105 protein-coding genes (2 of these 105 cut by a window edge) are annotated in these 115,343 nt (G+C 53.8%); 55 read left to right on the plus strand and 50 right to left on the minus strand.

Annotated elements, in window-relative coordinates; translation table 11 throughout:
* A protein-coding gene (locus HV261_RS03555; protein WP_202037483.1) for a LysR family transcriptional regulator crosses the window boundary here: on the minus strand, positions 1–383 show its beginning. It extends 544 nt beyond the left edge of the window; 383 of the gene's 927 nt are visible here — the first part of the coding sequence; the start codon lies at positions 381–383; its stop codon lies beyond the left edge, outside the window.
* 183 nt (positions 384–566) lie between these two features.
* Here HV261_RS03555 and HV261_RS03560 point away from each other — a divergent pair, with 183 nt between their 5' ends.
* On the plus strand, positions 567–1,730 hold the full coding sequence (locus HV261_RS03560; protein WP_202037484.1) for a mandelate racemase/muconate lactonizing enzyme family protein: 1,164 nt from the start codon (positions 567–569) through the stop codon (positions 1,728–1,730).
* 96 nt (positions 1,731–1,826) lie between these two features.
* Here the strand turns inward: HV261_RS03560 and gorA are convergent, their stop codons facing one another.
* Positions 1,827–3,179, minus strand: coding sequence for a glutathione-disulfide reductase (gene gorA / locus HV261_RS03565; RefSeq protein WP_202037485.1), 1,353 nt, complete (start codon positions 3,177–3,179; stop codon positions 1,827–1,829).
* Between the two features lie 104 nt (positions 3,180–3,283).
* On the minus strand, positions 3,284–4,126 hold the full coding sequence (locus HV261_RS03570; protein ID WP_202037486.1) for a 23S rRNA (adenine(2030)-N(6))-methyltransferase RlmJ: 843 nt from the start codon (positions 4,124–4,126) through the stop codon (positions 3,284–3,286).
* A 207-nt stretch (positions 4,127–4,333) separates the two neighbouring features.
* Here HV261_RS03570 and prlC point away from each other — a divergent pair, with 207 nt between their 5' ends.
* Together prlC and rsmJ are read left to right on the plus strand one after the other, a co-directional pair.
* Complete coding sequence (gene prlC / locus HV261_RS03575; protein WP_202037487.1) at positions 4,334–6,376, plus strand: oligopeptidase A; 2,043 nt, start codon at positions 4,334–4,336, stop codon at positions 6,374–6,376.
* 134 nt (positions 6,377–6,510) lie between these two features.
* Positions 6,511–7,260 (plus strand): 16S rRNA (guanine(1516)-N(2))-methyltransferase RsmJ, encoded by a 750-nt coding sequence (rsmJ, locus tag HV261_RS03580; RefSeq protein ID WP_202037488.1) that lies wholly within the window; start codon positions 6,511–6,513, stop codon positions 7,258–7,260.
* A gap of 170 nt (positions 7,261–7,430) precedes the next feature.
* On the opposite strand, the gene HV261_RS03585 is transcribed toward rsmJ, so the two are convergent.
* Positions 7,431–8,630 (minus strand): NAD(P)/FAD-dependent oxidoreductase, encoded by a 1,200-nt coding sequence (locus HV261_RS03585; RefSeq protein WP_202037489.1) that lies wholly within the window; start codon positions 8,628–8,630, stop codon positions 7,431–7,433.
* A gap of 231 nt (positions 8,631–8,861) precedes the next feature.
* Between HV261_RS03585 and HV261_RS03590 the strand changes: the two genes are divergently transcribed.
* Positions 8,862–9,365 carry an RrF2 family transcriptional regulator gene (locus HV261_RS03590; RefSeq protein WP_202037490.1) on the plus strand — a complete coding sequence of 168 codons (504 nt, stop codon included), beginning with the start codon at positions 8,862–8,864 and terminating at the stop codon, positions 9,363–9,365.
* A 43-nt stretch (positions 9,366–9,408) separates the two neighbouring features.
* Here the strand turns inward: HV261_RS03590 and nadS are convergent, their stop codons facing one another.
* The 4 genes from nadS to uspA form a co-directional block, all read right to left on the minus strand.
* Positions 9,409–9,696, minus strand: a complete 288-nt coding sequence (gene nadS, locus HV261_RS03595; protein WP_202037491.1) for a NadS family protein — start codon at positions 9,694–9,696, stop codon at positions 9,409–9,411.
* Positions 9,693–10,034 (minus strand): type II toxin-antitoxin system RelE/ParE family toxin, encoded by a 342-nt coding sequence (locus HV261_RS03600; protein WP_326929123.1) that lies wholly within the window; start codon positions 10,032–10,034, stop codon positions 9,693–9,695. Before HV261_RS03600 ends, nadS begins: the two co-directional genes overlap by 4 nt.
* Before the next feature lie 110 nt (positions 10,035–10,144).
* Complete coding sequence (gene dtpB / locus HV261_RS03605) at positions 10,145–11,617, minus strand: dipeptide/tripeptide permease DtpB (protein ID WP_202037493.1); 1,473 nt, start codon at positions 11,615–11,617, stop codon at positions 10,145–10,147.
* Positions 11,618–11,898: 281 nt separating this feature from the next.
* Positions 11,899–12,336 carry a universal stress protein UspA gene (gene uspA / locus HV261_RS03610; RefSeq protein ID WP_137382013.1) on the minus strand — a complete coding sequence of 146 codons (438 nt, stop codon included), beginning with the start codon at positions 12,334–12,336 and terminating at the stop codon, positions 11,899–11,901.
* 393 nt (positions 12,337–12,729) lie between these two features.
* Between uspA and uspB the strand changes: the two genes are divergently transcribed.
* Entirely contained in the window at positions 12,730–13,065 is a 336-nt protein-coding gene (uspB, locus tag HV261_RS03615; RefSeq protein WP_003023371.1) for a universal stress protein UspB, read from the plus strand.
* 65 nt (positions 13,066–13,130) lie between these two features.
* Here the strand turns inward: uspB and pitA are convergent, their stop codons facing one another.
* Positions 13,131–14,630 carry an inorganic phosphate transporter PitA gene (gene pitA / locus HV261_RS03620; protein ID WP_202037494.1) on the minus strand — a complete coding sequence of 500 codons (1,500 nt, stop codon included), beginning with the start codon at positions 14,628–14,630 and terminating at the stop codon, positions 13,131–13,133.
* A gap of 229 nt (positions 14,631–14,859) precedes the next feature.
* Between pitA and HV261_RS03625 the strand changes: the two genes are divergently transcribed.
* Positions 14,860–16,053: a BaiN/RdsA family NAD(P)/FAD-dependent oxidoreductase gene (locus HV261_RS03625; protein WP_202037495.1), complete on the plus strand. Its 1,194-nt coding sequence runs from the start codon at positions 14,860–14,862 to the stop codon at positions 16,051–16,053.
* 143 nt (positions 16,054–16,196) lie between these two features.
* The gene (locus tag HV261_RS03630) at positions 16,197–16,868 is read left to right on the plus strand and encodes a FadR/GntR family transcriptional regulator (RefSeq protein ID WP_202037496.1); all 672 of its coding nucleotides are present in this window, start codon (positions 16,197–16,199) and stop codon (positions 16,866–16,868) included.
* A gap of 10 nt (positions 16,869–16,878) precedes the next feature.
* Here the strand turns inward: HV261_RS03630 and HV261_RS03635 are convergent, their stop codons facing one another.
* The 4 genes from HV261_RS03635 to HV261_RS03650 all read right to left on the minus strand — a co-directional run bounded on the left by HV261_RS03635 (position 16,879) and on the right by HV261_RS03650 (position 21,948).
* Positions 16,879–18,351 carry a fructuronate reductase gene (locus HV261_RS03635; protein WP_202037497.1) on the minus strand — a complete coding sequence of 491 codons (1,473 nt, stop codon included), beginning with the start codon at positions 18,349–18,351 and terminating at the stop codon, positions 16,879–16,881.
* A 105-nt stretch (positions 18,352–18,456) separates the two neighbouring features.
* Positions 18,457–19,641 (minus strand): mannonate dehydratase, encoded by a 1,185-nt coding sequence (gene uxuA / locus HV261_RS03640; RefSeq protein ID WP_202037498.1) that lies wholly within the window; start codon positions 19,639–19,641, stop codon positions 18,457–18,459.
* Between the two features lie 20 nt (positions 19,642–19,661).
* Positions 19,662–20,687, minus strand: a complete 1,026-nt coding sequence (locus HV261_RS03645; RefSeq protein WP_202037499.1) for a zinc-binding dehydrogenase — start codon at positions 20,685–20,687, stop codon at positions 19,662–19,664.
* Positions 20,659–21,948, minus strand: coding sequence for an MFS transporter (locus HV261_RS03650; protein WP_048213619.1), 1,290 nt, complete (start codon positions 21,946–21,948; stop codon positions 20,659–20,661). The genes HV261_RS03645 and HV261_RS03650 overlap by 29 nt, the downstream gene beginning before the upstream one ends.
* Before the next feature lie 563 nt (positions 21,949–22,511).
* Here HV261_RS03650 and HV261_RS03655 point away from each other — a divergent pair.
* The 10 genes from HV261_RS03655 (at position 22,512) to HV261_RS03700 (ending at position 36,162) form a co-directional block, all read left to right on the plus strand.
* Positions 22,512–23,987, plus strand: coding sequence for an MFS transporter (locus tag HV261_RS03655; protein WP_202037500.1), 1,476 nt, complete (start codon positions 22,512–22,514; stop codon positions 23,985–23,987).
* Positions 23,984–25,528 carry an FGGY family carbohydrate kinase gene (locus tag HV261_RS03660; protein WP_202037501.1) on the plus strand — a complete coding sequence of 515 codons (1,545 nt, stop codon included), beginning with the start codon at positions 23,984–23,986 and terminating at the stop codon, positions 25,526–25,528. Before HV261_RS03655 ends, HV261_RS03660 begins: the two co-directional genes overlap by 4 nt.
* Positions 25,525–27,204, plus strand: a complete 1,680-nt coding sequence (locus tag HV261_RS03665; RefSeq protein WP_202037502.1) for a glycerol-3-phosphate dehydrogenase/oxidase — start codon at positions 25,525–25,527, stop codon at positions 27,202–27,204. Before HV261_RS03660 ends, HV261_RS03665 begins: the two co-directional genes overlap by 4 nt.
* Positions 27,201–28,757, plus strand: a complete 1,557-nt coding sequence (locus HV261_RS03670; RefSeq protein ID WP_202037503.1) for an FAD-binding oxidoreductase — start codon at positions 27,201–27,203, stop codon at positions 28,755–28,757. The genes HV261_RS03665 and HV261_RS03670 overlap by 4 nt, the downstream gene beginning before the upstream one ends.
* The gene (locus HV261_RS03675) at positions 28,757–29,332 is read left to right on the plus strand and encodes a glycerol-3-phosphate responsive antiterminator (protein WP_137382002.1); all 576 of its coding nucleotides are present in this window, start codon (positions 28,757–28,759) and stop codon (positions 29,330–29,332) included. Before HV261_RS03670 ends, HV261_RS03675 begins: the two co-directional genes overlap by 1 nt.
* A 17-nt stretch (positions 29,333–29,349) precedes the next feature.
* On the plus strand, positions 29,350–29,664 hold the full coding sequence (locus HV261_RS03680) for a putative quinol monooxygenase (RefSeq protein WP_202037504.1): 315 nt from the start codon (positions 29,350–29,352) through the stop codon (positions 29,662–29,664).
* A 33-nt stretch (positions 29,665–29,697) separates the two neighbouring features.
* Complete coding sequence (locus tag HV261_RS03685) at positions 29,698–30,864, plus strand: iron-containing alcohol dehydrogenase (RefSeq protein WP_202037505.1); 1,167 nt, start codon at positions 29,698–29,700, stop codon at positions 30,862–30,864.
* Positions 30,865–31,226: 362 nt separating this feature from the next.
* A complete protein-coding gene (locus HV261_RS03690) occupies positions 31,227–32,294 on the plus strand; it encodes an HlyD family secretion protein (protein ID WP_202037506.1) in 1,068 nt (355 codons plus the stop codon).
* Positions 32,291–35,038: a ribosome-associated ATPase/putative transporter RbbA gene (gene rbbA, locus HV261_RS03695; RefSeq protein WP_202037507.1), complete on the plus strand. Its 2,748-nt coding sequence runs from the start codon at positions 32,291–32,293 to the stop codon at positions 35,036–35,038. Before HV261_RS03690 ends, rbbA begins: the two co-directional genes overlap by 4 nt.
* A complete protein-coding gene (locus HV261_RS03700; protein ID WP_137381997.1) occupies positions 35,038–36,162 on the plus strand; it encodes an ABC transporter permease in 1,125 nt (374 codons plus the stop codon). Before rbbA ends, HV261_RS03700 begins: the two co-directional genes overlap by 1 nt.
* Before the next feature lie 83 nt (positions 36,163–36,245).
* Here HV261_RS03700 and nikR read toward each other — a convergent pair whose 3' ends face one another.
* The 21 genes from nikR to HV261_RS03805 form a co-directional block, all read right to left on the minus strand.
* Positions 36,246–36,647 (minus strand): nickel-responsive transcriptional regulator NikR, encoded by a 402-nt coding sequence (gene nikR / locus HV261_RS03705; protein WP_005121550.1) that lies wholly within the window; start codon positions 36,645–36,647, stop codon positions 36,246–36,248.
* Between the two features lie 49 nt (positions 36,648–36,696).
* A complete protein-coding gene (gene acpT, locus HV261_RS03710; RefSeq protein WP_137381996.1) occupies positions 36,697–37,275 on the minus strand; it encodes a 4'-phosphopantetheinyl transferase AcpT in 579 nt (192 codons plus the stop codon).
* Position 37,276: 1 nt separating this feature from the next.
* Positions 37,277–38,506, minus strand: coding sequence for a beta-ketoacyl-ACP synthase (locus HV261_RS03715; protein ID WP_048213607.1), 1,230 nt, complete (start codon positions 38,504–38,506; stop codon positions 37,277–37,279).
* Positions 38,503–39,234, minus strand: a complete 732-nt coding sequence (locus tag HV261_RS03720; protein WP_202037508.1) for a 3-ketoacyl-ACP reductase FabG2 — start codon at positions 39,232–39,234, stop codon at positions 38,503–38,505. The genes HV261_RS03715 and HV261_RS03720 overlap by 4 nt, the downstream gene beginning before the upstream one ends.
* Positions 39,231–39,707 (minus strand): hotdog family protein, encoded by a 477-nt coding sequence (locus HV261_RS03725; protein ID WP_202037509.1) that lies wholly within the window; start codon positions 39,705–39,707, stop codon positions 39,231–39,233. The genes HV261_RS03720 and HV261_RS03725 overlap by 4 nt, the downstream gene beginning before the upstream one ends.
* Positions 39,704–40,873 carry a beta-ketoacyl-[acyl-carrier-protein] synthase family protein gene (locus HV261_RS03730; protein ID WP_202037510.1) on the minus strand — a complete coding sequence of 390 codons (1,170 nt, stop codon included), beginning with the start codon at positions 40,871–40,873 and terminating at the stop codon, positions 39,704–39,706. Before HV261_RS03730 ends, HV261_RS03725 begins: the two co-directional genes overlap by 4 nt.
* 1 nt (position 40,874) lies before the next feature.
* Complete coding sequence (apeN, locus tag HV261_RS03735) at positions 40,875–41,459, minus strand: ApeN family LolB-like membrane protein (RefSeq protein WP_202037511.1); 585 nt, start codon at positions 41,457–41,459, stop codon at positions 40,875–40,877.
* The gene (gene apeM / locus HV261_RS03740) at positions 41,456–43,774 is read right to left on the minus strand and encodes an ApeM family transporter (protein ID WP_202037512.1); all 2,319 of its coding nucleotides are present in this window, start codon (positions 43,772–43,774) and stop codon (positions 41,456–41,458) included. The genes apeN and apeM overlap by 4 nt, the downstream gene beginning before the upstream one ends.
* Positions 43,743–44,348 (minus strand): ApeL family LolA-like protein, encoded by a 606-nt coding sequence (gene apeL / locus HV261_RS03745; RefSeq protein WP_202037513.1) that lies wholly within the window; start codon positions 44,346–44,348, stop codon positions 43,743–43,745. Before apeL ends, apeM begins: the two co-directional genes overlap by 32 nt.
* On the minus strand, positions 44,345–44,767 hold the full coding sequence (locus HV261_RS03750; RefSeq protein WP_045448568.1) for an acyl-CoA thioesterase: 423 nt from the start codon (positions 44,765–44,767) through the stop codon (positions 44,345–44,347). Before HV261_RS03750 ends, apeL begins: the two co-directional genes overlap by 4 nt.
* 3 nt (positions 44,768–44,770) lie before the next feature.
* Positions 44,771–46,462 (minus strand): glycosyltransferase family 2 protein, encoded by a 1,692-nt coding sequence (locus HV261_RS03755; RefSeq protein ID WP_202037514.1) that lies wholly within the window; start codon positions 46,460–46,462, stop codon positions 44,771–44,773.
* Positions 46,453–46,806, minus strand: coding sequence for an ApeI family dehydratase (locus tag HV261_RS03760; RefSeq protein ID WP_137381988.1), 354 nt, complete (start codon positions 46,804–46,806; stop codon positions 46,453–46,455). The genes HV261_RS03755 and HV261_RS03760 overlap by 10 nt, the downstream gene beginning before the upstream one ends.
* The gene (locus HV261_RS03765; RefSeq protein ID WP_202037515.1) at positions 46,793–48,154 is read right to left on the minus strand and encodes an AMP-binding protein; all 1,362 of its coding nucleotides are present in this window, start codon (positions 48,152–48,154) and stop codon (positions 46,793–46,795) included. The genes HV261_RS03760 and HV261_RS03765 overlap by 14 nt, the downstream gene beginning before the upstream one ends.
* Positions 48,151–48,732: a COG4648 family protein gene (locus HV261_RS03770; protein WP_202037516.1), complete on the minus strand. Its 582-nt coding sequence runs from the start codon at positions 48,730–48,732 to the stop codon at positions 48,151–48,153. Before HV261_RS03770 ends, HV261_RS03765 begins: the two co-directional genes overlap by 4 nt.
* 6 nt (positions 48,733–48,738) lie before the next feature.
* Positions 48,739–48,990, minus strand: a complete 252-nt coding sequence (locus HV261_RS03775; protein WP_005121566.1) for an acyl carrier protein — start codon at positions 48,988–48,990, stop codon at positions 48,739–48,741.
* Between the two features lie 12 nt (positions 48,991–49,002).
* Positions 49,003–49,260 (minus strand): ApeE family acyl carrier protein, encoded by a 258-nt coding sequence (gene apeE / locus HV261_RS03780; protein ID WP_048213596.1) that lies wholly within the window; start codon positions 49,258–49,260, stop codon positions 49,003–49,005.
* A complete protein-coding gene (locus HV261_RS03785) occupies positions 49,241–50,056 on the minus strand; it encodes a lysophospholipid acyltransferase family protein (protein ID WP_137381985.1) in 816 nt (271 codons plus the stop codon). The genes apeE and HV261_RS03785 overlap by 20 nt, the downstream gene beginning before the upstream one ends.
* Positions 50,053–50,775, minus strand: coding sequence for a beta-ketoacyl synthase chain length factor (locus tag HV261_RS03790; protein WP_202037517.1), 723 nt, complete (start codon positions 50,773–50,775; stop codon positions 50,053–50,055). Before HV261_RS03790 ends, HV261_RS03785 begins: the two co-directional genes overlap by 4 nt.
* Positions 50,776–50,815: 40 nt before the next feature.
* A complete protein-coding gene (locus HV261_RS03795) occupies positions 50,816–51,877 on the minus strand; it encodes a class I SAM-dependent methyltransferase (RefSeq protein ID WP_137381983.1) in 1,062 nt (353 codons plus the stop codon).
* 68 nt (positions 51,878–51,945) lie between these two features.
* Positions 51,946–52,323 (minus strand): ApeA family protein, encoded by a 378-nt coding sequence (apeA, locus tag HV261_RS03800; protein ID WP_122973906.1) that lies wholly within the window; start codon positions 52,321–52,323, stop codon positions 51,946–51,948.
* Positions 52,324–52,794: 471 nt separating this feature from the next.
* Positions 52,795–53,841, minus strand: coding sequence for an AI-2E family transporter (locus tag HV261_RS03805; RefSeq protein ID WP_202037518.1), 1,047 nt, complete (start codon positions 53,839–53,841; stop codon positions 52,795–52,797).
* 133 nt (positions 53,842–53,974) lie between these two features.
* On the opposite strand from HV261_RS03805, the gene HV261_RS03810 reads away from it, so the two are divergent.
* Positions 53,975–55,192 carry an MFS transporter gene (locus HV261_RS03810; RefSeq protein WP_202037519.1) on the plus strand — a complete coding sequence of 406 codons (1,218 nt, stop codon included), beginning with the start codon at positions 53,975–53,977 and terminating at the stop codon, positions 55,190–55,192.
* Positions 55,193–55,195: 3 nt separating this feature from the next.
* On the opposite strand, the gene HV261_RS03815 is transcribed toward HV261_RS03810, so the two are convergent.
* Positions 55,196–55,753 (minus strand): DcrB family lipoprotein, encoded by a 558-nt coding sequence (locus tag HV261_RS03815; RefSeq protein WP_005121574.1) that lies wholly within the window; start codon positions 55,751–55,753, stop codon positions 55,196–55,198.
* Between the two features lie 72 nt (positions 55,754–55,825).
* Positions 55,826–56,491 (minus strand): 7-cyano-7-deazaguanine/7-aminomethyl-7-deazaguanine transporter, encoded by a 666-nt coding sequence (locus HV261_RS03820; protein WP_005121575.1) that lies wholly within the window; start codon positions 56,489–56,491, stop codon positions 55,826–55,828.
* A 168-nt stretch (positions 56,492–56,659) separates the two neighbouring features.
* On the opposite strand from HV261_RS03820, the gene tusA reads away from it, so the two are divergent.
* A complete protein-coding gene (gene tusA / locus HV261_RS03825) occupies positions 56,660–56,905 on the plus strand; it encodes a sulfurtransferase TusA (RefSeq protein WP_003827551.1) in 246 nt (81 codons plus the stop codon).
* A gap of 101 nt (positions 56,906–57,006) precedes the next feature.
* On the opposite strand, the gene zntA is transcribed toward tusA, so the two are convergent.
* Positions 57,007–59,205, minus strand: a complete 2,199-nt coding sequence (gene zntA, locus HV261_RS03830) for a Zn(II)/Cd(II)/Pb(II) translocating P-type ATPase ZntA (protein WP_202037520.1) — start codon at positions 59,203–59,205, stop codon at positions 57,007–57,009.
* A gap of 75 nt (positions 59,206–59,280) precedes the next feature.
* Positions 59,281–59,907: a lysoplasmalogenase gene (locus HV261_RS03835; RefSeq protein ID WP_202037521.1), complete on the minus strand. Its 627-nt coding sequence runs from the start codon at positions 59,905–59,907 to the stop codon at positions 59,281–59,283.
* Between the two features lie 141 nt (positions 59,908–60,048).
* On the opposite strand from HV261_RS03835, the gene HV261_RS03840 reads away from it, so the two are divergent.
* Positions 60,049–60,420 (plus strand): DUF2500 domain-containing protein, encoded by a 372-nt coding sequence (locus HV261_RS03840; RefSeq protein ID WP_202037522.1) that lies wholly within the window; start codon positions 60,049–60,051, stop codon positions 60,418–60,420.
* Between the two features lie 67 nt (positions 60,421–60,487).
* Here the strand turns inward: HV261_RS03840 and HV261_RS03845 are convergent, their stop codons facing one another.
* Together HV261_RS03845 and rsmD are read right to left on the minus strand one after the other, a co-directional pair.
* The gene (locus HV261_RS03845) at positions 60,488–60,763 is read right to left on the minus strand and encodes a DUF1145 family protein (protein ID WP_202037523.1); all 276 of its coding nucleotides are present in this window, start codon (positions 60,761–60,763) and stop codon (positions 60,488–60,490) included.
* On the minus strand, positions 60,753–61,349 hold the full coding sequence (gene rsmD / locus HV261_RS03850; protein ID WP_202037524.1) for a 16S rRNA (guanine(966)-N(2))-methyltransferase: 597 nt from the start codon (positions 61,347–61,349) through the stop codon (positions 60,753–60,755). The genes HV261_RS03845 and rsmD overlap by 11 nt, the downstream gene beginning before the upstream one ends.
* A 151-nt stretch (positions 61,350–61,500) precedes the next feature.
* Here rsmD and ftsY point away from each other — a divergent pair, with 151 nt between their 5' ends.
* From ftsY to livJ, 5 genes are all read left to right on the plus strand, one after another.
* Positions 61,501–63,033 (plus strand): signal recognition particle-docking protein FtsY, encoded by a 1,533-nt coding sequence (ftsY, locus tag HV261_RS03855; RefSeq protein ID WP_202037525.1) that lies wholly within the window; start codon positions 61,501–61,503, stop codon positions 63,031–63,033.
* A gap of 2 nt (positions 63,034–63,035) precedes the next feature.
* Positions 63,036–63,704, plus strand: a complete 669-nt coding sequence (ftsE, locus tag HV261_RS03860) for a cell division ATP-binding protein FtsE (RefSeq protein ID WP_137381973.1) — start codon at positions 63,036–63,038, stop codon at positions 63,702–63,704.
* On the plus strand, positions 63,697–64,755 hold the full coding sequence (gene ftsX / locus HV261_RS03865; protein WP_202037526.1) for a permease-like cell division protein FtsX: 1,059 nt from the start codon (positions 63,697–63,699) through the stop codon (positions 64,753–64,755). Before ftsE ends, ftsX begins: the two co-directional genes overlap by 8 nt.
* Positions 64,756–65,008: 253 nt before the next feature.
* Entirely contained in the window at positions 65,009–65,863 is an 855-nt protein-coding gene (gene rpoH / locus HV261_RS03870) for an RNA polymerase sigma factor RpoH (protein ID WP_003023425.1), read from the plus strand.
* Positions 65,864–66,183: 320 nt separating this feature from the next.
* Positions 66,184–67,287, plus strand: a complete 1,104-nt coding sequence (livJ, locus tag HV261_RS03875) for a branched chain amino acid ABC transporter substrate-binding protein LivJ (protein ID WP_170974354.1) — start codon at positions 66,184–66,186, stop codon at positions 67,285–67,287.
* Between the two features lie 86 nt (positions 67,288–67,373).
* On the opposite strand, the gene panM is transcribed toward livJ, so the two are convergent.
* Positions 67,374–67,757, minus strand: a complete 384-nt coding sequence (gene panM / locus HV261_RS03880) for an aspartate 1-decarboxylase autocleavage activator PanM (protein WP_202039655.1) — start codon at positions 67,755–67,757, stop codon at positions 67,374–67,376.
* A 423-nt stretch (positions 67,758–68,180) separates the two neighbouring features.
* Between panM and livK the strand changes: the two genes are divergently transcribed.
* The 12 genes from livK (at position 68,181) to ugpQ (ending at position 79,162) form a co-directional block, all read left to right on the plus strand.
* Positions 68,181–69,290, plus strand: a complete 1,110-nt coding sequence (gene livK / locus HV261_RS03885; protein WP_202037527.1) for a high-affinity branched-chain amino acid ABC transporter substrate-binding protein LivK — start codon at positions 68,181–68,183, stop codon at positions 69,288–69,290.
* Positions 69,291–69,351: 61 nt separating this feature from the next.
* A complete protein-coding gene (gene livH, locus HV261_RS03890; RefSeq protein WP_003023435.1) occupies positions 69,352–70,278 on the plus strand; it encodes a high-affinity branched-chain amino acid ABC transporter permease LivH in 927 nt (308 codons plus the stop codon).
* Positions 70,275–71,552, plus strand: coding sequence for a branched chain amino acid ABC transporter permease LivM (gene livM / locus HV261_RS03895; protein WP_202037528.1), 1,278 nt, complete (start codon positions 70,275–70,277; stop codon positions 71,550–71,552). Before livH ends, livM begins: the two co-directional genes overlap by 4 nt.
* Positions 71,549–72,316: a high-affinity branched-chain amino acid ABC transporter ATP-binding protein LivG gene (gene livG, locus HV261_RS03900; RefSeq protein ID WP_048213581.1), complete on the plus strand. Its 768-nt coding sequence runs from the start codon at positions 71,549–71,551 to the stop codon at positions 72,314–72,316. Before livM ends, livG begins: the two co-directional genes overlap by 4 nt.
* 17 nt (positions 72,317–72,333) lie before the next feature.
* Positions 72,334–73,047, plus strand: coding sequence for a high-affinity branched-chain amino acid ABC transporter ATP-binding protein LivF (gene livF, locus HV261_RS03905; RefSeq protein WP_137381968.1), 714 nt, complete (start codon positions 72,334–72,336; stop codon positions 73,045–73,047).
* A gap of 101 nt (positions 73,048–73,148) precedes the next feature.
* Entirely contained in the window at positions 73,149–73,430 is a 282-nt protein-coding gene (locus tag HV261_RS03910) for a hypothetical protein (RefSeq protein WP_202037529.1), read from the plus strand.
* Between the two features lie 115 nt (positions 73,431–73,545).
* Positions 73,546–73,953, plus strand: coding sequence for a dTDP-glucose pyrophosphorylase (locus tag HV261_RS03915; protein ID WP_202037530.1), 408 nt, complete (start codon positions 73,546–73,548; stop codon positions 73,951–73,953).
* A 237-nt stretch (positions 73,954–74,190) separates the two neighbouring features.
* Positions 74,191–75,507 carry a sn-glycerol-3-phosphate ABC transporter substrate-binding protein UgpB gene (gene ugpB, locus HV261_RS03920; protein WP_202037531.1) on the plus strand — a complete coding sequence of 439 codons (1,317 nt, stop codon included), beginning with the start codon at positions 74,191–74,193 and terminating at the stop codon, positions 75,505–75,507.
* Positions 75,508–75,619: 112 nt separating this feature from the next.
* The gene (gene ugpA, locus HV261_RS03925) at positions 75,620–76,507 is read left to right on the plus strand and encodes a sn-glycerol-3-phosphate ABC transporter permease UgpA (protein WP_202037532.1); all 888 of its coding nucleotides are present in this window, start codon (positions 75,620–75,622) and stop codon (positions 76,505–76,507) included.
* Positions 76,504–77,349: a sn-glycerol-3-phosphate ABC transporter permease UgpE gene (ugpE, locus tag HV261_RS03930; protein WP_137381964.1), complete on the plus strand. Its 846-nt coding sequence runs from the start codon at positions 76,504–76,506 to the stop codon at positions 77,347–77,349. The genes ugpA and ugpE overlap by 4 nt, the downstream gene beginning before the upstream one ends.
* A gap of 2 nt (positions 77,350–77,351) precedes the next feature.
* Positions 77,352–78,422 carry a sn-glycerol-3-phosphate import ATP-binding protein UgpC gene (locus HV261_RS03935; protein ID WP_202037533.1) on the plus strand — a complete coding sequence of 357 codons (1,071 nt, stop codon included), beginning with the start codon at positions 77,352–77,354 and terminating at the stop codon, positions 78,420–78,422.
* Positions 78,419–79,162: a glycerophosphodiester phosphodiesterase gene (gene ugpQ / locus HV261_RS03940; protein ID WP_202037534.1), complete on the plus strand. Its 744-nt coding sequence runs from the start codon at positions 78,419–78,421 to the stop codon at positions 79,160–79,162. The genes HV261_RS03935 and ugpQ overlap by 4 nt, the downstream gene beginning before the upstream one ends.
* On the opposite strand, the gene HV261_RS03945 is transcribed toward ugpQ, so the two are convergent.
* The gene (locus HV261_RS03945) at positions 79,159–79,602 is read right to left on the minus strand and encodes a DUF2756 family protein (RefSeq protein ID WP_202037535.1); all 444 of its coding nucleotides are present in this window, start codon (positions 79,600–79,602) and stop codon (positions 79,159–79,161) included. The genes ugpQ and HV261_RS03945 overlap by 4 nt on opposite strands.
* Positions 79,603–79,719: 117 nt before the next feature.
* Here HV261_RS03945 and ggt point away from each other — a divergent pair, with 117 nt between their 5' ends.
* A complete protein-coding gene (gene ggt / locus HV261_RS03950) occupies positions 79,720–81,474 on the plus strand; it encodes a gamma-glutamyltransferase (protein ID WP_202037536.1) in 1,755 nt (584 codons plus the stop codon).
* Between the two features lie 63 nt (positions 81,475–81,537).
* Here ggt and yhhY read toward each other — a convergent pair whose 3' ends face one another.
* Positions 81,538–82,026, minus strand: coding sequence for an N-acetyltransferase (gene yhhY / locus HV261_RS03955; RefSeq protein ID WP_202037537.1), 489 nt, complete (start codon positions 82,024–82,026; stop codon positions 81,538–81,540).
* A 525-nt stretch (positions 82,027–82,551) separates the two neighbouring features.
* Between yhhY and HV261_RS03960 the strand changes: the two genes are divergently transcribed.
* The 5 genes from HV261_RS03960 (at position 82,552) to gntU (ending at position 87,639) form a co-directional block, all read left to right on the plus strand.
* Complete coding sequence (locus HV261_RS03960; RefSeq protein ID WP_202037538.1) at positions 82,552–83,589, plus strand: oxidoreductase; 1,038 nt, start codon at positions 82,552–82,554, stop codon at positions 83,587–83,589.
* Between the two features lie 123 nt (positions 83,590–83,712).
* The gene (yhhW, locus tag HV261_RS03965; RefSeq protein WP_005121602.1) at positions 83,713–84,408 is read left to right on the plus strand and encodes a quercetin 2,3-dioxygenase; all 696 of its coding nucleotides are present in this window, start codon (positions 83,713–83,715) and stop codon (positions 84,406–84,408) included.
* Between the two features lie 223 nt (positions 84,409–84,631).
* Positions 84,632–85,627 carry a gluconate operon transcriptional repressor GntR gene (gntR, locus tag HV261_RS03970; protein WP_202037539.1) on the plus strand — a complete coding sequence of 332 codons (996 nt, stop codon included), beginning with the start codon at positions 84,632–84,634 and terminating at the stop codon, positions 85,625–85,627.
* A gap of 141 nt (positions 85,628–85,768) precedes the next feature.
* Positions 85,769–86,299: a gluconokinase gene (gene gntK / locus HV261_RS03975; protein WP_032940611.1), complete on the plus strand. Its 531-nt coding sequence runs from the start codon at positions 85,769–85,771 to the stop codon at positions 86,297–86,299.
* Entirely contained in the window at positions 86,299–87,639 is a 1,341-nt protein-coding gene (gntU, locus tag HV261_RS03980) for a gluconate transporter (RefSeq protein WP_137381956.1), read from the plus strand. The genes gntK and gntU overlap by 1 nt, the downstream gene beginning before the upstream one ends.
* 58 nt (positions 87,640–87,697) lie before the next feature.
* Here the strand turns inward: gntU and yhgN are convergent, their stop codons facing one another.
* Positions 87,698–88,291 carry an NAAT family transporter YhgN gene (gene yhgN / locus HV261_RS03985; protein ID WP_202037540.1) on the minus strand — a complete coding sequence of 198 codons (594 nt, stop codon included), beginning with the start codon at positions 88,289–88,291 and terminating at the stop codon, positions 87,698–87,700.
* A 190-nt stretch (positions 88,292–88,481) separates the two neighbouring features.
* Between yhgN and asd the strand changes: the two genes are divergently transcribed.
* The 6 genes from asd to glgP all read left to right on the plus strand — a co-directional run bounded on the left by asd (position 88,482) and on the right by glgP (position 99,228).
* Positions 88,482–89,588 carry an aspartate-semialdehyde dehydrogenase gene (gene asd / locus HV261_RS03990; RefSeq protein ID WP_202037541.1) on the plus strand — a complete coding sequence of 369 codons (1,107 nt, stop codon included), beginning with the start codon at positions 88,482–88,484 and terminating at the stop codon, positions 89,586–89,588.
* Positions 89,589–89,858: 270 nt separating this feature from the next.
* Positions 89,859–92,042 carry a 1,4-alpha-glucan branching enzyme gene (gene glgB / locus HV261_RS03995; protein ID WP_202037542.1) on the plus strand — a complete coding sequence of 728 codons (2,184 nt, stop codon included), beginning with the start codon at positions 89,859–89,861 and terminating at the stop codon, positions 92,040–92,042.
* Positions 92,042–94,018 carry a glycogen debranching protein GlgX gene (glgX, locus tag HV261_RS04000; protein WP_202037543.1) on the plus strand — a complete coding sequence of 659 codons (1,977 nt, stop codon included), beginning with the start codon at positions 92,042–92,044 and terminating at the stop codon, positions 94,016–94,018. The genes glgB and glgX overlap by 1 nt, the downstream gene beginning before the upstream one ends.
* 14 nt (positions 94,019–94,032) lie before the next feature.
* Entirely contained in the window at positions 94,033–95,328 is a 1,296-nt protein-coding gene (glgC, locus tag HV261_RS04005) for a glucose-1-phosphate adenylyltransferase (protein ID WP_202037544.1), read from the plus strand.
* On the plus strand, positions 95,328–96,761 hold the full coding sequence (glgA, locus tag HV261_RS04010) for a glycogen synthase GlgA (RefSeq protein WP_202037545.1): 1,434 nt from the start codon (positions 95,328–95,330) through the stop codon (positions 96,759–96,761). Before glgC ends, glgA begins: the two co-directional genes overlap by 1 nt.
* 19 nt (positions 96,762–96,780) lie before the next feature.
* Positions 96,781–99,228: a glycogen phosphorylase gene (gene glgP, locus HV261_RS04015; protein ID WP_137381951.1), complete on the plus strand. Its 2,448-nt coding sequence runs from the start codon at positions 96,781–96,783 to the stop codon at positions 99,226–99,228.
* 173 nt (positions 99,229–99,401) lie between these two features.
* Here the strand turns inward: glgP and glpD are convergent, their stop codons facing one another.
* Positions 99,402–100,910: a glycerol-3-phosphate dehydrogenase gene (gene glpD, locus HV261_RS04020; RefSeq protein WP_202037546.1), complete on the minus strand. Its 1,509-nt coding sequence runs from the start codon at positions 100,908–100,910 to the stop codon at positions 99,402–99,404.
* Between the two features lie 202 nt (positions 100,911–101,112).
* Between glpD and glpE the strand changes: the two genes are divergently transcribed.
* From glpE to HV261_RS04035, 3 genes are all read left to right on the plus strand, one after another.
* Positions 101,113–101,439, plus strand: coding sequence for a thiosulfate sulfurtransferase GlpE (glpE, locus tag HV261_RS04025; RefSeq protein ID WP_005121614.1), 327 nt, complete (start codon positions 101,113–101,115; stop codon positions 101,437–101,439).
* A 169-nt stretch (positions 101,440–101,608) separates the two neighbouring features.
* On the plus strand, positions 101,609–102,439 hold the full coding sequence (gene glpG / locus HV261_RS04030; RefSeq protein ID WP_202037547.1) for a rhomboid family intramembrane serine protease GlpG: 831 nt from the start codon (positions 101,609–101,611) through the stop codon (positions 102,437–102,439).
* A 15-nt stretch (positions 102,440–102,454) separates the two neighbouring features.
* Positions 102,455–103,213, plus strand: a complete 759-nt coding sequence (locus HV261_RS04035; RefSeq protein ID WP_003023499.1) for a DeoR/GlpR family transcriptional regulator — start codon at positions 102,455–102,457, stop codon at positions 103,211–103,213.
* 41 nt (positions 103,214–103,254) lie between these two features.
* Here the strand turns inward: HV261_RS04035 and malT are convergent, their stop codons facing one another.
* Entirely contained in the window at positions 103,255–105,960 is a 2,706-nt protein-coding gene (gene malT / locus HV261_RS04040) for an HTH-type transcriptional regulator MalT (protein ID WP_202037548.1), read from the minus strand.
* Positions 105,961–106,589: 629 nt separating this feature from the next.
* Here malT and malP point away from each other — a divergent pair.
* Entirely contained in the window at positions 106,590–108,983 is a 2,394-nt protein-coding gene (gene malP, locus HV261_RS04045) for a maltodextrin phosphorylase (RefSeq protein WP_202037549.1), read from the plus strand.
* A gap of 9 nt (positions 108,984–108,992) precedes the next feature.
* Positions 108,993–111,080, plus strand: a complete 2,088-nt coding sequence (gene malQ / locus HV261_RS04050) for a 4-alpha-glucanotransferase (protein ID WP_202037550.1) — start codon at positions 108,993–108,995, stop codon at positions 111,078–111,080.
* A 123-nt stretch (positions 111,081–111,203) separates the two neighbouring features.
* On the opposite strand, the gene gntT is transcribed toward malQ, so the two are convergent.
* The 3 genes from gntT to gntX all read right to left on the minus strand — a co-directional run bounded on the left by gntT (position 111,204) and on the right by gntX (position 114,215).
* Positions 111,204–112,520, minus strand: coding sequence for a gluconate transporter (gntT, locus tag HV261_RS04055; protein WP_003023507.1), 1,317 nt, complete (start codon positions 112,518–112,520; stop codon positions 111,204–111,206).
* A gap of 377 nt (positions 112,521–112,897) precedes the next feature.
* Positions 112,898–113,473 (minus strand): Fe-S biogenesis protein NfuA, encoded by a 576-nt coding sequence (nfuA, locus tag HV261_RS04060; RefSeq protein WP_005121621.1) that lies wholly within the window; start codon positions 113,471–113,473, stop codon positions 112,898–112,900.
* A gap of 58 nt (positions 113,474–113,531) precedes the next feature.
* Positions 113,532–114,215, minus strand: coding sequence for a DNA utilization protein GntX (gntX, locus tag HV261_RS04065; protein ID WP_202037551.1), 684 nt, complete (start codon positions 114,213–114,215; stop codon positions 113,532–113,534).
* 37 nt (positions 114,216–114,252) lie between these two features.
* On the opposite strand from gntX, the gene bioH reads away from it, so the two are divergent.
* Complete coding sequence (gene bioH / locus HV261_RS04070; RefSeq protein ID WP_202037552.1) at positions 114,253–115,023, plus strand: pimeloyl-ACP methyl ester esterase BioH; 771 nt, start codon at positions 114,253–114,255, stop codon at positions 115,021–115,023.
* A 44-nt stretch (positions 115,024–115,067) separates the two neighbouring features.
* Here bioH and HV261_RS04075 read toward each other — a convergent pair whose 3' ends face one another.
* A protein-coding gene (locus HV261_RS04075; protein ID WP_202037553.1) for an Rpn family recombination-promoting nuclease/putative transposase crosses the window boundary here: on the minus strand, positions 115,068–115,343 show its 3' end. Its footprint extends 675 nt past the window's final position; only the last 276 of its 951 coding nucleotides appear in the window; its start codon lies off the right edge, out of view — the gene reads right to left on this strand; it ends in the stop codon at positions 115,068–115,070.

Below are 115,343 nucleotides of genomic sequence, written 5' to 3' on the forward strand. Positions count from 1 at the left end.
AATGAGCCGAAACGGGCGATTTTTTCGTTATTACGCATTAGCGCCGGAAAAAATGAGAACGACAGGGAGTGTGTTGCAGAGAAAATAACATCCGGTCGGGCATTTCCTGCTGCTTCAATGGTTTCATTTCTCAGGGTGTAAAGCGCCCGGATCAGTTCGGGCACCTGAGCGACGAACACTTCCCCTGCACGAGTCAGGCTGACGCCACGGCGGTTGCGTTCAAAAATCGGCGTTCCAAGCCACTCTTCCAGCGAGACAATGCGCCGACTGAATGCGGGCTGCGTCACATATCGGGAAGCGGCTGCCCGGGAGAAATTGAGTGACTGCGCCAGCGCAATGCAGTCTTCAAGCCAGGTGAGTTCCAGGTGATGCCGATTTTGCATTACAGCCAGCCTCTTTGGCATTAGATCAGCAGATGAGCACTGCTTAAGATGGAAAAAGACAGGACGATGGCGTCCTTAAATACTGCCTGCGTGCATTATGCCAATAATAAACCGGCATGAGTTATCACTTTTTACAGGCGCGTAAGTGTGAGCACAACTGACTAAGAACCCGCCGGAGAAAACATGCGTATCCTCGATGTTGTAGAAATAACTAAACCCATCGCTTCCCCTATTCGTAACGCCTATATCGATTTTAGCAAGATGACAACCAGCCTGGTGGCTGTTGTGACTGATGTTGAAATAGCGGGACGCCGGGTTGTGGGATACGGATTTAACTCTAATGGTCGTTATGGTCAGGGGGGATTGATCCGCGAGCGCTTCCGTAACCGCATTCTGGACGCAGACCCGGAAAGCCTGCTGAATGCCAAAGGTGATAACCTGGATCCGCATAAAATCTGGGACGTCATGATGAGTAACGAGAAGCCGGGGGGACATGGCGAACGTTCGGTCGCCGTCGGCACACTGGATATGGCTATTTGGGATGCCGTCGCCAAAATTGCTAACCAGCCGTTGTTCCGCCTGCTGGCTGAGATGAAGGGCGTTGAGGCCAACCCGCGCGTCTTTGTTTACGCGGCGGGCGGTTATTATTATCCGGGTAAAGACCTGAGCGCGTTGCGTCAGGAAATGCGAGGCTACCTGAATCGCGGCTATAACGTGGTTAAAATGAAAATCGGCGGGGCATCGCTTGATGAAGACCGCCGCCGAATTGACGCGGTCCTCGCGGAAATTGGCGATGAAGCACGGCTGGCCGTCGACGCCAATGGTCGCTTTGATCTGGAAACCAGTATTGCCTACGCCAAAATGCTGCGTGAATACCCGTTGTTCTGGTATGAAGAGGCGGGCGACCCGCTGGATTATTCCTTGCAGGCTGCGCTGTCAGAGTTTTACCCAGGCTCAATGGCGACCGGTGAAAACCTCTTTTCTCATCAGGATGCGCGTAACCTGCTGCGTTATGGCGGCATGCGCCCGGATCGCGATTACCTGCAATTTGACTGCGCGCTTTCCTACGGTCTGGTCGAATACCTGCGCACGCTGGATGTCCTTGCGCAGTTCGGCTGGTCACCATCACGCTGCATACCGCATGGCGGCCACCAGATGTCGTTGAACATTGCGGCGGGTCTTGGCCTGGGCGGCAATGAAAGTTACCCGGACCTGTTCCAGCCGTACGGCGGTTTCCCGGATTCTGTGACGGTGGAGGACGGTCATATCGTCATGCCTGAACTGCCGGGCATTGGTTTTGAGGGGAAATCAGACCTGATTAAAGAGATGCGTGCGTTGGCTGAATAGCGCTGGCTGAGATGATGTAACGCCCCTCTGGTTGGCGGAGGGGCGTTGTTTGAGCGTGTAGTGAATCGCGATCGCAATCTTTCTACACGTGTGCGCTTAACGCATGGTGACGAATTCTTCAGCCGCAGTTGGGTGGATCGCTACGGTATTGTCGAAATCTTTCTTGGTTGCGCCCATTTTCAGTGCTACCGCGAAGCCTTGCAGCATTTCGTCCATGCCAAAGCCGATGCCGTGAATACCGACAATCTTCTCTTCTGGTCCAACGCAGACCAGCTTCATGCGGCACGGTTGGCGGTGAGAGGTAACGGCGGTATACATCGCGGTAAACGATGATTTATACACTTTTACCTGATCATCACCGTGCTGTTCGCGTGCCTGCTGCTCGGTTAACCCTACAGTACCAATTGGCGGATGGCTGAAGACCACGGTTGGAATGTTGCTGTAGTCCAGATGCTCGTCCGGCTTGTTATTAAACAGACGTTCGGACAGACGACGGCCTGCGGCAACTGCCACCGGCGTCAGTTCAACGGCACCGGTATTATCGCCGACCGCATAAATACCCGGCACGCTGGTATTCTGGTATTTATCAACAACGATGTAGCCTTTTTCGTTGGTTTTCACACCCGTAGCCGCCAGGTTGAAGTTGTCGGTTGCCGGTTCACGACCAATCGCCCAGATCAGGCAATCTACCGTTTCGCTACGACCATCTTCCAGTTGCAGAGTCAGGCTACCGTCTGCATTTTTAACCACGGCTTTTGGAATCGCGTGAGTATGCAGGGTCGGGCCTTCAGTGTTCATCACTTCAACCAGGGTTTCGACAATCATCGGGTCAAAGCTACGCAGCGGCGCGTGTTTACGCACAAAGAGATGCGTTTGGGCACCCAGGCCGTTAATGACACCCGCCAGTTCAACGGCGATGTAGCCTGCGCCAACGACCGCCACGCGTTTCGGCAGTGCTGGCAGCTCAAAGAAACCGTCGGAGTCGATGCCGTATTCCACACCCGGAATGTTCGGATGGCTTGGGCGGCCGCCGGTGGCAATTAAAATATGATCGGCAGTGATCGTTTCACCGTTCACTTCTATGGTTTTAGCATCAACGAAGCGGGCAAAGCCTTTAATAACATCGACGTTATTTTTACCCAACACGTTATCGTACGAGGTATGGATGCGATCGATGTAGGCGGTACGGCTGGCGATCAGTTTATCCCAGTCGAACTTATTGATAGTGGTGTCGAAACCATAATCCGGGCCATACATATGAATAGCTTCGCGGATCTGCGCGGCATGCCACATCACTTTCTTCGGTACGCAGCCAACGTTGACGCAGGTGCCGCCCAGCTCTTTGGCTTCAATCAGTGCGCATTTCTGGCCGTACATTGCCGCACGGTTAATGGAGGCAATACCGCCGCTGCCGCCGCCGATAGCGATGTAATCATAGTGCTTGGTCATGACCGCTCCTTCATGTTCATTGTAGGGCGGAGAAGCGTTATGCCATCCGCCAAAATATTCGCGATTGTATACCTGAAATTAAAAGGTTCCACCGATGGCTGCGATTACTCCGGCACGATCCAGCTGACGGAAGTGTGCCCGGTTCCTGCCGGAACCAGTTTGCTGTGTAGCCATGGCAGGACGTTGTTCATCTGCTGTTCCAGCTTCCACGGCGGGTTAATCACAATCATGCCGGACGCCGTCATACCGCGCTGATCGCTGTCCGGGCGTACCGCCAGCTCAATTTGCAGGATGCGACGAATGCCGGTGTCTTCCAGATCATGAATCATACGTTTGATTTGCTGACGCAGGACTACCGGATACCACAGTGCATAGGTACCGGTCGCGAAACGTTTGTAACCTTCGCTGATGCCGGTGACGACGGCCTGATAGTCGGATTTAATTTCGTACGGGGGATCGATAAGGATCAATCCGCGACGGGAAACCGGCGGTAATTTTGCTTTTAACTGCTGGTAGCCGTCGGCTTTAGCGACGCGCGCACGTTCGTCTTTCTGGAACTCGGAACGCAGTAGCGGAAAATCGCTCGGGTGCAGTTCTGTCAATTGCAGGCTGTCCTGCTCACGCAATAACTGGCGGGCAATCAGCGGAGAACCCGGGTAGTAGCGCAGCTGACTACTCCGGTTGAAATGCTGCACGACAGAAATATAGGGTTCCAGTTCGGCAGGCAAATCGTCCTGCTGCCAGATACGGGCGATGCCTTCCAGATATTCACCGGTACGTTCGGCATGCTCACTGCTCAGCTGATAACGGCCAGCGCCAGCATGGGTGTCCAGATAGAGAAACGGTTTTTCTTTCTCTTTGAGCGATTCAATGATCAGGCTCTGAACGGTGTGTTTAAGGACGTCGGCGTGGTTGCCTGCGTGATAACTGTGGCGATAACTGAGCATGGGTAATGAAATTCCGCTGAAATGACGATTTGCCACAGTTTACAGCAGATCGGCACAGATTACCCGTAGGCCCGGTAAGCGCAGCGCCACCGGGCGTCTTTCCATCACGGTTAGCATTGAAATCCTCTACACTTAACCCCATTCTACAAATAATATGCACAGCGCCGGATACGCGCTTCATTCACTCTTTTCAACAGGACCGCGCTAATGACCAATCCATTGCTGACTCCCTTCGAACTGCCGCCGTTTTCTAAAATTCAGCCTGAGCACGTCGTGCCCGCTGTGACTAAGGCGCTAAACGATTGCCGCGAAAACGTTGAACGCGTGGTTGCGCAGGGCGCGCCGTATACCTGGGAAAATCTCTGCCAGCCATTGGCGGAAGTGGACGATGTCCTGGGGCGTATTTTCTCTCCGGTCAGTCACCTGAATTCGGTGAAAAACAGCCCGGAGCTGCGCGAAGCCTACGAACAAACGCTGCCGCTGCTGTCGGAATACAGCACCTGGGTTGGGCAACATGAGGGGCTGTACAAAGCCTACCGCGATCTGCGCGATGGCGATCATTACGCCACCCTGAATACCGCACAGAAAAAAGCGGTCGATAACGCACTGCGTGATTTTGAGCTGTCTGGCATTGGTTTGCCGAAAGAAAAACAACAGCGCTATGGCGAAATCGCGACCCGTCTGTCTGAACTGGGTAACCTGTACAGCAACAACGTGCTGGATGCGACTATGGGCTGGACCAAACTCGTCACCGACGAATCTGCGCTTGCCGGGATGCCGGAAAGTGCGCTGGCCGCCGCTAAAGCCCAGGCTGAAGCCAAAGAGCAGGAAGGTTATCTGCTGACGCTGGACATCCCGAGCTACCTGCCGGTAATGACCTACTGTGACAACCAGGCTCTGCGTGAAGAGATGTACCGCGCTTATTCCACCCGCGCATCTGACCAGGGGCCAAACGCGGGCAAATGGGATAACAGCCCGATAATGGAAGAGATCCTCGCGTTGCGCCACGAACTGGCTCAACTGCTGGGCTTCGAAAGCTACGCCTTTAAATCTCTCGCCACGAAAATGGCGGAAAACCCGCAGCAGGTGCTCGACTTCCTGACAGATCTGGCCAAACGCGCCCGTCCGCAGGGTGAAAAAGAGCTGGCCCAACTGCGCGCCTTCGCGAAAGCGGAATTTGGCGTTGATGAGCTGCAGCCGTGGGACATCGCGTACTACAGCGAGAAGCAAAAACAGCACCTTTACAGCATCAGCGACGAGCAGTTGCGTCCTTACTTCCCGGAAAACAAAGCGGTTAACGGCCTGTTTGAAGTGGTTAAGCGCATTTACGGCATTACCGCGAAAGAGCGTACTGACGTAGACGTCTGGCATCCGGAAGTTCGCTTCTTTGAACTGTACGATGAAAACAACGAGCTGCGTGGCAGCTTCTATCTGGACCTGTACGCGCGTGAACACAAACGCGGCGGGGCGTGGATGGACGACTGCGTCGGCCAGATGCGTAAAACCGACGGTACGTTGCAAAAACCGGTCGCTTATCTGACCTGTAACTTCAACCGTCCGGTGAACGGTAAACCGGCGCTGTTTACTCACGATGAAGTGATCACGCTGTTCCATGAGTTTGGTCACGGCCTGCACCACATGCTGACCCGCATCGAAACGGCCGGCGTTTCCGGTATCAACGGTGTGCCATGGGATGCCGTCGAACTGCCGAGCCAGTTTATGGAGAACTGGTGCTGGGAGCCACAAGCGCTGGCGTTTATCTCCGGTCACTATGAAACCGGTGAACCGCTGCCGAAAGAATTGCTGGATAAAATGCTGGCGGCGAAAAACTACCAGGCGGCGCTGTTTATTCTGCGTCAGCTGGAATTCGGCCTGTTTGATTTCCGTCTGCACGCGGAGTTTAACCCGCAGCAGGGGGCGAAAATCCTTGAAACCCTGGCAGAGATTAAAAAGCAGGTTGCTGTGGTGCCAGGGCCGACATGGGGCCGTTTCCCGCACGCTTTCAGCCATATTTTTGCCGGCGGCTACGCAGCGGGTTACTACAGCTATCTGTGGGCTGATGTCCTGGCGGCTGACGCGTTCTCTCGCTTTGAAGAAGAGGGGATTTTCAACCGCCAAACCGGACAGTCTTTCCTGGATAGCATCCTGACTCGAGGGGGGTCTGAGGAGCCAATGACGCTGTTCAAACGCTTCCGTGGCCGTGAGCCGCAACTGGATGCGATGCTGGAGCATTACGGGATTAAAGGCTGATTTTCCCGTCATACTTCAAGCTGCCTCTTCGGCAACTGCGCTCACTCACCCTGGTCACGTACTATTTGTACGTTCCCAGGGATTCCTTCACTTGTTGTCTTGATGCAACTCGAATTATTTAGGGTAAAGCGGAATTGAAAATCTGCTTAATTGATGAAACAGGCGCCGGAGACGGCGCCTTATCTGTTCTTGCCGCCCGCTGGGGGTTAGAACACGATGAAGATAACCTGATGGCGCTGGTGATGACAGCGGAGCATCTGGAACTGCGTAAACGTGATGAACCCAAACTCGGCGGTATCTTCGTTGATTTTGTCGGCGGGACGATGGCCCATCGGCGTAAGTTTGGCGGTGGACGAGGCGAAGCGGTAGCGAAGGCGGTCGGCATTAAAGGCGATTATCTGCCAGACGTGGTCGATGCTACCGCGGGACTGGGGCGCGATGCGTTTGTGCTGGCCTCCGTTGGCTGCCATGTACGGATGCTGGAACGTAATCCGGTGGTGGCGGCGCTGCTCGACGATGGCCTGGCCCGTGGTTATGCAGACCCGGAAATCGGTCCGTGGCTGCAGGAACGTTTACAGCTGATCCACGCGTCGAGCCTGACGGCGTTAACCGATATCACGCCGCGCCCGCAGGTGGTGTATCTCGACCCGATGTTCCCACATAAGCAGAAAAGCGCGCTGGTGAAAAAAGAGATGCGCGTGTTTCAGTCGCTGGTGGGGCCGGACCTGGATGCGGATGGCCTGCTGGAGCCTGCGCGTCAGTTAGCCACCAAACGTGTGGTGGTGAAGCGCCCGGATTACGCGCCGCCGCTCGCGGATGTGGCGACACCTAATGCGGTAGTCACCAAAGGGCATCGGTTCGATATTTACGCCGGGACGGCGTAGCGTGTTGGCCGCATCCGGCTTGATGCGCTGAATCGCCTGATGCGCTACGCTTATCAGGCCTACGGCCGGGTGTAGTTTGTAAGCCGGATAAGGTGTTAGCCGCGGTGGTGTCGATAATTGCCTGGTAATTTGTAGGCCGGATAAGGCGTTAGCCGCATCCGGCGATTCGACTACACGAATGGAGCCAGCGGATCGGCAATCTCAAACGCCACGGCCTTGTCAGCCTTCGGTGGATATATCAACTCACTGACAATTGATACCTTCAGTTTTTTCGCCTCTGCACGCGTCAGTTTCACCTGCTGATCCCACCCTTCGGTATACACCGCGCCCCATGCGCCCAGATCCAGACAGGTGACGTAGTTTTCCTGACGGTATGGCAGTGGCGCAACGTTTAACAAGCTGGCTGCCGCGTTATTTCCGGCAAATTTGCCCAGTAAAATAGCGTGCTGGCAGGTCATTAGCGCGTGATTACCTTTATCATCGGTGGCGGCATAAGCCACATCGCCGGTGGCATAGATATCATCATGGCCGATGACCTGAAGGTTAGCGTCCACATGCAGGCGACCCTGGCGATCGCGCGGTGCGTCAATTTGCGCCGTTAACTCGTTTGCCTGGACGCCAACCGTCCAGATAACGGTCTGTGAGGCGATGGTCTGCCCATCTTTCAGCGTGACGCCGCAGGCATCCACGCACTCCACTTCCGCATTGACCAGCCATTCGACGCCCAGTTCAGCGGAGGCTTCGATAATGACATCACGTAATTCCTGGCTCCAGCGCCCGCCTGGTTGAGCGCCGCGTTCAACTACGACAACTCTGGTCTTAGCATCAGCACCTAATATTTCGCGCAAACGCCCCGGCAATTCCAGCGCCATTTCAATCCCGGTAAAGCCGCCGCCACAGACCACGACCGTATTGCGAGCCTCACATTCCGGTTGTAACGCCAGATCCTTAATGTGCTGCTCCAGTACGGCGGCGCTCTCGAGTTGGTCGAGGTCAAACGCGTGCTCGGCGGCGCCGGCGACAATGTCGCGGTTTACGTGGCTGCCGCTGGCGAGCACCAGGCGGTCGTAGCGGCGCAGATGAATTTCACCGTTGGCATCTTTCCAGCTTACCTCTTTAGAGGCCGGGAGGATCTGCTCAACGTGACCTTGCAGGAAGTTAACGCCGGTGGCGTCGAATAACGGTTGCAGTGGGGCGACCAGCGTGTGGACCGCGCTTTCATAAAAACGCGGGCGTACACGCAGCTCTGGCTGTGGCGCAATCACCGTAATATCAATGGTCTGCTGGTTTTTATCCGCCAGGCGTGCGGCGCTCAATGCTGCCCACATACCGGCAAAACCGGCGCCCACGATCAGAATTTGTTTGTGCATTGGTTTTATCTCACTGGTGACTACGAATTATTTACTCGGATTTTATTGGTCGTAGTTTTGGATTGCAATGCGATCCTGATCCTTTTTTCCGTATTGCATCGGGATGCTTTACTATCTGTTTGATAAATATCTATTTATATTTTTATGCTCATGCGGGAACACTCTGTTCTCTGGAATGCCTTAGATGAAAAAGCTACAATAAACTCAGATTTATTTTGGCTGAGATAAAAAATGGCATTTTACAGTTCCGGGGTTGAGTACGGCATCCATAGCCTGATGTGTATGGTCGATAGCAAAGGCGACGCGCGGGATATGAGCGTGCGAGAAATTGCCGAACTACAAAGCGTGCCGTATGACTATCTGGCAAAAATATTCACTCGTCTGTCGAAAGCAGGTCTGGTGCGCAGTATCGAGGGTAAGGGCGGCGGGTTCCAGTTGGCCAAACCCGCGGAAGACATCACCGTGCTGGATGTGGTCAATGCCATCGATGGCGATAAGCGTATTTTTGAGTGTCGTGAAATTCGCCAGCGTTTGGCCGTTTTTGAGGAGCATCCGCCACAGTGGGCTTGTGAAGGCATTTGCGGCGTGCGTTCGGTAATGGACATGGCGCAACAGCGCATGGAAGAAGCGCTTGGCCAGCATACCATTCTGGATTTGGCACGTAAGATGTACCGCAAAGCGCCGGACACCTTCGTAGTGGAAGTACAGGAGTGGATTGCCGCGCGCAAAGGGTAACGGTTGGAAATGCCCGATAGCGCAAGGCGTACCGGGCGGTATCTCAGGCAATCTTGAAGAGATTGACCATCTCCGGGTTGCGCTCTATAACGCGGAGAACCTTAAGATAGGTTCCTGTAGGAATACGTCTTTTTTGTTCCCAGGCCTGGATTAAAGAGGATGAAACACCTATCGCCTGTGCAAATTCATCCTGCTTCATTTTAGCTTGTTTACGAATGGCTTTTACGTCCGGAAGTTCATACCGGGTTACCTGGGCGGCAGGTTTACGGCCCAGGCTAATTTCAACGGCCTCGCTTGCCGAATCCATCAGTTCTTTAAAGAAATCATTCATAAAGAGCTCTCTTTCAATTGGTGAATGATGGCCTTGAGTGCGTTTTTTTCCTCGCCGCTCAGGTTGTCTTTCCTGCTTTTAGGATAAGCCATGAAAAGCCAGATACGCCCTTCGCCATTTTGAAAATAGTAAATACTTCGAATCCCGCCACTTTTGCCTTTGTTGTTGCTTTCAGGTGCGAAACGGACCTTCCTGCAACCGCCTGTACCCTGAATTAAATCTCCCGCCAACGGATTTAAAATGAGCATTTCCTGAAATGCCCGGTACTCATCCTCGGTGAGCAACGCTTCCCGTTGGCGTGAGAAGACTGAAGTCTCAATAAACTCAATATAGTTCATGGTCATGTCCGTCCATGATGACCTGGGTGTGCAAATTATACTCTTACGGTGTAGGACTTGAAAGGCAAAAAAAACCGCGATGTGACTCGCGGTTAATGTTAAAAATAAGCTTATTTGTTGCTATCTGGCGTATTAATCATGCGGTTCAGCCATGGCACCATAATCGCCATCACAACCGTTACCGCCAGGGTGACCAGGCCAATCTTACTGAAGACGTTGGTGTAGATAGGCAGCGTCTGGAGTGGATCGGTAATGTTTTCCGGTACAGCTGTAAACGTTGCGACGTAACCCCCCATCAGGAAGGCTGCTGCCTGCGTCAGGAACCACATCCCAAGAATAAAGCCCATCAGGTGTTGTGGCACCAGCGCGGCGACCATGGCCAGTCCCAGGGCGCTAATCAGCAGCTCACCCAGGCTCTGGAACAGATAAACCAGCACGATAAACCACGGAGACGTCAGCCCTTGCGCATCGGCAAACCACATCCCGGCTGCGGCGGCAGTCAGGAAGCCTAGTGAGCACAGGAACATGCCAAGCGTAAACTTCATCGGCATGGTCAGGTCTTTGCCCTTGTTGCCCAGACGGGTATAAATCACCGCCAGTACCGGGCTGGCAAGCACGACCCAGAACGGGTTCAATGCCTGGAAGCTCACCGGGTTGATGGCGAAGCCGAGAATTTCATGGTGGACGTTATTGATGGCAAAGAAGTTCAGCGACGTTGGCATCTGTGCGTACAGCACGTAGAACACCACCGCTTCCAGCATCAGGATAAAGGCCACGAACATCTTATTGCGCCCGGTTTTATCCAGTTTGAATGCCTGACGGAAGAAGATGATGGTGACGATAATCGACAGGACGATCAGCACCAGGTTGGCAACTTTAACGTTGTGCATCAACCAGGCACACACGAAAATCATCACCACGGTACCGGCCAGAACACACAGCAGGTTACGGAAGCTCAACGGCTTATGGTCCGGCTCGGAACCGATATCCTTCACCATTCCACGGCAGGCAAAGTAGACCAGCAGCGCAACGATAAGCCCGGCACCGCACAGGTTATAGGTAACGGCGTAGCCAAACTTATCGGCAATCACCGGCGCCAGCGACAGTGACAACAGCGAACCGATGTTGATCGACATATAAAACAGGGTAAAAGCACCGTCCAGACGGGCGTCTTTCGGGGGATAGCATTTTGACAGCAGGCTTGCCGGGTTGGCTTTAAACAGCCCGTTACCCACGGCAATGGTACCCAGTGCGACAAAAATCAGGTCGGGCTTGAGCAGTGACATCCCGGTCATGAAGTAACCAAGTGCCAGTACGATAGCGCCGAGCACCAGCGTGCGTTTGGTCCCTAAAAGATGGTCGCCGACATAGCCGCCGATGGAGATCAGGCCGTATACCAATGCCGCAAACGCGCCAAAGGTGATAAAAGCCTGTTCCTGAGAAAATCCGAGTTGCTTAACAAAAAATACCGCCAGGATGCCCTGAACGCCGTAATAGCCAAATCGTTCCCATAATTCTACAAAGAAGATCATGAAGAACGGACGAGGTTGCTGCAGCAAGCCCGTAGGTGCAGTAGTATTCATATTCCTTCGCCTTTCAAAGCCATCCCGAAAAGTATGAACGCGTATTCTTAAACGCGCCGAAAAAGTCTTATTTTGTTATAGACTGCGGCGATTAGCCGTAAGGGTAGATTATTATAGAGATAATTTTCGATCCAATTAGTTGATCACACTAATTATGATTTATTTGTTGGATTGATGTACTAATTGTATCCAAATAACAAAAACAAAAACGCCCGCACAGGCGGGCGTTTACAGGCTTTAATGCTTGCAGCGGGCCGGGTTATTCCCCGGCAGCAAGTATTTTATGCTTCTTCTTCGTCACGCAGCGGAACAATCAACATGTCGACGTGCACGGTGTTGATCAGTTGACGCGCGGAGGACATCAGTTTGCTCCAGAAATCCTGGTGGTGGCCACAAACGACGAGATCCATGTCGTATTTTTTGATGGCATCGACCAGGACCTGGCCCAGGTCGCCGCTACCGCTCAGGGTTTCGGTGATTGGGTAGCCTGCATTGGTGGACAGCTCGGTTAACGCGTGGTGGGTTTCTTCAGAAATGCGTTTCTGCATGTCGCCCAGATTCACGTCGATTAGCCCGGTGTACAGGTCGGAATAGTTTACGTCAACGTGGATAAGGGAGACTTTCGCATTGTAAGGCCGCGCCATAGAGACCGCTTTTTCAACCAGAACTTTGCTTTCTGGAGAAAGATCAACCGCGATAAGAATGTGTTTATAAGCCATAGTGTTACTCCTTCCATAAGTTGTCGATGACTAGCCTGCTGGCGTTCATTTGCCGCCGCGTCATCCGCGTCCTGCGAACGTTGTGCGCGGGGCTAGCCCAGTCGTAAAAACGTACCTTTTAAGGACTATCCTTACATTATAGCGACCGGGATAATCCGTCAATCCGCCTTGCTTGCCAAGTAGTTAAACAAATTTTTTAGTTAATTGCATTGATAGTGCTTAACCTTCTGGCAAAAAAATTAACTGATCTCCTACACTATTTAGAGAGGCGCTCGGATGCGTGACACTAACACGAGCGGTTTCAGTTGTACTCTTCACTGAATGGTTTGGCAGGGTATCGGGGAGCGGTAGTCCCGGAAAGGAGTTCCGTGGGCGGGTCGCCGGGGAGGAGATATGATAAGCACCATTGCGTTATTCTGGGCTTTATGTGTCGTTTGCATTGTTAATATGGCGCGTTATTTTTCTTCGCTACGCGCACTGTTAGTGGTACTTCGTGGTTGCGATCCATTACTTTACCAGTATGTCGATGGGGGCGGCTTTTTTACCTCGCATGGGCAACCTAACAAGCAGATGCGTCTGGTGTGGTATATCTACGCTCAGCGTTACCGTGATCATCATGACGATGAGTTTATTCGCCGCTGTGAGCGGGTTCGCGGTCAGTTCATCCTTACCAGTGCGTTATGTGGGCTGGTGTTAATCAGTATGGTCGCGCTGATTATCTGGCACTGATTTCTACGACAGATATAAAAAAAAGCGGGTCAGTTTCCTGACCCGCTTTTTTACTGTGCATGCGCTTAGATTAGCTTCAGGGAGAGCCAGTACAGCACCCCGGAAAGGATAATCGCTGCTGGCAGGGTGAAGACCCAGGCCATCAGAATGCTGGTTACCGTTTTACGCTGCAAACCGCCACCGTCAACAACCATCGTCCCTGCAACAGAAGAGGAGAGAACGTGAGTGGTGGAAACAGGCATACCGGTGTAACTGGCGAGACCGATAGAGACTGCGGCAGTCATCTGTGCCGACATCCCCTGAGCATAGGTCATGCCTTTTTTACCGATTTTCTCACCGATAGTGGTCGCCACGCGACGCCAGCCAATCATCGTACCGCAGCCCAGAGCCAGAGCAACAGCCATGATAATCCACACCGGTGCGTACTCAATGGTGCTCAGCATGTCGGTTTTCAGTTTCTTCAGCAGACGCTGATCGTCGCTGCTTACGCCAGGCAGTTTCACGACTTTATCGGTCGTATCAGAAATGCACAGCATAATGCGACGCAGCTGGCTACGCTGCTCAACGCTTAACTTGTCGTAGGTTTCCAGGTTCGCCAGCATACCTTTCGCACGCTCAAGCGCGTTGATGGTATTTGCCGGGTGACAATGGAACTCTGCCGGTGTCGTTGTCGCCGTTTCCGTCGGAGACGGAATCAACTGATCAACGCCGGTCGCCTGTTTGAGCAGGTCAGGGCGCTGCTGGAAGTAGGTTTCGACGTTATTGATAGCATCACGGGTACGCGTAATTTCGTAACCAGAAGCATTCATATTCACCACGAAGCCTGCAGGCGCTACGCCAATCAGTACCAGCATTACCAGACCAATACCTTTCTGCCCATCGTTAGCGCCATGAGAGAACGCCACACCGATAGCGGAGAGGATCAGCGCGATACGCGTCCAGAACGGCGGCTTTTTCTTACCGTCTTTCTTTTCACGCTCTGCTGGCGTCAGGTGAATACGCGCGCGCTTCTTGGTGCCATTCCAGTAACGACGCAGCAAGAAGATCAGACCGCCAGCGAACACCAGACCGACAATAGGGGAAACGATCAGCGAACCGAAAATATTGAGCACTTTCGGGATGTTAAGTGCATCCACCACTGAAGTCCCGTTCATCAACGCATTGGTTAAACCAATACCGATGATCGCGCCAATCAGCGTGTGGGAGCTGGATGCAGGCAGACCAAAGTACCAGGTACCGAGGTTCCAGATAATTGCCGCCAGCAGCATGGAGAACACCATGGCGAGGCCATGTGAAGAACCCATGTTGAGCAGCAGATCCGTTGGTAGCATATGCACGATGGCATACGCTACGCTGAGACCACCCAGCAAAACACCAAAGAAGTTGAACAACGCAGCCATGACCACCGCCAATTGCGAACGCATTGCACGGGTATAGATCACGGTTGCGACAGCATTGGCTGTATCGTGGAAGCCGTTAATTGCTTCGTAGAACAGCACAAAAGCCAGAGCAAGCAATAATAAAAGCCCGGTATGTAAATCCAGGCCAGCAAACAAATGTAGCATAGGACGTTACGCCATTTTGAGGACATGAACGCGGCGCATTATCAGTGACTTTGGCGGCGCGGGCAAAGTGAAATATAGAGTTTTTTTGATTTGTCTCCTGCTTTGTTTTACACCACTAAAGAATTATCCTATAGAATTCATATAAATACCTATTATTGATAGTTTGGTGCTGGTGCGACCACTGAGGAATCTTTACAATTCACGCCCGCTTTTTAGAGAGGATCGCAACGTGGAAAGGTTTGATACCGTTATTATAGGCGCTGGCGCAGCGGGTATGTTCTGTGCCGCGCAGGCAGGGCAAGCAGGCAGTCAAGTACTGCTGATTGATAATGGTAAAAAGCCGGGACGTAAGATCCTCATGTCCGGCGGAGGGCGTTGTAACTTTACCAATCTTTATGTGGAACCGGCTGCATATTTGAGTCAAAACCCGCATTTTTGCAAATCGGCTCTGGCTCGCTATACGCAGTGGGACTTTATCGATCTGGTGGGTAAACACGGCATTGCCTGGCACGAAAAAACGCTTGGTCAGCTGTTCTGCGATGATTCGGCCCAACAAATCGTCGATATGCTGGTTGCTGAGTGCGAAAAAGGTAACGTTACGATGCGGTTACGTAGCGAAGTCCTGAGCGTCGCACGAGATGATGACGGCTTCATTCTGGAACTGAACGGGATGACGGTCGGTGCGAAGAAATTGGTGATTGCCTCCGGTGGGCTTTCCATGCCGGGTCTGGGGGCAACGCCGTTTGGTTATAAAATTGCCGAACAGTTTGGACTGAAGGTGTTGCCGACGCGCGCAGGCCTGGTGCCCTTTACGTTGCATAAGCCACTGCTGGAGCAACTTCAGGTGCTCTCAGGCGTGTCTGTTCCTTCCGTAATCACCGCTGAAGACGGCACCGTATTTCGTGAAAACCTGCTCTTTACGCACCGTGGGCTTTCAGGCCCGGCCGTTTTGCAGATTTCCAGTTTTTGGCAGCCCGGCGAATTTGTCAGCATTAATTTGTTGCCGGATGTTGACCTTGCGAGCTTTCTCGACGAACAACGAAGCGCACATCCCAATCAGAGCTTAAAGAACACCTTAGCGATGCAGTTGCCGAAACGTCTGGTGGAATGCCTGCAGCAATTAGGGCAAATCCCGGATGTAACGCTGAAACAACTTAACGTGCGCGATCAGCAAACGCTGGTGGAGACGTTAACTGAATGGCGGGTGCAGCCGAACGGTACGGAAGGGTATCGCACTGCGGAGGTCACGCTGGGTGGCGTGGATACCAACGAACTGTCTTCGCGCACGATGGAAGCCCGCAAAGTGCCTGGGCTGTACTTTATTGGTGAAGTGATGGATGTCACCGGCTGGTTGGGTGGGTATAACTTCCAGTGGGCGTGGTCGAGCGCCTGGGCATGTGCACAGGATTTGGTGTCTGAATAAGTGAAAGACTCTGTCTGCACACAATAAGAAAAAATATCATCGTGATGTGTGATACATGAACTGACTCTGACGTGCGTTTCTTAACTCCAGGAATGATATGATAAATCAGTTAAAAATCGCACAGATAAGAGAACGGGAGGCACATGGTTATTCCTGAGGTAAAACAGGAGCGGCTCTATCAAAAGATAGCCAATCTCATCATTAAGCTCATCAATGATAGTATTTTTCCGCCGGGAAGCTTCTTACCACCCGAACGTGAGCTGGCGAAGCAACTTGGCGTAAGTCGCGCATCGCTCAGAGAAGCGCTGATTGTGCTGGAGATTTCCGGATGGATCACCATCCAGTCAGGTAATGGTGTGATTGTTGCTGATAAAAAGCATTCCACCAGTGATTATACGATTGAAGAAATCCTCTATTCGCGTGAGTTGGTCGACAGCCATTGTGCGCGTCTTGCTGCTCAGGCCGGGCAAGATGATCTCATTAGCCAGCTTGAAGCACTGCATCTCAGCATGGAAAAGGCCATTAGCGAAAACAATGTGCATGGTTTTTATTCCCTCGATAAGCAATTTCATTTAACAGTATCAGAAGCCAGCCAGAACCGCGTACTGCTTGATATGTCGCGAATGCTGTGGGAACAGCGCGTTAACATCCCGTATGCCGGGCTGGACAAACGTTCCGGCAATCGGGATGTATTAACCAGCATGAATACACAGCATAAAGCGATTGTGGATGCGATCCGCCAGGCTGATGCTGACGGTGCTTACCAAAAATCGCTGGAACATCTGGCCTATGTCAGACAGATCGTGGGTCTTTAATCACACCACGCTATTGGCGTAGAGCGGCTACCGCTGCACGTGCGCCTACGCTGTGCAATTGCTGACAGGCAGCGGTTACGCGTTCGATAAAGTCTGTGTTCTCGCAAAGGTCTCGCCCAAAGATAGTGTCAATGGCTAACAGCGCCCGGACACGTTCTTCTATTGATGGATACTGTTGATAAATAGCCTGATACTGTGCTGACAGCGGATCTATCACCTCAATCGGATGACCTTGTTCATCCACACCGCTGATGTAGCGCATCCAACCGGCGACTCCCAACGTCAGATGGCGAGCGTCTTCGCCTTTTTTCAGATGAAGTCGAATGGGGTCCAGCAAGCGTTGCGGTAATTTCTGGCTGCCATCCATCGCAATTTGCCAGGTTCGGTGCTTCAGTGATGGATTAGTAAAGCGCGCGATCAGCAGCTCTGCATAAGCCGCAAGGTCTGTTCCTTCCGGCATCGACAGCGTCGGCGCTTGTTCATTGAGCATCAAAGCCAGCGCAGCGTTGCGATACGCCGGGTTGGTCATCGTATCGGCAATCGTTTCATACCCGCCCAGATAACCAAGGTACGCCAGGAAAGAGTGGCTGCCGTTGAGCATGCGTAACTTCATCATCTCAAAAGGCACCACATCTGCTACAAACTGTGCGCCCACGCGATCCCAGTCCGGACGCCCATTGACAAAATTATCTTCAATCACCCACTGACGGAACGGCTCACAGGCAATGGCACAGGGATCATCCACCCCAAGCTGTTCAGCGATTTGCGCTAACGTCTCTTCTGTTGCTGCCGGAACGATGCGGTCTACCATCGTGCATGGGAACGTTGCCTGTTCGGCAATCCACTCAGCCAACTGCGGATCGCGCTCGGCGGCTAAACCCAGGACCGCGGTTTTTGCGACGCGGCCATTTTCTCGTACGTTGTCGCAGGACAGCACAGTAAAAGCCTTCAATCCCTGCTGGCGGCGTAGCGCGAGGGCTTCGACGATATAACCCATTGCGGATTTGGGGGACTGTGGGTGAGCAATGTCGTGCTGGATAAACGGATGATTCAGATCCAGCTCGCCGCTGGCGGCATCTGTGCAATATCCTTTTTCGGTGATGGTCAGTGAAACGATGGCCGTTTCTGGACGGGCCATTGCGTGGATAATGGCTTCACAGCCGTCAAACTCAGGATGCAGTGCTTCTTTCATCGCGCCAATGATTTTAAGCTCTGTCGTTTGTGCTCCACGCTCGGCAACGGTGTACAGCAGATCCTGCGCTTTCAGGTTTTGAATCAGTGTGGCATCGTTTCCGGGCATCAGGTTGACCTCACAGATACCCCAGTCGCTGTCACTGCTTTCCAGCAAATGATGTGTATAGAGTGCCTGATGAGCGCGGTGAAAAGCGCCGCAACCAAGATGTACGATACGCGAAACAAGGCGTGAACGATCCCAGCGCGGGCGTGGGGTGGAAATCTGGGCGGTGGCGAGATTCTTGTCCATGACAAACTCCTGTCATTGATGATCTTCTTTGATAATGCGCTATCAAAGACCGGTCCTGACTGAAAGTGAAAAACCGCATGGCGGGGATACCATGCGGCAATGTGGTTACTGATTGAAGAAGGCGCGTTGGATAGCCAGTTCAACGCCGCGTACTTCAGCCAGGCCTTTAAGGCGACCAATAGCGGAATACCCTGGGTTGGTTTTCTTTTTCAGGTCATCAAGCATTTGATGACCGTGGTCTGGTCGCATGGGGATAAGTAAGGCGTTGCCTTCAGCTTTACGTCGCTGTTCTTCTTCGACTATCGCTTTCACGACGTTGTACATATCGACATCCCCGGAAAGATGCGCCGCCTCATGGAAGGTTTTGGGATTCTCTTCGCGTTGTGTGGAACGCAGGTGCGTAAAGTAAATCCGCGGGCCGAACTGTTTGATCATATCAACCAGATCGTTGTCGGCGCGTACGCCGTAAGATCCTGTACACATCGTAAAACCGTTGGCGGTACTGTTTACGGTATCCACCATCCACTGCATATCTTCTACAGTAGAAACGATGCGCGGCAGGCCAAGAATTGGGCGCGGCGGATCGTCCGGATGAACCGCCATACGTACACCCACTTCTTCCGCTACCGGGATAATGGCTTTCAGGAACCAGGCAAAATTTTCCCGTAAGGCCGCTTTGTCGATATCTTTATAGGTTGCAAGGTGGCTACGGAATTGGTCCAGCGTATAGCCTTCCTCGGCGCCAGGCAGACCGGCAATGATATTTCGCGTCAGCCGGGCTTTGTCCTCTTCGCTCATATCCGCAAAACGCTGGTGAGCCTGGGCAATTTCCTCCGCGCTGTAGTCCGCTTCCGCACCGGGACGCTTGAGGATATGCAGCTCAAAGGCGGCAAACTCAATCTGGTCAAAACGCAGAGCCTTTGAACCGTCGGGTAGCACATACTCCAGGTCGGTACGGGTCCAGTCCAGAACCGGCATGAAGTTGTAGCACACGGTAAAGATGCCGCATTGGGCGAGATTGCGCAGCGTCTGCTGGTAATTCTTGATCCACAGATCGTACTGGCCCGTGTGGGTCTTGATGTCTTCATGGATCGGCACGCTTTCCACGACCGACCAGACCAGACCCGCTTTTTCCACGATCGCTTTGCGTTTGAGAATTTCTTCTACGGACCAGACTTCACCGTTTGGAATATGGTGCAGTGCAGTGACCACACCCGTTGCACCGGCTTGACGAACATCGGACAACGACACGGGATCGTTCGGGCCATACCAACGCCAGGTTTGTTCCATCGCTTTATCTCCTGGAAAAATTAATGAAAGGTCGCATTGATCTTCAGATAGCGTTCCGGGTATTGATCGAGTTCCTTCACGGCGTCAGGCACATCATCAATATTCACCACCTTGCTGACGACATCCGCAGGATTAATGTTCAGCGTAGCCAGCATCTGTAACGCTTCTTCGAATTCGCCAGCACTGGTACGTGATCCGCGCAGATCCAACTCTTTAAACGTGATCAGGTTAGTGGGTAACGATGTCTCCTGTTTTGGCCAGCCGGTGAAAGCAATACGACCCGCAAACGAAGCAAGATCCAGCGTTTCGCGAATTGCACTGTTGGCACCAGATGCTTCGACGACAACCTGTGCCATCGTCCCCTGCGTGATATCTTTAATCGCCTCAACAACCTGGGTGTTCGACGGATTGATGACGTAAGGCACGCCCAGCGATTTTGCGTATTGAAGTCGTTCGTCCACGATATCGATCAGAATTGGCGTCGCACCGTAGCGCAATGCGCTCAATGCAGCCATCAGACCAATCGCACCGGCTCCAATAATGGCGATATGCTCCCCGGCCGTCAGTTTGGCGCGGTGTAGCGCATGCAGTGCGATCGTCAGTGGTTCAGCCAACGGAGCCATCTCAGTAGCGACGTCATCCGGGATTTTGTGAATCAAATGCGCGGGGTGAGCAACCACCTCCTGCATCGCGCCATCAATATGTACGCCAATGACCTTCAGGTTTTCACAGCAATTTGTTCTCCCCACTGAACAGGGGTAGCAATGACCACAATAAATATAAGGATCAACAATAACGCGGTCACCTTCCTTAATATTTGCTGGCATGCCCTTGCCTTGTTTAATAACAATACCCGTGACTTCATGTCCAATAATCCGTGGATAGGTCACCAGGGGGTTAGTACCGCGAAATGCACCTATATCAGAGCCACATATTCCAGCAGCATCAACTTTTATTAATACTTCATTATCTTTCTTTTCTGGGTAATCAACCCAACGGGTTTCAATTTCACCAGGTTTATTGATGTAGACAGCTTTGACTTTCATTTGTTTTTAATCCTTTATTTTTGACAAATACGAATACCAGGCAGCTGGAAACAATCGCAATAGCACCAGCCAGATAGAATGCGTAATCATATTTACCGCTGAACTGAACAATAAATCCGGTGACCAGAGGGCCAATAATTCCGGATATATTTGCCAGCCCATGCATGGCGCCACCGACGCTACCCACTTTATCTTTGTGCACGACGTCCTGAATAACTGCCCAATAAATAGGTCCAGTTAAATACAGCAGGAATAACGAGACTGACATCAATCCAACGGCACTGCCGATAGTGGTAACCGTTCCAGAAACCGCCACACAGATTGCCGCTCCAGCCAGGCAAACACCGAGAATGAGACGGCGAGAAAGCAGGGCGTTGCCCGTTACCCGATAGATAAAGTCAGAGCATACGCCACCCAATACCATGCCGATTGCACCAATTACCCAGGGGATCACCGTTGCAATACTGATTTCTTTAATATCAAGGTGTAGAGAGTGGTTCAGATAGCTTGGGAACCAGGTCAGGAAGAAAAAGAGTATGTAGTTATAGCTGAAGAAGGCCAGCGTCGTTGCCCACACCATCGGCTGCTTCATGTAGTAGCCGAGAGAAGGCATCGCTTTACCGTCATCCGCTAAAATGATGTCATCATGGTTTTCAAAATCGACACGTTCTTCCGGGGCGAGGTGTTTACTTTTTGAGGGTTTATCACTGGCAATGAAATACCAAAGTAATACCCAGGCTAAACCAAACAGGAAAATAATACCGAATGCCGGACGCCAGCCTAATGAAAGAGCCAGCAGACCAACCACCGGACCGGAAATTGCGCCGCCCAACGGCGATCCTGCGCTGAAAATGCCGATGGCAGTGGCCGATTCTTTACGCGAAATCCAGTTATTGATTATTTTATTACCTGCAGCACTGACCGGCCCTTCAGCCATGCCGAATAATACGCGAACAGCTAGCATAGTCCATAAGCCAGTAACCAGACTGGTCATCCCACAAAATACTGACCAGAGTAATGCGGCGACCAGAAATACTGTCTTGGGGCCAAATCGGTCACTGGCCCAGCCACCGATAAAGTTAAACAGTGCATAACCAACAAAGAATGCGCTGAAAATCATACCCATTTCAGCGGCATTAAATCCTAATTCCTTTTCGATGAGTGGAGCGGTGATCGACAATGCTGAACGATCCATATAGTTAAGCATGTAAACTATAAATAGAAGAAAAACGATAAGCCATCCCATTGTTTTTCTTTTCATGATATATCCTCTTATTGTGGTCTAGCGGCCTGACCACAATATTTAAAAGCTATTTTAAGATCACCATTCTTTTGATACGAATGTGATCAACATAACGAAAAATTAGCGCGTTAAATAATCACGAACAAATGCGTGTTGACATATCTTTATGAATTTTAAGGTTTTTGATGTTAGTGGTGAAATTTAGGATAAAAACGAGCTTCGTATTCAACACCTATTTTGGGTGGATATTGCAATGGCGTCGTACAGGGAAAACGGCGAACGTTCAACGCAAATCAGTCAACCAGTGCAGCGGCTACGTACAGTCACAGTGGTATCCCACCCGCTGAGAGCGGAAAAATGGCTCATAACGATCTCGCTTTGTAATGTTTCATTAACATTTGAGCTACATGTCACAGAATCAACGATGGGGATAAAAGTCGCTTTGACACGCTTTGGGTTACCTTCTAGAGTGGAAAAATACAGATTTTAGATAAGAGACTATCTGTGAAATTAAGATGGTCTCTTATTGCATTTTTTTAGCTAATGGCGACCTTCTTCCGAATATTATGAAGGGGAAAGCCATGTCCGCATGCTCATTCTCGAATCCGATAAAAATCCGTGGTGTTGATGATGTTATTCATTGCATCGACTCACGCGGAAAAATCAATGGCAGAGCCGGTGTTATTTGGTGGTTAGCACTAGGCGGCCTGTTTCTTGACGCTTTTTCAAATTCAGCCCTCAGTGCTGGATTAAACCCAATGACCCGCAATTTAAATCTTACTGCGACCGAAGTTGCACTACTCACCTCATTTTCATCGTGGGTTGCCATATTATTTAACCCGATTGGCGGCTGGATTGCCGATCGCTGGGGGCGTGTGCCACCGCTGATTATTGCCAAAATAATGGCGGTAATCGGTGCGTTGCTGGTGATGTCGTCCTCCAGTTTCAGCACCATTATCATAGGCCGCTTCTTCGTTGGTGTCTCTTACGGGATGGACTTTGCTGTGGCAATGGCCATGCTGGCAGAGTTCACGCCTGTGAAACTCAAAAGCCGTTTAAATACCTGGCAGGGTGTCTGGTATGTGGCCGTTTGTTTAAATTTGGTATTAGCGCTGATGTTTTACTCATGGGATGTAGGTGATGCCATCTGGCGTTATTCCATTGCTGTAACGGCGTTATGTGGACTGATCGTTCTGTTTTTCCAGTTCCGTTATTTAGTGGAAAGCCCGGTCTGGCTGGCAAGGAAATCTCGATTACCTGACGCTATCGTTGCCATGAATAAAATATACGGTGACCAATTTATTCTGGCGCCGAAAGCAGAACAGAAACCCGTTATTGGGCAGGCTGAAAAAGGCGCAAGAAATGTGCTGTTAATATTCCGTGGTGTCTATTTACCACGCACGATTCTGGCTTCGACCGTTCAAATCTGTCAGTCGATCCAATATTTTGGTGTGGGCTGGTATTTGCCGGTTATTAGCGCTGCGATGTTTGGTAAAAACTTTGTTTACGCAACCTTATGTTCACTATTTTTTAACGTTTTCGGCATCGTCGGCGGTTTCTTATCTCCCGCGATTGGCCGCCGTCTGGGGTTGCGCCGCTCCTCGGCGATCGGTTTTGCCGTAGCCTTCCTCGTGCTACTCACGCTGGGTCTGTTCAGTGACACTATGCCACTTTGGGCCTCTTTGTTGGTCCCTGCACTGTTTATTCTTTGCCACTCAGGCGGACCTGGTGCAAACGGGAAAAGCCTGTCGTCACTCTCTTTTCGCAGTGAACTGCGGGCAGGTGCCAACGGCGTGGTCGGTGCGCTTGGCGCAATCGGTGCGGCGCTTGGGCTGTTTATTTTCCCGGTCTTCCGTGATTTGTATGGCCTGCAAACGACCTTCCTGATCATGTCTGCCGTGCCGCTGTTTGCGAGCATTATCTGTTTTGTTATTCCGTGGGACCCCACCCGCACCACTATTCAGCCGGATAACGAGCCTGGTGCGCCGCAGTTCGAATCGCCCCCTTCACCTTATCCAGAGTCGATGGCCCCAGAATCAAACAGGAGTACGAAATGAGTGAATACGAAGATGTCATTCTGGCTATCGATGAAGGTACATCGGGGACCCGTGCGGCAGTTGTTGCACATAATAGCCAGGTTCACTGCCTGGAATACCAGCCGCTTCAGGTCAGTAGCCTGCGTCATGGTGTGGTGGAACAAGATGCTGACGAGGTCTTGCAGGCCACTATTGAGGTTTGTCGCAAAGCGATAGCTAACGCGCAATGCAACAAGATGCGCATTGTGGCGCTGGCGATTGCGACCCAACGCTCAACGGCAGTGCTGTGGGATGCGCAAACGGGCAAGGCATTAACTCCGGCGATGGTCTGGCAGGATGCGCGTTTCACGGATGAACTGGCCCAGCTAGCCCCTGAATGGGATGCAAAACTGCTGCCGCTGATTGGGCGACCGGTTGGGATACGTTCTCCTTATCTTTGGGCGTCGCACCATCTTGCCAATACGCCTGCGGTGGCGAAGGCGTATCAGGCTGGAACACTGGTCTTTGGTACCGTTGATAGCTGGTTGCTTTGGCATTTGGCGCAGGAGAAAAAAAGTGTCACCACACCGACAAATGCCACCTCTGCTGGCGCGTATTGCCTCAAAGAGCATCACTATCATTTGCCATGGCTACAGACTCTGGGCTTCCCGGCGTCATTGTTGCCTGAATTACATGATGATGCCGATGACTTCGGCACCACGCGTGAAGATATTCTGGGGATAAGCGTGCCGATCCTGGCCTGCGCAGGGGATCAGTTTGCAGGGGCGATTGGGTTGGGGTGTACCGAGCGAGGGCAGGCTTTTTGTATGCATGGCACTGGCAGCTTTGTTGATTTAATGATGGGGCCAACGGTACCAACATTACAAAAGGGTTGTGAAAGTACGCTCACCATGACGGCGCGCCGCCAAAAAGGGCTTTCGCATTTCTCTGTCGAAACCTTTGTCCCCACTACCGGTTCGGCGCTCAACTGGGTGTGCGAAAAGCTGCATTGGTTTGACTCCCCAGAACAGATCAGCGAGCTGGCCGCGCAGGCCAGCGACGCGGGTGGCGTAAGTTTTATTCCGGCGCTAACGGGGCTACGCGTACCCCATCTCCAGCCTCATGCCCGAGCGTCCCTGAACGGTATCTCAATCTCGACCACGCGTTCGCAGGTGGCCTACGCGATTCTGGAAGGGATTGCGCATTCGGTCGCGGCCTGTATTCGCGCAAATGAAGCGGCAACCGGTATCCCCACAAAAGAGTTGGTGGTCGGGGGAGGGTTATCAAATAGCGATACGTTATTGCAAATCCAGGCCGATCTTAGCGGTATTCCCGTGCGGCGAATGGCCGAAACGGCGCGGGCAAGCTTACGTGGCGTTGCGTTTTTGGCCGGTGCCAATGGGCTGCTGTGGGACTCGCTGTCGGATGCCTGCGCCATGCTAAAAACCGCGCGGCTATTTGAGCCGAAAATCAGTCATGACCTTCGCGAACAAAAAATTAACCGCTGGGCGATGCGTATTGCACTCGAAATGGAAGCCGCCGACAGCCTCACCTCAGCTAATCAGGAGCACACTTACTCATGAAGTTTTTCCCTTCGCGAAAGCCCAACAAAACCTGCAGTGAGATGTACGGTGCAGAGCCATTACGTCTCCAGCGCGCTGAACAACTGGATCGGCTGGAAAGCGACACCTACGACATGCTGATTGTCGGTGGTGGCGTAACCGGAGCCTATGCGGCGTTGGATGCCAGCCTGCGTGGCTACCGGGTGGCGCTGATTGAGAAAAGTGACTTTGCCTCAGGCACCTCATCAAAGTCATCGAAAATGGTACACGGCGGTCTGCGCTATATCGAACAAGGAAATCTGGGACTGGTGCGTCACTCTTTGCTCGAACGCCAGCGCATGCGGAGAAATGCCCGTCACCTGGTGCAACGGTTACCCTTTTTATTCCCGGTGCTCGATAAAAATGGCGTATTCGACAAGCGGATGTCCGCTGCATTTGAAAGCCTGCTCTGGACCTACGACCTTGCGGGAGGATGGCGGGAAGGCATCCTTCACCAAAAATTGACCCCTGCGGAAGTGCTGTCGCATTGCCCGACGCTCAAAGAAGAACAGCTATCCGGTGGTTTTATGTATTTCGATGCCCGCGTCGACGATGCCCGACTGACGTTGGCATTGGTGCGCACGGCGGCGTTTCATGGCGCGGTGGTGACCAACCACGCGGAAGTCATCGAAACCACGCGCGACCAGCACGGCAAAGTGAATGGAGCCATCGCCTATGCCGATGGCAGAGAAATTCAGGTCAACGCACGGGTTGTCATCATGGCGACGGGCGTCTGGCTGCGTGACTGGAATGGGCTGAAAAAAGGTGACGCATCGCCGCTGAATATCCGTCCTGCCAAAGGGGTACATGTTGCTATTCCGTGGATGAAGATCCGCAATGATTGCACGGTGACGATCCCGGTTGCCGGGCGTAGTCGCCGCGCAACGATCACCCGTTGGGGCAACGTTTCCTATTTGGGTACCACGGATGAGGATTATCAGGGCGATCTCAATGATGTTCACTGCAATCGCGCTGAACTGGACTTTCTACTGGAAGGGGCGAATTCGGCATTGAAAACCGATCTCCGCCCGGAAGACGTGGTGGGAAGTATCGCCGGTTGCCGCCCTCTGGTGGGGACGGCGGGAGGCAAGACCGTTGAGATGAAACGTAATCATGAAATCACGATTGCGGCAGATGGTCTGATTACGATTGTCGGCGGCAAACTGACGACATCACGTCATATGGCAGAAGAGACCATCGATGCCGCCAGCAAAATACTCGGCCGTAAAAAGGCCTGCTCAACCAAAACCGCCTGGTTGCTGGGGGCGGCGGGCTATGACCCGCAGGCAATTCTGGCATCGGGCGGTTTGTCTGCGCACCTGGGGGAGCGCTACGGGACGGAAGCGCATTTTGTCAGTGACCTTATCCAGTCCAATCCCTTACTGGCAAAGCCAATTGTGGAAGGGCTTCCCTATACCGAAGCGGAGGTGGTGTATGCCGTGCGCCATGAACTCGCCAGCACCATTGATGATGTGTTATCGCGCCGAATTCGTGCCCGTCTGATGGCTCGTGATGCGTCAGCGAATGCTGCGGAACGCGTGGGGGAAATTCTGCAACAAGAGCTCAAGCTTCAGCCTGAACAGGTGGCCCGGCAGGTAGCCAGCTATCGGGCGGCAATTAAACATGAAAAATCAACTCTTATGGGGACATCCGAATGATCAGTAAAGAAGCGATTAAACGCGGTTACAACCGTGGAAATTATACGGTAGGTGCACACACGCGCCCGGCATGGGCGACGGATATCAAAAGCAGCGGTGGCGCGAAAGGGATGCAGATTGATCCGGTGGCGATGAGCGAGGCAACGTTTGACCGGCTGCGGGTCATTGCTGATGAGGTGCTGACGTCGGAGTCTGATGTGATTACCTGGACCCGCGACTGGTGGGCCGGATCGATGATTGCGGAAACCCAGGGCGCACCGGCCACGTCAAAAGGGGCGATTGTACGTGTCTCTACGGTAGAACAAATTCAGGATGTGATGCGTCTGGCGAATGCGTTGGCAATCCCGGTCACGGTTTCCGCCGGGCGCAGTAACGTCACTGGCGCCGCATTGCCGTTGCGGGGGGGCATTGTGCTGGATGTTTGCGAACTCAACAAACTTATCGACTTCGATCCACAAAGTCAGATTGTTGACGTTGAAGCCGGCATGTTCGGCGATATTTTTGAACAAACTATCCAAAAAGAGTACGGCATGACGATGGGCCACTGGCCGTCATCGTTTGGTATCAGTACCGTGGGCGGTTGGGTGGCCTGCCGTGGCGCGGGACAGTTGTCGACCCGCTACGGCAAAATTGAAGATATGGTTTTTGGGATGGATGTTGTCCTTGCCGATGGCCGCTTAATCACCGTGGGTGGCTATGCGCGTAGCGCAACGGGGCCTGATCTACAGCAGATGTTTATTGGTTCTGAAGGCACATTGGGGGTGATTGTCCGTGTGCGTCTGAAACTGCATCGTTTACCTGACTATGGGCGTGCCATCGCCTGGGGTTTTTCCAGCTTCGCCAGTGGACTGGAGGCATGCCGTGAAATTTTACAGCATGGCGCGAACCCCGCAGCGTTGCGCCTGTACGATAACCTGGAAAGCGGCGTGCAGTTTGGTTTACCAGATACCAATGTCCTGTTGATTGCGGATGAGGGGGAGCCAGAGATTGTCGATGCGGTGCTGGCTATCAGCGAACGTGTGTGCCAACGCAGCGGACAACAACTCGACGGCGAGGCTATTTTTGAACGCTGGCTGGACACCCGATATCTGACCGGAAAAAGTGCTGAAGGCTTTAAAAAGAGCCCGGGTCTGGTGGCGGATACGCTGGAAATGGTGGGACGTTGGCGCGATCTTAGCGACGTGTATGATGATGTGGTGGCTGCGATTAATGCCGTACCCGGCACGCTGGCCGGTTCGGCGCATCAGTCTCACGCCTACATCGACGGCGCATGCCTCTATTTCTCATTGCGCGGTGATGTGGCGATTGAGCAACGTGCGGCCTGGTATCGTGCGGCATGGGATGCAGCGAATGCGGTGCTAATTAAGCACAATACCTCCCTTAGCCACCATCATGGTGTTGGTCTCCTGCGTTCGCCCTATATGCAGGCTTCTTTAGGCGAATCGCTTTCCGTTCTGGCGGATATCAAATATGCGCTGGATCCGAAAAACATTCTTAACCCAGGCAAGCTGGGGTTAAGCGTCGATCTTCCTTCGCATCAGGCAGGTCAATAATGATCAAAAATCTTGGCGTGCTCCTGGCACGCCAGCCCGTCATCATGGCGATTTACGGCATTGAGCAATTGAAAACCGCGCTGTCCAGCAAGGCGGAAGTCTGCATTATTGCCAACATTGACCTGATTAAGCTCCATCCGGTGATAGAACTGCTGTCGAAGGCGGGGAAGTACGTTATCGTGAATATCGACAGCTGCAATGGGCTGTCCCAGGATAAGGGCGGCATTGATTATGTGGCCGAAACGGGAGCGATGGGGTTGCTCTCGACGCGTTTACAAACCGTACAGCGTGCGAAAAAGTGTGGACTGGTGACGATGCAGAAAATCTTTGTCACCGACCGTTCCACCTGGTTACGTAGCCTGAAAGCCGTAGAACAAAGCGAACCCGATTACGTGCAACTGATGCCCGCGCAGATGTTGCCGCTACTCTCACAGGCTGACCGTAATGTGTTGCCGCCGATAGTGGCATCAGGCTTCGTCTGTAACGAGGAACATGCTCAAACGGCGCTGTTACACGGCGCGATAGCCGTTTCGAGCAGTGATAGCGCGTTATGGGATATAGACCTTCGCCGTTAGAACACCGGGAGCCGACTATGGAAAATACACAACTTCTTGTTATTGCACATTACTATTCTCGTCAGGGAATGGGGGACAAGGTCAATGAAGAGCTCAGACTGCTTGCCCAGGCCTCGCGTCAGGAGCCTGAAAACATCTCCTATGAGTTTTTCCGTTCCACGGAAGACGGCGATCGCTTTGTGATTATTGAGACTTATCGTTGCGCACAAGGTCTCGAAATTCATCGACAAACGGAGCATTTTCAACGTATTGGCGTTGGGATTATCAACCCGTTGCTTGAGCGTAAAGAGGTGAAAAGCTTTCTCACTCATGCCGATGCACCGCGTAGTTAAAAGCTGGCTATTTTTACGACCAGGAGTACATCAATGAACACTGTCATGAAGGATTTTACGTTTTCAACTGTACCGGAAATTATCGTCGAATGGGCGGGAGCATCACGAGCAGGGGAGATTATTCAGCCGCGATTTAGCGCACGTCGCGTGTTGTTGGTGACCGACCCCGGACTGGTCAAAGCAGGGATTCTGCCGCCTGTTTTGCATAGCCTGCAAGAAGCAGGGTTTCAGGTGACGGTCTATGATCGGGTCCAACCCGATCCGCAGGAACGTCTGGTCCGGGAAGCCTTACAGGTTGCTCGCGATGAGCATTGCGACATGGTCATTGGTCTGGGCGGCGGCTCCTCGCTGGATGTCGCGAAGCTGGTGGCCGTGTTAATCAACTCTGAGCAAGATCTGCAGGCGCTTTACGGTATTGGCAAAGTGTCCGGGCAGCGTCTGCCGCTGATTAACATCCCTACCACGGCAGGGACGGGGTCAGAAGTCACTAATATTTCGATTTTGACGACCAATGATGACAGCAAAATGGGGATTGTCGCACCACAGCTATATGGCGATTTGGTGCTGCTGGATGCACAATTGACGCTTGGACTTCCTCCGGTTCATACGGCGGCGGCCGGCATCGACGCGATGGTTCATGCCATTGAGGCTTATACCGGTAAACATAAGAAGAACCCCATTTCGGATGCGCTGGCACGGGAAGCATTACGCTTAATTAGTCGCCATCTGGTGACGGCCTGCCATGATGGCCACAATCGGGAAGCCAGAGAGAGTGTGTTGTTGGGGGCAATGCTGGCAGGTCAGGCTTTCGCCAACTCTCCCGTGGGGGCGGTGCATGCGTTGGCTTATCCATTGGGGGCTCGCCATCATATTCCACATGGTTTGTCGAATGCGCTGATGCTGATTCCGGTGCTGCAGTTTAATGCGCCAGTCGCTGCGCCATACTATGCCGAGCTGGCGGCTGTCATTGGCGAGGAGGTGTCGGGGAATATAGAGAAAGATGCCGCGATATTTATTGCTGCGATGGCACGCATTATTGCTGAATCTGGTGCACCGAAAAGGCTGCGCGATGTCGATATCCCTGCTGAAACGCTGGCGATATTGGCTCAGGATGCCATGCAGCAGACCCGTCTTCTGGATAACAATCCCGTTCCGCTCACGGCAGACGATGCGTTGCGGCTATACCAACACGCGTTTTAAACAGAACACTCGCCAGAAGCTTGTCCGGCGAGCGGATTGCCGGACACTGTTTTGGCCGATGACATCACGAGAACAACCGAATAGACATATCGAATCCAGGTGTTAGTATTCAATAGATAGCAGTTATGAGTATGCGTGTTTCATTTCCGGCCAGGAACGCTGATGATGACAACATTACTACCCGATTTCACAGCATTTTCGTCATTCACTTCCTTCGCGGTAAGCGTTGCCTTAACGCCTGTCCGCTCTTTGGCCATCGTTTTTCATTCCTTCTCATCCCGGATGGAATCTCTCACTGAATAGCGGTTCAGTGGGTTTTGTGACACGCATCGTTTGATAACAGGGATTACGGCGGGTCGAATATGGATAAGTTTAAGCGTCATTTGGTGTGGTGGGGGGCGGGCATCCTGGTGGTGGTGGCCGCGATAGCATGGTGGATGCTACGCCCTGCGGGGATACCTGAAGGGTTTGCAGCCAGCAATGGCCGAATTGAAGCCACTGAAGTGGATATCGCCACCAAAATTGCCGGACGTATTGATACGATCCTCGTGTCGGAAGGGCAGTTTGTCCGTCAGGGCGAGGTGCTGGCGAAAATGGATACCCGCGTGCTGCACGAGCAGCGACTGGAAGCGGTCGCGCAAATCAAAGAAGCGGAAAGTGCGGTGGCGGCGGCACGAGCGCTGCTGGAACAACGGCAAAGTGAAATGCGGGCTGCGCAGTCGGTAGTCAAACAGCGTGAAGCAGAGCTGCAGTCGGTTTCTAAACGCCACGTGCGCTCTCGTTCACTGTCCCAGCGTGGTGCGGTGTCTGAGCAACAACTGGATGACGACCGCGCCGCCGCTGAAAGTGCGCGTGCGGCGCTGGAATCGGCAAAGGCGCAGGTCTCTGCCGCGAAAGCGGCGATTGAAGCCGCCCGCACCAGTATCATCCAGGCGCAAACCCGCGTAGAGGCCGCGCAGGCTACCGAACGTCGTATTGCGGCTGATATTGATGACAGCGAGCTGAAAGCCCCGCGTGATGGTCGCGTACAGTATCGCGTAGCCGAACCGGGCGAAGTGCTGTCCGCTGGCGGTCGGGTGCTGAATATGGTCGATCTCAGCGATGTCTACATGACATTCTTCTTGCCGACCGAACAGGCTGGCCTGCTGAAGATTGGCGGTGAAGCGCGACTGGTGCTGGATGCCGCGCCGGATCTGCGTATTCCGGCGACCATCAGCTTTGTCGCCAGCGTCGCGCAGTTTACGCCGAAAACAGTTGAAACCAGTGATGAGCGGCTAAAACTGATGTTCCGCGTGAAAGCGCGTATCCCGCCGGAGCTGTTACAGCAGCACCTGGAGTACGTGAAAACCGGTCTGCCGGGCATGGCCTGGGTGCGCCTGGATGAAAGTCGCGCCTGGCCTGACTCCCTGGTGGTGAGGTTGCCGCAATGACGCATCTGGCGCTGGTTCCCGTTCCTCCCGTGGTGCACCTTGACGGCGTGAGTCAGCATTACGGGACAACGGTCGCGCTGAACAATATCACGCTGGATATCCCCGCCCGCTGTATGGTGGGCCTGATTGGCCCGGATGGCGTCGGAAAATCGAGCCTGCTGTCGCTTATTTCCGGTGCGCGGGTGATTGAACAGGGTAACGTGATGGTGCTGGGTGGCGACATGCGCGATCCGAAGCATCGTCGTGATGTCTGCCCGCGTATTGCCTGGATGCCGCAAGGACTGGGTAAAAACCTGTACCACACGCTGTCGGTGTATGAGAACGTCGATTTCTTTGCCCGCCTGTTTGGGCATGACAAAGCGGAGCGTGAGGCGCGGATTACCGAGCTGCTGAATAGCACCGGACTGGCACCGTTTCGCGACCGTCCTGCTGGGAAACTCTCGGGCGGGATGAAGCAAAAACTGGGGCTGTGCTGTGCGTTGATCCACGACCCGGAATTGCTCATTCTTGATGAACCCACCACGGGGGTCGACCCGCTGTCACGCGCCCAGTTCTGGGATCTGATTAACAGCATTCGCCAGCGGCAGACCAATATGAGCGTGCTGATCGCCACCGCCTATATGGAAGAAGCAGAGCGCTTTGACTGGCTGGTGGCGATGAACGCGGGTGAGGTATTAGCTACCGGCAGCGCGCAGCAGCTACGCGAAAAAACCAACAGCAACACGCTGGAGCAGGCGTTTATCGCGCTGTTACCTGAAGCCCAGCGCCAGGCGCATAAACCGGTGGTGATCCCGCCGTATCACGCTGAACAGGAAGAGATTGCCATCGAGGCGAAAGACCTGACCATGCGCTTCGGCAAGTTTGTCGCCGTTGACCACGTTAACTTTCGCATTCCCCGCGGGGAGATCTTCGGCTTTCTCGGCTCCAACGGCTGCGGTAAATCCACTACCATGAAAATGCTCACCGGGCTGCTGCCCGCAAGCGAGGGCGAGGCGTGGCTGTTTGGGCAAGCGGTTGACCCGAAAAATATCGATACCCGCCGTCGGGTGGGCTATATGTCGCAGGCATTTTCGCTCTACAGCGAACTGACCGTGCGGCAAAACCTTGAGCTTCATGCACGGTTGTTCCATATCCCCGAAGCGGAAATCTCAGGGCGCGTGCAAGAGATGAGCGAACGCTTTTCGCTGACCGATGTTGAAGACGTGCTGCCTGGCGCCTTACCGCTGGGGATTCGTCAACGCCTGTCGCTGGCCGTGGCGGTGATTCATCGCCCGGAAATGTTGATTCTCGACGAACCGACCTCCGGGGTCGATCCGGTGGCGAGGGACATGTTCTGGCAACTGATGGTCGATCTGTCGCGCCAGGATAAAGTCACCATTTTTATCTCTACCCACTTTATGAATGAGGCGGAGCGCTGCGACCGGATGTCGCTGATGCACGCCGGAAAAGTGCTCGCCAGCGGTACGCCGCAGGAGCTGGTGAAACAACGCGGCGCAGCCAACCTGGAAGAGGCGTTTATCTCCTGGCTACAGGAAGCCGCAGGCCCGGCACCGGAAGCTCAGTTACCGCCAGCCAATGTTCCGGTAGTGCATGAAAACAGTCAGCCGCCACGCCAGGGCTTTAGCCTGCGGCGCTTGTTCAGCTACAGCCGGCGTGAAGCGCTGGAGCTGCGGCGGGACCCGGTGCGTTCAACGCTGGCGCTGATGGGGACGGTGATTCTGATGCTGATCATGGGCTACGGCATCAGCATGGACGTGGAAAATCTGCGTTTCTCCGTACTCGACCGTGACCAGACCGTCAGCAGCCAGGCGTGGGCGCTGAATCTGGCGGGATCGCGCTATTTTATTGAGCAACCGCCGCTCACCAGTTATGACGAGCTGGACAAACGGATGCGTTCGGGCGAAGTCGCAGTAGCAATTGAAATTCCGCCAAATTTTGGTCGCGACATCGCGCGTGGAACGCCGGTGAAGATCGGCGTCTGGGTTGATGGCGCGATGCCGAGCCGGGCCGAAACGGTAAGGGGTTACGTACAGGCTATGCACCAGACCTGGCTGCAGGATGTAATGGCGCATCAGCCCAATGCCAGTGGTCAGAACGGGCTGATGACCATTGAGACGCGTTATCGCTACAACCCGGATGTGAAGAGCCTGCCGGCGATTGTTCCGGCGGTGATCCCACTGCTGTTGATGATGATCCCTTCCATGCTCAGCGCCCTCAGCGTAGTGCGTGAGAAAGAGCTGGGGTCGATTATCAACCTGTACGTTACGCCCACGACCCGCAGCGAGTTTTTACTCGGCAAACAGTTGCCGTACATCGTGCTGGGCATGCTGAACTTCCTGCTGCTGTGCGCGTTGTCGGTGTTTGTGTTCGGTGTGCCGCATAAGGGGAGTTTTTTAACCCTGACGCTGGCGGCGCTGCTGTACGTCACCATTGCTACCGGACTGGGGCTGTTAATCTCCACGTTTATGAAAAGCCAGATCGCCGCCATTTTTGGTACCGCGATTATCACGCTGATCCCGGCGACGCAGTTTTCCGGGATGATCGATCCGGTGGCTTCGCTGGAAGGGCCGGGCCGGTGGATTGGCGAAATCTACCCGACCAGTCATTTTCTGACCATTGCGCGTGGAACGTTCTCGAAAGCGTTGGATCTGATGGATCTGTGGCAGCTGTTTATCCCGCTGGCAATCGCCATTCCGGTGGTGATCGGTCTGAGCGTATTACTGCTGAAAAAACAGGAGGGGTGATGCGCCGATTACGCAATATTTATAATCTTGGTATCAAAGAGTTGCGCAGCCTGCTGGGTGACAAAGCGATGCTGACGCTGATTGTCTTCGCCTTCACGGTATCGGTTTACTCTTCTGCGACGGTGCTGCCTGGGTCGCTGCATCTGGCGCCGATTGCTATCGCGGATATGGACCAGTCGCAGTTGTCGAACCGCATTGTGAACAGCTTTTATCGCCCGTGGTTTTTACCGCCGGAGATGATCACCGCCGATGAAATGGATGCTGGTCTGGATGCCGGACGCTATACCTTTGCTGTGAATATTCCACCTGATTTTCAGCGCGATGTGCTGGCAGGACGACAGCCGGATATTCAGGTTAACGTGGATGCCACGCGAATGAGCCAGGCGTTTACCGGCAACAGTTATATCCAGAATATCATCAGTGGCGAAGTGAACAGCTTTGTGGCGCGTTACCGCGACAACACTGAGCCGCCGGTGGCGCTGGAAATGCGCATGCGCTTTAACCCTAATCTGGAACCTGCCCGTTTTGGCGCGGTGATGGCAATTATCAACAACATTACCATGCTGGCGATTGTGCTTACCGGATCGGCGCTGATCCGCGAACGTGAGCACGGGACGATAGAGCACCTGCTGGTGATGCCGGTGACACCGTTTGAAATTATGATGGCAAAAATCTGGTCGATGGGACTGGTGGTACTGGTCGTTTCCGGGTTGTCGCTGATGCTGATGGTGAAAGGGGTACTCGGCGTGCCGATTGAAGGCTCGATACCGCTATTTATGCTGGGTGTGGCGCTGAGCCTGTTTGCCACTACCTCGATCGGTATTTTTATGGGGACGCTGGCACGGTCGATGCCGCAACTGGGATTGCTGATGATTCTGGTGCTGTTGCCGTTACAGATGCTCTCAGGGGGCTCTACGCCGCGTGAAAGTATGCCGCAGGCCGTGCAGGACATCATGCTAACCATGCCGACCACCCACTTTGTCAGCCTGGCGCAGGCGATTCTTTATCGTGGGGCTGGGTTCAGTATCGTCTGGCCGCAGTTCCTGACGCTGCTGGCGATTGGCAGCGCGTTTTTCCTGATAGCGCTACTACGCTTTCGCAAGACGATTGGCACGATGGCGTAATCATCATTGCCGGGGGCGCTTCGCTTATCCGGCCTACGTAGGCCGGATAAGGCGCAGCCGCCATCCGGCAACGAAACGGGCAATTACTCTTCTTTCGGCAGGCACTGCAAATGGCCATGACGTACGCCGCGCTGGGAAATTACATCATCGGCAAAATGCTGCACATCGCCCATATCGCCTTTCAGCACGGCGATTTCCAGGCAGTCGTCATGGTTGATGTGAACGTGTAGCGTAGCGACCGACAAATCATGGTGATGGTGCTGCGTCGAAACAATGCGGCTGGCCAAATCACGCTTCTCATGTTCATAAACATACGAGAGTACCGCGAAACCCTGAGTGCCATGCTCCTGGGTCGTTTCCTGCGCCAGCGCACCGCGCAAAATATCGCGAATCGCTTCAGAGCGGTTGTTGTAACCACGGCGCTGGCTCAGGCTATCCAGCGTTTCCAGTAAATCGTCATCGAGAGTAATGGTGACTCGTTGCATCTGCAGTTAACCTTTCATGTCGCGCATCGGCGCACAGGGAATGCGGGAGTTACAGCCTCTGCACGGCGTCAGCTGTCAGGGTAAATGGCGTTGGCGTGCACACGGCCAGACTCAGGGTGTCGAGCTGGCACTGGCTAACGGAGAGCGAGGATGTCAGCGTAGTGCTATCGACGCTGACAATTTGCCAGGCGCTGCCGCCACGCTGCTTAACGATGGCTTCTTTGCGCGTCCAGATGCGCCAGAAAGCCGCCAGTTGGTGGTCCGGATGTTCCGCTTCGATTTCGGCATGTTCCCCAAGACTGAACACCGTATTCGCCAGCGTCTTCCAGTTTTCGCGCGGGCGCACGACTTCAATATCGCAGCCCACTTCCCCTTCGTCGCTAAGCAGCAGAGCAATGTCATCACCGCTGTGGCTAAGATTGAACCACAGCGGCGTGTCGGCCGAAAAGGCCGGTTTTCCTTGCTCGCCGTAGACGATATCAGGCAATGGCGAAAGGGCATGGGAAAGCAGCACGCGGCCCGCCAGCCAGCGTGCGCGGCGAGCACCCTGCGGTGCCAGCTCATAGAGCGCATGAGGCAGTACGCCGGTGCTTAAATCAGAAACTTTCCCTAGAACGATCCGGTACATATCACGGCCAACGTTTGATGATGATAGAAGTATTGATGCCGCCAAACGCAAAGTTATTGCTCTGCAAAAACTCGCAATCAATCTTGCGGGCTTCACCCATAATGTAATCCAGCGCGCCACAATTGGCATCTGGCTGACTCAAATTCAGCGTAGGCGCAAACCAGCCTTCACGCATCATTTGCAGACTCATCCAGGCCTCCAGTGCGCCACAAGCGCCAAGGGTATGCCCAAAATAGCTTTTAAGCGAGGATAGCGGCACATTATCACCATAAATTGCGGCAGTCGCCTGACTTTCTGCAATATCGCCACGATCGGTTGCGGTACCGTGCGCTGAAATATAGCCGATATCCCGGGCGCTAATACCGGCCATGCTCAGCGATTTTTCCATGCAAATCTGCATTGTTTCACGCTGTGGCTGGGTGATATGGGCAGCATCGCAGTTAGTGGCAAAGCCGACGATTTCACCGTAAATCGTTGCTCCGCGTGCTTTAGCGTGTTCCAACTCTTCCAGCACCAGCGTACCTGCGCCTTCCCCGATGACCAGGCCATCGCGTTTTTCATCGAATGGGGAGGGGGTGGTTTTCGGTTCGTCGTTGCGCTGGCTGGTGGCGAACAGCGTATCAAATACGGCGGCTTCGGAAGGGCACAGTTCTTCTGCACCGCCGGCAACCATCACCGTTTGATAGCCGTGACGGATGGCTTCCCATGCGTAACCAATGGCCTGGCTACCGGAGGTGCAGGCGCTGGATGTTGGGATGACTCGCCCACGCAGGCCGAAAAACAACCCGGTGTTAACAGCCGTGGTGTGCGGCATCATTTGCACGTAGGTCGTGCCGGTGATGTTATTGGTGTGCTTCTCGGTCAGCATGGTCGCGAATTCACTCACCGGCCCGGTGCTGCCAGTGGAGGAACCGTATGCTATTCCGGTTTCACCGTTGGTCAGTACCCGATCGCCAATCAGTCCGGCCTGTTCTAACGCCAGTTCTGAGGCGCGAGTGGACATCAGCGACACGCGACCCATGGCGCGAATGCGCTTGCGGGTATAGTGTTCCGGCAGCGTGAAGTTGTCGATTGGCGCGCCCAACAGCGTGTGCAGCCCGTCATAAACCTGCCACTCCGGCATTTTGCGTACCGCATTTTCATAGGCCAACAGCCTGGCGGAGACATCCTGCCAGTTTTCCCCAAAGGCGGTGACGCCGCCCATGCCTGTAATCACGACACGACGTGTCATAACATCCCTCCATTGATGGAAATCACCTGGCGAGTGACATAGCCCGCCACATCCGACATTAAATAGCTGGCAAGCCCGGCCACTTCTTCAGCCTGACCTATCCGTTTCATGGGGATCATCGACATTGCCTCTTTCAAGGCGGCTTCTTCCATCTCGATCATCCCGGTATCAATCAGTCCCGGTGCAATGCAGTTTACGGTAATTTTGCGTTTTGCCAGTTCGATGGCCAGCGCTTTGGTGGCGCCAATAATACCGGCTTTTGCTGCACTGTAATTAACCTGACCGCGGTTGCCCATCACGCCGGATACTGAAGACAATGTGATGATACGACCACCCTGGCGTGCGCTAATCATTGGCATCATGCACGGATGAATGACGTTGTAAAAGCTGTCGAGGTTGGTGTGGATCACCGCATCCCAGTCGTTATCGCTGAGCGCAGGGAAGGCGGCATCACGCGTCACACCAGCGTTGCTGACAATGCCGTACCATGCGCCGTTAACCTCAATATCGTGCTCCAGTACTTCACGGCACTGCTCGCGATTGGCAACGTCAAACGTCAACAGACGCCCTGCGCCGCCCGCGGCGAGGATAGCCTCCAGCGTGTCTTGTGCACCTTGCGCATCGCGATGGTAGTGCACGCCGACCACAAAGCCGTCTGCCGCCAGTTGTCTGGCGATGGCGCGACCGATACCTTTGCTGGCACCCGTAACTAAAACTGAACGACTCATGTGGACGCTCCTTGTTGAAATAGCGTGTTAATTTCTTCTGCTGTCGGCTGGAAGGTGTTGACGCGACCGGTTGCCAGCGTCTTGTTGTCTGCCTGAATGACGCATTCAAAGCTACCGAATCGTGCATCCTGCATCAGCAATTTGACATGGATGCTCAGCTTTTTCCCGGCAGGCAGAACACCCGCAGCACAGACTAACTCGCGTGCGCCCAGCACCATGCCTAACGCAATACTCGCCTGACCTTGCTGCTGGCGGTGCCAGCCAGACCAGACGCCAATGGTCTGTGCCATTAATTCCAGTGCGAACCAGCCGGGCAGATTGCCATCGGGGTCGAGGAACGGGGCCAGTACGCTGTTTGCCGATACCGTCACGTGGCAGGTGGCGGTTTCGTCCGCCACACTGACGACCTCTTCAAGGAGCAGCATCGGCGCATCATGCGGTAAATAATCGCCCGGTGATAAATAGTGGCTCATGAGATTCTCCCGAGCAGGATACTGGCATTATTACCGCCGAAGGCGAACGAGTTAGATAAGATTACCGGACGAGTCAGCGGCTGCGGCTGTTCAATGATGCCGCAGGGGGGCAATGTTTCATCGCGCGGTGACTGGCTAAAATCCTGCGCTGGCAGTGGCAGGTTGCGTTGCAGAATCAGCATACCGATCGCGGCTTCGGTGATCCCCGCAGCGCCCAGCGTGTGCCCGGTCAGGTGTTTGGTTGAACTGCATGGGACCGTGTCGCCAAATAGTGTGCTCACGACGTTGGACTCAATCTGATCGTTTAGCGGAGTGGCCGTTCCGTGCAGATTGATATAGCCCACGTGTTCCGGTGTCATTCCTGCGTCGTTAAGCGCCTGGCCTATGGCGCGAATGGCGCCTTCTCCCTGCGGGTGGGGAGCCGAAATATGGTAGGCATCGCTGGATTCGCCGACGCCCAGGAGCGCAATGGGCTGTGGCTCGCGGGTTAATATCATCAATGCGGCGCCTTCGCCGATGGTGATCCCATTGCGGTCGCGGCCAAACGGCTGACATCGCGTTGGGGAGAGTGATTCCAGACTGTGGAAACCGTTGATAGGCATCCGACTTAGCGTATCGGCACCGCCGACAATGGCAATATCCACCAAACCAGATTCGATTAAGCGGCGCCCGCTCATGATAGCCCGCGCACTGGACGAGCAGGCGGTTGAGAGCGTAAAGGCCGGGCCATCCAGCGCCAGCCAGTGGCTAAGAAAACGCGATGGATCGCCCAGTTCCTGCTGCGGGTAGCGCCAGTCGGTGCTCTCTTGGTCATTGAGCATCAGATCAACGTGAACGTCACCTTCATCCAGACCGGAGGTGCTGGTGCCGAGAACGACAGCAATACGATCGCGGCCAAACCGGGCGATAGCGTCGTCCACCTGCGGCTGGATTTGCGCCAGTGCGGCCAGCAGTAGCTGGTTATTGCGCGAACGATGAGCGCTAAATTGCTGAGGGATCGCGGGCAGTTCACCGTCTACGCCTGCTAATACGGCGGGTGGGTGTCCCTGCAGCCAGTTCGCGCGCGGACGCATTCCCGGCGCTATGCCACGCGTGAGATTGGCGGCGATTTCATCGGTGTTATTACCCAACGCGTTAATCATGCCAACGGCAGAAATGTAGATCATCTCAGTCACCCAGGTATTGAATGGTGATGTGGTATTTAAAAACGTGCTGCTCAATGCTGATCGGTTCGCGTTTTCCTTTTCGATTCAGATACGTGATTTCCGTGACCAGTTTGCCGCGGGCGTTGCGCAGCTCGCGCTTGTCGCCGATATCGGTGAGCGTCCAGCCCTCAGGCAGCTGCGGCTGCCAGGCGCTAATCGGCCAGTGGCTGAGCATCACGTCGGCGAGCACCTGGCTGGCTGGCGGCAGCTGCGGCACCACGATTGATTGTTCGGCATGCAGCCCTTTTTCATCGTAAGTGACGAGGAACAGGCGGATACCGACAGAAGAGAGGCCTGCCAGGGTGAGTTTTTTATCATCGGCGTTAAGCATCACCAGCAGCGACTGGGTTTTACCGTTAAAACTGCCGGTGAGGAGCTGCTGGGAACTGACCGCCGGAGAGATCCCCGGCGCGGGTAGCGTCACGCGTGCGCCCGGCTCCAGCCACGCCTGTGGTCGGCCTTCTTGTTCGGGCTGTGAGTGGCTGCATCCGGCCAGCATCAGCGTGGCGACCAGCGCAGCGGTGCGCCAGAATATCTGTTTAATCATCTTCTTTTTTTCTCTTTTTTCCCTGGCATCGCCAGCGGTGACAGCAGGAAGGCGGTGAAAATGCCGCTTACCAGCACAATGCCAAAACTGCTGATTGCCTGAGTGGCGCTAAAGACCAGCATGCCGAGCGTCAGGAGCGTGGTCATCATCGCCAGCGTGATAGCCAGTAGCGACGTCAGCGGCGTGCCGCGTGGATTACTGAAAAACAGCGTGTAGTTAATGCCAATTCCCAGTACCAACACCAATGCCAGCAGTGAGAACAAGTTGAGCGCATGACCACTCAGGGCCAGTACCGCCAGACCACAACCTAAAGACAACACGGAGGGGACCAGGCTAATTAAGCCCTTACGCCAGCCAAGTCGAATCACGGCGCCACAGGCAATTACCGCCAGCGCAACGCACAGCAAGCCGGTCAGAATATGGCGATAAAGGGCAAACAGATTGTCAAAGCTGCTCTTACGATCCACCCACGCCACGCCGGAATATTTCGTGCTGAGTGTGTTTAAAGCATCACTGTGTTTCACGCCTTCAACGGGAACCAGCACGCTGCTTTCGCCGTCCGCCAGCGACAGCCACAGCAAGCGCCAGCCTTCACTGGCCGGGCTGGAAAGCCAGGCATCGACGGTGACCGGCATAGCGCTAAGATCGGGTTTCACCGTTGCCAGTCCGGCGCTGTTTAAGGCCTTTGTGACGGCGGGTGCGGCATCTTTTAACAGGGTGAGATCCTGCTGCTGCCGGGTGAGCGAATTTAACGGAATGGTGCGATATCCGCTGAGTAATCCGTCTTTTTTTGCCTCTTCCAGCGCGGGAGTAAAGGCTTCCAGTCGCTCCAGCGTTTGCTGAGCGGATTTGCCGTACACGACAAACCACTTCTGGTCGACGCTTTGCCCGGTCAGGGCGGTAATCGCTTTTTCCTGAGCGAGAATGCCCTGCGGCAGTGCCTGTAACTGGGAGATATCATCGTCTACACGTAGCGTCGCCATACCTGCCAACGAGAACAATGCCAGCGCCACCGGCAGGCCAACGGATAATGTCTTATTCCGCCGCCAGGCGGCAAGCCAGCGTAGCATGAGTACCATTGCCGGAACCGGGCGCACCGGCAAGCGACGACACAACCATGGGTGCCAGAAAATGACCGTCAGGCACGAGGCACTCAGACCCACCGCCGCGAATACCGCCATCTGGCGAATACCGGGGAAGGGGGCCAGCATCATAATCAGATAAGCCGCCACGGTAGTGAGCAGTGCCAGCAGCAGGGCATTGCGTACTTTGGCAAGGCTTTGCCATGGCGATGTTTCTGCACCGTGCACCATTCGCTCGGTCAAATAGTAGAGCGTATAGTCGGCGGAAATACCGATGATGCTCATGCTCATCACCAGCGTCATCAGATGGAGCTCGCCAAAAATCAGCAGCGTGACGACGGTTCCCGCCAGCGCGCCAATACCAATTGAAATCAGGCACAGCAGCAGCGGGCGTAGCGAACGAAACACGGCCACGATGAGCAGGATCACCCCGATCACGGTCGCTATACCGAGGGTCGAGATATCCTGTTTCGCTTGCTGGCTGGCGTAATCGCTGTAGAACAGCGTCCCGCGAGACAGCAGTTGTGCCTGCGGATAGTGGGTTTTGAACTCACCTTCCTGCGTATTCAGCGTGGTGACCAATTGGTGCGTCTGTTGCATATCAAACGATGAGCCGGTCAGCTCACCATGCAACAGATACCAGTAGTTGCCTTGTTCGTCCTGCGTGACCAGCCAACCGTCCATCAGGCGTAAACGCTGCCCATTTTTAGCCATGGCCAACTGCGAGCCGCGCATCAGCATGAGAGGGTCGTTTTGTAGCTCTTTGCCGCTGACGCCGGAGAACGCCGAGTAAAGCTGGGACAGAATCCACTGGGCCTGCGCTTCGCCGCCGTTTTGCAGACGGGCGCGGGTGTCGTTATCTATCAGGCCGTTACGATGTTGCCAGAAGAAAGCCCCCCAGGCCTGCTGGCTGTTGGCATCCATCGGGCCTTTCACCTGGGCCAGCGCGTGCGATTTTTGCAGTAGCGCCAGCCAGTCGCGCGCCGCCGCCGGGTCCGGTTGTTTACCGGGGCTCACCAGCCAGACCAATTGCCGGTCAAGGCGCTGCATAAACCCCTCGTTCAGACTCGGCGGGATGGCCCCCAGCGTCTGCTTTGGCAACATGGCCAGCACGCTGCTGTTAAGCCGGGCCTGAGGTAGCAGCGTCAGCAGGACGCCAAGCAGAATCAGGCAGGCGGCCCCCCATAGCAGCGCGGGGCGTTTACTGGGCGGCAAAGCGTTGGCGTTCGTCATCGGTCAGTTGCGCTGGCGTGAGTTGGTGTTGGGAAAGCGCGATATCGGTACGATCGCCCTGCTTATCATTGAGCTGAATACTCTCCAGATAGGTCTTGCCGGCTAAATCAATCGTCGCAAAAATCTTATCCAGCGGGGTGGTGATTGGCGTCAGGCGCAGCGTCCAGCGACCGTCCCCTAAGTCTGCAAACGCCACGCGGAAGTTTTGTTCCAGCACCTTACGATCCGCCTGGAATAGCGCCCGTAGCAGATGGTTAAACTGGAACATTTGCGGGTTATTCTCCGCGGTGATGGTCTGCGGCGGTTGACCGTTAATCGCCTGAACCATCCGTTTGTCATCCAGTAGCAACTGCATCGGGAACGGCGCGGTTTGGTCCCATAACAGACCCTGGTCGCGGGCGATCAACATGTTGCCCTGAGATCGCAGCGGCTGCGGCAGATCCTTTATCGTCCGGGTTTGATCGAAGTGGGCGCGAACCACCGGTTGTTCGGTAAAACGCTGTTGCAGGGCGTCAAGCGTCAGAGCACTGACGAAAGGGCTGACGAGCAGCAGAAGCAATGGCCATAATTTCATGGTGTCACTCCCATCCGTTCAAACAGAATATCGGGGCTGACAAAGCACAGTTCACGGCTTTTTTCGTCGACGGCGACCTGGATGGTGTAGCCTGTTGTGGCGCGTTTCCCTGTTTCAGCATCAAAAATTTCGTAGCCGATACGCAGGCGATTTTCGAACTCTTTAATTTGAGCGCGTACACGGATACGCTGCTCGAAAGTCAGGGCATTGCGATACTTTACCCGCGTATCGACCACGGGCCACAGATAGCCAGATTCTTTCATCTGCCGATAACCGTAATCGAATTGGTTCAGCAGTGCCTCACGGGCAATCTCGAAATAGCGGAAGTAGTTGCCATGCCACGCTACACCCATCATATCGACGTCGTGAAACGGAATGGTCAGCTCGACTTCAGCCGTAAAGCGGGGATCGTTAAGCACCCTTTACTCCTTGTCTTTGGTGTCCGGCAGTTGCCAGAAATCGAAAAAGTTAAACCAGTCGAGTGGCGACTGAAGTGCATAGTGCTCAAGGCGTTCGGCGTAGCGATCGACGGTATGTTGTAATGCCTGTTGTCGGGTAGCGCGTGGCAAGAGCAGCGGGTCAGCAAACGGTTCGCAGTGGATATGTAGCTTCTCCTGCTGGCGCAGGGCGAAAATCAGATCCACCGGGCAGCGTAAAATAGACGCAAGAATGAACGGGCCCTGTGGGAATGGCGCAACGTGTCCCATAAAGCGGCTCCAGCAGACACGCCATTCGCCGCCACGTTGGGTCGTGACGGCGATGCGATCGCCGACGATGGCTATCCATTCGCCACGATCCAGTTTCTCTTTGAGCAGAATGGCGGTATCCGGGCCGATATCGTTCACCGGCAGCAGGTTTAACCCAGCCTGCGGGGCCATTTCTTCCATAATTTGTTTAAAGCGTTGGGCGTTATCGCTAAATACCAACGCATTGATTGTTTTACTGCCCTGCAGCTGGGCCAGTGCCCGACAGGCTTCGACATCGCCCAGATGCGAAGCCAGCAGCAGTTTTCCTCGCGGGTCGCTGACATTTAGCGTCTCTTCAGCGCCTGGTGCAAAAACAACATCGCGGCCGATGTGCAGCTCACCGCGCCAGCTGGCAATCTTATCCAGCATCGCGCCGCCAAAACGCAGGAAATGCTGATAACTGGTCAGGTTTGACGGTACTGGCATCCGGCGTGCGATCAGTTGCGCCCGTACGCGGCTAATCCAGCTCTGAGAAGCTTTTCGGGCAGTTGATGCGGTGAGCCAGTAAACGCCGACTACCGGATACAGTAGCAGGGAGAAGGCTTTGCGACCGAGTAAACGCCAGACCAGCAGCATCAGACGCATTCCCCACAGCCCTTTGACTTCCTGCTGTTGCGCCCAGTGTGTTGATGAACGACGAAAAAGCAGGGAGGGGATGCGCGGCAACATGCCAAAAAACAGGCGAGTGTGCATTAATGAAATGCGCAGATTGTCTTTGAGCGCGTCGAAATGGGATAGCCCGTCCTGCGGATAGGTGACTCGCGTTGGGATAAAATAGCTGGTGTTGCCTTGCCAGTAGAGGCGCACCATCACTTCGGTATCAAAATCCATCCGTTTGCCGAGCGTCACGCGCTGTGCCAGTTGCAGTGTAGGTGCCACCGGATACACCCGGAAGCCGCACATACTGTCTTTTAGCTGCAACGAGAGCGTTTCTATCCACACCCAGATGTGGGTTACCCAGCGTCCGTACAGGCGTGAGCGAGGAACAGAATCATCGTAAATCGGTTGCCCGGAAATGAGCGCTGTCGGATGTTCTTTTGCTAATGCAAGCAGCCTGGGAATATCTTCAATGGCATGCTGCCCGTCGGCATCGACCTGCACGGCATGACTGAACCCGGCATCTGCCGCCGCCTGTATTCCGCTAATCACCGCCGCGCCTTTGCCTGCGTTGACCGGCAGGCGAATTAACGTCAGATTGCGGTATTCTGCCGCCAGGCGTGCCAGTTCGTCTTGTGTGGTCTTGTCGCTGCCATCGTCCACCACAATGCAGGGGAGATTGAACGGCTGAAGACGATCCAATACGCCCGACATCATCGCGCCGTGGTTATAGCAGGGGATCAACACGCACGGGGAAAACGTCAGCGGCATAACCGAATCTTCCCGCTGCTGGCGGTATGGCGCGCTTCACCGTCGTGGCGCTGGTAACTAAAAGAGAGCATCTGACGTTCTTCCTGCCAGCTCAGGCTCAGGGTGACGGTGGTTTCAGGCAATAGCGGTGACTGGAACTTCACGTTCTGAATACTGTGAAAACGCCAGCCAGGGACCAGCAACGTGGTGGCGTAATGCATCGCCCAATCCAGCTGTGCAACGCCTGGCAGCAGTGGCTGCACGGCAAAATGTCCGCTGAACCAAAACAGCGAAGGGTCGAGATGTAAAACAATCTCAGCCTGTTGAGGCTGTGCCTGATGGCGCTCGATTTCATGGGGTTTCATGAAATAACTCCTGTAATTGCGCATAGACACGCTTGTTCATACTGTTGACCGGAATCTCATCAATCACCCGCCAGTAGCGGGGAACGGCGACCGGCTCCAGCCAGGGCAACAGCGAACGTCGCCAGGTCAGTTCTTGCGGTTTTCCTCCGCACGCGAGCCAGTGTTGATGGGCTTTGTCATCCAGTACCAGCAGGACGCCAACGCCCTGGCGCCCCCCGCGTGAGACCGGCAATGCCGCGACGTCACGGATACCGTCCAGCGCCAGCAAGCGTTGCTCCACTTCGCTGAGTGAAATGCGTTTCTCTTCAATTTTGACAACTCGCCCGCGCCTGCCCATCAGGCGAAACTGACCGTTTTCAGTAAATTGCAGAATATCATCCAGCAACAGGCCATCATCAGCGGCAATTAGCGGTGAAAATACGCGAAACGCGTCATTTTCTGGCTGGAATCTGACGCCGGGAAAAGGCAGCCATGCCACATCATCTTGATGGCGATAACGCCACGCAAGGACTCCGGTTTCAGTGCTGCCGTAGATCTCATCGGGCCAGACATTCAGCCAGTCAGCAGCCTGCGCGACGTCCTGCCAGGGCAGCATACCGCCCGCAGACAGAATCAGTTCGACCGGCGGCGGCGCCAGGTGATGGTCGAGGCGTTTCAGAAACGCCGGACTGCTGATAAACGCATACCGATGATCAGAGCTCAACGCCGCCAGTTGTTCGGCATACCACAGCATTGCCGCGTGCAGCGGCAGACCTAAGGCCATTGGCAAGAAGATACGAAACGTCAGACCATACAGATGTTGCGGAACCACAGACGCGACCACCCGGCAACCTGCCAGACGATCGGCAAAGCGCGTCGCGAGCAATGCCGCTTCGCTATCCAGACGCGCGATCGGTTTGATCACGCGTTTCGGCTGGCCGGTCGAACCGGAAGTGAACAGCTCCACAAAGGCGTCGCTGCGTATTGCCGGAAAGGTGATGTCGTGGGTCACGGATGTCATGGCAGAACTGACCACCCGCAGCGTTCCCTGCCACTCCAGCGCTTTATCGCTCAGTACGCCGTCAAACAACCTGTGCTGCTCGTTTAACAACGAAACGCGACAATGCCCTGGGATCACCGGCGTTTTGCCAGCATGTAGCGTGGCCAGCAGCGCGACGATAAATAAATAGCTGTTCTCGAAGCACAATGCCCAGCGTTCACCTTCCTGCCGCTGCAGGTACGTTATCAACTGGGCCACATCGTGGCGCAGATGACCCAGCGTCCAGGTATGCTCTTCCTGCCACGCAACAGGAACGTCGTTCGGGCGTGGGTCACAGAGCCATTGAGCAAGTGTGAGGGGCTGCTTCATTGGGTATCTCGTTTTATCACCAGTTGGCGAACTAACCACTCGCCGACCATCAATGTTCCCATCAGCAGATAGGAAACCATACCGTTCCAGGTCGTCCACAGAGTCATATCGCCATTCAGTGCGGTAAAGAGCGCAACGCTGCCGTTGATGATGAAAAAGGCGCACCAGATTTGCGTCACACGGCGAGTGTAGCGTACTCCTGCCTCGGGCAGATTTGGGTCGCGCAGCCGCGCCAGGCGTTCAACAATGGGCATTGCGGACCACAGAGAGCCACCAAATACCGACAGCATGACGCCGTTTACCACTACCGGGTAAAACAGCAGCAACTGATGCGTCTTGAGCAGATAACTGGCAATGCACAAGGTGATACCCGCGACCGCCACGACCTGTGTCACGACGCGCAACGGCCCCGCCTGTCGCCGGGTCTGGCGAAAGCGTAAAAAAAGGAGTAGCGCCATCAACGGTAGCAACCAGTGCAGACTGTTATGCGCAAGGCCAAACCAGATCAAAAACGGCCAGGCCAACAACAGTAGGCCTGTTAGCAGTTGTACGACTGGCAGCGAGCGAGTGCCCGACACGGTGAATTACGCTTCTTTGAGAAGGCGTTCTACCGCGTCGACGACATCTTGTACGGTGCGTACTGCTTTGAACTCTTCCGGCTTGATTTTCTTACCGGTTTTCTTTTGCAGATGCACGATCATGTCGACGGCGTCGATGCTGTCGAGCTCCAGATCTTCGTACAGGCGCGCCTCAGGCTTAATGTCCTGCGGGTCGACTTCAAACAGCTTGACCAGCAGTGAGGAGACTTCTTCGTAAATGGCTTTTTGTTCGGTCATAACGGACTATCCTCAGGCACGTTGCGCGTGAATGAACGATGCCAGCGTGGCGACGGAGAAGAAGTGCTGACGCATTTCTTCGCTCTCTGCTGAGAGGACCACGCCATACTCGTTTTTCACCGCCAGCCCCAGCTCCAGGGCGTCGATTGAGTCCAGACCTAATCCATCGCCAAAGAGTGCCGCTTCGGTATCAATATCGTCAGCTGTCAGTTCGTCGAGATTCAATGTCGTTATAATGAGATTTTTGATTTCAAGATAAAGCGCTTGCATCATTAATTCCTGAAAGAGGTAAAGTACCTGGTTGTAATTGAAGCAAAAGATGCCGGTTCAACTGCCTTGCGGCCAGCGCCGGTTCTTGTGAATTTGCGTCGTAAAATTGGTCGATCTTAACCCGTTCGTGTACTGAAATGGTGAACATGGGCTTTATCGATGGGACGTCGTACCATTTGCTTTCTTTATCCAGCATTTGTTCGCTGCAGTTAATGGTGACGATGCGTAAATCGCTGCTGCAGCGTACGGCGATATTCGCCGCACCACGCTGTAACGTCATTTCCTCTCCGGGGCGTGTACGGGTTCCCTCGGGGAAAATTAAAATGGTATCGCCTTGTTCCAGACGTTGCTGGCACGCAGGTAACAGCGCATCAGCCTGACTGTTAATCAGATAATCTGCTGCCCGGACCACGCCGCCGAGAAACGGGTTTTTTAGTAATGCGCTTTTCACCAGACAGTCGGTTTCTGGCATGACCGAGGCCAGTAGCACGTAGTCGATGAGCGTCGGATGATTGGCGACGACCAGGCACCCTTGTTCGTTGCGTAAAATGTCTCGTCCTGCAATCTGGTAATCCAGCACGCCAAGTCGCTTTACCACCGTTAAAAAGAGGCGAAAACTGGCAGCAATGCTGCGTCTGGCGATACGCCGACGTCGGGCTTTATCCCATACCGCGATGAGCAATACGTTAAACCAGACGGTAGAAAGGAGCAGTCCGCCGAGGCCAAACAGGGCAAAGCAAAAACCGGTCATCACCAGTCGCCATACCCAATTAAGCCGCAGGAAAATCGTGTTCATCCCTGACTCCACTGCCACTGTACGCGCTCGCCTGGCAGGGTAAACGCCGCGGTATCTTGCAAATAATGCTGTAAAAACAACAGGCTTTGTGGCAATGGCGTCTCACCTTGCGCGTGGTGTGGACGGGTTTCGCATTGCCAGCGATCACCGGATTCAATAACCAGTGCGACGGCAAACGGCCATGTTGGCATATCAGGCGGCAACTGTGGATGATAAAACTCGGGCAGAAAACCGTCGAAATCGACCATCAATACGCGCTGATATCCCGCCTGCAACAGCCCGATGACTTCGCACAGCCCCTGCTGGAACGTATCCCTGCCTGCAGAAAGCGAGGAGGAGACAATCGGTTTTTTCGCGGCGATGGTCAGGTTTCCCACCGCAGAATTATGCACAGAGAGGGCAAAATCGGTCGGTGAGAGTGCCTGCTCAGTCGCCAGGGCGTGCAGGATCCTGTAATTACGCTCCAGTTCACCATGGCGGCTGGTGTACAACACGGCATCAATATCATGACGGCGTAGCATCGCCAGCCCGCAATCAACGGCCAGTTTGCTACCGGAGCTGAGGCGGCGAGCCGTCATCATCGGTAACTCGCTGAGTTTAGCCAATGGCGCGGTGGGATCGATGGCGTGCGAAAACCGTGACCATTCCTGCCACTGTTCTGTTTCGCTTAATCCTGGCGCCTTGGCCTGCCAGTCGATAATGTTGAAAGCAAATTTCATCAACGCGTATCCGCGGTAAATCGGTTGTTCCGATTGTTTCTTATTTTTTCTTCTGACATATCAATAAAGTATGCCCAACACCTAAGTTGTCGTGGCGTTCATCTACCTGAAAACCTGCCTGATTCAGATAGTGATAAAACTTCTCTACGCTGTAGAAACGGCTGTTGCCATTCGCCATACAGGTAAAATAAAGCGAAGACGCATTCAGGCTAAATGAGGCCGCTTCAAATTTTTGGGCATCCCAAAACAGTTCCATAATGCACAGCTTCGCGCCCGGTTTCATCACCCGAGCAATGTTGCTCAGTATGGCGATAATTTGTTCCGGGGAAAAACAGTCCAGAAATTGGCTCATCCACCAGATATCTGCCTCTGCGGGTAAAGGCGAGTCGCTAAGCATATCCACAGCATGGAAATTTATGCGATGGGATAATCCCGCATTTTCGATATTTTCGCGGGCAAGTGCAATTTGTTGCGGCAAATCTAATAGAGTGACTGCAATATTGTCATCATGTTGACAACAACGTAATGCCCATTTCCCGGTATTTCCGCCGACATCGTACAGGGTTGCAGGGGCGCTGGCGAATACATATGGCAATGCGGCATCAAATGCGCCATCTGAATAGTAATGATCGAAAGCGAACCAACTTTCACGCGCAGCCAGGGGTAATTGCGACAGTGCAGGATAGATTGTTGGCCAGTCGCCAAAAATTTTTAATCCCGCGGGTTTCCCTTCTTTCAGCGCATTCTCCAGATAGAACAGTCCCTGATAACAAACATCCTGGGTGAAATCCATATTCACACGCGTCATTGTGTCATGTAAAAGGAAGTGGCCGACTTTTGCGAGGTAATAATATCCTTCTTTGTGGGTAATGATTCGCCCACTTAACCCCATATCCAACAGGATGCTGGCGGCATATTCGTTGATGGTGCTGTTCTCGGTAATTTCGTCGAGCGTGGCGCCGCGTTTACCTTGCTTGTCCAGCCAGGTGAGTACTCCCGCATTTCGCAGACACAACGCGGTTTGAAAAAGCATAGGGGCAAAGGCGATACGTTGTGCTTCAGTAATGGCATCCAGTGCGCTAAGCGAATCCTGTTCGTACATGTGGGGACAACCTGTTAAATGGCAGAGAGTAAGAGTATCGGGCCTTTTCGGCCCGACTTTAGGCGTAATTACAGATTGGCACCGGCTGACAGATTGAGCTGGATGTCTTTATCCAGATTGCGTACCCAGCGGTTGTAGTTTTTATGGATTTTTCCACCAGAAGCCTGCAGGTTAAGGCTGCTGTCGTATTTAATGTCATAGCTGGTGGCGGTATAAGTGATACGGACTTCAGCCACATGATCGCGAGTTTGTTGGCGTGCTTTAATGACACCAGGACCGGCTTCAGACATGACCCATTGGCGTTGAATGCCCGCTTTCAGAATCGCGGTTTTAACCTGATCCTGAGTGTGCCCCGCGCTTACGCTGGTGTGAACTTGATCGATCGGCGCAGTACGCGCACATCCCGCCAGCGCACCGACAACGGCAATGGCCGCAAACCACTTAATATACTGTTTCATTAAAACTCCCTATCAAAGTACTGTTTATACGTGTTTAATAATAAGCTTCGAAATAATGATCACCCTGCAGCACCTGTGATTTTATTTAAGCTAAATCAGCATTTTATTTCACGTGTCCGATAGCAAGGCGATGAGGTTGCCGGATGGTAATATTCGGTGACTTTCTTCAACGGAAATTTTTCAGCATCATCATTGGCGAGAAGTATAGATTTTTAGATAAAACGTATCAAATAAAATAACCTTTAAATATAGGCAGATAGTTTGAGTTAAATGCTGTGGGGGGATTCATTATTTTTATGCGTTTTGGCAAAGAAACCATCACCTTGACTTATGTATTTTCTTTATTAAAAAATGAAATCCTTTTCACTCTTTATTTAAGATAAATTGCGATATATACCTGTATGGATATCAGTTTAACGGGCATATCAAAAGATAAAAACTACCTCGGTTGGTAGTTTTTCAGGGTAGCCGACTTTTGGGTCTGCCGGGACCAAGCAAAATGGCCAGTTTGCTGCCGCCGGTGGTGGTTTCCATCCAGATTTTACACACGCTGGTTAACGGAACGGAGAGCAACATGCCCACGGGACCGAGCAGCCATCCCCATACCAACAGGGACAGGAAAACGATCAGCGTCGACAATCCCAGGCGATGCCCCATCATACGCGGCTCAAGGATATTGCCAATCACCATATGCACCACCAGAAACAGCGCGCCGACCAACACGCACTCGTAAAGGCCATTGAACAGCAACGCCTGAATCATAGGCGGCACGGCGGAAATAACCGAGCCTATATTGGGCACATAATTGAGCAGGAAGGCCAGCACGCCCCACATCAGAGCGAACTGAATGCCCATTAGCGCCAACCCCAGCCAGACGATGGCGCCAGTCCATAAGCTGAGCAACGTTTTCAGTGCCAGATAGTGGGATACGCCCTTTAATGCCCGATGCAGCCCCGCAATATGGATCTGCGGATTGTTCAGCGCAAAGCGCATTTTATAGGGGACGTGGCGTACCTCAAACAGCATAAAGACCACCGTCATCACCAGCAGAACGACGCTGGCCATCGCACCGGAAAGGCTGGTCATCAGCGTGGTTGTGAAGGTCATGAGCTTGTCGGAATCGATACGTTGCAGGATGCGCTCTGGCGACATATGCAAATTCAGAAAGGGCACCATCTCTTGCAGATACAGGACTTTGCGCGTCAGCTCCTTATTGTACTTGGGCAGCATGGCCATGAATTCTGTGATCGACGACGCCAGGACACCAACCAGCGCGGTAAGGACGATGAGCATCACGACGACCACCAGCGTAATGGCAACCGGGCGACGGATCCCCCGACGAATAAACCAGGTTACCAGGGGATTCAACACAATGGCGAAAAACAGGGCCAGCAGTAGCTGTACAAGAATATCGGCTGCGGCGTGTATACCCGCGAGGATCACCACCAGCGCGGCCAGTTTAAGCAAAATGTGCAAACCTGTTTTGTCAGGCTGGATGGTTGTCATGTCTTCTTCCTGTGTGCATTTTTGCATTAAGTGTAGCGGCTGGCTTGCTGCCGATATTCCTAATCTGGTTACTGATTTCTGGGCTGCAACATGGTAGAAATGAAACACTGTTGTGAATATGTGGTGACCCCCCATGCCCGAACCCGTCGCTGAACCGACGCTGAGCGGTTTACGCCTCAATCTGCGCATTGTCTCCGTGGTGATGTTTAACTTCGCCAGCTATCTGACCATCGGCTTGCCGCTCGCGGTTTTGCCTGGTTATGTCCATGATGTGATGGGGTTTAGTGCCTTCTGGGCCGGGCTGGTTATCAGTCTGCAATACTTCGCGACGTTGTTGAGCCGCCCTCATGCCGGTCGCTATGCCGATTTGCTGGGGCCGAAAAAAATTGTGGTATTTGGGCTGTGCGGCTGTTTTTTAAGTGGTCTGGGCTATTTGCTGGCAGGGAGCGCTCATGGCTGGCCGCTGGCCAGTTTATTACTGCTGTGCCTCGGGCGCGTGATTCTGGGTATCGGGCAAAGCTTTGCCGGGACCGGCTCTACATTATGGGGCGTTGGGGTGGTTGGCTCAATGCACATTGGACGGGTGATTTCATGGAACGGGATTGTCACCTACGGGGCGATGGCGATAGGTGCGCCGCTGGGTGTGCTGTGCTACGCCTGGGGTGGCTTACAGGGGCTGGCGCTGACCGTGATGGGCGTGGCGTTGTTGGCAATATTGCTGGCGCTGCCGCGTCCGGCAGTGAAGGCCAGCAAGGGCAAACCGATGCCGTTTCGCGCGGTGCTTGGGCGCGTCTGGCCGTACGGCATGGCACTGGCGTTGGCCTCTGCCGGCTTTGGGGTGATCGCCACGTTTATTACCCTGTTTTACGACGCAAAAGGCTGGGACGGCGCGGCATTCGCGCTGACGCTATTTAGCTGCACGTTTGTTGGTACTCGTCTGCTATTCCCAAATGGCATCAACCGGTTAGGCGGGCTGAATGTCGCGATGATCTGCTTTAGCGTCGAAATTGTTGGGCTGTTGCTGGTCGGGATGGCTTCCATGCCGTGGATGGCGAAAATCGGCGTGCTACTGGCCGGCGCAGGGTTCTCGTTAGTCTTCCCGGCGCTGGGTGTGGTCGCGGTAAAAGCGGTCCCGCAGCAGAACCAGGGCGCGGCACTGGCGACCTATACGGTATTTATGGATTTGTCGCTGGGCGTCACCGGGCCTTTGGCGGGGCTGGTGATGACATGGGCGGGGGTACCGGTTATCTATCTGGCGGCCGCAGGGCTGGTGGCGGTGGCGTTATTGCTGACATGGCGGCTAAAAAAACGGCCTCAGGTGGCGTCACCGGAGGCCGCATCATCGTCTTAACGATTACTGGATAACCAGCGTGTTAATGATGTTTTCTGCGGTCGTTTGCGCTTTCTGTTGATCGTCAGCAGGCAGCGTGATTTGCAGGGTCAGCAGTTGGTTGTCCACTTTACCCAGCACCACGGAGGAGTAGGCAGTCTGGCCTTTCGCTGAAATGATGCTGTCTAACTGCTGCAGCGTGTGGCCTTTCAGCTCAATTGACTTGTTAGTGACCACCTGCAGCTGCGGGTCACGGCTACGCTGCTGGTCTTCCAGACGTTTTGCCAGTACAGGCAGTGCTTCACTGGTATCGTCACCGACAATCACAATCACCGCTTTCTGGCCGGTTGCGTCAGAATAAACGTGCATGTTGTTGGCCTGAGTGCCCAGCTTGCCGCTCTGATCGGTCATGTCTGCCGGCAGGGAAAAACTGAGTTTGCCGTCGAGCAGGTTAACCGGTTGTCCGGCGGCGCTGCTTTGTGCGGCAGCACCCTCTGCTGGCGCTTTTGTATCGCTATTATCACAGGCCGCAAGCCCCATAACCAGCAGGCCAATACCGACATATTTAACCAGATTGCGCATTGACTTCTTCCTTTCGATAAACGGCCATAACGGCTCATTCGTCCATCTTATCACAACTCGGAAAATGAACCTTTAACTCGTCTGCAATGCAGAGATTTCAGATTTATCTGCCAGCCTTTTCAGCAACATATTCAGCAACACGCCATACATCGGCAGGAAGAAAATAATGCTGATCAGCACTTTGAAGCAGTAATCGACAAGCGCGATTTCCATCCAGTGCTCGGCCATAAAGGCATCCGGGCTGCGCCAGAAGGCGATAAAGAAGAACGCCAGCGTATCGCTGATGTTGCCAAACAGCGTTGAGGCCGTAGGCGCGAGCCACCAGCGACGGTTCTGACGCAGGCGGTTAAAGACGTGCACATCCAGAATTTGTCCCAGCGCGTAAGCCATAAAACTGGCGGCCGCGATACGGGCGACAAACAGGTTAAAGTGCAGCAGCGCATCAAAACCTTGCCAGGAGCCCATATAGAACAGTGAAGACACGCCATATGAGATCAGCAACGCAGGAACCATCACGGCAAAGATGATGCGTCTTGCCAGCGGTGCGCCAAAAATACGCACGGTCAGATCGGTCGCGAGGAAAATAAACGGAAAGCTAAACGCGCCCCAGGTAGTATGAAAACCAAAGATGGAGATCGGAAGCTGCACCAGATAGTTGCTGGAGGTGATCACCAGCAGATGAAATAGCGATAGCCAGAACAACGCTTTTACGCGCTGATTTTGTGTAAACGGAGTCATATTGTGACCTTTTTGTTGGATGGGGTGAGGGAACCCAATAAAAAACCGTCGCATGATACTGCTTTAAAAACACATTGCAATGGTTGTTTTTCACGCAATCGTTAACCTGATTGGCTTACGCCACAACAGAGCGTAAAATAACGCCGTTTTTGTATAAATGAGACTACGATGAGCGATCTGTTTACTTCTCCCGACCATACTCTTGATGCGCAGGGGCTGCGCTGCCCGGAACCGGTCATGATGGTGCGTAAAACCGTGCGTGGCATGCAGGCCGGTGAGACGCTGCTGATTGTTGCAGACGATCCGGCGACAACCCGCGATATTCCCGGCTTCTGTACTTTTATGGAACATGAGCTGGTGGCAAAAGAGACCGACTCGCTGCCGTACCGTTATTTAGTGCGCAAAGGCCAGTAATCTGGTTTGCCGGATGGCGGCGCAAGCGCCTAATCCGGCCTACGAATGACGAACAGCCTGTAGGCCTGATAAGCGAAGCGCCATCAGGCGAGAAACAGGCACTATCCTTTACGCAACAACCGCAGCGCGTTGGCGGTCACCAGTACCGTCGCCCCCGTATCTGCCAGTACTGCCAGCCACAGTCCGGTTATCCCCAGCAGCGTGGTAACAAGGAAAATCCCTTTCAGACCCAACGCAATCGTAATGTTTTGTCGAATATTGGCGTGGGTTGCGCGCGCCAGCTGGATCATTTGCACCAGGCCACGCAGACGGTTATGCGTCAGGGCCGCATCGGCAGTTTCCAGCGCAACATCGGTTCCGCTACCCATGGCAATGCCGATGGTGGCGGCTTTCATTGCCGGAGCGTCGTTGATCCCATCGCCGACCATCGCCAGCGGTGACAGTTGGTTGAGCTGGGTAACGGCCCGCACTTTATCTTCCGGTAACAGCCCCGCTTTGAATTCAAGCCCCAGTTCAGCGGCAATAGCGGCTGCCGCACGCGGATTGTCGCCGGTCAGGATTACCCCTTTCACACCGAGTTGATTCAGCTCGCTGATGGCGGTGCGGGCATCGTCGCGCAGCGTGTCCTGCAAGGCCAGTACGCCGAGAACGGCATCGTTACGCACGACCAGCGCGACGGTTTGGCCTGCGCTTTCCCGTTCGCTTATCTGCCCGGCAAAGGCATCAGCAGGATGTTTGCCTGCCGCGCAAATCAGTACGCGCTCGCCGTTTACCTGTGCTTCAATCCCTGAGCCAACCAGCGCACGCTGTTCTGTCGCCAGCGGAATACTCAGTTCACGCGTTTGTGCTTCACGGACAATGGCCTGGGCCAGCGGATGCGTTGCGCCTTGTTCAACGGCCGCTGCCAACGCCAGCAGTGCGGCTTCGTCTATCCCGCTTGCCGGATGAATCGCCGTGACGCGCGGTTTACCGACGGTCAGTGTGCCGGTTTTATCAAACGCCACCTGCGTGACTCTGCCCAACTGTTCCAGGGCGGCACCGCCTTTGATTAACGCTCCGCGACGCGCCGCTGCGGCTAATCCGGAAGTGATTGCGGCAGGGGTTGAAATAACCAGTGCGCACGGGCAACCGATTAGCAGCAGCGTTAGCCCTTTATAAATCCATTCCTGCCAGGAAGCGGCAAACAGCAGCGGCGGAACCAGCGTAACCAGCAAGGCAATCGCCATGATGGCCGGTGTATAAATCCGGCTGAAGCGATCAATAAAACGCTCAATAGGGGCGCGACGCTCATCGGCCTCTTCAATCAGTTTCAAAATACGGTCAATCGCGCTGGCACCGGGCTCAGAGAGAACTTCGAGGGTGACCAGACGGTCTACGCTGGTGGCGCCTGCCGGGACTTTTTCGCCCAAAGTCCGCTCAACCGGAATAGATTCACCCGTCAATGCACTTTCATCAAAGCTGGCAAAACCCGAAACCAGTTTAGCGTCGGCGGGTAAACGTCCTCCGGCGGCAACTTCAATGATGTCGCCTGGCTGGAGGGTGTTAATGGCCACCTCTTCGCGCTCGCCGTTACGCAGACGCGTGGCGGTTTCCGGCTTCAGCGCCATTAGCGCGCTGACCCCTTTACGGGCGCGGCTGGCAGCCCATCCTTCCAGGCGCTCACCAATTAAAAACAACAGCAGTACCATGGCCGCTTCCGCCGTTGCACCGATAAACAATGCCCCGATGGCGGCGACGCTCATCAGCGTTTCAATGGCAAAGTAGCTACCGGTCTTCATCAGGCGCAGCGCCTGACGTGCAATGGGGTACAGACCCACCAGTGTGGTGGCGATAAAGGCTATCTGGCCGAAGGGGTGATTGAACTGCTCCAGTCCCCAACTGATGGCCATCATGATAATCAATGAAATCAGCGGCAGATTTTCTTTAAAACGTGACTCGGAGGCGGCGTCCGTCGCGTGCTCATCGCGCAGGGTATAGCCTGCTTTTTGCACCGCGTTTTCAACTTGCTGGCGGATATCGGAACCGGCATCGACCACCAGTTTTTCAGTGGCGAACAGAACCTGGACCTGGTTAACGCCGCTGACCTGGCGGACCGCATTCTCTACTTTTCGGGCGCAGGCCGCACAGTCCATGCCCGCCACTTTCCAGGAATAGCGGGTACCTTGTACGGTATCGGATACGGGCGGTGGGGTTGAGCAACTGCCTTCACAGCAGCAGTCATCAGCTTTCTGCGGCGCAGGCGCGAGCTTGAATGAAGAAAACTGTGGGGCTTTTTTGCCATTGGCCTCTGGTGTCGACATGGCATCCTCCGATTGATAATCATTTCGTATTAACCGGAGGATACACTCTGGAGTCGACTCCAGAGTCAAGGATTTTTAAAGATACAGCGAACGAACAATCAGGAAATGCCCGGCGAAGTAGCAGGCGGCGGCAATTGCGTTATCGGCGCGGAAGCGGCGACGATAATGGCTCCCCAGCCAGACAATGTTGCCGATGAACAGGAGAGAGGCCCCCAAAAATGCTGACAGCGCCGGAGCCGTCGGGCGGAAGAACCACAGTTCGCCTGCCATCCAGACCATCATCAGAGTAATACCGACAAAGGTACAAATGGCGATACGCAGTTCTTCCAGACGAGTCCAGATCACAGCGATCAGCAACGCACCTAACACCAGCAGCACCAGCGGTAAAGGCCAGAAGAACGACAGCGTCATTTGGCTGGCAAAGTAAATGGTATACAGCAGGTGTGACAGGAAAAACGCGCCAATGGCGTACAACAGACGTTGACGTGGCAATAGCGTCAACGCATCACCCAGCAGCGAGGCAAGCAGGCCAGCCAGCACCAGATAGCTGATAGCGTTAAACATTGGCGCCTGCCAGGCCAGCAGCAGCAGGAGCAATAACGTCAGGGGTTTAAAGACCCAGCGTTGCCAGGCGGGCCCACGATAGGAAGCATCCACGAACAACCATGCGGAAAGACAAACAGCGATAAACGACCAAAGCATCTTAGTTCCTTGAATTCGTTATTTTTTCGTAAGCGGGGTGCTTACGGCTCTATTGACCAGTGTAGAGTCCGATACCGCCAGATGACAACACCATAACAGGCAAGGTATGCTTATTCCCGCATTTTCTGATGGGTTAATAATATGAGTAAGCCACCCCTTTTTTTTATTGTGATCATTGTCTTAATCGTTATTGCCGCGTCGTTTCGCTTTGTCCAGCAGCGGCGGGAAAAAGCGGAAAATGATGCTGCACCGTTGGTGCAAAAGAGGGTGGTGGTGAGTAATAAGCGAGAGAAGCCGCTAAATGACCGGCGTTCACGTCAACAGGAAGTGACGCCAGCGGGCACCAGCATGCGCTATGAAGCCAGCTTCAAACCGCAAAGCGGCGGCCTGGAGCAGACCTTTCGTCTTGATGCCCAGCAGTATCATGCGCTAACGGTTGGCGACAAAGGCACGCTGAGCTACAAGGGTTCGCGTTTTGTTGATTTTACCCAACGAATGCCGGATGGCGGCTGATGCCTTATCCGGCCTACAAGTCCGTAGGCCCGGTAAACAGAGCGCCACCGGGCGAAGGGATCTCAATTTATTTCTTCAACTGGCTCTTAATCTTCTTCTGCCACACCAGCAACTCAAATACGCCAAACAGAAAAATACGGATTTTCTCGCCGCGGGTCATTTGTGGGCCATCTTTCGGCATGGTGGATTTCAGCAGCGCCAACTGCATGCCGTGCATCAGCACCATAAACACCAGCGCCACATTCACGAAGATATTGAGCGGACGTGGGAACGGTTGAAAAATATTCAGGAGCAGGAATGCCCAGACACACAGCATTAACAGACGTCCCAGATTAATCAGCATGTTGCTCTCCTTGTGCTTCACGTTGATACAGGCGATAAGCAACCTGCCCAGCCACTTTTTCGCGATACAATGACCAGTTAACCGGAACCGCAGGCAGGCCGTTTTCGACTTCGCTTTCAACGTAAATATACGCTTCGTTTGCCAGCCAGCCGTGAGTTTCCAGAAGTGTTAATGTTTCTTCCAGTAATCCTTTGCGAAACGGTGGATCAACAAACACCACGTTATGCGGTGTACCCGTCTGGGCTAAAAACGTCAGGGTGTTGGCGTTGATGACGCGGGCATGTGTTGCCTTCAGCGTGGCGAGATTTTTTTGTAACTGCTGCGAAACTGCGCGATCCATCTCCAGAAGCGTGGCATCTGCCGCATAGCGGGAGAGTGCTTCCAGAGCCAATGCGCCGCTGCCAGCAAAGCAATCAAGGCAACGAGCATCGACCATCACCGGGGCCAGCCAGTTAAACAGCGTTTCGCGTACACGGTCGGTCGTTGGGCGTAGACCCGGACTGTCCGGAACCGGGAGTTTACGGCCTCGCCATTGCCCGCCAATAATGCGGATCTGACCGCTGCCTGAGTGATTCGGTTTTTTCATTTCTATTATTGCTCAATCCGCCTATAGCATGTCATTCCAGGCGGTGATGTGAGTTAAGTTAAGTGATAGACTATTTCATCATTTTTTTAGCTGCTATGTACATAGCGTTGACGCTGTGCCATGAAGCAACAGCGGGGGAGTGTAGTCGCAAATGGCGAAAGAGAAAAAACGTGGCTTTTTTTCCTGGCTGGGCTTTGGTCAAAAAGAGCAGGCACCGGAAAACGAGACAGAACTAAAAAACGAAGAGCAACAACCGGTTACTGAAGAAGCTACCGTCGTTGATGAGCCGTCACGCGCGCAGGAAACGCATAGTGAGGCGGAAACAGAAGCCTTTGCCGCTGAAGTTGTTGACGTCACTGAACAGGTTGCGGAAATTGAAAAACTGCAGCCGGAAGAAGAACCTGTTGTTCAACAACAGCAACCGCACGTTGAACCGGTCGTTGAATCCATAGTGGAAACTCCGGCACCCGCGGCAGTGACCGAACACGAAGAATTACCGCTGCCGGAAGAGGTTAAAGCCGAAGACGTTTCACCAGAAGAGTGGCAGGCTGAAGCGGAAACCGTTGAAATTGTTGAAGCCGTTGAAGAAGAAGCTGAAAACGAGCCACAGCTAACTGATGAAGAGCTGGAATCACAGGCGTTGGCAGCTGAAGCGGTGGAAGAAATTGCTGAAGATGCTGCGATTGTTGAGCCTGTTGAAGACACGCCAGCAGCAGAAGAGGCGGTGGTAGAAGACGCTGTGCAGGAGCAGGAAAAACCGACGAAAGAAGGTTTCTTTGCGCGCCTGAAGCGTAGCCTCCTGAAAACAAAAGAAAACCTCGGTTCCGGATTTATCAGTCTGTTCCGTGGTAAAAAGATCGACGATGATCTGTTTGAAGAGTTGGAAGAGCAACTGCTGATCGCCGATGTGGGCGTAGAAACAACCCGCAAGATCATTGCAAATCTGACGGAAGGCGCCAGCCGCAAGCAGCTCAAAGATGCAGAAGCGTTGTACGGCCTGTTGAAAGATGAGATGGGCGAGATTCTGGCTAAAGTTGATGAACCGCTGAATGTTGAGGGTAAAACGCCATTTGTTATCTTAATGGTTGGTGTTAACGGCGTGGGTAAAACCACCACCATTGGCAAGCTGGCGCGTCAGTTTGAGCAGCAGGGTAAATCAGTGATGTTGGCGGCGGGCGATACTTTCCGTGCCGCGGCGGTAGAGCAGTTGCAGGTCTGGGGTCAGCGTAACAATATTCCGGTGATTGCTCAGCATACCGGTGCGGATTCCGCGTCCGTTATCTTTGACGCCATTCAGGCGGCGAAGGCGCGAAACGTAGATGTGCTGATCGCTGATACCGCAGGGCGTTTGCAGAACAAATCGCACCTGATGGAAGAATTGAAAAAAATCGTTCGCGTGATGAAGAAGCTGGACGTTGATGCGCCGCATGAAGTTATGCTGACTATCGATGCCAGTACCGGGCAGAATGCGATAAGCCAGGCCAAACTGTTCCATGAAGCGGTGGGTTTAACCGGTATCACCCTGACCAAGCTGGACGGAACGGCGAAAGGTGGGGTCATTTTCTCGGTTGCCGATCAGTTTGGCATCCCTATCCGCTATATCGGAGTGGGCGAACGTATCGAGGATTTACGTCCGTTTAAAGCGGGCGATTTTATAGAGGCACTTTTTGCCCGAGAGGATTAACAATGATTCGCTTTGAACATGTCAGCAAGGCCTATCTCGGTGGGAGACAAGCGCTGCAGGGAGTCACATTCCATATGCAGCCTGGCGAGATGGCGTTTCTGACCGGCCACTCCGGCGCGGGTAAAAGTACCCTGCTGAAGCTGATCTGTGGAATTGAACGGCCCAGTGCCGGGAAGATCTACTTCAGCGGGCACGACATCAGCCGTTTGAAAAACCGTGAAGTGCCGTTTCTGCGTCGTCAGATCGGCATGATTTTTCAGGATCACCACCTGTTGATGGACAGAACCGTCTTCGACAACGTGGCAATCCCACTGATCATTGCGGGTGCCAGCGGGGACGATATTCGTCGTCGCGTGTCGGCGGCGCTGGATAAAGTCGGGCTGTTGGACAAAGCGAAGAACTTCCCGATTCAACTCTCCGGCGGTGAACAGCAGCGTGTGGGCATCGCCCGTGCGGTGGTGAACAAGCCTGCGGTACTGCTGGCGGATGAACCGACGGGGAACCTTGATGATGCGCTGTCAGAAGGGATCCTGCGTCTGTTCGAAGAGTTTAATCGCGTCGGGGTAACGGTATTAATGGCGACGCACGATATTGGGCTGATCTCCCGTCGTTCTTATCGCCAGCTTGTCCTGAGTGACGGACACCTGCACGGAGGCCTGGTGAATGAATAGACGCGACGCTATCAATCAAATCAAACAGTTCGGTGGACGACTGGATCGTTTCCGTAAATCGGGCGGTGCGCCAGGAGAGGGCGGTCGCAACGCGCCAAAACGTGCGAAAGCGTCGCCAAAACCGAACTCGCGTAAAACCAACGTCTTTAACGAGCAAGTGCGCTATGCGTTCCAGGGGGCGTTGCAGGATCTGAAAAGCAAGCCGCTGGCGACGTTCCTGACGGTGATGGTTATCGCGATCTCACTGACGTTGCCAAGTGTTTGTTACATGGTCTACAAGAACGTGAACCAGGCGGCAAGCCAGTATTACCCGTCCCCGCAGATCACCGTATATCTGCAAAAAACGCTGGATGATGATGCGGCGGCACGTGTGGTGGGGCAGTTACAGGCCGAGCAGGGCGTGGAGAAAGTGAATTACCTCTCCCGTGACGATGCGCTGGGCGAATTCCGTAACTGGTCCGGCTTTGGCGGCGCGCTGGATATGCTGGAAGAAAACCCACTTCCGGCCGTGGCGGTGGTGATTCCGAAACTGGATTTCCAGGGCACGGAATCACTGAACACGCTGCGTGATCGCATTGCGCAAATCAACGGTATCGATGAAGTACGCATGGATGACAGCTGGTTTGCGCGACTGGCGGCGTTAACGGGCCTGGTCGGTCGTGTGTCCGCGATGATTGGCGTGCTGATGGTTGCGGCAGTCTTCCTGGTCATCGGTAACAGTGTGCGTCTGAGCATTTTTGCGCGTCGCGATACCATTAACGTGCAGAAACTGATTGGTGCAACGGATGGATTTATCCTACGTCCGTTCCTCTACGGCGGCGCGCTGCTCGGTTTTTCTGGCGCATTTCTTTCACTGATTTTGTCAGAAATTTTGGTGATGCGACTGTCGTCAGCAGTCACGGAAGTGGCGCAAATTTTCGGAACGAAGTTTGATATCAACGGCTTATCATTCGATGAGTGCCTGCTACTCCTGCTGGTATGCTCAATGATTGGCTGGGTGGCAGCCTGGCTTGCCACGGTTCAACATTTACGCCACTTTACCCCCGATTAAAAAATCTCTGGTATAATCTTTCCCTGCACTGAGTAGTTCGCTCTGCAGGGAAAGAGCCCTGTTTTCTCTTCCCGGCGCATTCATCGTGATGTCACATTTTGTGCGTAATTTATACACATTACGACATGGAACTTGTGGATAAAATCACTGTCTGATAAAAGATTGAATGATATTCTCGTTGCTCATAAGCTCTGGCATGGTTGTTGCTATTGGTTTTTACCAACGCCAGATGACAAAGATTGAGAGGATTTGAATGACCAAAGAAATGCAAAATTTAGCTTTAGCCCCTGTTGGTAACCTGGAGTCTTACATCCGGGCTGCGAACGCGTGGCCGATGTTGTCGGCTGACGAGGAGCGGGCGCTGGCTGAAAAGCTGCATTACCAGGGCGATCTGGAAGCAGCTAAAACGCTGATCCTGTCTCACCTGCGCTTTGTTGTTCATGTTGCTCGTAACTACGCGGGCTATGGCCTGCCGCAGGCGGATCTGATTCAGGAAGGTAATATCGGCCTGATGAAAGCCGTGCGTCGATTCAACCCGGAAGTGGGTGTGCGCCTGGTTTCCTTCGCCGTGCACTGGATCAAAGCTGAGATCCACGAATATGTTCTGCGTAACTGGCGTATCGTGAAAGTCGCGACCACCAAAGCACAGCGTAAGCTGTTCTTTAACCTGCGTAAAACCAAGCAGCGTCTGGGCTGGTTTAATCAGGATGAAGTGGAAATGGTTGCCCGCGAGCTGGGCGTTTCCAGCAAAGATGTGCGCGAAATGGAATCCCGTATGGCGGCGCAGGACATGACGTTCGACATGTCTTCGGACGACGAGTCCGACAGCCAGCCGATGGCTCCGGTTCTGTATCTGCAGGATAAATCCTCCAACTTTGCTGATGGCATTGAAGAGGATAACTGGGAAGATCAGGCCGCGAACAAGCTGACTCATGCAATGGAAGGTCTGGACGAGCGTAGCCAGGATATTATCCGCGCCCGCTGGCTGGACGAAGACAACAAGTCTACGTTGCAGGAACTGGCCGATCGCTACGGCGTTTCCGCTGAACGTGTTCGTCAGCTTGAAAAGAACGCCATGAAAAAACTGCGCGCCGCAATCGAAGCGTAATTTTCACGAATGGCCAATCAACCCTCGAATGTGAATTCGGGGGTTTTTTTTAGGCCGGATAAGGCGTTTACGTCGCCATCCGGCAAAATGTTTGCCCGATGGCGCTTTGCTTATCGGGCTTACGTCCTTTCCTTTCCTCCTCTCCCCCAATACGAATTTGTTATCTGGATGTAAATTTAGCTATTCCAAAATAATAAAAATCGGGTATGTTTTAGCAGAGTATGCTGCTAAAGCACGGGTAGCTATCCAATAATCGATATAAAGTGCTGAATAACAACATCACAACACACGTAATAACCACAATAATGGGGATTGTCAGGATGAATATGAAGGGTAAAGCGTTATTGGCAGGATGTATCGCCCTGTCTTTGAGCAATATGGCCTTTGCTAAGGATATTAAAGTTGCCGTCGTCGGCGCGATGTCCGGCCCGGTGGCGCAGTATGGCGATCAGGAATTTACCGGCGCAGAACAGGCCATTGCAGATATCAACGCCAAGGGCGGCGTGAAGGGCGACAAACTGGTCATGGTGAAATATGACGATGCCTGTGACCCGAAACAAGCGGTAGCGGTTGCTAACAAAGTGGTCAACGACGGGATTAAATACGTTATCGGCCACCTGTGCTCATCGTCCACTCAACCTGCGTCAGATATCTATGAAGACGAAGGTATTCTGATGATCACCCCTGCGGCAACGGCACCGGAACTCACCGCACGCGGCTATAAACTGGTGATGCGTACCACCGGCCTGGATTCCGATCAGGGCCCAACGGCCGCCAAATATATCGTTGAAAAAGTGAAACCGAAGCGCATTGCTATCGTTCACGACAAACAGCAGTACGGCGAAGGCCTGGCGCGCTCCGTGCAGGACAACCTCAAGAAAGCCAACGCTGACGTGGTGTTCTTCGACGGGATCACCGCCGGTGAGAAAGACTTCTCTACGCTGGTGGCGCGTCTGAAGAAAGAGAACATCGATTTCGTTTACTACGGCGGTTATCACCCGGAAATGGGCCAGATCCTGCGCCAGGCACGCGCCGCGGGTCTGAAAACCCAGTTTATGGGGCCTGAAGGGGTGGCGAACGTGTCGCTGTCTAACATTGCGGGTGAATCGGCAGAAGGTTTGCTGGTGACTAAGCCGAAGAACTACGACCAGGTACCGGCGAACAAACCGATTGTGGATGCGATCAAAGCCAAGAAACAGGACCCAAGCGGTGCATTTGTGTGGACGACCTACGCCGCACTGCAGTCTTTGCAGGCCGGTCTGAACCAGTCTGACGATCCGGCTGAAATTGCCAAATACCTGAAAGCAAACTCAGTGGAAACCGTGATGGGGCCGCTGTCATGGGATGCGAAAGGCGATCTGAAAGGCTTCGAATTTGGCGTGTTTGACTGGCATGCTAATGGTACGGCGACCGACGCTAAATAATTGAGTGCCGGGTGGCGGCTTCGCCTTACCCGGCCTACAACGAGCACTTCGTAGGCCGGGTAAGCAAAGCGCCACCCGGCTTTCTTTTACCGTTTCTCCCAGCCATCCGCCTGTGCTGTAAAGCCTAACGCCTGCATAAACGCTGCCATCACGCTGCGGTCTTCAACGCCAACATCCGCCATCCACCATGAACTCACGTCCGGGTTTTCGCGGAGAGTTTCTTCAACCAAATACTGCCCAACGCCACGACGACGGGTGATATCGCGTACGCGCAATGAATCCAGCGCGCCTTGTGTGCCGCTCAGGGTTACGCGAACTGCGCCAAGCAGGCGCTCGTTAAAGCGTGCGGCATAGATCCGGTGCGTTTCATCTACGCTTAATGATGAGGCGGAATATTCCGGCCAGATTTTGCCAAGATCGATAAGATCCTGAGCACTGAAGTTTTCTAAACGAACGATGGTCAGCTTCATTAACAGCATGTCCAAATCACAAAAGATGGAATCAGTGTACCGAAATAATTTACTCGGATGCTTTCTCTTTTTTATGCGATTAACCAGGTTAATCGTTTTGTGACAACAGTAATGGCAGTTTGAAACAGTAAAGATTGAAAAACAGGCAGAATAATACCCTGGAATGCAGCATTTTATTCGGCTCTTTGTGCCGTTATTTTATGCTGACAAACGCACTTTTTTTTGTTTATCTATAGTGAAAAGCAGAATATTATCTTTTCTTAATCGACTGAAATATAGAGATTTTAGCCTTATTTTGCTTAAAAAACTGTGCTAACCCATTAATGAGACTGGTAAAAATAGTACAGTTCAAAAAAAGCACAGTCTGCTTTTTAACCATATAAATACAAAATATTAATTACGTCACGAATGGGGATTCAGGTAATGAAACGGAATGCGAAAACAATCATCGCAGGGGTGATAGCACTGGCAATGTCGCACGCTGTCATGGCGGAGGATATCAAGGTCGCTGTTGTTGGCGCGATGTCAGGTCCGGTCGCGCAGTGGGGCGATATGGAATTTAATGGCGCACGCCAGGCGATTAAAGATATCAATGCCAAAGGCGGGATCAAAGGCGATAAGCTGGTTGCCGTGGAATATGACGATGCCTGCGATCCGAAACAGGCCGTTGCCGTCGCGAACAAAATCGTCAATGACGGCATTCAGTACGTAATTGGTCACCTGTGTTCTTCATCGACTCAACCGGCATCAGATATTTACGAAGATGAAGGCATTCTGATGATTTCTCCGGGAGCGACTAACCCGGAACTGACGCAGCGTGGTTACGCGCACATCATGCGCACCGCGGGTCTGGACTCCTCTCAGGGGCCGACTGCTGCGAAATACATCCTGGAGAAGGTGAAGCCACAGCGTATCGCCATCATTCATGACAAACAGCAGTACGGTGAAGGCCTGGCGCGTTCGGTGCAGGACAGCCTGAAAGCAGGAAAAGCCAACATCGTCTTCTTTGATGGGATCACCGCTGGGGAGAAAGATTTTTCTGCGCTGATCGCCCGCCTGAAAAAAGAAAATATCGACTTCGTTTATTACGGTGGCTACTACCCGGAAATGGGGCAAATGCTGCGTCAGGCGCGTTCAGTTGGCCTGAAGACGCAGTTTATGGGACCAGAAGGTGTAGGCAATGCCTCACTGTCTAACATTGCCGGTGATGCCGCGGAAGGCATGTTGGTTACTATGCCAAAACGCTATGACCAGGACCCGGCGAATAAAGCTATCGTCGATGCGCTCAACGCTGACAAGAAAGATCCAACCGGACCTTACGTATGGATCACCTACGCAGCCGTTCAGTCACTGGCGACAGCGATGGATCGTAGCGGTAGCAAAGAGCCGTTAGACCTGGTGAAAGATCTGAAAGCACACGGGGCTGATACCGTGATTGGGCCGCTGAAATGGGATGAAAAAGGCGATTTGAAGGGATTTGAGTTTGGTGTCTTCCAGTGGCACGCGGATGGTTCATCGACCGTCGCGAAGTAATACCTGAAGACGCGTTATCCCACCGCCCGTGCAAAACGGGCGGGTTTAAAAAGGTTACCTTATGTCCGAGCAGTTCCTCTATTTCTTGCAGCAGATGTTTAACGGCGTCACGCTGGGAAGCACCTACGCGCTGATCGCCATCGGTTACACGATGGTGTACGGCATTATCGGCATGATCAACTTCGCCCACGGCGAGGTGTATATGATCGGCAGTTATGTCTCCTTCATGATCATCGCAGCGCTAATGATGATGGGCATTGATTCCAGTTGGCTGCTGGTTGCCGCGGGCTTCGTCGGTGCCATCGTGATTGCCAGCGCCTACGGCTGGAGCATTGAACGCGTGGCGTATCGGCCCGTGCGCAGCTCCAAGCGCCTGATCGCGCTGATTTCCGCTATCGGGATGTCTATCTTCCTGCAAAACTACGTCAGCCTGACTGAAGGTTCGCGCGATGTGGCGCTGCCCAGCCTGTTTAACGGTCAGTGGACTGTCGGCAGCAGTGAAAACTTCTCTGCGTCCATCACCACCATGCAGCTGGTTATTTGGATTGTGACCTTCCTTGCGATGCTGGCGCTGACGCTGTTTATCCGCTATTCGCGTATGGGACGCGCCTGTCGTGCCTGCGCGGAAGACCTGAAAATGGCCAGCCTGCTCGGCATTAACACTGACCGCGTGATCGCGCTGACTTTTGTGATTGGCGCAGCAATGGCGGCGGTAGCAGGTGTGTTGCTTGGACAGTTCTACGGTGTCATTAACCCCTATATTGGCTTTATGGCCGGGATGAAAGCCTTTACCGCGGCGGTTCTTGGCGGTATCGGTAGCATTCCTGGGGCGATGATCGGCGGCCTGATTCTGGGCGTGGCGGAAGCGCTCTCCTCTGCTTATCTGAGTACGGAATACAAAGATGTGGTGTCATTCGCACTGCTGATTCTGGTGCTGCTGGTAATGCCGACCGGTATTCTGGGTCGCCCGGAGGTAGAGAAAGTATGAAACCGATGCATTTTGCAATGGCGCTGCTTTCAGCGGTCATGTTTTTCATCCTGGCGGGCGTCTTCATGGGCGTTCAACTTGAACTGGATGGCACGAAGCTGGTGGTGGATACCGCTGCGGATATCCGCTGGCAGTGGGTGTTTATCGGTACCGGCGTGGTCTTTCTTTTCCAACTGCTGCGTCCCGTTTTCCAGAAGAGACTGAAGAGCGTCTCCGGACCGAAGTTCATTCTGCCGGCGATTGATGGCTCAACCGTCAAACAGAAGCTGTTCCTGGTGGCGCTGCTGGTGATTGCTGTCGCATGGCCGTTTATGGTGTCGCGCGGCACGGTGGATATCGCTACGCTGACGATGATTTATATCATCCTCGGCCTCGGCTTAAACGTGGTGGTCGGCCTTTCCGGCTTGCTGGTGCTGGGTTACGGCGGATTCTATGCCATTGGTGCGTATACCTTTGCGCTGCTGAATCACTATTACGGTCTTGGTTTCTGGACCTGTTTGCCGTTGGCGGGACTGGTATCGGCGGCGGCAGGATTCCTGCTTGGCTTCCCGGTTCTGCGTCTGCGCGGCGACTACCTGGCGATAGTGACCTTAGGCTTTGGCGAAATCGTGCGTATCCTGTTGCTCAATAATACCGAAGTCACCGGTGGCCCGAACGGTATCAGCCAGATCCCTAAACCCACCTTTTTCGGTCTGGAATTCAGCCGTAGCGCCCGTGAAGGCGGCTGGGATACCTTCAGCAACTTCTTTGGCGTGAAGTATGACCCGTCTGACCGTGTGATTTTCCTCTACCTGGTGGCGCTGCTGCTGGTGGTCTTCTCGCTGTTTGTCATCAACCGCCTGTTGCGTATGCCGCTGGGCCGTGCATGGGAAGCGCTGCGTGAAGATGAAATCGCCTGCCGTTCACTGGGCTTAAACCCTACGCGCATCAAGCTAACCGCCTTTACCATCAGCGCTGCGTTTGCCGGTTTTGCCGGAACGCTGTTTGCCGCGCGCCAGGGTTTCGTCAGTCCGGAATCGTTCACCTTTGCCGAGTCGGCCTTTGTGCTGGCGATTGTCGTGCTGGGGGGGATGGGATCGCAGTTTGCGGTGATCCTGGCGGCCATCCTGCTGGTGGTCTCACGTGAACTGATGCGTGATTTCAATGAATACAGCATGTTAATGCTGGGTGGTTTGATGGTACTGATGATGATCTGGCGTCCGCAGGGCTTGCTGCCGATGACCCGTCCACAGTTGAAGCTGAAAAACGGGGAAGCCAAAGGAGAGCAGGCATGAGTCAGCCATTATTATCGGTTAGCGGCCTGATGATGCGTTTTGGCGGCCTGCTGGCGGTCAACAATGTGTCTTTGGATTTGCATAAAAAAGAGATTGTCTCTCTGATTGGCCCGAACGGCGCGGGGAAAACCACGGTCTTCAACTGCCTGACCGGGTTCTATAAGCCGACCGGCGGGACAATTAAGCTGCGCGACCAGCACCTTGAAGGGCTGCCGGGCCAGCAAATTGCGCGTATGGGCGTGGTGCGTACCTTCCAGCATGTGCGTCTGTTTCGCGAAATGACGGTGATTGAAAACCTACTGGTGGCGCAACATCAGCAACTGAAAGCTGGGGTTTTCTCCGGGCTGTTAAAAACTCCGGCTTTTCGCCGCGCGCAGGATGAAGCGCTGGACCGCGCCGCCACCTGGCTTGATCGTATCGGCCTGCTGCAGCATGCTAACCGGCAGGCGAGCAACCTGGCCTATGGCGACCAGCGCCGCCTTGAGATTATCCGTTGTATGGTCACTCAGCCGGAAATTCTGATGCTCGATGAACCTGCTGCGGGCCTCAACCCGAAAGAAACCAAAGAGCTGGACGAGCTGATTGCTGAACTGCGCGATCATCACGACACCACCATTTTGCTGATTGAGCACGACATGAAGCTGGTGATGGGCATTTCAGACCGTATTTACGTGGTGAACCAGGGGACGCCGCTGGCGAACGGGACACCGGAGCAGATTCGTAACAACCCGGACGTGATCCGCGCCTATTTAGGTGAAGCATAATGGTGGTGAGGCATAAGATGGAAAAAGTCATGTTGTCTTTTGACAACGTCAACGCCCACTACGGCAAGATCCAGGCACTGCACGATGTCAGCTTGTACATCAATCAGGGTGAAATCGTGACGCTTATCGGTGCCAACGGTGCGGGGAAAACCACGCTGCTCGGAACGCTGTGCGGCGATCCTCGGGCAACAAGTGGGCGTATTGTCTTTGATGGTAAAGATATTACCGACTGGCAGACGGCAAAAATCATGCGTGAAGCGGTGGCGATTGTCCCGGAAGGGCGTCGCGTGTTTTCCCGTATGACGGTAGAAGAGAACCTGGCGATGGGGGGCTTTTTTGCCGAGCGCGACCAGTTCCAGGAGCGTATCAAGTGGGTATACGACCTGTTTCCACGTCTGCATGAGCGTCGTATTCAGCGTGCGGGAACCATGTCTGGTGGTGAGCAGCAGATGCTGGCGATTGGCCGGGCTTTGATGAGCCAGCCGCGTTTGTTGCTCCTCGATGAGCCGTCTCTGGGGTTGGCACCGATCATCATCCAGCAGATCTTTAACACCATTGAGCAATTGCGCGAGCAGGGGATGACAATTTTCCTCGTCGAACAAAACGCCAACCAGGCACTGAAACTCGCTGACCGTGGGTACGTGCTGGAAAACGGTCACGTGGTGCTGGAAGATACCGGTGATGCATTGCTGGCGAACGAAGCGGTGCGTAGCGCTTATCTGGGCGGTTAACCGTTATCTAAATAGACAAGGGGCTCAGCAGGCCCCTTTTTTATTGCGCTATGTTATTATTGATAATGATTATCAATAATAAAAATGAACACGGAGAAAGGATGACACGTTCAGGTGCCTGTATGGCGATTGGAAGTCTGCTAGTGGCCTGCTCATTCAGTGCGCAGGCAGTGAAAGAGCAAACTTTCGATCCGCGCGATCCTGCGATCTGGCAAGAAAAGCCGGTCAACCCGTCAGCACAATCCAACTCACCCTGCGAGGTATTCAGCAGTTCAGTGTGTCCGGGCTGGGAAGATGAAAAATCGGATATCCAGCGTGACCGTGAGCGGCGGGAGCAGCAGCGTTTACAGAACGAATATGAACGCCGCTGGCGAAGAGAGTAAGACTGGCAACGCAATCATTCATACCTTCAGGGATTGCGAGTTCTGTCCCAGCATTTGTACGCTATATTCAGTATAATCAATAGCTTGATTTATATTTTATATCAATGGTAATTGCATGAATGATTCACCGCGTCAAACTAATGTGCAGCCCATGCCCGCAATTGATGGCGTCACGGTTTCGTTTAATGGGCTGAACTATCTGCGTCCAGAACTTCTGCTGGATTTTGTCAGTATTAGTCCCTCACCGTTGCTCGCCGTAACGCCTGTAGCGCTGCTGTATTCCTCTGTGGGCGTACTTCAGCAAGTCGATTTGCGCAGGCTGCCGGTGGAAGTCTGTGGGCGCGTGGTTTATCCCATCTCTTCGCTGAAGCTTCCTGCATTACGGGGAAAACTCATCATTAACGCCCAGTCACGGCGACTCAAGTTTCTGGAAAGCCTGGTAGCGATATCTCCGGAAGATAACATTCATGGTATGCAGATCCTGGGCCTGGCGCTGGAGTTTACGTTCGCACAACCTGAGTGATCTCATCTGTACGGCAAATCTTTTTATGGGCCGGGTAAGGCACCTCCCCGGCTTTGTTGTGCTCCACCCCGCATTTTCCTGTCACTCCGCTTTCACCGCCTTGCCATCTGTTTGTCGTCTTACTATCTTTTTTTTGTAATAAAAAAGTTATTTTTCTGTCATTCGAGCATGTCATGTTACCCCCGCGAGCATAAAACGCGTGATATCGCGCATACGGCACAACAAGAGAGATAACCGATGATATCGTTACGACATACAGCTTTAGGACTGGCACTTAGCCTGGCATTTGCAGGTCAGGCACTGGCCGTTACCACCATCCCGTTCTGGCATTCAATGGAAGGCGAACTGGGTAAAGAAGTTGATTCACTGGCGCAACGTTTTAATGAGGCTCATCCGGACTACAAAATTGTTCCGCAGTACAAAGGCAACTATGAGCAGAGTCTGAGCGCGGGTATTGCCGCCTTCCGTACCGGAAACGCACCTGCACTGCTGCAGGTTTATGAAGTCGGTACCGCCACGATGATGGCCTCCAAAGCCATTAAACCGGTCTACGAAGTGTTTAAAGAGGCCGGGATTAACTTCGACGAATCTCAGTTCGTGCCGACGGTTTCAGGTTATTACACCGACTCTAAAACCGGACACTTGCTCTCTCAGCCGTTTAACAGTTCCACTCCGGTGCTGTACTACAACAAAGACGCCTTCAAAAAAGCCGGTTTAGATCCTGAGCAACCGCCGAAAACCTGGCAGGATCTGGCGGAATACACCGCGAAGCTGAAAGCCGCGGGTATGAAGTGCGGGTATGCCAGCGGCTGGCAGGGCTGGATCCAGATTGAAAACTTCAGCGCCTGGAACGGATTACCGGTCGCGACTAAAAATAACGGTTTTGACGGTACTGATGCCGTACTGGAGTTCAACAAGCCGGAGCAGGTGAAACATATCGCGCTGCTGGAAGAGCTGAATAAAAAGGGCGATTTCAGCTACTTCGGGCGTAAAGATGAATCCACCGAGAAGTTCTACAACGGTGATTGTGCGATTACCACCGCGTCGTCCGGCTCTCTGGCGGATATCCGCCACTACGCTAAATTCAACTATGGCGTTGGTATGATGCCGTACGATGCTGATGTGAAAGGTGCACCACAGAACGCCATTATTGGGGGGGCCAGTCTGTGGGTGATGCAGGGTAAAGACAAAGCAACCTACCAGGGCGTCGCGGAATTCCTCAACTTCCTGGCGAAACCTGAAATTGCTGCTGAATGGCATCAGAAGACAGGTTATCTGCCTATCACCACCGCCGCCTACGATCTGACCCGCGAGCAGGGTTTCTATGATAAGAACCCCGGCGCGGATATCGCCACTCGTCAGATGCTGAACAAGCCGCCGTTGCCGTTCACCAAAGGGCTGCGTCTGGGCAATATGCCGCAGATCCGTACCATCGTGGATGAAGAGCTGGAAAGTGTCTGGACCGGGAAGAAAACCCCGCAGCAGGCGCTGGATGCCGCCGTTGAACGTGGCAACCAGTTACTGCGCCGCTTTGAGCAATCGACGAAATCGTAATGTGAAATGCCGGGTGGCGGCTCTGCCTTACCCGGCCTACAAATACGCGTAGTTTGTAGGCCGGATAAGGTGCTTGCACCGCCATCCGGCACCTTCCAGGAAAAAAACCTACATGTCCTCATCCCGTCCGGTGTTCCGCTCGCGTTGGCTTCCCTATCTACTGGTTGCCCCGCAGTTGGTCATCACCGTTATTTTCTTTATCTGGCCTGCCGGTGAAGCGCTGTGGTACTCACTGCAAAGCGTTGATCCTTTTGGTCTTTCCAGCCAGTTTGTCGGACTGGAAAACTTTGTCGCACTGTTTCATGACCCGTACTACCTTGATTCGTTCTGGACCACTATCAAGTTCAGCTCGTTGGTTACGGTAAGCGGCCTGTTGGTGTCGCTATTTTTTGCCGCGTTGGTGAATTACGTGGTACGCGGAAGCCGTTTTTATCAAACGCTGATGCTGTTGCCCTATGCCGTTGCGCCCGCGGTCGCCGCCGTATTGTGGATCTTCCTGTTTAACCCAGGACGCGGACTGATTACCCATTTTCTCGGTGAATTTGGCTATGACTGGAACCATGCGCAAAACAGCGGTCAGGCGATGTTTCTGGTGGTGTTTGCATCGGTCTGGAAGCAGATTAGTTACAACTTCCTGTTTTTCTTTGCCGCACTGCAGTCGATCCCGCGTTCACTGATCGAAGCGGCTGCAATTGATGGCGCAGGGCCGGTTCGCCGCTTCTTTAAGCTGGCGCTGCCGCTGATTGCGCCGGTTAGCTTTTTTCTGCTGGTGGTGAACCTGGTTTACGCCTTCTTTGACACCTTCCCGGTGATCGATGCTGCGACAGCGGGCGGGCCGGTGCAGGCTACCACCACGCTAATTTATAAAATCTATCGTGAAGGTTTTGTCGGACTGGATCTCTCCGCATCAGCCGCGCAGTCGGTCGTGCTGATGTTCCTCGTCATTATTTTGACGGTGGTGCAGTTCCGCTATGTGGAAAGTAAGGTGCGTTACCAATGATTGAGAATCGTCGCGGGCTGACAATATTCAGCCATACCATGTTGATTCTGGGGATCATGGTGATCTTGTTTCCGCTGTACGTCGCGTTTGTTGCGGCGACGCTGGATAACAAAGCGGTGTTTGAAACGCCGATGACGCTGGTGCCCGGCACACAACTGCTGGAAAACATGAAATACATCTGGGTCAACGGTGTGGGGGTGAATAGCGCACCGTTCTGGCTGATGATGCTCAACAGTTTTATCATGGCATTCAGTATTACGGTGGGAAAAATCACCGTCTCGATGCTGTCCGCGTTTGCCATTGTCTGGTTTCGCTTTCCTCTGCGTAACCTGTTCTTCTGGATGATTTTTATCACCCTGATGCTGCCGGTGGAGGTGCGTATCTTCCCGACGGTGGAGGTGATCGCCAATCTGAAGATGCTCGACAGTTATGCGGGTCTGACGTTGCCGCTGATGGCATCGGCTACCGCCACCTTCCTGTTCCGTCAGTTCTTTATGACGCTACCAGATGAACTGGTTGAAGCGGCGCGAATTGATGGTGCGTCGCCGATGCGTTTTTTCCGCGATATCGTGCTGCCGCTGTCGAAAACCAATCTGGCGGCGCTGTTCGTCATCACCTTCATCTACGGCTGGAACCAGTATCTGTGGCCGTTGTTAATTATTACCGACGTTAACCTGGGCACCGCCGTAGCAGGCATCAAAGGCATGATTGCTACCGGTGAAGGCACTACCCAATGGAACCAGGTGATGGCAGCCATGCTGCTGACGCTCATCCCTCCGGTAATCATCGTGTTAGCCATGCAGCGTGCCTTCGTACGCGGCCTGGTCGATAGTGAGAAATAAAAATGGCTGGTTTAAAACTACAGGCAGTAACCAAAAGCTGGGACGGCAAAACCCAGGTAATTAAACCGCTGACGCTGGACGTCGCGGACGGGGAATTCATTGTGATGGTAGGCCCATCCGGTTGCGGAAAGTCTACGCTACTGCGGATGGTTGCCGGTCTGGAGCGGGTGAGCGGCGGCGATATCTGGATTGATAATAAGCGCGTCACCGAAATGGAACCGAAAGATCGTGGTATTGCTATGGTGTTCCAGAACTATGCACTCTACCCGCACATGAGCGTGGAAGAAAACATGGCCTGGGGACTAAAGATTCGTGGAATGGGCAAGGAGCATATTGCCGAGCGGGTGAAAGAGGCGGCGCGTATTCTTGAGCTGGGTGAACTGCTCAAACGCCGTCCGCGTGAACTTTCTGGCGGCCAACGTCAGCGCGTGGCGATGGGGCGGGCGATTGTCCGCGACCCGGCGGTATTCCTGTTCGATGAACCGCTTTCAAATCTTGATGCAAAGCTGCGTGTGCAGATGCGTCTTGAGTTACAACATCTGCATCGCCGACTGAAAACCACCTCGTTGTACGTCACACACGATCAGGTTGAGGCGATGACGCTGGCCCAGCGTGTGCTGGTGATGAACAAGGGCATTGCTGAACAGATTGGCACGCCAGTGGAAGTCTACGAAAAACCCGCCAGTCGCTTTGTGGCGAGCTTTATCGGTAGCCCGGCGATGAACCTGCTGGATGGGTACGTTAGCGCTTCTGGCACCCATTTTGAGCTGGAGGGCGGTATGACGTTGCCCATCGGCAGAAGCGCCAGGGAGTCTGGTGGGCGTAATATGACGCTGGGTATCCGCCCGGAGCATATTGCGCTAAGCTCGCAGGCCGAAGGCGGCGTGCCGTTGGTTGTTGATACGCTGGAAATGCTGGGCGCAGATAACCTGGCACACGGACGCTGGGGTGAGCAAAAGCTGGTGGTGCGACTGGCGCATCAGCATCGCCCGACGGCAGGCAGCACGCTGTGGCTGCATCTGCCGGAAAATCATCTGCATCTTTTTGATGGCGAAACAGGACAACGCGTATGAGTAACTGGCCTTATCCCCATATTGTCGCCCATCGTGGCGGCGGTAAGCTGGCACCGGAAAATACCCTGGCGGCGATTGACGTGGGGGCGCGATACGGTCACACCATGATTGAATTCGATGCCAAATTGTCGAAAGACGGTGAGATCTTTCTGCTGCATGACGACAATCTGGAACGTACCAGCAACGGCTGGGGCGTTGCGGGTGAATTGAACTGGCAGGATCTTCTGCGTGTTGATGCCGGCGGCTGGTTTAGCGGTGAGTTTAAAGGCGAGCCATTGCCGCTGCTCTCCCAGGTGGCGGAGCGCTGCCGCCAGCATGGCATGATGGCGAATATTGAAATTAAACCGACCACGGGAACCGGGACGCTGACCGGCAAAGCCGTGGCACTGGCCGCGCGTGAACTGTGGGCGGGGATGACGCCGCCGCTGCTGTCATCTTTTGAAATTGATGCACTTGAAGCGGCGCAACTGGCGGTGCCTGAGCTGCCGCGTGGTTTGCTGCTTGATGAGTGGCGTGATGACTGGCGAGAGCTCACCACCCGGTTGGGCTGTGTCTCTATTCATCTTAATCATAAGCTGCTGGATGAGGCGCGTGTGGATGCGTTGCGCGATGCGGGGCTGCGGATTCTGGTGTATACCGTCAACCGACCCCAGCGCGCGGCAGAACTGCTACGCTGGGGAGTAGACTGCATCTGTACTGATGCGATTGAGGTTATCGGGCCGGATTTCCAGCCCTGTTAAGGTCCAAGCGTTTTTAACGGAACGTTAGGTTGCGGCGTGCTGGACGGTTTTAGCATGTCGCCATTCTTTTTTTCCGGCAGCATCTGTTGCTGTTTATTCAGCGAGTTGTCCGGGTTATGCGTTCCGCTTAACATCCCGCCATTGCTGTTGGGCAGCATTTGCTGCTGACCGGAATTCAACTCACCTGGCTGAGACTGACGTACTCGCTGGGAGTTGGTGTTGATTTGGTTTTCCATATGCTGTTGCTGCATGCGTGTCTGCGTTTGCAACTGCTGGTTGAGCATCCCTTTCTGCTGAATTTGCTGCGTTTGCATTTGTGTTTGCATACGCTGTTGACTCGGGATCTGATAACCGGGTTGATTCGGGTTATTCATGGTGTTGATTGGCTGTGCAAAGCCTGCAAACGGCAATAGCATGGCTAAAAGTAAGAGTCGTTTCATCGCTTTTCTCCTCTCGGGGATCTCTTAAGTTTACTCCTTTCTCGCTGTTACGATGATTATTTCAGAGTTATGCACCAGGCTTAGTGGGGGCCGACCCCATAAATCTGGAGAATAACGATGATAAAACCGACGTTTTTACGCCGGGTAGCCATTGCTGCTCTGCTCTCAGGAAGTTGTTTTAGCGTTGCGGCTGCACCGGCTGCACCGGCTGCGCCGCCACCGGTATCCTACGGTGTTGAAGAAGATGTGTTCCATCCTGTGCGTGCGCAGCAGGGGATGGTGGCGTCCGTGGATGCGCTGGCCACGCAGGTTGGGGTCGATATTCTCAGACAGGGCGGTAATGCTGTCGATGCGGCCGTCGCCGTTGGTTATGCGCTGGCGGTGACGCATCCACAGGCGGGTAACCTGGGTGGTGGCGGCTTTATGATGCTGCGCACCAAAGACGGGAAGACGACAGCAATTGATTTCCGTGAAATGGCGCCAGCTGGCGCGACTCGCGATATGTTCCTTGATGAACAGGGTAACGCCGATGCGAAAAAGTCACTGACGTCGCATCTGGCTTCCGGTACGCCGGGTACCGTGGCGGGTTTCTCGCTGGCGCTGGAGAAATACGGCACGATGCCGCTGAACAAAGTGGTGCGCCCGGCGATGAAGCTAGCGGAAGAGGGATTTGTGGTTAATGACGCGCTGGCCGACGATCTGAAAACCTATGGCAGCGAAGTGCTCCCTAATCACGAGAACAGCAAAGCCATTTTCTGGAAGGACGGCGAGCCGCTGAAAAAGGGCGACAAGCTGGTGCAAAAGAATCTGGCGAAAAGCCTGGAAATGATTGCCGAGAATGGCCCTGATGCGTTTTATAAAGGGGCGATTGCCGATCAGATAGCCGAGGAGATGAAGAAGAATGGCGGGCTTATCACCAAAGCGGACTTAGCTGACTACAAAGCCGTAGAGCGTGCGCCAATCAGCGGTGACTACCGTGGTTATCAGGTCTTCTCGATGCCGCCGCCGTCCTCTGGCGGTATTCACATCGTGCAGATCCTCAATATTCTCGAAAACTTCGATATGAAGAAGTACGGGTTTGGCAGCGCCGATGCCATGCAGGTTATGGCTGAAGCGGAGAAATATGCTTACGCCGACCGTTCCGAATATCTGGGCGACCCGGATTTTGTGAAAGTGCCGTGGCAGGCGCTGACCAACAAAGCCTATGCTAAAACGCTTGCCGATCAGATTGATATCAACAAAGCGAAGCCTTCCAGCCAAATCAAGCCTGGCAAACTTGCTCCCTATGAAAGTAACCAGACTACGCACTTCTCGGTGGTGGATAAAGACGGCAATGCCGTGGCGGTGACCTATACCCTGAATACCACCTTCGGAACCGGTATTGTGGCGGGTAACACCGGTATTCTGCTCAATAATGAGATGGACGACTTCTCAGCTAAGGCGGGCGTGCCGAACGTTTATGGACTGGTGGGCGGTGATGCCAACGCCGTCGGGCCGAAGAAGCGTCCGCTGTCGTCGATGTCGCCGACTATCGTGGTAAAAGACGGGAAAACCTGGCTGGTGACCGGCAGCCCAGGCGGAAGCCGAATTATCACTACCGTGCTGCAAATGGTGGTCAACAGCATTGATTTCGGGATGAACGTCGCTGAAGCGACCAACGCGCCGCGCTTCCACCATCAGTGGTTGCCGGATGAACTGCGCATCGAGAAGGGCTTCAGCCCGGATACCATCAAACTGCTGGAGCAGAAAGGACAGAAAGTGGTGCTGAAAGAAGCAATGGGCAGCACGCAGAGCATTATGGTTGGACCGGATGGTGCACTGTACGGTGCGTCCGACCCGCGTTCCGTGGATGATTTAACGGCAGGATATTGATGGTATTGCCGGGTCTGCCGTTAAGGCAGGCCCGGCGAGTACTTCCTGGCGGTTTCTTACCCGTTAGTTCACGCGCGCCATAAAGTACGCATCAACGTACTCACCGTTGCGCAGGCCATATTTCTTGCCGGTGCCTTCGATTTCAAAGCCGTATTTCTTATAGACTGCGACCGCAGGCTCATTATCAACAAACACCGTTAGCTCAATACGATCGACGCGCAGCCAGTTGTCACACATGTCGATCATTGTGCGAATCAGGGCGCTGGCAACGCCGCGGTTCTGCCAACGAGCATCAACACAAATACCAAAATCAGCGACGTGGCTGCGGCGCGGGCGTTGGGCGACGGCAATGGAAAGATGTCCCACGACGATATCATCAATGCAGGCAACCAGTTGTTTGACGCCGGGCTGCTCGGCGAGTCGCACTTGCCACATCTCCATGGAAGGATGAGGAACCTGTAGCGTGTTGTGGTACACCTCCGGCTGCGCATGGATCTGACGAATAGCGTCGTAATCTTTTGGTTCAGCGTGGCGTATCACTATCTCACTCATTCCTTATCTCCTGCAGGGGTAATTGTGTATTTACACTCGCTGAGAAAGAAAATTCCGTCAACTGCATTTTTTTGCAAAAATAAGTAGACAAGTGCGAATGAGAATGATTATTATTGCTCTGCGTTCAGGGGAACCCCTACGGAGAACCTGAAAGCACGACATTGCTCACATTGCTTCCAGTATTACTTTAGCCAGCTTTTGCTGGCTTTTTTTTTGGCTGGGTTTCGGGCTAGTTTGCTTGCCAGCTTAATCCCGGGCTGTGCTCGCAACCCTCACGTACTCTGTGTACGCTCCGGTTGCTGCGCGCAGGCCGTGAATAATCTGCCTACGCCACTTACGCCCGATCTTTTGGCTGTATAATGCGGTAGGCCGGATAAGGCAACGCCGCTTCCGGCATGATGACAGGATGGATTCAGTTTTGTAGGCCGGATAAGGCAACGCCGCATCCGGCACGATGATAGTATGATTCAGTCTCCAGCCGCTTTGCGCTATGGTGTAGACAATCACCTTCAAAAGGATCGTCTCATGGCCTTACATTGCGCATTTATTGGTTTTGGTAAAAGCACCACTCGCTACCATTTACCTTATGTCCTGAACCGCAAAGACAGCTGGCATGTCGCACATATTTTTCGCCGCAACGCGAAACCGGAAGAGCAGGCGCCGCAGTATTCACATATCCACTTTACCAGCGACCTCGACGAGATCTTAAACGATCCGCAGGTGAAACTGGTGATCGTCTGTACGCATGCTGACAGCCATTTCGAATACGCCAAACGTGCGCTGGAAGCGGGTAAAAATGTGCTGGTTGAGAAACCCTTCACCCCGACGCTTGCGCAAGCCAAAGAGCTGTTTGAGCTAGCGCGAAGCAAAGGACTGACCGTTACCCCGTACCAGAATCGTCGTTTTGACTCCTGTTTCCTCACCGCGAAAAAGGCGATTGAGAGCGGCAAGTTGGGCGAAATTGTTGAAGTGGAGAGCCATTTTGACTATTACCGACCGGTCGCTGAAACCAAACCAGGTCTGCCTCAGGACGGCGCATTTTATGGTCTGGGCGTACACACCATGGATCAAATTATCTCCCTGTTCGGCCGCCCCGATCATGTGGCCTACGACATCCGTAGCCTGCGTAACAAAGCGAACCCGGACGATACTTTTGAAGCGCAGCTGTTTTACGGCGACCTGAAAGCCATTGTTAAAACCAGTCATCTGGTGAAAATCGACTATCCGAAGTTTATCGTGCATGGCACCAAAGGTTCGTTTGTGAAATACGGCATCGACCAGCAGGAAACCAGCCTGAAGGCGAATATCATGCCGGGAGAACCCGGTTTTGCCGCTGACGATTCCATTGGGCTGCTGGAGTACATCAATGATGAAGGCGTCTCAGTGAAAGAAGAGGTGAAACCGGAAGTCGGCGATTATGGCCGCGTCTATGATGCGCTGTATCAGACGCTGACAGTGGGTACGCCTAATTACGTCAAGGAATCTGAAGTTCTTACCAACCTGGAGATCCTCGAACGCGCCTTTGAACAGGCAACGCCTGCCACGATTACCCTCGCCAAATAGCCTGCACAGACTCCTCTGGGTTTGTTCATATTTTTTGAACAGAGGAGTCAATTTTCACCCTCTATGATCCTGACCGGATTGAGTCCACACTTACTCCATCGAAAACATCTGGGGGTGAACACAATGATCTATTTACGCAAAGCTAACGACCGTGGTCATGCTAATCATGGCTGGCTCGATTCCTGGCATACCTTCTCTTTTGCCAACTACTATGACCCGAATTTTATGGGGTTCTCGGCACTGCGCGTGATCAACGATGACGTGATCGATGCAGGTCAGGGCTTTGGTACTCATCCCCATAAAGACATGGAAATTCTGACCTACGTGCTGGAAGGCGCAGTAGAACATCAGGACAGCATGGGCAATAAGGAGCAGGTTCCGGCAGGTGAATTCCAGATTATGAGCGCCGGGACGGGGATCCGTCACTCGGAGTACAACCCGAGCAATACTGAGAAGCTGCATCTGTATCAGATCTGGATCATGCCGCAGGAAAACGGTATTACGCCGCGCTATGAACAGCGTCGTTTCGATGCTGTGCAGGGCAAACAGTTGGTGCTGTCACCGGATGCGCGAGATGGTTCGCTGAAAGTTTACCAGGATATGGAGCTGTACCGTTGGGCGCTGCTTAAAGATGAACAGTCAGTGCATCAGATTGCCGCTGAACGCCGCGTCTGGATCCAGGTCGTAAAAGGTAACGTGACGATTAACGGGACCAAAGCGACCACCAGCGACGGTCTGGCAATCTGGGATGAACAGGCAATTTCGATTCATGCCGACAGCGACAGCGAAGTGTTACTGTTTGACCTGCCGCCAGTCTAAAAATACACGTCATCCTTCAAGCCGCATCTGTGTTGGCTTTCCTCGCTCACCCCGGTCGCGTACTTAATGTACACTTCCGGGGATTTACTGCGTCGCCGCCTTGATGCAACTCGAATGATTTTGTGTATTTCTCACAATAAAAAACTCCTTTTTTTCTCTGCGAAGGTTCACGCACGTCCGTGGTAAACTGGGGATATCTATCCCTTTTTAACGCTTCAGGACGATGAAAAAGAAAAGACCCGTACTTCAGGATGTAGCCGACCGCGTGGGCGTGACCAAAATGACGGTCAGTCGCTTTTTGCGTAACCCGGAGCAGGTCTCCGTGGCGCTGCGGGGCAAAATTGCCGCTGCACTTGATGAGCTGGGTTATATTCCCAATCGCGCTCCTGATATCCTTTCTAACGCCACCAGCCGCGCTATCGGCGTGCTGTTACCGTCTCTTACTAACCAGGTTTTTGCTGAAGTGCTACGCGGCATTGAGGCCGTGACTGACCGCCACGGTTATCAGACCATGCTGGCGCACTACGGCTATAAGCCCGAGATGGAGCAGGAACGCCTGGAATCGATGCTGTCATGGAATATCGACGGTCTGATCCTCACCGAACGTAGCCATACGCCCCGGACGTTGAAAATGATTGAGGTTGCGGGTATCCCGGTGGTTGAACTGATGGACAGCCAGTCACCGTGTCTGGATATTGCCGTCGGCTTTGACAACTTCGAGGCCGCCCGGCAGATGACCGCCGCCATTATCGCGCGTGGTCATCGCCATATTGCCTATCTGGGTGCGCGTCTTGATGAACGTACTATCATCAAACAGAAGGGCTACGAGCAGGCCATGCGCGACGCCGGCCTGGTGCCGTATAGTGTGATGGTGGAGCAGTCTTCTTCCTACTCCTCCGGTATCGAGCTTATCCGTCAGGCGCGGCGTGAATATCCACAGCTGGACGGTGTTTTTTGTACCAACGATGACTTAGCGGTAGGCGCAGCGTTTGAATGTCAGCGTTTAGGGCTGAAAATCCCTGATGACATGGCGATTGCCGGTTTCCACGGTCACGATATCGGCCAGGTGATGGAACCGCGTCTGGCGAGCGTACTCACGCCGCGTGAACGGATGGGCAGCATTGGCGCAGAACGTCTGCTGGCGCGCATCCGTGGTGAGGTAGTTACACCTAAAATGTTAGATTTAGGTTTCACCTTGTCACCGGGCGGATCTATTTAACCCAACAAGTTTGAAGTAGCTCACACTTATACACTTCGGGCACGAATGGATATTGCTTCTCTATTTATCCGGCTGGACAATGTTACCGATAACAGTTACCCGTAACAATTTCCTGATTCTTGTACCAGTGGGGGCAACGCTTTGAGCACGACTAATCATGATCACCACGTTTACGTTCTGATGGGCGTATCGGGCAGCGGTAAATCTGCTGTCGCCAGCGAAGTGGCGCATCAACTGCAGGCCGCGTTTCTTGATGGCGATTTTCTCCATCCGCGCAGCAACATCATGAAAATGGCTTCCGGTGAGCCGTTAAACGATGACGACCGTAAACCGTGGTTACAGGCGCTGAATGACGCCGCCTTCGCGATGCAGCGCACCAACAAGGTTTCGCTGATCGTCTGCTCTGCCTTGAAAAAAGACTATCGTGACCAGTTGCGTGACGGTAACCCGAATCTCTCTTTCATCTACCTGAAAGGGGATTTTGACGTTATTGAAAGCCGTCTGAAGGCGCGTAAAGGCCACTTCTTCAAAACGCAGATGCTGGTAACTCAGTTTGAAGCGCTGGAAGAACCGGGTGCGAATGAAAACGATGTTCTGGTGGTGGATATCGATCAGCCGCTGGACGGTGTGGTAGCTAGCACCATTGAGGTTATTAACCAGGGCAGTAAGTAGTGACTACATTAACGCTTGTTTTAACAGCAGTAGGGTCCGTTTTATTACTGCTGTTTTTAGTAATGAAGGCGCGTATGCACGCCTTCGTTGCTTTGATGGTGGTATCCATTGGTGCAGGTCTCTTTTCCGGTATGCCGCTCGATAAAATCGCGGCAACGATGGAAAAAGGGATGGGAGGCACGCTCGGCTTTCTGGCGATTGTGGTGGCGCTGGGCGCGATGTTTGGCAAGATTTTGCATGAAACCGGCGCAGTCGATCAGATTGCCGTCAAGATGCTGAAATCCTTCGGTCACAGCCGTGCGCATTATGCGATCGGTCTGGCCGGTCTGATTTGCGCACTGCCGTTGTTCTTTGAAGTGGCGATTGTGCTGCTGATAAGTGTCGCATTCTCGATGGCGCGCCACACCGGTACCAACCTGGTGAAGCTGGTTATTCCACTGTTTGCGGGCGTGGCTGCTGCTGCCGCGTTCCTGCTGCCGGGGCCGGCGCCAATGCTGCTGGCTTCTCAGATGCACGCCGACTTTGGCTGGATGATCCTGATTGGCCTGTGTGCGGCGATCCCGGGCATGATTATCGCCGGGCCGCTGTGGGGCAACTTTATCAGCCGTTACGTTGAACTGCATGTACCGGAAGACATTACCGAGCCGCATCTGGGCGAAGGCAAAATGCCGTCCTTTGGCTTCAGCCTGTCGCTGATCCTGCTGCCGCTGGTGCTGGTTGGTTTGAAAACCATCGCCGCACGCTTTGTGCCGGTCGGTTCTACTGCGTATGAATGGTTCGAATTTATTGGTCATCCGTTCACTGCGATTCTGGTCGCCTGTCTGGTTGCTATTTATGGTCTGGCCATTCGTCAGGGTATGGCGAAAGACCGGGTGATGGAGATCTGCGGCCACGCGCTGCAACCGGCGGGGATTATTCTGCTGGTGATCGGTGCTGGTGGCGTGTTCAAACAGGTGCTGGTGGATTCCGGCGTCGGTCCGGCGCTGGGCGAAGCGTTAACCGGTATGGGCTTACCGATTGCCATTACCTGCTTTGTGCTGGCGGCGGCGGTACGTATTATTCAGGGTTCCGCAACCGTAGCCTGCTTAACGGCTGTGGGTCTGGTGATGCCAGTGATTGAGCAACTGAACTTCTCCGGTGCGCAGATGGCGGCACTGTCTATCTGTATCGCGGGCGGTTCTATCGTGGTTAGCCACGTGAACGATGCCGGTTTCTGGCTGTTCGGTAAATTTACCGGTGCAACGGAAGCACAAACGCTGAAGACCTGGACGATGATGGAAACCATCCTCGGTACGGTCGGCGCGATTGTCGGTATGATTGCTTTCCAGCTGCTGAGCTGAGTCTTGTTGCCCGGTGGCGCTTATGCTTACCGGGCCTACAAAATCAAAGAAAATACTGTCACCCCTTCATCCACATCCGCACGCCGTCGAGGAACATCTGGGTGGCCATCATCACCAGAATCAGCCCCATCAGGCGCTCCAGCGCGTTAACCCCTTTCTCCCCCAGCAGACGTAAAAACAGCGAAGACTGCAGCAAAATCACAAAGGTACCGCCCCAGGCGATCAGTAGCGCAATCACCAGATGCCCCATCTGATTCGGGTACTGATGCGAGAGCAGCATTAACGATGCCAGGATTGTTGGACCGGCAACCAGTGGAATCGCCAGCGGCACGATAAAGGGTTCTTCGCCCGCCGGCAGTCCGGTGCTGTTGCCGGTGGCGCTGGGGAAAATCATCTTGATGGCAATCAGGAACAAAATGATGCCTCCGGAGATGGAGACGGTTTCCGCGCGCAGGTTAAGAAATGCCAGAATTTTCTCGCCCGCAAACAGGAATATCAGCATCACCAACAGAGCAATGAACAGCTCGCGAATCATAATTGCGCGACGGCGTTTCGGTTCAGTATGTTTCAATACGGACATGAAAATGGGTAGATTTCCGAGCGGATCCATGATCATGATCAATAAAACTGCTGCTGAAATGATTTCATTCATAACTCAAATTCCCTGATAATCAACGTGGACTTTCTGCTTGCTTGCGCAGCGGGATAAGTCGCATTACTGATGGCTTCGCTATCATTGATTAATTTCACTTGCGACTTTGGCTGCTTTTTGTATGGTGAAGGATAGGCCAGTAGGATACTGGTTAGCATACACAGCACACATCTCTGCAGGAAAAAACGCTATGAAAAATGTTGGTTTTATCGGCTGGCGCGGTATGGTCGGCTCTGTTCTCATGCAACGCATGGTTGAAGAGCGCGACTTTGACGCCATTCGCCCTGTTTTCTTTTCTACTTCCCAGCTCGGGCAGGCGGCACCGACCTTTGGTGGAACCGCGACCGGCACACTTCAGGACGCTTTTGATCTGGACGCGCTGAAGGCGCTGGACATTATCGTGACCTGTCAGGGCGGCGATTATACCAACGAAATCTATCCAAAGCTTCGTGAAAGCGGTTGGCAGGGTTACTGGATTGACGCGGCTTCTTCATTGCGCATGAAAGACGATGCCATCATCATTCTCGATCCGGTTAACCAGGATGTCATTACCGACGGTCTGAACAAAGGCATTAAGACTTTTGTCGGCGGTAACTGCACCGTTAGCCTGATGCTGATGTCGCTTGGTGGCCTGTTTGCCAATGATTTGGTTGACTGGGTATCCGTGGCAACTTACCAGGCGGCCTCCGGCGGCGGCGCACGTCATATGCGTGAACTGCTGTCGCAGATGGGGCATCTGTATAGCCATGTGGCCGATGAACTGGCGACGCCTTCCTCTGCTATTCTCGATATCGAACGTAAAGTCACGACCCTGTCCCGTAGCGGTGAACTGCCGGTTGATAACTTTGGCGTACCGCTGGCCGGTAGCCTGATTCCGTGGATCGACAAACAGCTCGATAACGGCCAGAGCCGCGAAGAGTGGAAAGGGCAGGCGGAAACCAACAAAATTCTCAATACGTCTTCCGTGATCCCGGTGGATGGTCTGTGCGTACGCGTCGGTGCGCTGCGCTGCCACAGCCAGGCGTTCACCATTAAACTGAAAAAAGATGTGTCTATTCCGACCGTGGAAGAACTGCTGGCCGCGCACAATCCGTGGGCGAAAGTGGTGCCAAACGATCGGGATATCACCATGCGAGAGTTAACCCCAGCGGCCGTTACCGGTATGTTGACCACGCCAGTCGGCCGTCTGCGTAAGCTGAATATGGGACCGGAGTTCCTGTCAGCCTTTACCGTAGGCGACCAGCTGCTCTGGGGGGCAGCGGAGCCATTGCGCCGTATGCTGCGTCAGCTGGCGTAATAATTTGTTAACGATCAAGGGTGAGGAATCACCCTTTTTTTTGCGTAATACAGGAGTAAGCGCAGATGTTTCATTTTTTACCGGGAGTAAGATAAAGCATTGGCTATTCTTTAAGGGTGACTTAGTACCGGAGGTATTAAGTTGTTGCCTGAAGGTGGGACGACGCAGAGAGGATGCACAATTGTGCTGCGCCGTTCAGGTCAAAGAAGTGTCGCACCTGATGTCGAAAATCAGTTGGAAGGGGTGACACCATAAAACAGGAAGACAACCATGTCCGTTCGTATCGATAGAGACGTGATTAATGCGCTAATTGCAGGCCATTTTGCGGATCCTTTTTCCGTACTGGGTATGCACCAAACTGAAGCCGGACTTGAAGTCCGCGCCCTATTACCCGATGCCACCGAAGTGTGGGTGATCGAACCAAAAACCGGACGCAAAGTGGGCAAGCTGGATTGCCTCGACTCTCGCGGTTTTTTTTGTGCTGTACTTCCCCGCCGTAAAAATTTCTTTCGCTATCAGTTGGCCGTTGTCTGGCATGGACAGCAGAATCTGATCGATGACCCTTATCGTTTTGGCCCGCTAATCCAGGATATGGATGCCTGGCTGTTATCTGAAGGTACGCACCTGCGACCTTACGAGACGCTGGGCGCGCATGCGGACACCATGGATGGTGTTACCGGCACGCGTTTCTCCGTCTGGGCGCCGAATGCACAGCGTGTTTCAGTCGTGGGACAGTTCAACTACTGGGATGGTCGACGCCACCCCATGCGCCTGCGTAAAGAGAGTGGTATCTGGGAGCTGTTTATCCCCGGTGCCCAGCAGGGTCAGCTGTATAAATACGAGATGATCGATGCCAACGGTCATTTGCGTGTCAAAGCCGACCCGTATGCCTTTGAAGCGCAAATGCGCCCGGAAACCGCATCGCTTATCTGCGGTTTGCCGGAAAAAGTGGTGCAAACCGAGGAGCGCAAAAAAGCCAACCAGTTTGATGCGCCAATCTCTATCTATGAAGTGCATCTGGGGTCATGGCGTCGTCATACCGATAACAACTTCTGGCTGAGCTATCGTGAGCTGGCGGATCAGCTGATCCCTTACGTGAAGTGGATGGGCTTTACCCATCTCGAGCTGTTGCCGATTAACGAGCACCCGTTTGACGGCAGCTGGGGCTACCAGCCGACTGGCATGTATGCGCCGACCCGCCGCTTCGGCACGCGCGATGACTTCCGCTATTTTGTCAATGCCGCCCATCAGGCGGGGCTGAACGTGATCCTCGACTGGGTTCCGGGTCATTTCCCGTCGGACGACTTTGGTCTGGCTCAGTTTGATGGCACCAGTTTGTATGAACACAGCGACCCGCGTGAAGGCTATCACCAGGACTGGAATACGCTGATCTACAACTACGGCCGCCGTGAAGTCAGCAACTATCTGGTGGGCAACGCCCTGTACTGGATTGAGCGCTTTGGTATCGATGCGCTGCGCGTGGATGCCGTGGCATCCATGATTTATCGCGACTACAGCCGTAAAGAAGGGGAATGGATCCCGAATGAATTTGGTGGTCGCGAAAACCTTGAAGCCATTGAGTTCTTGCGCAATACCAACCGTATTCTTGGCGAACAGGTTCCAGGTGCCGTGAGCATGGCGGAAGAGTCTACCGATTTTGCCGGTGTCTCCAGACCGCAGGATATGGGCGGTTTAGGTTTCTGGTACAAGTGGAACCTGGGCTGGATGCACGACACGCTGGATTACATGAAGCTGGACCCGGTTCATCGTCAGTATCACCACGATAAGCTGACCTTCGGCATGCTGTACAACTACACCGAAAACTTTGTTCTGCCACTGTCACATGATGAAGTCGTACACGGTAAGAAATCGATTCTCGACCGCATGCCGGGAGACGCATGGCAGAAATTTGCCAACCTGCGTGCCTATTACGGCTGGATGTGGGCCTTCCCCGGTAAGAAACTGCTGTTTATGGGCAACGAATTTGCTCAGGGACGCGAGTGGAACCACGACGCCAGCCTTGACTGGCATTTGCTGGAAGGGGGCGACAACTGGCACCACGGTGTACAGCGACTGGTACGCGACCTGAACCACACCTATCGTCATCATAAAGCGCTGCATGAGCTTGATTTTGATGCCTATGGCTTTGAGTGGCTGGTGGTGGATGACAACGAACGGTCGGTGCTGATTTTTGTCCGCCGAGACAAGGTCGGTAATGAAATTATCGTCGCCAGTAACTTCACGCCTGTGCCGCGCCATGGCTACCGTTTCGGCATCAATCAACCGGGCAAATGGCGTGAGATCCTCAATACCGACTCGATGCATTACCACGGCAGCAATACCGGTAATGGTGGGGCCGTGCACAGTGATGACATCGCCAGCCATGGGCGTCAACACTCACTGAGCCTCACGTTGCCGCCGCTGGCAACGATTTGGCTGGTTCGGGAGGGGTAATGACGCAACTGGCAACCGGCAACGCCACCCCCCATGGTGCAACGTATGACGGCCATGGCGTCAATTTTACCCTTTTCTCGGCCCATGCCGAACGCGTTGAGTTATGCGTATTCGATGAGCAAGGCTGCGAACACCGCTATGACCTGCCGGGGCGTAGCGGGGATATCTGGCACGGCTATTTGGCCGATGCCAGACCAGGTCTGCGCTACGGTTATCGCGTACATGGGCCGTGGCAGCCCGGGCAGGGCCACCGCTTCAATCCGGCGAAGCTGCTTCTCGACCCTTGCGCGCGTCGGGTTGAAGGTGAGTTAAAAGATAACCCTCTGCTGCACGGGGGGATCGATGAACCGGATCATCACGATAATGCCGCCATCGCCCTGAAAAGCGTGGTGGTGTCAGATCGGTATGACTGGGAAGACGATACCCCGCCACGCACGCCGTGGGGCAATACCGTGATTTACGAAGCGCATGTTAAAGGGCTGACGTATCTGCATCCTGATATCCCCGAAGAGATGCGCGGTACCTACAAAGCGCTCGGTCATCCGGTGATGCTCGACTATTTCAAGCGTCTTGGCATTACCGCGCTGGAGCTGTTGCCCGTCGCGCATTTTGCCAATGAACCGCGCCTTCAGCGGTTGGGGTTGTCGAACTACTGGGGGTACAACCCGGTGGCGATGTTTGCATTGCATCCTGCCTATGCCTGCTCGCCAGAGAGCGCGCTGGATGAGTTTCGTGATGCGGTAAAAGCGCTACATAAAGCGGGTATTGAAGTCATTCTCGATATCGTGTTGAACCACAGCGCCGAACTGGATCTTGAGGGACCGGTCTTCTCGCTGCGCGGAATTGATAACCGTAGCTATTATTGGATCAGGGACGATGGTGATTACTACAACTGGACCGGTTGTGGGAACACCCTCAATCTGAGCCATCCTGGTGTCGTGGAGTATGCCTGTGAATGCCTGCGTTACTGGGTTGAGACCTGCCACGTCGATGGTTTTCGTTTTGATTTAGCTGCCGTCATGGGGCGTACGCCTGCGTTTCGTCAGGATGCTCCCCTGTTTACCGCGATCCAAAACTGTCCGCTGCTCTCTCGCGTCAAACTGATTGCGGAACCGTGGGATATTGGTGAGGGCGGATATCAGGTGGGTAATTTCCCACCGCTGTTTGCCGAGTGGAATGACCATTTTCGCGATGCAAGTCGACGCTTCTGGCTTCAGCGTAATCTGTCTTTGGGCGAGTTTGCCGGACGTTTCGCCGCATCCAGCGATGTGTTTAAACGCAATGGCCGCAAACCCAGCGCTACCGTCAATCTGGTGACCGCGCATGACGGTTTTACGCTGCGCGACTGTGTGTGCTTCACAAATAAGCACAATGAAGCGAATGGTGAGGAAAATCGGGACGGCACTAGCAATAACTACAGCGACAATCATGGTAAAGAAGGATTAGGCGGCTCGCTGGACCTGATTGAACGGCGGCGTGACAACATTCACGCGCTGTTAACCACGCTGTTGCTCTCCCAGGGGACGCCGATGTTGCTGGCAGGCGATGAGCATGGTCATAGCCAGCACGGTAACAATAACGCTTACTGCCAGGATAACGCGTTAACCTGGCTGGACTGGCAGCAGGCAAACAATGGGCTAACGACATTTACCGCAGCCCTGATTCATCTCCGCCAGCAAATCCCGGCCCTCACAGGAGATTGCTGGTGGGAAGAAGGCGACGGCAATGTCCGCTGGCTGAATAAGTACGCACAACCCTTAAGTGCGGATGAGTGGCAAAACGGCCCGAAACAGATGCAAATCCTGCTTTCGGATCGTTTCCTGATTGCAATAAACGCCACGCTTGAGGTGACAGATATCGTTTTACCTGAAGGGGAATGGCATGCCATTCCCCCATTTGCCGGAGAGGACAATCCGGTGCTTACGGCTGTCTGGCAGGGACCTGCGCACGGACTGTGTGTGTTCCAGAGAAGATAAAAAAGGAGTTAGTCATGGTGAGTTTAGAGAAGAACGATCGTGTAATGTTGGCGCGCCAGCTGCCATTAAAATCTGTTGCCCTGATCCTGGCCGGTGGCCGTGGTACCCGCCTGAAAGATTTAACCAACAAACGTGCCAAGCCTGCCGTGCACTTTGGCGGTAAATTCCGCATTATTGATTTTGCCTTATCCAACTGCATTAACTCCGGAATCCGCCGTATTGGCGTGATCACGCAGTACCAGTCACATACCCTGGTACAGCATATTCAGCGCGGCTGGTCATTCTTTAGCGAAGAGATGAACGAGTTTGTCGATTTGCTGCCCGCCCAGCAAAGGATGCAGGGTGAAAATTGGTATCGCGGCACGGCGGATGCGGTGACCCAAAACCTTGACATCATTCGACGCTACAAAGCGGAATATGTGGTGATCCTCGCAGGCGATCATATTTATAAGCAAGACTACTCGCGCATGCTGATCGACCACGTTGAGAAAGGCGCACGTTGCACCGTCGCCTGTATGCCAGTGCCTATCGAAGAAGCCAGTGCGTTTGGCGTGATGGACGTGGACGACACCGATAAAATTATCGAGTTCGTTGAAAAACCCGCGAATCCTCCTGCTATGCCAGGTGACCCTACTAAATCTCTCGCCAGTATGGGGATCTACGTTTTCAACGCCGATTATCTGTATGAATTGCTGGCGGAAGATGACCTCGATGAAAACTCCAGTCACGATTTCGGTAAAGACATTATCCCGAAAATCACCGAAGCTGGCATGGCGTATGCACATCCCTTCCCGTTGTCCTGCGTGCAGTCTGATCCGGAATCCGAGCCGTACTGGCGTGACGTGGGAACGCTGGAAGCCTACTGGAAGGCGAACCTCGATCTGGCCTCGGTGACGCCTGAACTGGACATGTACGACCAGAACTGGCCAATCCGTACGCATATGGAATCACTGCCGCCAGCGAAATTCGTGCAGGACCGTTCCGGTAGCCACGGAATGACGCTGAACTCGCTGGTTTCCGGTGGCTGTATTATTTCCGGTTCGGTGGTGGTGCAGTCCGTACTGTTCCCGCGAGTGCGAGTGAATTCTTTCTGTAACATTGATTCGGCAGTGTTGTTACCTGAAGTGTGGGTGGGACGTTCGTGCCGCTTACGTCGTTGCATTATCGATCGCGCCTGCATCATTCCTGAGGGCATGGTGATTGGCGAAAATGCGGAAGAAGATGCTCGTCGCTTCTACCGCTCAGAGGAAGGCATTGTGCTGGTCACGCGTGAAATGCTACGCAAACTGCAAATCAAACAGGAGCGATAATGCAGGTTTTACACGTTTGTTCAGAGATGTTCCCCCTGTTAAAAACCGGGGGACTGGCGGATGTTATCGGGGCGTTACCTGCGGCACAAATTGCGGACGGCGTGGATGCCCGCGTGTTGCTTCCGGCGTTTCCTGATATTCGTCGCGGCATTCCTGATGCGCAGGTCGTGACGCGTCGCGATACCTTCGCCGGACGGATAACGCTGTTGTTCGGCCATTACAACGGCGTCGGTATTTACCTGATTGATGCGCCGCACCTCTATGACCGTCCCGGGAGCCCGTATCACGATACGAACCTGTTTGCTTACTCCGATAACGTACAACGTTTTGCGCTGCTCGGCTGGGTCGGATGCGAAATGGCCTGCGGCCTTGATCCATTCTGGCGCCCGGATGTGGTGCATGCGCATGACTGGCATGCTGGCCTGGCGCCGGCGTATCTGGCGGCGCGCGGCCATCCGGCGAAATCGGTGTTCACCGTACACAACCTGGCGTATCAAGGCATGTTTTATGCAAAGCATATGGATGACATCCAATTGCCATGGTCGTTCTTTAACGTGCACGGACTGGAGTTTAACGGGCAGATTTCATTCCTGAAGGCCGGTCTGTACTACGCCGACCATATTACGGCGGTCAGTCCGACCTACGCGCGGGAAATTACCGAGCCGCAGTTTGCCTACGGCATGGAAGGGTTGTTGCAGCAGCGTCATCGTGAGGGGCGTCTTTCCGGCGTGCTGAACGGTGTTGATGAAAAAATCTGGAGTCCGGAAACCGATCTGTTATTGGCATCGCGGTATACCCGTGACTCGCTGGAAGACAAGGCCGAGAACAAACGGCAACTACAGATTGCGATGGGACTTAAGGTTAACGATAAAGTGCCGCTTTTTGCTGTTGTGAGCCGTCTGACCAGTCAAAAAGGGTTGGATCTGGTGCTGGAAGCGCTGCCTGGGTTGTTAGAGCAGGGTGGACAACTGGCGTTGCTCGGCGCGGGCGATCCGGTATTGCAGGAAGGGTTCTTAGCTGCGGCTGCGGAACATCCAGGCCAGGTTGGCGTGCAGATTGGTTATCACGAGGCCTTCTCGCACCGCATCATGGGCGGGGCCGATGTGATATTGGTGCCCAGCCGTTTTGAGCCGTGCGGATTAACGCAATTGTATGGACTGAAGTACGGTACGTTGCCGCTGGTGCGGCGTACCGGTGGGCTGGCTGATACGGTGTCTGATAGTTCGCTGGAGAACCTGGCGGACGGTATCGCCAGTGGGTTTGTATTTGAAGATAGTAATGCCTGGTCGCTGCTACGGGCGATCCGGCGTGCTTTCGTATTGTGGTCCCGGCCTTCGCTTTGGCGGTTCGTACAACGTCAGGCCATGACCATGGATTTTAGCTGGCAAGTCGCGGCGAAGTCTTACCGTGAGCTTTACTATCGCTTGAAATAGATATCCAGGAATCACCTATATGAATGCTCCATTTACTTATGCATCGCCCACACTCAGCGTAGAGGCACTTAAGCATTCTATTGCCTACAAGCTGATGTTCACGATTGGTAAAGACCCGGTCATTGCCAATAAACATGAGTGGCTGAACGCCACATTGTTCGCGGTGCGCGATCGTCTCGTGGAGCGCTGGCTGCGTTCTAATCGTGCGCAATTATCCCAGGAAACCCGCCAGGTCTATTACCTGTCTATGGAGTTCCTGATTGGCCGCACGCTTTCCAATGCACTGTTATCATTGGGTATTTATGATGATGTCAAAAATGCGCTGGAAGGCATGGGACTGGATCTTGAAGATCTGATCGACGAAGAGAACGATCCTGGTCTTGGTAACGGTGGCCTTGGTCGTCTGGCGGCCTGCTTCCTTGACTCGCTGGCCACGCTGGGCCTGCCGGGGCGCGGTTACGGTATTCGCTATGACTACGGGATGTTCAAACAGAACATTGTCGATGGCCGACAGAAAGAGTCGCCGGACTACTGGCTGGAATACGGTAACCCGTGGGAATTTAAACGCCACAATACACGCTACAAAGTGCGTTTTGGTGGGCGTATTCAGCAGGAAGGCAAGAAAACGCGCTGGATTGAGACTGAAGAGATCCTCGCGGTGGCGTATGACCAGATTATCCCGGGTTACGACACCGACGCCACCAACACGCTGCGTCTGTGGAATGCGCAGGCCAGTAGCGAAATCAACCTCGGTAAATTCAATCAGGGCGACTACTTTGCGGCGGTGGAAGATAAAAACCACTCCGAGAACGTTTCCCGCGTGCTGTATCCGGATGACTCCACCTATTCGGGACGCGAGCTGCGTTTACGCCAGGAGTATTTCCTGGTCTCCGCCACGGTGCAGGACATTTTGAGTCGTCATTACCAGCTGCACAAAACCTACGACAACCTGGCGGATAAAATCGCCATTCACCTCAACGACACCCATCCGGTGCTGTCGATTCCAGAGCTGATGCGCCTGCTGATTGATGAGCACAAGTTTAGCTGGGACGATGCCTTTGAGGTGTGCTGTCAGGTCTTCTCGTATACCAACCACACGCTAATGAGCGAGGCGCTGGAAACCTGGCCGGTGGATATGTTGGGTAAAATTCTGCCGCGCCACCTGCAAATCATCTTTGAGATTAACGATTACTTCCTGAAAACCCTGCAGGAGCAGTATCCGAACGATACGGGTCTGTTGGGGCGCACTTCGATCATTGATGAGTCGAACGGCCGTCGCGTGCGTATGGCGTGGCTGGCCGTCGTAGTGAGCCACAAGGTTAACGGCGTGTCGGAGTTGCACTCTAACCTGATGGTGCAGTCGCTGTTTGCTGATTTTGCCAAAATCTTCCCAACCCGTTTTTGCAACGTTACCAACGGCGTGACGCCGCGTCGTTGGCTGGCGCTGGCGAACCCGGCGCTTTCCAATGTGCTGGATGAGAACATTGGCCGTACCTGGCGCACCGATCTCAGTCAGCTCAGCGAGCTTGAGCAGCACTGCGATTACCCGCTGGTGAACCAGGCGGTGCGTCATGCAAAGCTGGAGAACAAAAAACGCCTGGCGACGCTCATCGCGCAGCAGTTGAATGTGGTGGTGAATCCGAAATCGCTGTTTGATGTGCAGATCAAGCGTATTCACGAGTACAAGCGTCAGTTGATGAACGTGCTGCATGTGATTACCCGCTACAACCGCATTAAGGCCGATCCTGATGCTGAGTGGGTGCCGCGTGTGAATATTTTTGCCGGTAAAGCGGCTTCGGCCTATTACATGGCGAAGCACATCATTCACCTGATCAACGACGTCGCGAAGGTGATCAACAACGATCCGCAAATTGGCGATAAGCTGAAGGTGGTGTTTATTCCTAACTACAGCGTCAGCCTGGCGCAGGTGATTATTCCTGCCGCCGACCTGTCTGAGCAAATCTCACTGGCCGGGACCGAAGCCTCCGGGACCAGTAATATGAAATTTGCTCTCAACGGTGCGCTGACCATCGGAACGCTGGACGGCGCTAACGTTGAGATGCTGGAGCATGTGGGCGCAGAAAATATCTTTATCTTCGGGAATACGGCGGAAGAGGTCGAGGCGCTGCGTAGTCAGGGCTACAAGCCGCGTGAGTATTACGAGAAAGATGAAGAGCTGCACCAGGTGCTGACGCAAATTGGCAGTGGCGTATTCAGCCCCGAGGAGCCGGGACGCTACCGTGACCTGGTGGACTCACTGATCAACTTTGGTGACCACTATCAGGTGCTGGCGGACTATCGCAGCTACGTTGATTGCCAGGACAAAGTTGACGAACTGTATCGCCATCCGGAAGAGTGGACTACCAAGTCGATGATAAATATCGCCAATATGGGCTACTTCTCATCGGACAGGACGATCAAAGAATACGCCGAGAACATCTGGCATATTGATTCGGTGCGGTTGTAACACTCGATGCCGGGGGCGCTTCGCTTGCCCGGCCTACGTTTATCTACTCTTGTAGGCCGGATAAGGCGTTAGCCGCTATCCGGCAAAATGCCCGGGGGCGCTTCGTTTGCCCGGCCTACGTTTATCTACTCTTGTAGGCCGGATAAGGCGTTAGCTGCCATCCGGCATTTTTATCAGGAGGCCAGAGACAGCTGGTGTTTCTCAACGTACTCTGCCAGCCACTGTGTCATGCGGGACTGCTGTTCGGCATTCAGCCACATCCCTTCTTTCGTACGACGCCACAATGCATCTTCTGCACGGCGAACCCACTCGTGCTCAACCAGGTACTTCAGCTCGGCTTCATAGAATTCATGGCCAAAATCTTCACCCAACTCGGCAACCGAAATTGCTTCGCCGATGATCCATTCCGTGTTGCTGCCATAGGTACGTGAATAATGGCGCGCCAGCGACTCGGTCAGGAACGGATAGCGACGGCGCAGTTTTGCCGCGTAATCCTCACGGTCGCCACCAATATCGCCGCCTGGCAGGATGCACTCTTTGGTCCATGCTGGCCCAATGCCCTGATAGTAAGACGACAGTTTTTCCATCGCGTGTTCAGCCAGCTTACGGTAGGTCGTCAGCTTGCCGCCGAAGACGGACAGTAGCGGCGCTTTGCCGTTTTCATCATGGATATCCAACGTGTAATCACGGGTGATAGCCTGTGGTGAGTCTGATTCGTCATCGCACAGCGGACGCACACCTGAATAGGTCCAGACGATATCGTCACGGCCCAGCTGTTTCTTAAAGTGCGCGTTGTAGACTTTCAGCAGGTAATTGATTTCGCTTTCATCAATTTTCACCGCTTTGGGATCGCCTTTGTACTCCACGTCGGTCGTCCCGATAATCGAGAACTCATCCATCCATGGGATAACAAATACAATACGTTTATCTTCGTTTTGCAGGATGTAAGCCTGCTTCTGGGTATGCACGCGCGGCACCACAATGTGGCTGCCTTTAATCAGGCGGATACCGTATGGTGATGGCAGATGCATGCCGTCGTCGAAGAACTCTTTTACCCACGGGCCGGTGGCGTTGACCAGACCGCGCGCCTGCCAGGTGTGTTTTTTACCGGTATCGATATCTTCAGCTTCAACAACCCACAGACCGTTTTCACGACGAGCGGAGGTGGCGCGGGTACGGGTTAATACTTCCCCACCTTTACGCACCACCATTTGGGCGTTTGCCAAAACCAGACGTGCATCGTCTACCCAGCAGTCAGAATATTCGAAACCGCGCACAATCTCGGGTTTCATTACGGAATCCGCGCCAAAACGCAAACCGGTCGAACCCGGCAAACTGGTGCGTTTGCCCAGATGATCGTACATAAACAGACCAATACGGATCATCCATGCCGGACGCAGGTGCGGGCGATGAGGCAGGCGAAAGCGCATTGGGAAAGCGATATGCGGTGCCATTTTCAACAGCACTTCACGTTCGGCCAGCGCTTCGCTAACCAGACGGAATTCGTAGTGTTCCAGGTAGCGCAGGCCACCGTGGATGAGTTTGGAACTGGCGGAGGAGGTCGCACAGGCTAAATCCTGCGCTTCCAGCATCAGCACGGATAAACCGCGTCCAGCGGCATCTGCCGCGATACCGGCACCGTTGATGCCTCCACCTATCACAATCAGATCTTTGGTTTCCATGCTGGCCTCTCGCACTTTCGTTATAGCTCATTAATGTTCGTTATCGAGCATAATAGCAAAGAATCGCGCCATTGGTAACATCGGATAAACAATTTACAGTGATACATATAACATTATGGCGTTTACCTGCTCAGGCAACGTACACTGGAGGGTAATATTGGTTACCTGCCAGAACATAAGTAGAACTTAAAAAGAGAACACCATGGATCAGTTTGAATGTATCAATGTCGAAGAAGCCCATCAGAAACTACTGCACGGAATGGCGGTGCTGGTGGATATTCGCGATCCGCAAAGTTATGCGATGGGTCACGCGCCCCAGGCGTTTCATCTGACGAACGACACGCTGGGGACGTTTATGCGTGACCACGATTTCGATACTGCCGTGATGGTGATGTGCTACCACGGCAACAGCAGTAAAGGTGCGGCGCAGTATCTGCTTCAGCAAGGTTATGATGCGGTTTACAGCGTCGACGGCGGCTTTGACGCCTGGCATCGACATTTTCCGGCAGAAGTGACGTTTGGTTCGTAAGCTATACCCAAATTAATTCGAGTTGCATCGCGACGGCGACGCAGCGAATCTCCGGGAGCGTACGAACAGTACGTGACCGGAGTGAGCGAGGAAAGCCAACAAAGATGCAGCTTGAAGTAAGAAGGGTATATATACTGTCCTCTTTTGTGTGGATGAAGCGACAGCAACAATGTTGATGATTACCTCTTTTGCTAACCCCCGCGTGGCGCAGGCGTTTGTTGATTACATGGCGACACAGGGCGTTATCCTGACGATTCAACAACATCAGCAAACGGATGTCTGGCTGGCGGATGAGTCCCAGGCCGAGCGCGTACGGGCTGAACTGGCGCGTTTTCTGGAGAATCCGGGCGATCCGCGTTATCTGGCGGCAAGCTGGCAGTCGGGGCAGACCGACAGCGGTTTGCGCTATCAACGCTATCCGTTTCTTGCCACGTTGCGCGAACGTGCGGGTCCGGTGACCTGGGCGGTGATGGCCGCGTGTGTGCTGGTGTTTATCGCGATGAACGTGCTGGGCGATCAGGCGGTGATGCTCTGGCTGGCATGGCCGTTTGATCCTACGCTGAAATTTGAATTCTGGCGTTATTTCACCCACGCGTTTATGCACTTCTCACTGATGCACATTCTCTTCAACCTGCTGTGGTGGTGGTATCTCGGCGGCGCGGTGGAAAAACGACTCGGCAGCGGAAAACTGATCGTCATTACCGTGATTAGCGCGCTGTTGAGCGGCTATGTGCAGCAAAAATTTAGCGGCCCGTGGTTCGGTGGACTTTCCGGCGTAGTGTACGCCCTGATGGGCTACGTGTGGTTGCGCGGCGAGCGCGATCCGCAAAGCGGCATTTTCCTGCAGCGTGGTTTGATTATCTTTGCGTTGATGTGGATTGTTGCCGGCTGGTTTGATTTGTTCGGCATGTCGATGGCGAACGGCGCGCATATCGCCGGGTTGGCCGTCGGTCTGGCAATGGCGTTTGCCGATACTATTCATGTGCGAAAACGAACGTAATTTCAGGGAACAATAATGAAGCAAACACAACGACATGACGCGATCATCGAGCTGGTAAAAAAACAGGGATATGTCAGCACCGAAGAGCTGGTGGAGCATTTCTCCGTCAGCCCACAAACGATTCGCCGGGATCTCAACGATCTGGCCGATCAGAACATGATTCTGCGCCATCATGGCGGCGCAGCGTTGCCGTCCAGCTCTGTGAATACCCCGTGGCATGACCGTAAGGCGACACAGACGGCGGAAAAAGAGCGTATTGCCCGTAAAGTTGCCACGCAGATCCCGAACGGCTCCACGCTGTTTATCGACATTGGCACCACGCCGGAAGCGGTCGCTCATGCGCTGCTTAATCACAGCAACCTGCGCATTGTGACCAACAACCTCAATGTGGCGAATACGCTGATGGCAAAAGAGGACTTCCGCATTATTCTGGCCGGTGGCGAACTGCGAAGCCGCGATGGTGGGATTATGGGCGAAGCGACCCTCGACTTTATTTCACAGTTCCGTCTGGACTTTGGCATCTTAGGGATAAGCGGTATCGACAGCGATGGTTCGCTGCTGGAGTTTGATTATCACGAAGTTCGCACCAAACGCGCCATTATTGAGAATTCACGTCATGTGATGCTGGTGGTGGATCATTCGAAGTTTGGTCGTAATGCGATGGTGAACATGGGCAGTATCAGCATGGTCGATGCGGTATATACCGACACGCTGCCGCCTGCTGGCGTGATGCAGGTCATTGCTGACCATCATATCCAGTTAGAGCTGTGTTAAGCGAATTCCAGGCCTGATACGCGTAGCGCATCAGGCGTTAACTAAACGCCATACCCCATCATTTTCAGCAGCTTCTGCGCATGTTGCACCGCATCCTGGCGGTGCGCCACGCCAAGCTTTTGGTACAAGTTGCGGATATGCGTCTTAATGGTCGTCGCGGCAACAGCCAGCTCACCGGCAATCTGCTCGTTGCTGTAGCCAGAATAAATCAGACCGAGAACCTGCCATTCACGCTGGGTCAGCGGGCTGGTACGGATCAGCTCCGGGACGTCCGGGTGGGTGAGCAGGCGTTCAACGAACCCTTCATCAAAGTGGGCGAATTTGTGGCGGTGATGCTGGTTAATCTCGCGCAAAATACGCTGCGCACGATGCTGCTCAAGTTCCGGTAATGTGTTGAGCTGAATCAGCTGGCGTAACTGCTGCGCCATGGCCTCGCCTTCGATCACAAAGTGGCTGATGAACCCGGTGCGGTTCGCCAGTTGCAGGGCGTCGAGCAACACCCGCTGTGCGTCATTTTTACGCCCCGCCTGCCAGTACAACTGGTTAAGCAGCAGCAGGTTACGGTTAAGATCGCTCATCAGGCGCAGGTTGCGCGCATTTTCGTTTAGTTCTTCCAGCACAATCTCTGCCGGTTCAAACTCACCCAGCAGGATCTGCGCGCGGGCGATGTTACGCCACTGGCTTTGCAGGAAGTGGTTATTAGCGAATTCTGGTTTCGGCGTGTGGCGCAGCCAGTTGGCGGCGGAGTTTTTGTCACCGACCATTTGCCAGTAAATGACGCGCACTTTATCGGCGTTGGAGATCCAGTCGCTGTGATAGTGGCCGTTGCCCAGCAGGTTTTCCAGACGGTTAAGCAGGCTGCGAGCGTTATCCAGATCGCCCCGCGCCAGCGAACACTGAACCAGCAGCGCCAGGCACTGAAGCTGTTGCTGCGGCTGGAAGGTTGCAAGCAGTTCAATGCCGCTACGGGCAGAGGCTTCTGATTCATCCAGACGCGCCCATGCCCACAGGAGTTGCGCGCGGATGCGCACCAGAAATTCGTGCATCGGCAGCTGTTCCAGATGCTGCTCTTTAATCAGCTGGAACGCTTTTTCCTGCGTCTCCCAGGCAGCCTGTAAAAAGCCCTGGGCAAATAAAATTTCGCTTTGTTGGATCAGACTCCACAGCGCGTAATGCCAGACGTCATGATGACGCGCCATTTGCTCTGTTTGCTGCATCAACGCCAGAGAACGCGTGAGATCGCCTTTACAGTGCAGGACTTCACCGTGCACTGACGTGGCAACGATACGACTATAAAACCAGGCAATCGGTAATTCATCCAGCGCCAGTTTTGCCAGACGCTCTGCCTCGTCCGGGTTGCCGTCGTTAATCGCTACCTGCGCACGCAAAGCGTTAAATTCGGCATGTAGCGTCTGTTCCATATCGCCTTTCATTTCCTGCTCTGCGCGAGCCAGCAGGGTGTTAACTTCGCTGTAGCGGTGTTGGCTTTGCATCAGCCAGGCCTGTAGCAGCACCAGGCGTGGATTTTCCAGCAGGCTTTCCCACGGCAGAGCTTTCAATGACTCTTCAAGTAATGCCAGTTCGCTGTGGTTAAACAGTCCCCACGCATGGTTCAGCAGAATGTCGCGCAGCATATGGGCGTCACCTGCCGCCAGCGCGTGGTGGATGGCTTCGGTCGGAAAACCTTGCGCCATCCAGCTTTCAGCGGCGGCGCGGTGTATTTCGGGAAGTTCGGTAGCTAACTCCCACTGGCAACGCTGGCGTAAAAAGCTGCCAAATAGCGGGTGATAGCTAAACCATTCGCCGACATCATCCATCCGCTGCAGGAATAATCCCTGGCGCTCAATTTCCTCCAGCCGCATTTGGCCGTTTTCTTCGCCCGTGACCCGAACAATCAACGCATCGTTCATCGAGCGCAGGATGGCGCTTTTTAGCAGGAAATGACGGGTTCCGATATCGACGCTGTCCAGGACTTCATCGACCAGATAATCGGATAAATGGCTGGCGTTGATACCGGCCAGACGTCGTGCCGACTGGTGGGCGGAATGGTTGTTCTGACGGGCAGATAGGGCGATCAGCTGTAACGCTGTGGCCCAGCCTGCAACGTCATCGCACATGCGGCTACTTTCCGCAGCCTCAATCGGGGAGGACAGGCGGCGGTCAAAAAATTGTTTGGCTTCCTGGTGGTTAAAGGCCAGCTGCTGGCTGCCGATTTCCAGCAGTTGATCGCGTACGCGCAGGTTGGCAATGCCCAGTTGCGGTAGATTACGCGACAGCACGACTAACGTCAGATTCTCCGGCTGATGGCGCAGGAAAAAACGCATCGCTTCGTGGATGGCTGGATTGGAGATCAGATGATAATCATCCACGACCAGATAGAGTGGACGATGCCACTCCGCCAGTTCAATGAACAACTGGGCAAACAGTGAAGTCAGGCTGGCATACTGGCGTTTTTGCACCATGGCTTCGCTGGTGGTGCAGTGCCCGCCGGTCGCCTGTTGGATTGCCGCAATCAAATAGCTGGCGAAGCGCTCTTGCTGGTTATCGCCTTCATCCAGGGAGTACCAGCCTAATTCGTTCTTCCCCGCCGCCCATTGTGAAACAAGCGTTGTTTTTCCATAACCAGCAGGACTTGTTATCAGGGCAAGCCTGAAATTGTTCGCGCCGGAAAGTTTAGCCAGCAGGCGCTCACGAACCACCGTATGGTCGAGTCGAACCGGACGACTTAATTTAGACGGAATCAACATAAGTTAGTCACTTCACTGTGTGAAAATAGGGAAAAATGATTTTTTTTGCGCTTCGTAATTAATAGATATAAGGTCGGTCAGAACGGGATTTATTGCAAGCTAAGCGGGCTTTTTGTGTGTCTGATTTTGCACTATGTCACAAATCTATACATCTATTGCAATAATTGTTTTAAAGAGTCGCAACAGGCATGGTGACTGGTTCCAGCGTTATTTTTACGGGGTGGAATAACTCCTCTTTTTTTATGTGGTTACTGTAACGATGAATAAAAGTCGATGAATTTTGTGCTCGACTTAAAACTTTCATGTGAAATATATCAAGCAGAATGTGTATTTCAGGTTAGAAACTATTTCTCCGTTTACATATTTTTTCTAAATGTCATCTTCCTGTTTGATATTGTCTGGATAATCTCTTTTGATTAATGCGAAAACCGCGATGCATTTCAGAGGGTATGCGGATAACCTGCGTATTTATCGGCCATAACACCCCCTCTTAAAGTGGCGGCGATCACATTTTAACGCTCATCCCCGCTCCTCCTCCCTGCCTAATCCCTGCCAGGATGAGGAAGGTCAACAACGAGCCTGGCAAACTAGCGATAACGTTGTTTATTACCTAAGGACCTGGAATCCCTATGTCACAGCCTACTTTCAACAAAGATCAATTTCAGGCTGCCCTGACACGTCAGTGGCAGCGCTTCGGTTTATCGTCGGCTCACGAAATGACGTCGCGCCAGTGGTGGCAGGCCGTGAGTGGGGCATTGGCTGAGTTACTCAGCGCCCAGCCTGCGGTGAAACCGGCAAAAAATCAGCGTCACGTTAACTACATCTCGATGGAGTTTTTGATTGGACGTCTGACGGGGAACAACTTGCTCAACCTGGGCTGGTATCAGGCGGTGAGCGACGAGCTGAAAGCACACGACATCAACCTGACCGACTTACTGGAAGAAGAAACCGATCCGGCGTTGGGGAACGGAGGGCTGGGTCGTCTGGCCGCGTGTTTCCTCGACTCGATGGCAACGGTTGGCCAGTCGGCGACGGGTTACGGCCTCAACTATCAGTACGGTTTGTTCCGTCAGTCATTTGCTGATGGTCAACAGATGGAAGCGCCGGATGACTGGCATCGCGGCAGCTACCCGTGGTTCCGCCACAATGAAGCACTGGATGTGCAAGTCGGCATTGGCGGTAAAGTTACCAAAGAGGGTCACTGGGAGCCGGGATTCACCATCACCGGTCAGGCCTGGGACCTGCCAGTACTGGGCTACCGCAACGGCGTGGCACAACCGCTCCGCCTGTGGCAGGCCACTCATGCGCACCCGTTTAACCTGACCAAATTTAATGACGGTGATTTCCTGCGTGCGGAACAGCAGGGGATCGACGCCGAAAAACTGACGAAAGTGTTGTACCCGAACGATAACCATACGGCAGGTAAAAAGCTGCGCCTGATGCAGCAGTACTTCCAGTGTGCCTGCTCCGTGGCAGACATTCTGCGCCGTCATCATCTGGCGGGACGTAAGCTGCACGAACTGGCCGACTACGAAGTTATTCAACTGAACGACACCCACCCGACTATTGCGATCCCTGAACTGCTGCGCGTGCTGATTGATGAGCACCAGATGAGCTGGGACGATGCGTGGGCGATTACCAGCAAGACCTTCGCTTACACCAACCATACTCTGATGCCCGAAGCGCTTGAGTGCTGGGATGAGAAGCTGGTGAAAGCGCTGCTGCCGCGTCATATGCAAATCATCAAAGAGATTAATGACCGCTTCAAGAAACTGGTCGATAAAACCTGGCCAGGCGATGCCGAAGTCTGGGCGAAACTGGCGGTGGTGCACAATAAACAAGTACGCATGGCGAATATGTGCGTAGTCAGCGGCTTTGCGGTTAATGGTGTGGCGGCGCTGCACTCTGATCTGGTGGTGAAAGATCTGTTCCCGGAATACCACCAGCTGTGGCCGAACAAATTCCATAACGTGACTAACGGGATTACCCCGCGTCGTTGGATTAAGCAGTGCAACCCAGCGCTGGCCGCGCTGCTGGATAAGTCGCTGAAAAAAGAGTGGGCCAACGATTTAGACCAACTGATTAACCTGGAAAAATACGCCGACGATGCGAAATTCCGTCAGCAGTACCGCGACATCAAGCTGGCGAACAAAGCGCGACTGGTGAAGTTTATTAAAGCGCGTACCGGTATCGAGATAACGACTAACGCTATCTTTGATATTCAGATCAAGCGCCTGCATGAGTACAAACGCCAGCACCTGAACCTGCTGCACATTCTGGCATTGTACAAAGAAATCCGTGAAAACCCGCAGGCGGATCGTGTACCGCGCGTATTCCTGTTTGGCGCAAAAGCGGCACCGGGTTACTACCTGGCGAAGAACATCATTTTCGCCATTAACAAGGTAGCGGAAACCATCAATAACGACCCGAAAGTTGGCGATAAGTTGAAGGTTGTGTTCCTGCCGGATTACTGCGTCTCGGCGGCGGAAATGCTGATCCCGGCGGCGGATATCTCCGAGCAGATCTCGACTGCGGGCAAAGAGGCCTCCGGCACCGGTAACATGAAACTGGCGCTGAACGGCGCGTTAACAGTGGGTACGCTGGATGGCGCTAACGTCGAAATCGCTGAGAAGGTGGGCGATGAGAATATCTTTATCTTTGGCCACACGGTGGAAGAGGTGAAGGCGCTGAAAGCGAAAGGCTATGATCCGGTGAAATGGCGTAAGAAAGATAAAGTGCTGGATGCGATTCTGAAGGAACTTGAAAGCGGGAAATACAGCGACGGCGACAAGCATGCTTTTGACCAGATGCTGCACAGTATCGGCAAGCAGGGCGGTGACCCGTATCTGGTGATGGCAGACTTTGCAGCCTACGTTGAAGCGCAGAAGCAGGTTGACGTGTTGTATCGTGACCAGGACGCCTGGACACGGGCGGCGATCCTGAATACCGCGCGCTGCGGCATGTTCAGTTCAGACCGCTCAATCCGCGATTATCAGGCTCGTATCTGGCAGGCGAAACGCTAAGGAATCGCGATGGAAAGCAAACGTCTGGATAATGCCGCGCTGGCGGCGGGGATCAGCCCCAATTACATTAACGCTCACGGTAAACCGCAGTCTATTGGCGCCGAAACCAAGCGGCGTTTGCTTGACGCCATGCATCGCACCACCGCCGCCACGCAGGTGGCGGTGACGCCAGTGCCCAATGTCATGGTGTATACCGCGGGTAAGAAAATGCCGCTGGCGGTTGAAGGTAGCGGGGAGTTTAGCTGGCTGCTGACCACTGAAGATGGTGTACAGCACAAAGGGCATGCCACCGGCGGCAAATCTTTTCACCTTCCGACGAAACTGCCGGAGGGCTATCACACGCTGACATTGACGCAGGGCGAACTGCGCACCCACTGTCGCGTCATTGTGGCGCCAAAACGCTGTTATGAACCGCAGGCGCTGCTGGAGGGGCAAAAGCTGTGGGGCGCGTGCGTTCAGCTCTACACCCTGCGTTCAGAGAAAAACTGGGGGATTGGCGACTTTGGCGATCTCCGTACCATGCTGGTGGACGTGGCGAAACGCGGTGGGGCGTTTATCGGTCTTAATCCGATTCATGCGTTGTATCCGGCGAACCCGGAGAGCGCCAGCCCGTATAGCCCGTCTTCGCGCCGTTGGTTGAACGTCATTTATATCGACGTCAACGCAGTGGAAGATTTTCAGCTGAGCAAAGAGGCGCAAAGCTGGTGGCGGAAGCCCACAACGCAGCAAACCCTGCAACGTGCGCGGGATGCCGAATGGGTTGATTATTCTGCCGTTACCGCACTGAAGATGACCGCGCTGCGCATGGCGTGGAAAGGTTTCTCCGCCCGTGACGATGAGCAGATGGCAGCATTTCGCCAGTTTGTGACTCAGGAAGGCGACAGCCTGTACTGGCAGGCAGCCTTTGATGCGCTGCATGCGCATCAGGTGAAAGAGGATGCGTTGCGCTGGGGATGGCCGGTATGGCCGGAAGCTTTCCAGTCGGTAGATTCGCCGGAGGTCAAACAGTTCTGCGCAGAGCATCGTGATGAGGTGGATTTCTACCTGTGGCTGCAGTGGCTGGCGTATACCCAATTTGCGGATTGCTGGGAAACCAGTCAGGGCTTTGCCATGCCGATTGGGTTGTATCGCGATCTGGCGGTTGGTGTGGCAGAAGGTGGGTCAGAGACCTGGTGTGACCGTGAATTGTATTGTCTGAAAGCCTCCGTTGGCGCACCGCCGGATATTCTTGGGCCGCTTGGGCAAAACTGGGGGCTGCCGCCGATGGATCCGCACATCATCACGGCACGGGCCTACGAACCGTTTATCGAACTGCTGCGTGCCAATATGCAGAACTGCGGCGCGTTACGCATCGATCATGTGATGTCGATGCTGCGCCTGTGGTGGATCCCCTACGGAGAGACTGCCGATCACGGCGCCTACGTCCATTATCCGGTTGATGACCTGCTCTCCATTCTGGCGCTGGAAAGTCAACGCCATCACTGTATGGTGATTGGTGAAGATCTGGGTACTGTGCCGGTAGAGATTGTCAGCAAGCTGCGTGATAGCGGTGTCTATTCCTACAAAGTACTTTATTTTGAGAACGACCATGAGAAGAATTTCCGCGCGCCAAAAGCGTACCCGGAACAATCAATGGCAGTCGCGGCGACGCATGACCTTCCTACGCTTAAAGGCTATTGGGACAGCGGCGACCTGACGTTGGGTAAAGCGCTGGGGCTGTATCCGGATGAAGTTGTGCTGCGAGGGTTGTATCAGGACCGGGAACTGGCCAAGCAGGGGTTGCTGGATGCGCTGCACAAGTACGGTTGTCTGCCAAAACGTGCCGGGCATAAGGCATCGCTGATGTCGATGACGCCGATCCTCAATCGCGGGATGCAGCGTTATATCGCCGACAGCAACAGTGCACTCCTGGGTCTACAGCCGGAAGACTGGTTGGATATGGCGGAACCGGTCAATATTCCGGGCACCAGCGATCAGTACAAAAACTGGCGACGTAAACTCACCGCCACGCTGGAGCAGATGTTTGCCGATGAGGGCGTGAACAAGCTGATTAAGGATTTGGATAAGCGCCGAAAAGCAGCCGCGAAGAAGAAGTAAAAATGCCGGGGATTTCCCCGGCTTTTTTATGGTGATAGCTCGTAGTACGTAGGCCTGATAAGCGTAGCGCCATCAGGCTGCCGGATGCCGGCTTTGCCTTATCCGGCCTACCAGCCGTCTCGATTAAACCACCATACCCAGCAGCAGACACCCTACCAGACCGCAGACGGAGATAATGGTTTCCAGCATTGACCATGACTTGATGGTTTCACCGATGGTCAGGTTGAAGTACTCCTTGAACAGCCAGAAGCCAGGATCGTTCACGTGGGAGAAAATGACGGAACCGGAACCCACTGCAATAACCATCAGCTCCGGGCTTACGCCGGTGGTCGCAATCAGCGGCGCCACAATCCCGCCAGCAGTAATTGCTGCAACGGTTGCAGAACCCAGTGCGATACGCAGTACCGCAGCAATAGACCATGCCATCAGCAGCGGAGAAACGTTAGAGCCGTGCATCATTGAAGCGATATATTTGTCGACGCCGCTATCCACCAGGACCTGTTTGAAGGCACCGCCACCACCGATGATCAACAGCATCATCGCGATGATTTTGATTGAGGACACCAGCGTATCGTTTATCTGATCCATTGAGCGTCCACGGTTCAGACCAAACGTGAACATCGCAATCAGCACCGCGATAAGCGTCGCCATGACCGGGTCGCCGAGGAATTCTGCAACCGTCAGGAAAGCATGGCCTTTTGGCAGGATCATCTCTGCGACGGCGCGCATGGCCATCAGAATGACCGGTACCAGAGAGGTCCAGACGCTGACGCCAAAGCCTGGCATTTCTTCTTCAGTGAAGGTTTTCGCGCTGTACAGGCCTTCCGGGATCGGCTTATCGATGCCTTTCAGGAAACGTGCGTAGACCGGACCTGCGAGAATGACGGTCGGGATTGCCAGAATCGTACCAAACAGCAGGGTTTTACCCATATCGGCGTGGAAAATGGTCGCGATAGCGGTCGGGCCCGGGTGCGGCGGCAGGAAGCCGTGAGTTACGGACAGCGCAGCGGCCATCGGCACACCCACGTACAGCAGCGGAATATTCGCAGCAGCAGCGATGGTGAATACCAGCGGCAGCATCAGCACGAAGCCGACTTCGTAGAACAGGGCAAAACCAACGGTGAAGCCGGTTAAGACCACCGCCCATTGAATGTGTTTTTTGCCGAATTTAGCAATCAGCGTGGTCGCAATGCGCTGCGCACCGCCGCAGTCCGCCAACATTTTGCCCAGCATGGCGCCAAAACCCATAATCAGGGCGAGGCTGCCAAGGGTTCCGCCGACACCGGCTTTAATAGAACCAATGACTTTATCCAGTGGCATCCCTTGCATCAATCCGACAGCAAGCGCCACCAGGACGAGAGCGATGAAACCGTTCATTTTGAAACGGATCATCAGGAGGAGTAACAAGATTACACCGATAGCAACGATGACTAATGGCATGATTTACCTGGCCTTTACTTTGTTATGGGTAACGTCAGTGTTTAGATGACAAATTCTGCTTGTCCCGACCGGGAACAGAGTTATTACGGCACCAATGCTGATTGCCTTCAAAACTACGTAGTTTAGCTGGCTGTTATGAGTGTTCCTGGTGCGCACAATAATGATACGGGTAACATGCAGTGATTGAAAATCACCTGAGCAGGCAAAATTTAAATTATGAGAGGCAGGTCAAATTATAGGGGGATTGTTGCAGGAAACAGGCGGAGAAATGCAGGGTTGTAGGCCGGATAACGCGTTTACGCTGCCATCCGGCATCAATGCCCGATGGCGACGCTGATACGTCTTATCGGGCCTACGGGCATTCTACAGGTTCGGGGCTAGTAGTAAGAGTGCTCGCCACGCTGGTGTTCGGTTAAATCACGAACGCCTTTCAGTTCGGGGAATTCAGCCAATAGCTGTTTCTCGATACCTTCTTTCAGCGTAACGTCGACCATTGAACAGCCGTTACAGCCGCCGCCAAACTGCAGAATGGCGAAGCCTTCATCGGTAATTTCCATCAGAGAGACACGACCACCGTGGCCAGCCAGCTGTGGGTTGATCTGCGATTGCAGCATGTACTCCACGCGTTCCATCAGCGGCGCATCATCGGCAACTTTGCGCATTTTTGCGTTCGGTGCTTTCAGGGTCAGCTGAGAACCTAATTGGTCAGTGACGAAATCGATTTCTGCATCTTCCAGATACGGTGCGCTCAGTTCATCAACATATGCGGTCAGCAGGTCAAATTTAATGGCGGTGTCGGTTGCTTCCACGGCGTCCGGCGGACAATAAGAAACGCCACATTCAGCGTTAGGCGTGCCGGGATTGATCACAAATACGCGGATTTGTGTCCCTTCTTCCTGATTTGCCAACAGTTTGGCAAAGTGCGCTTGTGCAGCATCGGAAATATGGATCATAGTAATGGCCTAATAGTTGACTATTTTACTTGGTTATAATACGCCCATCATCGAGGCTCTACAAGGTTCGACACAGGCACCATACCTGGACAGTCGCCGCGCCGTTGCGTAAAAGCAGCTGCGCGATTTCCGCGACGGTACTTCCGGTAGTGACGACATCATCCACAATAACCATATGGAGTCCCTGCACCGGCAATTCAAGGCGAAAGGCGTTTTTCAGGTTACGTTTGCGTAACCGGGCGCTGAGATGGTGTTGTGTGGCGGTCGCCCGCACCCGTGTTATGGCCAGGCTGTTCCAGTCACAGCCTAGCCAGCGTGCTAAAGGACGGCATAGCAAGTCGCTTTGATTGAATCCCCTGCGCCAATGACGACGTTGCCAGAGCGGTACGCTGATGAGCCTGTCTGGCAGAGGAAGACCGCTGACGCGACGGGCCTGCAATACCTCCAGTAACAGCAGACGTGACAGCGCAGGGGCTATTTCGCTGTGTCGTGAAAATTTAAGCTGGTGGATAAGCCCGCTTACTGGCGGAATATAATCGCTGACTGAAACCAGGCGCTGCCACGGCGGTGGTTTTTGTAGGCAACGACCACAGGGAACCGAGGTGTGAATGGCCGGTAGCCCGCACTGCGGGCACAGGCTGTCATGCTGGCGTATAGCTTGTGTGCACACAGAGCAAATCCCCCAGTGCCCCAACCTCAGCGGCATTCGGCATAGCCAGCATAATCCGGGTACTGTTAGCATAGAGACATCCTTGTTAGCTAAAAGAGAACAGTAACTGATGAATGACATCTGGTGGCAGACCCAGGGTTCGGGAAATTGCCATCTTGTGCTGCTGCACGGATGGGGACTGAATGCAGAGGTGTGGAATTGCATAAGCGAGGAACTGAGCTCGCATTTTACGCTGCATCTTGTCGACTTACCGGGATTTGGCCGTAGTCAGGGTTTTGGCGCGATGTCGCTGGAAGAGATGACCGAACGGGTATTAAGACAGGCTCCGGGGAAAGCCGTCTGGCTCGGCTGGAGTCTGGGCGGTCTGGTGGCGAGCCAGGTCGCATTGACCCATCCTGAGCGCGTTCAGGCGCTGGTGACCGTTGCCTCTTCTCCCTGCTTTAGCGCGCACGAAACGTGGCCGGGCATTAAACCGGAGGTACTGGCTGGCTTCCAGCAGCAGCTAAGCGCAGACTTCCAGAAAACGGTAGAGCGTTTTCTGGCATTGCAGACGATGGGCACGGAAACCGCGCGTCAGGATGCTCGGGCGTTGAAAAAAACGGTACTGGCGCTCCCCATGCCGGATGTCGAGGTGCTCAATGGCGGGCTGGAGATCCTGAAAACGGTCGATCTGCGTGAACCGTTGTGTGCGTTGAACCTGCCGTTCCTGCGTTTATACGGTTATCTTGATGGCCTGGTCCCGCGTAAAGTGGTGCCAATGCTGGATGCTCTGTGGCCGCAGAGTGAGTCACTGGTGTTTGCGAAAGCCGCTCATGCGCCGTTTATCTCACATCCTGCCGAGTTCTGCGCAGCGCTGGTGGCGTTAAAACAGCGGTTATAAATCCGTTGCGTTGCCCGGCACAGCCACGCTTGCCGGGCCTGAGATTAATGGCTACGCGTAGCCAGATCCTCAGCGGTCAGACCGGTAATTCTGAAGATGGTCAGCGGGTCTATACCATCAGCCTGCATGGTTGATGCAATACGTAAAGCTTCCTCTCGTTTACCTTGTTGCAGACCTGTTTGTAACCCCTCTTGTAACCCTTTTCTATGACCTTCCTGAAGACCATTAAGGTGCCCTTCCTGACGTAATCTTTCGGCGATAGTCATCAACTTTTCCTTATGTTGGGGTAAACGTTCGGCGACTTCATGAAGAAATTCGCC

This window comes from Citrobacter sp. RHBSTW-00671 (assembly GCF_014103415.1).
Lineage (GTDB): Bacteria > Pseudomonadota > Gammaproteobacteria > Enterobacterales > Enterobacteriaceae > Citrobacter.

What these genes read in the sequence shown, in the direction of transcription:
- HV261_RS03765 (WP_202037515.1), bottom strand. Translation starts at nt 48,154, where the DNA reads ATGAAGCAGCCCCTCACACTTGCTCAATGGCTCTGTGACCCACGCCCG.
- livG (WP_048213581.1), top strand. Translation starts at nt 71,549, where the DNA reads ATGAGTCAGCCATTATTATCGGTTAGCGGCCTGATGATGCGTTTTGGC.
- HV261_RS03650 (WP_048213619.1), bottom strand. Translation starts at nt 21,948, where the DNA reads ATGAAAAGAAAAACAATGGGATGGCTTATCGTTTTTCTTCTATTTATA.
- HV261_RS03785 (WP_137381985.1), bottom strand. Translation starts at nt 50,056, where the DNA reads ATGAACACGATTTTCCTGCGGCTTAATTGGGTATGGCGACTGGTGATG.
- HV261_RS03810 (WP_202037519.1), top strand. Translation starts at nt 53,975, where the DNA reads ATGCCCGAACCCGTCGCTGAACCGACGCTGAGCGGTTTACGCCTCAAT.
- yhgN (WP_202037540.1), bottom strand. Translation starts at nt 88,291, where the DNA reads ATGAATGAAATCATTTCAGCAGCAGTTTTATTGATCATGATCATGGAT.
- gntT (WP_003023507.1), bottom strand. Translation starts at nt 112,520, where the DNA reads ATGCCATTAGTCATCGTTGCTATCGGTGTAATCTTGTTACTCCTCCTG.
- HV261_RS03630 (WP_202037496.1), top strand. Translation starts at nt 16,197, where the DNA reads ATGGTTATTCCTGAGGTAAAACAGGAGCGGCTCTATCAAAAGATAGCC.
- glpG (WP_202037547.1), top strand. Translation starts at nt 101,609, where the DNA reads ATGTTGATGATTACCTCTTTTGCTAACCCCCGCGTGGCGCAGGCGTTT.
- tusA (WP_003827551.1), top strand. Translation starts at nt 56,660, where the DNA reads ATGAGCGATCTGTTTACTTCTCCCGACCATACTCTTGATGCGCAGGGG.
- HV261_RS03670 (WP_202037503.1), top strand. Translation starts at nt 27,201, where the DNA reads ATGATCAGTAAAGAAGCGATTAAACGCGGTTACAACCGTGGAAATTAT.
- rpoH (WP_003023425.1), top strand. Translation starts at nt 65,009, where the DNA reads ATGACCAAAGAAATGCAAAATTTAGCTTTAGCCCCTGTTGGTAACCTG.
- livK (WP_202037527.1), top strand. Translation starts at nt 68,181, where the DNA reads ATGAAACGGAATGCGAAAACAATCATCGCAGGGGTGATAGCACTGGCA.
- livH (WP_003023435.1), top strand. Translation starts at nt 69,352, where the DNA reads ATGTCCGAGCAGTTCCTCTATTTCTTGCAGCAGATGTTTAACGGCGTC.
- nadS (WP_202037491.1), bottom strand. Translation starts at nt 9,696, where the DNA reads ATGAATGATTTCTTTAAAGAACTGATGGATTCGGCAAGCGAGGCCGTT.
- HV261_RS03815 (WP_005121574.1), bottom strand. Translation starts at nt 55,753, where the DNA reads ATGCGCAATCTGGTTAAATATGTCGGTATTGGCCTGCTGGTTATGGGG.
- asd (WP_202037541.1), top strand. Translation starts at nt 88,482, where the DNA reads ATGAAAAATGTTGGTTTTATCGGCTGGCGCGGTATGGTCGGCTCTGTT.
- glgX (WP_202037543.1), top strand. Translation starts at nt 92,042, where the DNA reads ATGACGCAACTGGCAACCGGCAACGCCACCCCCCATGGTGCAACGTAT.
- ftsE (WP_137381973.1), top strand. Translation starts at nt 63,036, where the DNA reads ATGATTCGCTTTGAACATGTCAGCAAGGCCTATCTCGGTGGGAGACAA.
- HV261_RS03775 (WP_005121566.1), bottom strand. Translation starts at nt 48,990, where the DNA reads ATGACCGAACAAAAAGCCATTTACGAAGAAGTCTCCTCACTGCTGGTC.
- pitA (WP_202037494.1), bottom strand. Translation starts at nt 14,630, where the DNA reads ATGCTACATTTGTTTGCTGGCCTGGATTTACATACCGGGCTTTTATTA.
- bioH (WP_202037552.1), top strand. Translation starts at nt 114,253, where the DNA reads ATGAATGACATCTGGTGGCAGACCCAGGGTTCGGGAAATTGCCATCTT.
- nfuA (WP_005121621.1), bottom strand. Translation starts at nt 113,473, where the DNA reads ATGATCCATATTTCCGATGCTGCACAAGCGCACTTTGCCAAACTGTTG.
- ggt (WP_202037536.1), top strand. Translation starts at nt 79,720, where the DNA reads ATGATAAAACCGACGTTTTTACGCCGGGTAGCCATTGCTGCTCTGCTC.
- malQ (WP_202037550.1), top strand. Translation starts at nt 108,993, where the DNA reads ATGGAAAGCAAACGTCTGGATAATGCCGCGCTGGCGGCGGGGATCAGC.
- HV261_RS03805 (WP_202037518.1), bottom strand. Translation starts at nt 53,841, where the DNA reads ATGACAACCATCCAGCCTGACAAAACAGGTTTGCACATTTTGCTTAAA.
- livM (WP_202037528.1), top strand. Translation starts at nt 70,275, where the DNA reads ATGAAACCGATGCATTTTGCAATGGCGCTGCTTTCAGCGGTCATGTTT.
- uxuA (WP_202037498.1), bottom strand. Translation starts at nt 19,641, where the DNA reads ATGGAACAAACCTGGCGTTGGTATGGCCCGAACGATCCCGTGTCGTTG.
- HV261_RS03600 (WP_326929123.1), bottom strand. Translation starts at nt 10,034, where the DNA reads ATGAACTATATTGAGTTTATTGAGACTTCAGTCTTCTCACGCCAACGG.
- uspA (WP_137382013.1), bottom strand. Translation starts at nt 12,336, where the DNA reads ATGGCTTATAAACACATTCTTATCGCGGTTGATCTTTCTCCAGAAAGC.
- gntR (WP_202037539.1), top strand. Translation starts at nt 84,632, where the DNA reads ATGAAAAAGAAAAGACCCGTACTTCAGGATGTAGCCGACCGCGTGGGC.
- HV261_RS03840 (WP_202037522.1), top strand. Translation starts at nt 60,049, where the DNA reads ATGAGTAAGCCACCCCTTTTTTTTATTGTGATCATTGTCTTAATCGTT.
- gntX (WP_202037551.1), bottom strand. Translation starts at nt 114,215, where the DNA reads ATGCTAACAGTACCCGGATTATGCTGGCTATGCCGAATGCCGCTGAGG.
- HV261_RS03915 (WP_202037530.1), top strand. Translation starts at nt 73,546, where the DNA reads ATGAATGATTCACCGCGTCAAACTAATGTGCAGCCCATGCCCGCAATT.
- HV261_RS03820 (WP_005121575.1), bottom strand. Translation starts at nt 56,491, where the DNA reads ATGACTCCGTTTACACAAAATCAGCGCGTAAAAGCGTTGTTCTGGCTA.
- HV261_RS03790 (WP_202037517.1), bottom strand. Translation starts at nt 50,775, where the DNA reads ATGAAATTTGCTTTCAACATTATCGACTGGCAGGCCAAGGCGCCAGGA.
- apeN (WP_202037511.1), bottom strand. Translation starts at nt 41,459, where the DNA reads ATGATTAAACAGATATTCTGGCGCACCGCTGCGCTGGTCGCCACGCTG.
- HV261_RS03960 (WP_202037538.1), top strand. Translation starts at nt 82,552, where the DNA reads ATGGCCTTACATTGCGCATTTATTGGTTTTGGTAAAAGCACCACTCGC.
- HV261_RS03655 (WP_202037500.1), top strand. Translation starts at nt 22,512, where the DNA reads ATGTCCGCATGCTCATTCTCGAATCCGATAAAAATCCGTGGTGTTGAT.
- HV261_RS03835 (WP_202037521.1), bottom strand. Translation starts at nt 59,907, where the DNA reads ATGCTTTGGTCGTTTATCGCTGTTTGTCTTTCCGCATGGTTGTTCGTG.
- yhhY (WP_202037537.1), bottom strand. Translation starts at nt 82,026, where the DNA reads ATGAGTGAGATAGTGATACGCCACGCTGAACCAAAAGATTACGACGCT.
- ugpE (WP_137381964.1), top strand. Translation starts at nt 76,504, where the DNA reads ATGATTGAGAATCGTCGCGGGCTGACAATATTCAGCCATACCATGTTG.
- HV261_RS03680 (WP_202037504.1), top strand. Translation starts at nt 29,350, where the DNA reads ATGGAAAATACACAACTTCTTGTTATTGCACATTACTATTCTCGTCAG.
- apeL (WP_202037513.1), bottom strand. Translation starts at nt 44,348, where the DNA reads ATGAAATTATGGCCATTGCTTCTGCTGCTCGTCAGCCCTTTCGTCAGT.
- HV261_RS03700 (WP_137381997.1), top strand. Translation starts at nt 35,038, where the DNA reads ATGCGCCGATTACGCAATATTTATAATCTTGGTATCAAAGAGTTGCGC.
- HV261_RS03760 (WP_137381988.1), bottom strand. Translation starts at nt 46,806, where the DNA reads ATGAAACCCCATGAAATCGAGCGCCATCAGGCACAGCCTCAACAGGCT.
- rbbA (WP_202037507.1), top strand. Translation starts at nt 32,291, where the DNA reads ATGACGCATCTGGCGCTGGTTCCCGTTCCTCCCGTGGTGCACCTTGAC.
- malP (WP_202037549.1), top strand. Translation starts at nt 106,590, where the DNA reads ATGTCACAGCCTACTTTCAACAAAGATCAATTTCAGGCTGCCCTGACA.
- malT (WP_202037548.1), bottom strand. Translation starts at nt 105,960, where the DNA reads ATGTTGATTCCGTCTAAATTAAGTCGTCCGGTTCGACTCGACCATACG.
- HV261_RS03690 (WP_202037506.1), top strand. Translation starts at nt 31,227, where the DNA reads ATGGATAAGTTTAAGCGTCATTTGGTGTGGTGGGGGGCGGGCATCCTG.
- HV261_RS03645 (WP_202037499.1), bottom strand. Translation starts at nt 20,687, where the DNA reads ATGAAAGTCAAAGCTGTCTACATCAATAAACCTGGTGAAATTGAAACC.
- panM (WP_202039655.1), bottom strand. Translation starts at nt 67,757, where the DNA reads ATGAAGCTGACCATCGTTCGTTTAGAAAACTTCAGTGCTCAGGATCTT.
- HV261_RS03845 (WP_202037523.1), bottom strand. Translation starts at nt 60,763, where the DNA reads ATGCTGATTAATCTGGGACGTCTGTTAATGCTGTGTGTCTGGGCATTC.
- HV261_RS03945 (WP_202037535.1), bottom strand. Translation starts at nt 79,602, where the DNA reads ATGAAACGACTCTTACTTTTAGCCATGCTATTGCCGTTTGCAGGCTTT.
- ftsX (WP_202037526.1), top strand. Translation starts at nt 63,697, where the DNA reads ATGAATAGACGCGACGCTATCAATCAAATCAAACAGTTCGGTGGACGA.
- HV261_RS03560 (WP_202037484.1), top strand. Translation starts at nt 567, where the DNA reads ATGCGTATCCTCGATGTTGTAGAAATAACTAAACCCATCGCTTCCCCT.
- HV261_RS03585 (WP_202037489.1), bottom strand. Translation starts at nt 8,630, where the DNA reads ATGCACAAACAAATTCTGATCGTGGGCGCCGGTTTTGCCGGTATGTGG.
- acpT (WP_137381996.1), bottom strand. Translation starts at nt 37,275, where the DNA reads ATGTACCGGATCGTTCTAGGGAAAGTTTCTGATTTAAGCACCGGCGTA.
- HV261_RS03910 (WP_202037529.1), top strand. Translation starts at nt 73,149, where the DNA reads ATGACACGTTCAGGTGCCTGTATGGCGATTGGAAGTCTGCTAGTGGCC.
- glgB (WP_202037542.1), top strand. Translation starts at nt 89,859, where the DNA reads ATGTCCGTTCGTATCGATAGAGACGTGATTAATGCGCTAATTGCAGGC.
- HV261_RS03725 (WP_202037509.1), bottom strand. Translation starts at nt 39,707, where the DNA reads ATGAGCCACTATTTATCACCGGGCGATTATTTACCGCATGATGCGCCG.
- apeE (WP_048213596.1), bottom strand. Translation starts at nt 49,260, where the DNA reads ATGCAAGCGCTTTATCTTGAAATCAAAAATCTCATTATAACGACATTG.
- ugpQ (WP_202037534.1), top strand. Translation starts at nt 78,419, where the DNA reads ATGAGTAACTGGCCTTATCCCCATATTGTCGCCCATCGTGGCGGCGGT.
- prlC (WP_202037487.1), top strand. Translation starts at nt 4,334, where the DNA reads ATGACCAATCCATTGCTGACTCCCTTCGAACTGCCGCCGTTTTCTAAA.
- HV261_RS03685 (WP_202037505.1), top strand. Translation starts at nt 29,698, where the DNA reads ATGAACACTGTCATGAAGGATTTTACGTTTTCAACTGTACCGGAAATT.
- glgC (WP_202037544.1), top strand. Translation starts at nt 94,033, where the DNA reads ATGGTGAGTTTAGAGAAGAACGATCGTGTAATGTTGGCGCGCCAGCTG.
- HV261_RS04035 (WP_003023499.1), top strand. Translation starts at nt 102,455, where the DNA reads ATGAAGCAAACACAACGACATGACGCGATCATCGAGCTGGTAAAAAAA.
- uspB (WP_003023371.1), top strand. Translation starts at nt 12,730, where the DNA reads ATGATAAGCACCATTGCGTTATTCTGGGCTTTATGTGTCGTTTGCATT.
- ugpB (WP_202037531.1), top strand. Translation starts at nt 74,191, where the DNA reads ATGATATCGTTACGACATACAGCTTTAGGACTGGCACTTAGCCTGGCA.
- HV261_RS03660 (WP_202037501.1), top strand. Translation starts at nt 23,984, where the DNA reads ATGAGTGAATACGAAGATGTCATTCTGGCTATCGATGAAGGTACATCG.
- glgA (WP_202037545.1), top strand. Translation starts at nt 95,328, where the DNA reads ATGCAGGTTTTACACGTTTGTTCAGAGATGTTCCCCCTGTTAAAAACC.
- apeM (WP_202037512.1), bottom strand. Translation starts at nt 43,774, where the DNA reads ATGACGAACGCCAACGCTTTGCCGCCCAGTAAACGCCCCGCGCTGCTA.
- HV261_RS03720 (WP_202037508.1), bottom strand. Translation starts at nt 39,234, where the DNA reads ATGAGTCGTTCAGTTTTAGTTACGGGTGCCAGCAAAGGTATCGGTCGC.
- HV261_RS03675 (WP_137382002.1), top strand. Translation starts at nt 28,757, where the DNA reads ATGATCAAAAATCTTGGCGTGCTCCTGGCACGCCAGCCCGTCATCATG.
- nikR (WP_005121550.1), bottom strand. Translation starts at nt 36,647, where the DNA reads ATGCAACGAGTCACCATTACTCTCGATGACGATTTACTGGAAACGCTG.
- ugpA (WP_202037532.1), top strand. Translation starts at nt 75,620, where the DNA reads ATGTCCTCATCCCGTCCGGTGTTCCGCTCGCGTTGGCTTCCCTATCTA.
- HV261_RS03665 (WP_202037502.1), top strand. Translation starts at nt 25,525, where the DNA reads ATGAAGTTTTTCCCTTCGCGAAAGCCCAACAAAACCTGCAGTGAGATG.
- HV261_RS03795 (WP_137381983.1), bottom strand. Translation starts at nt 51,877, where the DNA reads ATGTACGAACAGGATTCGCTTAGCGCACTGGATGCCATTACTGAAGCA.
- dtpB (WP_202037493.1), bottom strand. Translation starts at nt 11,617, where the DNA reads ATGAATACTACTGCACCTACGGGCTTGCTGCAGCAACCTCGTCCGTTC.
- glpD (WP_202037546.1), bottom strand. Translation starts at nt 100,910, where the DNA reads ATGGAAACCAAAGATCTGATTGTGATAGGTGGAGGCATCAACGGTGCC.
- livJ (WP_170974354.1), top strand. Translation starts at nt 66,184, where the DNA reads ATGAATATGAAGGGTAAAGCGTTATTGGCAGGATGTATCGCCCTGTCT.
- glgP (WP_137381951.1), top strand. Translation starts at nt 96,781, where the DNA reads ATGAATGCTCCATTTACTTATGCATCGCCCACACTCAGCGTAGAGGCA.
- HV261_RS03730 (WP_202037510.1), bottom strand. Translation starts at nt 40,873, where the DNA reads ATGATCTACATTTCTGCCGTTGGCATGATTAACGCGTTGGGTAATAAC.
- HV261_RS03755 (WP_202037514.1), bottom strand. Translation starts at nt 46,462, where the DNA reads ATGCCGCTGACGTTTTCCCCGTGCGTGTTGATCCCCTGCTATAACCAC.
- zntA (WP_202037520.1), bottom strand. Translation starts at nt 59,205, where the DNA reads ATGTCGACACCAGAGGCCAATGGCAAAAAAGCCCCACAGTTTTCTTCA.
- gorA (WP_202037485.1), bottom strand. Translation starts at nt 3,179, where the DNA reads ATGACCAAGCACTATGATTACATCGCTATCGGCGGCGGCAGCGGCGGT.
- HV261_RS03590 (WP_202037490.1), top strand. Translation starts at nt 8,862, where the DNA reads ATGGCATTTTACAGTTCCGGGGTTGAGTACGGCATCCATAGCCTGATG.
- rsmD (WP_202037524.1), bottom strand. Translation starts at nt 61,349, where the DNA reads ATGAAAAAACCGAATCACTCAGGCAGCGGTCAGATCCGCATTATTGGC.
- HV261_RS03715 (WP_048213607.1), bottom strand. Translation starts at nt 38,506, where the DNA reads ATGACACGTCGTGTCGTGATTACAGGCATGGGCGGCGTCACCGCCTTT.
- ftsY (WP_202037525.1), top strand. Translation starts at nt 61,501, where the DNA reads ATGGCGAAAGAGAAAAAACGTGGCTTTTTTTCCTGGCTGGGCTTTGGT.
- HV261_RS03570 (WP_202037486.1), bottom strand. Translation starts at nt 4,126, where the DNA reads ATGCTCAGTTATCGCCACAGTTATCACGCAGGCAACCACGCCGACGTC.
- HV261_RS03635 (WP_202037497.1), bottom strand. Translation starts at nt 18,351, where the DNA reads ATGGACAAGAATCTCGCCACCGCCCAGATTTCCACCCCACGCCCGCGC.
- livF (WP_137381968.1), top strand. Translation starts at nt 72,334, where the DNA reads ATGGAAAAAGTCATGTTGTCTTTTGACAACGTCAACGCCCACTACGGC.
- yhhW (WP_005121602.1), top strand. Translation starts at nt 83,713, where the DNA reads ATGATCTATTTACGCAAAGCTAACGACCGTGGTCATGCTAATCATGGC.
- glpE (WP_005121614.1), top strand. Translation starts at nt 101,113, where the DNA reads ATGGATCAGTTTGAATGTATCAATGTCGAAGAAGCCCATCAGAAACTA.
- HV261_RS03935 (WP_202037533.1), top strand. Translation starts at nt 77,352, where the DNA reads ATGGCTGGTTTAAAACTACAGGCAGTAACCAAAAGCTGGGACGGCAAA.